Here is a 111137-nt window from a genome sequence, read left to right on the forward strand (position 1 = left end):
GGATTACGCGACGACCACCTATAATGACGAGCAATGGATCCTCGGCCGTCCGCGATCGATAGATGTCTCGGTCCGTGCTCGCTTCTAGCGGCAATGGTCCAGCGCTTGGCCATCGGGTCAAGCGCTGGCTCTACATCAGCCACCGATGGATCGGCATCGCGAGCTGCCTGCTGTTCGCGATCTGGTTCATCTCCGGGCTGGTGATGATCTATGTCCCGTTCCCGTCGCTGACCGCGCAGGAACGGGTCGCCGGGCTCCAGTCGATCGACTGGGGCCGGGTGAAGGTGCAGCCCGCCGCTGCCTTGGCGGCGGCAGGCATCGCGGCGCCCAAGGCGATGTCGCTCGAGATGCGTAATCGACAGCCGGTCTGGCGGATTGATCCCTGGGATGGAACGCAACGGACCGTCGCGGCAACGAGTGGATCGGCGGTGAAGCCCGTCGACTTGGCGATGGCCCGGCGCGTGGCAGCCGACTTCGGCCATGCTCCGGTGTCGGCGCTCGAACTGATCACCCGCGATCAGTGGACGGTTGCAGGCGGCTTCAACAAGCACCGGCCCTTGTGGAAAGCGGAACTCGGCGATGAGGCGGGCACGGTGGTCTATGTCTCATCGGTGTCGGGCGCCGTCGTCCAGAACAGCGATCGTCAGGAGCGCTTCTGGAACTGGCTGGGATCGGTGCCGCACTGGATTTACCCGACGATCCTCCGCCAGGACAGTCCGGCCTGGCGACAGGTTGTCCTGTGGGTGTCGGGGCCATGTATCGCCGCTGCCGTGACGGGCATGTGGATCGGCATCCTTCGAACGAGGATGGGGCGTCGCCGGTTTCGGGGTGGCCGAATGACGCCCTATCATGGCTGGATGCTGTGGCATCACATCGCAGGCTTCGGCGGCGGCCTGGCACTGCTCGCATGGATATTCAGCGGCTGGCTGTCGGTCGATCCGGGGCGCCTGTTCGACAGCCCGGGAATCGGCGATGCCGAGCGTATCGCTTATTCCGGCACCGGTAAGGCGCCGCCCCTTGATATCGCGAGGCTCGCGCGCATCGCTCCGGGAGCAAAGCTGCTGGAGCTCAACTGGGCTGCGGGTCGATCACATGTAATGATCGAACGTCCAGGCCGGCCTACGCTCACACTCGACCCCTCGACCGACACTCCGGTCAAGATGTCCGAGCCAGCCATATTGGCGGCGGCGGCCAAGCTCGTGCCGAACGCACGAATCCGTGAGGTCAAGCGGCTCACTGCGCCCGACGCCTATTGGTATGATGTCGGTGCGCTTCCCCAACTCCCCGTCCTACGCGTCGAATATGACGATGCGGCCGGGACATGGGTGCATCTCGATCCGACGACGGGCGCTTTGCTCGGCGAAATCGACGAACGTGGCCGAGTCTATCGTTGGTTGTTCGATTTCCTGCACAAATGGGATCTGAACGGCCTGACGCTGAACCGCCCGGCTTGGGATGCGCTGCTGTGGGGTCTCTCGATCCTCGGCCTTGTCACGTCGATCAGCGGCATCTGGATCGGCTGGATCAGGCTGATGCAGCCGCGCGCCGCTTCGCGTCGCAGGCGGCGGGTACGATAGGCATGTCGGAGCAGGGGAGAGCGCGGCGGCTGGTATCGCTGGTGCGAACGCCCACCGGCTTCGACGTGCTCATCGATCTGGCCAATGAAGGGGACATGCCGCTGGGGCTGCGCATCCACACCGGAGAACGCGACCGGCAACTGCAGCGCGCGATGGCGCGGTCGCGCAAGCCGATCGGTCAGAAGGTGGTCGGACGCGTCCTTGGGATTACGTCGGCTGAGCGGTCGCGATGGGGAAAGGATGGTCGCCTGCCGACATCGGGCTCGATGCAGATCCGAAGGGGCACGACCATCACTTTGCCGACCTATTCTCCGATCGTCATCGAGCAGCTCGCCAACTGCCCGGCCCTCGTCGCGGAATGGCGGGCACAAGACCGCGCGCGATGAAGGGTTGGCCTCGGGCGTGAAACGGACTATCCGGCCGATGGAGTCCAGCAGAAATGCAGGGCTCGAAAGATCGCGCTGGTGCCCGGAAGGGCTTAAAATGGGAATGCGGTGCGGGAGTTCGCTCCCAAATCCGCGGCTGTCCCTGCAACTGTAAGCGGCGAGCGAGATGTGCATGTGTCTATCCATTGGATGGCACGGTCACTGGGTCGGGTTGACCCGGGAAGGCGCGCATCGAGCTATGACCCGCGAGCCAGGAGACCTGCCAGCGCACCGGTCGCTCTTGCCTTGATCCAGGGGATGGTCACGGCACGGTTCCTCTCCGTCTGAGCGACGAACGAAGCGGCGGGTGCCGCACGGTTGCGTGATCACGGGTGCCTTTGGCGCCCGCCCGTCATTGCGCGCCGGCCGTTCGTGTTCCGAACGGCAAGCCCCGCCACCGATGAAGCTCAGGTGCCGGGAGTTTCCCGATGAAGGCCATCATTGTCTGCTTGCCCGCCGCGCCGGGAAGCGTCGGCGCATGAGCAAGATACCGACGACCGTCATCACCGGCTTCCTCGGCGCCGGCAAGACCACGCTGATCCGGCATCTTCTCCAGAACGCCAGGGGCCGCCGACTGGCGCTGATCGTCAACGAGTTCGGCGATGTCGGGGTCGACGGCGAATTGCTCAAGGGCTGCAATGACGAGGCCTGCCCTGAAGACGATATCGTCGAGCTGGCTAATGGCTGCATCTGCTGCACTGTGGCCGACGACTTCCTGCCGACGATGCAGAAGCTGCTCGACCGTCCTAATCCGCCCGAGCATATCATCATCGAGACGTCGGGCCTCGCGCTGCCCAAGCCGTTGGTGAAGGCCTTCCAGTGGCCCGAGATCCGCACCCGCTCAACCGTCGATGGCGTGATCGCGCTGATCGATGCCGATGCGGTGTCGGCGGGCCGCTTCGCCACCGACGAGGTGGCTTTGGCGCTCGCCCGCGCGGCTGATCCGACGCTCGACCATGACAGCCCGCTCGAGGAACTGTTCGAAGATCAGCTGGCCTGCGCCGATCTCGTCATCCTCAACAAGTCCGATCTGGTCGATGCCGACAAGCTGACCAAGATCGAAGCCGATATTTCGGGCGATACCCGCAGCGGCGTGAAGATTGTCCGTGCCGATCATGGCGCGGTCGACATCGGCATGTTGCTCGGCCTGTTTGCGGGCGCCGAGGACGATCTCGAAACCCGGCCTTCGCATCATGACAGCGATCCCGATCATGACCATGACGACTTCGACAGCTTCGTCGTGAAGGGTGGCGACATCGGCAATGTCGAACCGTTGCTGCGGGCGGTGTCTGAAGTCATCGCGAAGCACGACATATTGCGGATCAAGGGCCTGATCGCGGTCGGCGGCAAGCCCGCTCGGCTGGTGATCCAGGCGGTCGGTCCGCGCGTTCAGCATTATTATGATCGCGCTTGGACGGCCGGGGAGGTGCGCCAGTCGCAGCTCGTTGTAATCGGACAGAAAGATCTCGACCGGCCGGCGATCGAAGCGACGTTGTCGGCGGTATTGGGCGGCTGATGCATCTGCTGGCCGCCACGCCGGGAACGGTTTCGAACGGCGACGAGGCGATCGATCTCGCCCAGTCGCCGGGCGAGATCGTCTTCCTGACCGTGGCGGACAGCGAGCTTGCCTGCTTCGCGCGGGCGGCGGCTGCGCTGGGTGACGGCGCGCCATCGATCCGGCTCGCGAACCTGCTTCAGCTCAAGCATCCCTATTCGGTGGATCTTTATGTCGAGAAGGTGATCGCGCAGGCGAAGTTCGTCGGCGTCGTGCTGCTCGGTGGCAAGAGCTACTGGCCTTATGGCGTCGACGAGATCGCCCGCGTAGCGCGCGAGAAAGGGATCGCTTTCGCCGCCATCGCCGACGGCCGTGAGCCCGATCCGGCGCTCGATGCGGCCTCGACCTTGCCTGACGAGATCCGCGAGCGGCTGCGCGATTGTCTCCGGCAGGGTGGGGTGGCTAATGCAACGAGCTTCCTCCGGCACGCCGCACGCCTGATCGGGCGCGACATTGGTCTGCCCGACGATCCGGTCCCGGTCGCCGACGCCGGGCTGCACCTGCGCGGCCATGAGCGGCCGGTGCTCGACGACGTGCGGGCGCGATGGGTTGAAGGCCGGCCGGTAGCGCTGTTAACCTTCTACCGTGCGCTCACCATCGCCGGCACGCTCGACGCGGTCGATGCGCTGGTCGATGCGCTCGAAGACCGCGATCTCAATGTGGTAGCCGTCTATGTGAGGGCGCTTCGCGAGCCCTTCGCGATCGACTGGCTTCGCGGCGTGATCGCCGAGACCGCGCCTGATGTGATCCTCAACGCCACCTCCTTCGCGGCGTCGTCGCCCGGCGACGATCGGGTGGGCAGCGTGCTCGAACAGGCCGATTGCCCCATCCTCCAGACCGTCTTCGCCGGGGTTGAGGAAAGCGCCTGGCGGGAGAGTCCGCGCGGCCTTGGCGCCCGCGATCTGGCGATGAATGTGGCGCTGCCCGAGGTCGACGGGCGGCTGTTCACGCGCGCCATCGCCTTCAAGGCGTCGGAGCGGTTCGACGAGCGCACCGAGTGCGGCATCGTCGTGCCGAGGGTCGCGCCCGATCGCGTCGCCTTCGTCGCCGATCTCGCTGCCGGCTGGGCGCGATTGCGGCGCACGCCCGCGCCGGATCGCCGGATCGCGCTGGTTCTCGCCAATTACCCCAACCGCGACGGACGGATCGGCAATGGCGTCGGCCTCGATACGCCCGCCAGCGCGGGTGCTATCCTCGGCGCATTGCGTAAGGCGGGCTATAGTGTCGGCGACGCACCCGAGGACGGTGCGGCGCTTATGCCGACCATGCTCCGCGGGGTGACCAACGCGCTCGATTCGATCGACCGGCCTGGCGAGATCGCCTTGCCGCTGGCCGAGTATCTTGCAACCTTCGATACACTCCCGGAGGCTGTTCGGACGGCGATCTCGGATCGCTGGGGCGCTCCCCTTGAAGACCCATTCGTCCGCGATGGCGCATTCCGCCTCGCGGTCCATCGCTTCGGCAATGTCGCGGTCGCGGTCCAGCCGGCGCGCGGCTACAATATCGATCCCAAGACCAGCTATCACGACCCGGCGCTGGTCCCGCCGCACGGCTATCTCGCCTTTCATTTCTGGGTGAACCGCCAGTTCGGCGCGCACGCGGTTGTCCATATCGGCAAGCACGGCAATCTCGAATGGCTGCCGGGCAAGGCGCTGGCGCTTTCCGAGAGCTGCTTCCCCGAGGTTTGTGCCGGTGCGGTGCCGCAGCTCTATCCTTTCATCGTCAATGATCCGGGCGAGGGCACCCAGGCCAAGCGGCGGATCGGCGCCGCGATCGTCGATCATCTGACTCCGCCGCTGACCCGCGCGGAAAGCTATGGTCCGCTCAAGCAACTCGAGGCGCTGGTCGACGAATATTATCTGGCGGCGGGCATGGACCCGCGCCGGATCAACCACCTCAAGGGCGAGATACTCGATCTGGCGCGCTCGCAGGGGCTCGACACAGATGCGGGCGCGGTCGGCGACGGCGATGATGCGCTGGCCGCGTTGGACAATTATCTGTGCGAGCTGAAGGAAATGCAGATCCGCGATGGTCTGCACGTCTTTACCCAATCGCCGGTGGGACGGCTGCGAACCGATCTGCTGACCGCGCTGTCGCGAACCCCGCGTGGTCATGATCTGCGGGGCCAAGCCTCGTTGCTGCGGGCGCTGGCAGACGATCTGCGGCTCGGTTTCGATCCGCTCGATTGCAGGATGGGGGATGCGTGGGATGGCCCTCGACCCTCGGCTTTGGCGGTAATGGCTGACGATCCGTGGCGAACGGCCGGCGATACTATCGAGCGGTTGGAGTTGTTGGCCAGCGCGCTCGTCTCTGCACTTCGTCATCCTGAACTCGGTTCGGGATCCACCCACCCACCCCAGCATGCTCCCGTTGAGGAGTGGATGCTGAAACAAGTTCAGCATGACGGGTTGGGAGAGAGAACGGCGGCCGTCCTCGCTTCGATCCGTGACGATTTGATGCCGCGCGTCGACGCCTGTGGCCGGGCGGAAAAGGCAGCCTTGCTCGCGGGCCTCGACGGCCGCTTCATCCAGCCCGGTCCCTCGGGAGCGCCGACGCGCGGCCGGCCCGATGTGCTGCCGACGGGGCGCAATTTCTATTCGGTCGATACCCGCTCGGTGCCGACCGCAACCGCCTGGGAGCTGGGCCAGCGTTCGGCGCAACTGCTGGTCGAAGATTATCTCCAGCGCGAAGGCGAATATCCGAAAGCGATGGCGCTCAGCGCCTGGGGGACCGCGAACATGCGCACCGGCGGCGACGACATCGCGCAGGCGCTTGCCTTGATGGGAGTTCGCCCGCGCTGGGACTGGACATCGGGCCGGGTGATCGGCTTCGAGGTGATGAAGGTGACCGAGCTTGGACGCCCGAGAATCGACGTGACCTTCCGGGTCTCCGGCTTCTTCCGCGATGCCTTTCCCGAGCAGATCGACCTGATCGATTCCGCCGCGCGCGCGGTGATGGCGCTCGAGGAACCGGTCGATGACAATCCGGCAGCCCACCGTCATCGCGTCGAGACCGCGCGGCTGATCGACGAGGGCGGTGATCCCAAGGCTGCGGCATTGCGGGCGGGCTATCGCGTCTATGGATCGAAGCCGGGAGCCTATGGCGCCGGGCTTCAGGCGATGATCGACGAGAAGCTGTGGCACGACCGCGGCGATCTCGCGAACGTCTATCTCGACTGGGGAAGTTACGCTTATGGCTCGGGTGTCGAGGGGGATGCCGAGCGCGCCTTGTTCACCGAGCGGCTGAGCCAGGCCGATGCCGTCGTCCAGAACCAGGACAATCGCGAGCACGATCTGCTCGACAGCGACGATTATTATCAGTTCGAGGGCGGGATCGCGGCGGCCGTCGAACATCTCAAGGGCAAGCGGCCGCGCTCCTACCATAACGACCATAGCCGACCCGAACGCCCCATCGTCCGCACGCTGGAAGACGAGATAGGCCGCGTCGTCCGCGCGCGCGTCACCAATCCCAAGTGGATCGCCGGCGTGATGCGCCACGGCTACAAGGGCGCGTTCGAGATCGCCGCGTCGGTCGACTATCTCTTCGCCTTCGCGGCAACCACCCACGCGGTGCGCGATCATCATTTCGACGCCGTCCACGCCGCTTTCATCGAGGATGAGAAGGTCCGCGCCTTCATGGCCGAGGCCAACCCGGCAGCGCTGCGCGAGACCGCCGCCCGCCTCGCCGAGGCGCTGGAGCGCGGCATGTGGAAACCGAAATCCAACAGCGCGGGCGTCCTGCTCGCCGAGCTTCAGGGAGCATGACGATGGTGGAACGCACCGACGAACGGCACGCCGAGAAGATGAAGAAGAAGCAGGTCGCGCACGACAAGATCGTGGCGTCGAAGACGATCAAGAAGGGTCTGCTGATCGTCCACACCGGCAAGGGCAAGGGCAAGACCACCGCCGCGCTCGGCATGGTCGTCCGCGCGATCGGGCATGGCAAGAAGGTCGGCGTCGTCCAGTTCGTGAAAGGCGCGATGACCACCGGTGAGAAGGTCGTGTTCGATGCCTTTCCGGCGCAGGTCGAGTTCAAGCCGATGGGCGAGGGCTTCACCTGGAACACCCAGGACCGGACCCGCGACATCGCGATGGCGCGCACCGCGTGGGACGAGGTCAGGCGGATGATCGCAGATCCGAGCTACGACATGGTGCTGGCCGACGAGCTGAACATCGTACTGCGCTATGACTATCTGCCGCTCGATGAGGTGCTCGAGACGCTCGCTGCGAAGCCCGAGATGCAGCACGTCATCGTCACCGGCCGCAACGCGCCCGAGAAGCTGGTCGAGGCTGCCGATCTCGTCACCGAGATGACCTTGGTGAAGCACCCGTTCCGCGAGCAGGGCGTGAAGGCGCAGGCGGGCGTCGAATTCTGATGGTCGCAGGAGCCGCACCTTTGCCTGGTGACCTGACGGCCGCCTCGATCGAGGCGCTGCTGGTCTGGCGGCGAGACGTGCGGCATTTCGAAACTCGTCCGATCGCCGAGGCCGAAATGGAGCGGCTGTTCGGGCTTGCTCAGCTGGCGCCGTCGGTCGGCAATGCCCAGCCGTGGCGGTTCGTGCGGGTCCAGACAGGGGCTTTACGGACGGCGCTGGCTGACCATGTCGACGAGGCCGGTTCCCGGGCGGGCGAGCGATATGACGCCGCCGAGCGTGGCCCACTTTACCAGTCGCTTAAGCTGCATGGCCTGCGCGAAGCGCCCGAGATCCTAGCGGTGTTCTCCGACGAGGTGCCGCTCGCGGGCCATGGTCTCGGCATCGCCACCATGCCCGAAGCGCTACGATATTCGACGGTGCTCGCGATCCACACATTGTGGCTCGCGGCGCAGAGCCGTGGCATCGGCCTGGGATGGGTATCGATACTCGATCCGGCGTTCGTGTCGAGCCTGCTCGACGCGCCGCGGGCGTGGCATTTCATGGCGCTGCTGTGCCTGGGTTATGCCGAAGCACCATCCGCAATTCCCGAACTCGAACGTCGCGGCTGGCAGGCTCGCGACGACTGGAGGGCGCATGTCAGCGTGCGCTGAACCTGCTGCCCTGCGCGGCGATCACCTGCCGGGTCAGGCTGCGCGCCGCCTCGACATAAGCGGGGCCGCCGCACACGGTCCATGCCTGCGGCAGCCGGATGCGCGGGATGTCGCGAAGTGCGGGATGGTGGAGCATCTCGGTGCCCTCATCGCGCACCCTGTCGCTCGCGCTCTCGACAATCAGATAGTCGGGATGGGCGGCGATCAGCTGCTCGATGGTGAGCTGCGACAACGCGGGCTTGCCGAGCTTGGCGGCCAGATTGGTCAGGCCGACCCGTTGCATGAGATCGTCGATCAGGGTGCCGGTGCCTGTCATATAGCCGCGCCGCTGATAATGAGCGGCGAGCCGGCCGCTATGGATACGGGGCAGCGCAGCCAGCTCGGCATCCATCCGGCGGATCATCGCCTCGCCGCGCTCGGGATGGCCGACGGCCTTCGCGACATCGCGGATCTGGCCGACGATCGCGTCATAGCTCCCGGCCGAGGGCAGATCGAGCGTCGGATATTTCTGTTTGGCGATTGCTGCCCGCGTGCCGCTGCGCCGGCCGGGTGTCGCGACGATCAGGTCGGGGTCGAGCGCGAGTACATCCTCGGCCGAGCCGCGTGTCATTGGGATATGCGCCGCGGCTGTGGCGCCCGCCGACATATCCGGATCGCGCGCGAAGCGGGTGAGCGCGGTGATCTGGCCCGGGTCGGCCAGCGCCAGCAGATATTGGTCGGCGCACAGATTGAGCGAAACGATCCGCTTCGGCGGTTCGGCCACTTTTGGGGAAGCGGCGGCGGCTCCGATACCGGCGAAGGCCGCCACTGCGAGAAGGAGCTTCCGATGCATGGCTAGGCTGTGATCGATCGAGGCATGGCGTCTCACCCCATGAACAAGACGGCCCCGGGACACAAGACGTGACGGGGTGACCGATCCAAAACGAGGTCTTCCGTGAGTATCGTTCGAAGAAACAAGTTCCTTCTACCGGGATTATTGGTGATCCTGATTTTGGCCGCGATGTCGTCGTTGCTGATCGGCACCGCGCCAATCGCTCCGGCGCGCCTGCTCGCGGCGCTCGGCGGCCATGGCGACCGGATCGCCAACACCATATTGTTCGATCTGCGTCTGCCGCGGATGCTGCTCGGGCTGATGGTCGGCGCGATGCTCGGTCTCGCGGGGGCGGCGTTGCAGGGCTATCTGCGCAATCCGCTGGCGGAGCCCTCGGTGCTCGGAGCATCGAATGCCGCGGCGCTCGGCGCGGTCGCGGCGCTCTATTTCGGCCTTGCCGATCTTCATCCGGCGGTGCTGCCGATTCTAGCTATCCTGACCGGGCTCGCGGCGCTGATCCTGCTGTTTGCGCTGGCTGGCCGCTCAGAAAGCCCTCTGACGTTGATCTTGGCCGGCATCGCGGTCGCGACCCTGGCTGGAGCGGGGATCAGCCTTGCGCTCAATCTGTCGCCAAACCCGTTCGCGGCGATGGAGATCACCACCTGGCTGCTGGGCTCGCTCGAGAACCGCTCCTTCCAGCATGTCTGGGTGGCACTCCCTTGCATTGCCGTTGGATCGCTTCTGCTGCTGATCGACGGCCGCGCGCTCGATGCGCTGACCCTCGGCGAGGATAATGCCCGCGCGCTCGGTGCAGACCTCCGCAAGACCCGGCTGCGCCTGTTGATCGGGGTTGCGATCGGCGTGGGAGGCGCGGTGGCGGTGTCAGGCGCGATCGGCTTCGTCGGCTTGATCGTGCCGCATCTGGTCCGCCCGCTCACCGATCGCTCGCCATCCGCGATCCTGCTGCCGTCCGCGTGCGCGGGCGCGGCCCTGCTGATGCTGGCCGATATCGGTGTTCGGCTCATTCCGACGGCCAACGAGCTCAAGCTCGGCGTCGTCACGGCGATGATGGGTGTTCCCGTCTTCATCTTCCATCTCCTGCGGGAGAAGCGGATATGGTGAAGATCCAGATCGATGCGGCGACCGTGCCGATCGGCCGGCGCGCCGTGTTGCAGGACGTCAGCACCTCCTTCGAAGGCGGGTCGCTGATCGGGATCATCGGCCCCAACGGCGCGGGCAAGTCCACCCTCGCGCGTGCGATCCTCGGACTGCTTCCGCTGTCCGCAGGCCATATCCTGGTCGACGATCAGGATGTCGCGACGATGGAGAGGCCGGCGCTCGCCCGGACCATCGCCTATCTCTCGCAAGGCCAGACGCTGCATTGGCCGCTGACGGTCGAGCGACTGGTCGCGCTGGGTCGGCTCCCCTATCTGGCGCCGCTGTCGCGCCTGCTGCCGGGCGATGCCGAGGCGGTCGACCGCGCAATGGCGCTGGCCGATGTCGGGGATCTCCGTGACCGCATCGCTACCGAACTTTCGGGCGGCGAACGGGCGCGTGCCTTGCTGGCGCGAGCCTTGGCGGTCGAAGCGCCGGCGCTGGTGGTGGACGAGCCGCTGGCGTCGCTCGATCCCGGTCATCAACTCGAAGTGATGGAGCTGCTCGAACGGCAGGCTCATACGGGGACGCTGGTGGTCGCGATCCTCCACGATCTGACCCTGGCCGCGCGCTATTGCGATCGGCTGCTGCTGCTCGATCGCGGCCGGCTGATCGCCGATGGCCCGCCCGCCGATGTCCTCACCGAGGATCGGCTGGCATCGGTCTACGGCATCGCCGCGTCGATCGACCGGTCGGGCCGCACCCCCATCATCGTTCCATTGAGCCGCATCTGATGCGCCGCTCGCGCACCTCTATCTCAAGGTTTCCCATTTTATGGCTTTTTTCAGCTTTTCGATCGCTCTGCTCCTCTCCTCCGCCTCTGTCGCGGCGCCCCTGGCCGATGCTGGTGAGGGCGACGCCATCATCGTCACCGCAACCCGTTCTCCCGAACCGGTCGACAAGCTGCCCCAGAGCGTGACCGTGCTCGACAAACCCGCGATCGATCGCGCCCAGGATCTCGGCATGTCCGAGTTGCTGCTGCGCACGCCGGGTATCAGCCTGTCGCGCAATGGCGGCTATGGCACGACGACGACCTTGCGCATCCGCGGCGCCGAGTCCGAGCAAACCGTCGTCGTCATTGATGGCGTCAAGCTCAACGATCCAGCGGCGGCCGGCGGCGGCTATAACTTCGCCAACCTGCTCGTCGGCGATACCGAGCGGGTCGAGATTTTGCGCGGGCCGCAATCGATCTTCTGGGGCAGCCAGGCGATCGGCGGCGTCGTCAATGTCGTCACCGCATCCCCGCAAAAGCCGATCGAGGGCAGCTTCGATGTCGAGGCAGGGTCGCGACAGACTGCGAGCGGCCGGGTGGCGCTCGGCGGCAAGACCGGTCCGCTGAGCTGGCGAATCGGCGGGCAGGCCTTCACCACCGACGGTATCTCCGCCATCTCCCCGGCCTTCGGCGGCAAGGAGAAGGACGGCTACACCAATCGCAGCCTGACCGGCCGGGCGGAGCTGGCGATGACCGATAGCGTGTCGGCCGACCTGCGCGGCTACTATTCCCGAGGGCGGTTCGATTTCGACGCCACCGCCGCCGACAGCCCCGAATATGGGTTCACCCGCGAGTTTGTAGGCTATGCCGGGCTGAACGTCGCGATGCTGGACGGGCGACTGCGCAACCGGATCGGCTATGGCTATACCGATACCAACCGCGACCAGTTCGATCCCCGCCGCCAGCGCACGAAGAGTTTCGAGTCCGCCGGCCGCAACATGCGCATCGAATATCAGGGTAACCTCGCCCTGAGCGACCGCTGGGCGCTCCAGTTCGGCGCGGAGAATGAGCGGTCGCGCTTCCGCAGCGTATCGCCGCCTGGGTCGCTGGCGACCGCCGTCCCGGCACCCGCGCGCGGCAAGGCGGAGATCACCAGCCTCTATGGCCAGCTCAGCATCATGCCGCTGACCGGCCTGACACTAACTGGCGGTGTCCGCAGCGACGATCATAGGCGCTATGGCCGCAAGACGCTCACTTCGGTGGGCGGCGTCTGGTCGCTTCCGACGGGCACGATCTTGCGGGCGAGCTATGGCGAGGGCTTCAAGGCGCCGACGCTGTTCCAGCTCTTCTCGGACTTCGGCAACCAGGCGCTCGATCCCGAACAGGCGCATGGCTGGGAGGCCGGCGCCGAACAGCGGCTGTTTGACGGCAAGCTCGGTATCCGCGCGACATATTTCGAGCGGAACAGCCGCGACCTGATCATCTTCAACAGCTGCCCGACGGCGAGCACGCTGCCGCTCTGCTTCCGGCCGGGCACGGCAATCCGGCGGTCGGGCTATTATCTCAACGTCTCGCGCGCCAACGCGCGCGGCGCCGAGGTCGAGGCCAACGGACGTTTCGGCCGGTTGCAAATCGACGGCAATTATAGCTGGACGGTCGCCGAGGATCGCTCACCCGGCGCCGCGACCTTCGGCAAATGGCTGCCGCGGCGACCACGCCAGAGTGCCAACGCATCGGTCAGCTATGACTGGGGGCACGGCCTCACCACTGGCGCCGCCATGCGCTGGGCCGGCCACAGCTTTGACAATGCGGTGAACAGCACCCGGCTCGACGGCTACACGCTGGTCGACCTGCGCACCGAGCTGGCGCTGTCACCTTCGGTTCGCCTGTTCGCACGCGTCGAAAATCTGTTCGACGAGAAGTACATGACCGCCTTTCGCTACGGCACGCTTGGCCGCACCATCTACGCGGGTTTGCGAGGACGCTTTTGATGGAGACGGGACAATGCTGAAGCGGGTCAAGGGCGGGCCGGCCGTCGTCGCCTGCAACACCTGCCGTTTCTCGAAGGAGGAGCGCGAGGACGGTGAGGGCGTGCGCGGTGGCGCACGGCTGGTCGAAGCGCTGCTCGCGGTGAAGAGCAGCGATCATCACTATGCCGACATCGAGGTGCAGGAGATGGCGTGCCTCTTCAATTGCTCCGAACATTGCTCGGTGCATCTCCGCGCGCCGGACAAGGTCAGCTATGTGCTGGGTCGCTTCGAGCCGACGGCCGAGGCGGCGCAGGCGATCCTCGATTATACCGTGCACTATGCGGCGAGCGAGCACGGAAGAGTGCCCTTCAAGCAATGGCCGCAAGGCGTGAAGGGCCATTTCATCACCCGCAGCCCGCCTCCCGGGTTCGTTGCCGAATGAGCGCCTTTTCCACCCGCGCGGCGTTTGAAGCCGCGCTCACTTCGTTGACGACGCCCGACCCCGACGCGATCGCTGCCGCGCAGGCACGGCAGGCCCAGCTCACCAAGCCCGCAGGTTCGCTTGGGCGACTGGAGGAGATCGCCATTTTCCTGGCCGGTTGGCAAGGGCGCGAACGACCGAGGCTCGATCATGGTCGCGCTGCGATCTTCGCGGGCAATCACGGCTTCACCGTGCATGGCGTAAGTGCCTTTCCGGCCGCGGTGACCGCTCAGATGGTCGCGAACTTCGAAGCGGGCGGTGCGGCGATCAACGCGCTGGCGGCGGTGGCGGGCATCGAGCTGAAGGTCGTCGCACTCGACCTCGACTGTCCGACCGCCGACTTCACCGTCGCCCCGGCGATGGACGATGACGAATGCCTGGCCGCGCTGTCGGCGGGCGCGGCGATCGTCGATCCCGCGCTCGATCTGCTTGTCGTCGGCGAGATGGGCATCGGCAATTCGACGGCGGCGGCAGCCCTTTGTCTGCGCAGCTTCGGTGGTGTGGCGGCCGACTGGGTCGGCCCGGGCACCGGCATCGATAACGCGGGGATCGCCCGCAAATCTGCTGTGGTCGATCGCGCTTTGGCTTTTCATGCCGAAGCTCCCAGCACGCCGTTCGAAACGCTTCGACGATTGGGCGGCAGGGAGATCATGGCGATAGCGGGCGCGGTGATCGAGGCGCGCCGTCTGCGGATCCCTGTGGTCCTCGATGGCTTCATCAGTTGCTCGGCGATAGCGCCGCTGGCGGCTGCCGATCCCGATATCGTTGCGCATTGCATTGCCGGGCATTGTTCGGCCGAGCCCGGCCATGGCCGTCTGCTCGATCGATTGGGCCTACAGCCGTTGCTTAGCCTCGACATGCGGCTGGGCGAGGGCAGTGGTGCCGCGGTAGCGGTGGCGGTCATCCGTTCGGCTATTGCCGCGCACGAAGGCATGGCGACCTTCGCCGAGGCCGGGGTATCGGGCGGCGCGTGAGTTTCCTGCTGCATCTCCTTCGCCACGGTGCGCCCGAGCTTCCCGGGCGGATGATGGGCCGAACCGACTGCGCACCGACGCAGGAGGGGATCGCCGCCTGCGTTGACCAGATCGGGGAACTGCAGATCGATGCCGTGATCACTTCGGATCTACGCCGAGCGAGCCAGGCCGGTGCCGCGATCGCAACAATGCTGGCGCTGCCCTTGTCGACCGATCCTCGCTGGCGCGAACTCGACTTCGGCCTGTGGGATGGCATCGCGAGCAGCGAGATCGATCCGGGGGCATTCGGCCGCTTCTGGGATGATCCCGATACCAACCCGCCGCCGCAGGGTGAGCGCTGGTCGAGCCTGACCAGCCGTGTCGCCATGGCGATAGCCGACATGGCTGAGCGCTCGACCTTGGTGGTGACCCATGGCGGTGCGATGCGAGCGGCGCTGGCGGTTCTGTGCGGGTTCGACCAACGCCAGATCTGGGCGTTCGATCTGCCCTATGCCGCGATGCTGTCGCTCAGGGTCTGGTCCGGGGAGAAGCCGTCAGCCCGGATCGTGGGGCTGTGGCCATGAAGGGTTTCATTCTCGCGCTGCAATTCCTGACCCGGCTGCCGACGCCGCGCGTCCGGGCGGACGGAGAAGCCTTTGCGCGATCGATGCGCTGGTTTCCCGCCGTCGGCTTGGTGATCGGGGTGCTGGTCACCGCGGCGGCATGGGCAGGAACGCATGTCGATCCCTGGACCGGTGGGCTGGTCGCTCTCGTCGCATGGGTGGCTGTCACCGGCGCGCTCCATCTCGATGGCCTGTCCGATCTGGCCGATGCGAGCGGTGCCGCACACAAGGACCGCGAACGGCTGCTGGCGGTGCTCGCCGATCCGCATGTCGGCAGCTTCGGCGCCGTCGCAATAGGGCTGCAACTGATCGCCAAGCTCGTCCTGCTGCACGCGCTGATCGAGCGCGAGATGCTCGTTGGGCTGATCCTGATCCCCTTTGCGGCGCGCATTGGCCCACTGGTCTGGACGCAATGGCTGCCGTCGCTGCATGACGGACTGGCCTCCCGCTTTCGGGCCGTGGTCCGGCCATCCGATTTGGCCATCTGGCTGGTCCTGCTGACTGCGAGCGCGTGGTTTGCGCCAGCCATCCTCGTCGCGCCCATTCTGATCGCCGGGTGGGTCTGGTGGCTGCGTCAGCGAATTGGCGGCATCTCTGGCGATGGCCACGGCGCCGGAATCGAGCTCGTCGAGACCGGTCTTCTCCTCGCCCTGCTCGTCGGGGCTGCGATCCGGTGAGCCAATGGACTTTCCATGGCGGCCGGCTGGCCGAGGCACGCGCCCTCTACGGTGGCGAAGACTGGCTTGACCTGTCAACGGGCATCAACCCCACGCCGTGGCCCGGTGCCAAGGATCTAGCGGTCGACTGGCAGCGCCTGCCTGATGAAATGGACCTGCAAGAGCTGGAGAGGGAGGCGGCCAGCTATTTCGGTGTCGATCCCACCTTTGTCTGTGCCGTGCCGGGCAGTGAGATCGGTCTGCGCTTGCTGCGGGATATCGGTGTCATGCCGACCGCCTACGTCATGCCAGCCTATCGCACCCATGCGGATCTGGTCATGCCGCGTATCGCACTGGAGCCGATCGCGTTGCCCTGGTCGTCGGGCAGTCTCATCCTCGCCAATCCGAATAATCCCGACGGACGTATCCTGCATCGGCAGGTCCTGGGTGAGCAACTGGCTGTCACCGAGGCAGCCGTCCATTGGCTGGTGATCGACGAAGCCTTTGCAGATACCGTGCCCGAGGCTAGCTTCGCCAGCGAGATTGGTGACGACCGGCGGCTGATTATCTTCCGATCGTTCGGCAAGTTTTTCGGCTTGGCGGGCGTCCGGCTCGGCTTCGTGCTTGGCCCGCGTTCGGTAATCGCTGCCTATCGGGCGAAGCTCGGAAGTTGGCCCTTATCGTCGGCCGCGCTGGTGATCGGGACCGCGGCATATCGCGATCGAGCGTGGATCGGATCGATGCGGTCGATCCTTCCCGGGCAAGCAGCTTCACTCGACGCCGTGCTGGCACACCATGGCCTCGAGCCTTTCGGCGCATGCCCTCTGTTCCGCTTGATCGAGACTACCGACGCGGCAGCGCTCTTCGACCGGCTGGCGCGTCACTCGATCCTTACCCGGCCATTCGACGAAAACCGCCGCTGGCTACGTGTCGGACTGCCTGGAAGCGCCGAGGATCTCGTTCGCCTCGATCGGGCGTTATCGGATGTCTGAAGCTGTCACCCTGGCTGCGGCGGCGCTCGACGCGTCGGTTGGCTGGCCCTCGGCGCTCTATGCCAGGATCGGCCATCCGGTCGGCTTCTTCGCGCACGTGATCGATGGCTGCGAGCGCCGGTGGAACAGCCCGGCGCGCGGCGAGGCCTTTCGCCGGGCAGCCGGGGTAGGCACCGTGCTGATCCTGTCGCTGATCACGGTCGGACCCGGCCTCGCGCTGGAGCAACTTGCCTATGCGCTGTTCGGATGGTGGGGGTGGGTGGTCGTGGCGATGCTGGCGGCGCCGGCACTCGCACAGCGCAGCCTCTATGATCATGTCGCAGCGGTCGAGCGAGCGCTTCGGTCGGGTGATCTGGTTCAGGCGAGAGCGTCTGTCGGCATGATCGTTGGCCGGGATACCGCGTCGCTCGACGAATCCGGCGTGGCACGGGCCGCGATCGAGAGCCTGGCCGAGAGCTTCTGCGATGGTGTCGCGGCGCCCTTCTTCTGGCTGCTGCTGCTCGGCCTTCCGGGTGTATGGGCCTATAAGGCGATCAACACCGCCGACAGCCTGATCGGACATCGCGAGGAACGTTGGCGTGCGTTTGGCTGGGCGGCGGCACGCACCGACGATCTGCTCAACCTGATCCCGGCAAGGCTCGCTGGCGCGCTCCTCTGCTTGACTAGCTTGGAAGGCTGGCGAGTTATGATGCGGGATGCCGATAAGCATGCGTCGCCAAACGCCGGTTGGCCCGAAGCGGCGATGGCCGGCGGGCTGGGACTGAGGCTTGCGGGTCCGATTGCTTACGATGGAGTGATTCACGACAAGCCGTGGATCGGCGATGGCCGGACCGATGCCGGTGCGGGGGACATCCGCCGGGCGCTTCGCCGCTATGTCATAGCTTGCCTGAGCCTCTGGGCGACAGCAGGAGCCATCGCATGGGCGCGCTGATGTTCCAGGGGACGGGCTCCGACGTCGGTAAGTCGGTGCTGGTTGCTGGCCTGTGCCGGACACTGGCCAATCGTGGCCCGAAGGTCCGCCCCTTAAAGCCTCGGAATATGTCGAACAATGCGGTGGTCACGACCGACGGGGGCGAGATCGGCCGGGCTCAAGCGCTTCAGGCAATGGCGTGCCGGGTTGAGGCGCATAGCGACCTGAACCCAGTCCTGCTGGAGCCGCAGGTTGATCGGGCCTCTCAACTTATCGTCCAGGGGAAGGTCCGCAGCTCGAGGAGTATCTCGATATCGACCGACTGATCAAACTTGCGAACGGAGCATCACGATGAACACGAAGGGCATGGGCCGTCTGCTGGTTCTGGGTGGCGCGCGATCGGGCAAGAGCCGCTACGCCCAGGCGCGAGCCGAAGCGCTCCCTGGCGAGTTGCTCTTCGTGGCAACCGCCCAGTCATTCGATGACGAGATGGGGGATCGGATCGCGCGGCACCGCGCCGATCGCGGAGAGCGTTGGTCCACTGTTGAAGCCCCGTTGGAGCTTGCCGATTGTATCTTCGGCGAGGCGGGAGCCGGACGCGTGCTGCTGGTCGATTGCCTGACTCTGTGGACCTCCAACATCATGCTCGCCGATCGCGATATTCCACATGAGATCGAGCGATTGCAGGGAGCCATCGCGAAAGCCCCCGGGCCTGTCATCTTCGTTGCGAACGAGGTCGGGCTGGGGATCGTGCCCGACAACGCACTTGCCAGGCGGTTTCGGGATGCTTCGGGTACAATCAATCAGGCGGTCGCGCGGTTGTGTGACGACGTTGTGTTCGTCGCAGCAGGGCTTCCCCTCACGCTGAAGTGAATGGAAGCGGAGATGGCTTCGATCTCGGTTTAACGGCGACAGATGCGCGCCGTTGCCGCGCTGCATTATTATGCGAAAGCCTGCCCGACAACTGTCCTTGCCGACCATCAGGAGCACCGTCGCGGTGTGGTCGATCAGATAATCGCCACCCTCGATCGGCACCTTCTTGTAATGGACATGATAGGCCTTCACGATCCGGGCGAGTTCAGCGGGCGAGCCGGTGAGCCCCATGATCGGCGTGCCGAACAAGGTCAGATACTGGCCGATGTCCACGGGCTTATCGGTTAGGGGGCGAGGCTAGATCGCCGCACGCCGCAATGTCCCTCATCTGCGCGTGCAGCGCCTGCAGGCTACGGCGTTCGGTTGGGGCCATCATCTCCAATGCGATAAAATATACACCGTCGGGGTCGGCGTCGCTGACCATACGCTGGCGCGATCCGGTAGCCGAGTTCGAGGTTGCCGACAGCGGTGTAGGCATCGCCGAGACCGACCTTCAGCGCATCTTCGAGCCGTTCGAGCGGGTCGGCAACACCGGCGCGGCGCCGGTCATCGGCCTCGGGCTCACGATTACTCGGTTGCTGACCGAGATCATGGGGGCCGAACTGCTGGTCGAAAGTCAGCCGGGCGCGGGCAGCAGCTTCAAGGTGCGGATGTTGTTCTCGGACGCACCGCCATCGACGACGACAGTGCCGCCGGGCGCGCGGATCACCGGCTATGCTGGGCCGCGCCGCCGGATTCTGGTCGCGCGAGAGCGACGTGCTGTTCTGGATCGCCCAGGGCAAATCGAACCGCGACGCGAGCGAGATCATGAACATCAGCGCGCGCACCGTGAACAAGCATCTCGAGCAGATATTCATCAAGCTCGGCGTCGAGAACCGCGCCGCAGCGGCGGCTATCGCGACGAGGATCATCGCGCTATCGGATTAGCGACGCATTGGCCGGCCCCCGCTCAGCAAGCGATCGCCTCGCGCTCCACCACCATTCGACGCAGGTCCTGCACCGTTCTGTAGGCATCCCGCACCGCTTCGCCAATTCGGGCGACTTTCATCGCATCCCCGATCGCCATCACCGGCACGCCGGCGCCGGCCAAAGCCTCGGACAGGCGAGTATCGGGCACGAGTCCGTGTGCCAGCAACAGGGCAGCCGCCGGCTGCGCCCGTTCCACGCCATCGAAGCCCACGAGCCGGACATGATCGTCCTCAATCCCGCTCAGCGTGATCCGGTCCGCGATCCGGATCGCCGGCTCCGCTTTCAGGCTCGCGAGTAGATGCATGCGATAGAGCGGCTCGGCGTTGCGGGCCAGGAAGCGGGAATCGGATCGGCTCGCCAGCAGGATCTGATGACCCTGGACTGCAAGGTGCTGCGCGGTCTCGGTCCCGGTCTCGCCGCCGCCATAAATGACGATGGGGCATTCGGCGGTCGATGGCGGTAACGCGATGTCGCCCAGCAATGCCGCGGACGCCGGGTGAACCGGCAGCTTTCCCGCACTCTCCAGCATAAGAGGCGCAGGGCGGGATCCCGATGCCAACACGATTGCATCGGGGTCTATTGCTAGGATCGTCGCAGCATCCGCCGTGGTTCCGCACCGGACATCGACACCGCTCGCTGCCATCCGCCGCAACAGGAACCGATGATACCAGAACAGCTTTTCCTTGCCGGGCGGCGTGGCCGAGGTGATCAGGTTGCCGCCGAGCGTTTCGCGCTTCTCGAACAAGGTCACGGCAAAGCCCGCCTGGTCGAGCAACAAGGCCGCAGCCATCCCGCCCGGTCCCCCGCCGACAACCGCCGCCCGACGGCCGGCGCCAAAGGCGTCGATGGGCGGATCTGTTTCATGGCCGCAGCGTGGGTTTTCGGCGCAGCTCACGCCACGGTTGCTTCCGGTCTCCATGATGCACCAGTTACAGGAGGTGCAGGGGCGGATGTCGTCGGGCCGCCCCGCACGAGCCTTGTTAGCCCATAATGGATCGGCCAGCAGGGCGCGGCCGAGCGATATCATGTCGGTGTCCCCGGCCGCGACCGCCATTTCCGCCAATTCCGGCGTGCGGATTACCCCGGCGCACAACACCGGCTTGCCCGTCGCCTCGCGAATCCGCCGGGCCATCGGCAAGCGCCACCCTTCGTCCACGGACATTGGCTCGACAATGACATCGACCCGATCGAGCGAACCGCAGCTGATGTCGATTGCATCGACGCCCGCTTCGCATAGATATGGTGCGATCCGTTCGCTGTCCTCCAAGGTCAGTCCGCCTTCGAGGAAATCGGACACCGACATCCGATAGAGTAGGGGCCTCTCGCCGATCGCCGCGCGGACCGCCTTGATCACCTCCAGCGGAAACCGCATCCGCCGTTCGGAATCGCCGCCCCAGCCATCATCACGCTGGTTGACGAGCGGGGACAGAAATTGCTGCAGCAGATAGCCATGCGCGCCGTGCAGCATCACCGCGTCATAGCCTGCCTGCACGGCCAACGCCGCCGCCGATGCATAGCTGGCGATGATCCGAAGGATCTCCGCTTCCTCCAGCGCGCGAGGTACGGCGTTGAGATAGAAGGACTGAAGTGGCACAGCCGAGGAAGATACCGGCTGCCGCCCGAGCACCGCCTCGCGGGATTGTCGCCCGGCATGGCTCAACTGGACGCACGCACGCGCGCCGCCCGATTTGATCGCCGCAGCTAGATTGCCGTGGCCGGTGCGATAGAATGGAGTGTCGAGCCGCAGTTGCGGCGCCATCGAACTGAAACCGTCGCGTCCGTCGACACAGGTATATTCGACGATGATCAGGCCGGTCCCTCCCAGCGCTCGTTCGCGATAGTAAGCGATCAACTCCCGGGAGACCGACCCGTCGGCATTGCCGAGATGGCTTTCCATGGGCGCCATCACGATCCGGTTTTTCACAGTCATCCCTCGAATGGCAAAGGGCTGAAATAAATGGGGGTAGGCCATGGCCGGCTCCTGCAATCTCGATGGCGGCAGCAACCATGACATTGTTTGTATATGGCGATAAGATACCAATAATCGATAAGACTTTTCGTCAGGAGCAATATATGGACCGAATGCGTGCGCTGGAAGTCTTCGTTGAAATCGTGGAGCGCGGTACGATGTCGCGCGCGGGTGCCGCATTGGGTATGTCGCAGACGATGGTTTCGACCCATCTCTCCGAGCTCGAGGCGCGGCTCGGCAAGCGACTGCTAGCACGCTCGACGCGGCGGATGGACTTGACAGAGGAGGGACGCCGCTTCCTCGACCACACGCGTCACATCCTCGCCAGCGTGCGCGCCGCGGAGGACGCAGTGCGTGGCCACGGAGGTGCGCCGCGTGGGACGGTGCGGATCGATGCTCCTCCCGCAATCGGTCATCGCTTTCTGCTTCCCGCAATTCCGGCCTTGCATGCCGCTTGGCCGGATATTCTGATCGACCTCAGCCTTGGCGACCGCCCGGCCGTGCTGCGTCCTGAAGGCTTCGACATCCTGGTCCGTGTCGGTTCTGTTCGCCCCGAGGATGCCGACATTCGCATGCTCGGCCGCACGCCATTCGTCACCGTCGCGTCCCCGGCCTATCTCGCCCGGCGCGGCGTCCCAAAGTCGCCCGACGACATCGCCAGCCACGCCTGCATCGTCTATGCCACGGTCGAGCGTCCCGGTGGCCAGCGCTGGGACTTCGTTCGGGACGGCATTGTTCGATCGCTGCGCCCGCCGACCGTTGCGCGCTTCAACGACGGCACCGCAATCAGTGGCGCTGCCGTTGCCGGGCTCGGCATCGCCCGTACTTTGGAAGTGTTGGTTGCCGACGAGTTGGCGGATGGCCGACTTGTCCGGCTGCTCGAGGATTGGTCGGTTGAGCCGCAAATGATCAGCGCCTTCGCGCCGCTGGCCCGCAGCCACATCCCCGCCGTCGCCGCGACGCTCGATTATCTCGAGACGTTGCCCTGGACCGGAGCCAGTTCGGCATCGTTTGTAACTTCCGTCTAGCAGGTGGATTATATGCTTGGACCGCGGTAGTGATGTTTTGCTTGGCCGAACCCGGCTGGGACGCGGCACTCGACGGCGAAGCAGGGCCTGCTTTGGAGAGAGGAGAAATCAATGCGTGTAGCCTTTGAGCAAAAGCCAGGGCAGCCGCTGGGCGATCTCAGTTCCCGGTATTTGCCCGAACTGTTGAACGCGGCAGGGGGATTCTCCCATGCCACTTATCAGCACTCCCGCCTGCCGCTGCGGCTATTTGAGGCGGCGCGCATTGCCACGGCGGTGATTAACGGCTGCACCATTTGTATGAGTTGGCGCTCGGCGCGCGATGTCCAGCTACTGGGCGTCGAAGGCAGCATCAACAAAGCGGGAGATGAACCCGACGAGAATTTCTATCAGGCGGTCCTGGCGGGCGATCTGTCCATGCTCGACGCTCGTGAGCGCCTCGCCGTGCGCTTCGCCCAGAAAATGGGCACCGAACCGCGATCACTCTCCGCCGACGAAGCGTTTTGGAGTGAGCTGAAGGCCGTCCTTAGCGACTCTGAGATCGTCGACCTGACATATTGCTGTGCGAGTTGGATCGGTCTTGGCCGCGCTGCGCATGTGCTTGGCATAGATGCGGCCTGTCAAATTCCAGAACTGCAAGCGACGTGATTTCCCGGACGCGCTTGGCCGCCRGGCGCCGTGAACCGCCCCGAGATTGCCGGAGGCCCAAATCCTGAGATGAGGGCGACGCCGATCGCATCTTGTTGGTGTCCGGCCACACGGACATCATCCCAACCATGARGCATGCTCGAAAGTCCGGGCTTGAGGTCGGCCTAATTCAGTTGCCTGCCCCCACGCGGAGGGCTGGACGATACCCTGAAGGCGCATGCCGATTTCGCCCGACATGTCGGCTGGCCTGAACCGCTAATTCAAACTGGGATATAAGCGGTTATTCGCCTCGCTGAGGTCGGGAAGACACCGAAGTACGAAAGGCACCCCGTGTACAAAGAAAAATATGGACCTTGGGCAGTCATCCTTGGGGGTTCCGAAGGAGTGGGCGCTGAATTGGCCCGGGCGCTGGCGCAGGACGGCGTCAATCTCCTGCTGGTCGCCCGCAGGGCTGAGCCGTTGGAGGCGTTGAAACGGAGTATCATTGATCAAGCACCCGTTGAAGTCCGGGAGTTGGCGCTTGATGTCACGGCACCGGAAGCGGCCGATCGGATTGCGGCCGCAGTCGCCGACGTTGAGATCGGGATGCTGATCTGCAACGCTGGATCCGGTGTCGCGTTGGGCGCTTTCATCGCGCAGGATGTTGAAGCACACCTCCGGCTAGTGCAGCTCAACATTACCAGTCAGATCCGGCTGATCCATCACTTCGGCAGGCTCATGGCCGATCGGCGGCGCGGAGCGATAATGCTGGTCGGTTCTGGTTCCGGCGAGGTGGGAACCGGGTACGTCGCGGTTTATTCAGCATCAAAGGCCTTCCAGCGGAATCTTGCGGAAGCGCTATGGTTCGAGCTTGCGCCCCGGGGCGTCGACGTTTCGGTGATGATGCTGGGCGTGACCAAGACGCCCCAGCTTGGACGGAAGGGCTATCCTGTCGATGATCCGGATGCGCCTGGCGCGGACCCTCGCGACGTTGCCTTGGCCTGCCTTGATGCTATCGGCAATGGTCCGGTCGTTCATCTCAACGAGACTGTCGACATCGTGGAGGATCTCAAATCGAAGTCACGCAAGGACGTTATATGTATTCTATCCGAACGGGCAGGCAAAGTGCTTGGCAATGACCTGAAATGATTTAGCGGGGACTTTACATAAGCCGCCACCCTGGCGAGCTACGGCTAAGACCTGCTGTTTCGCGATTGAGACCACCGAACATGATTACGATGCAGCTGCGGCGACGGTAGCGGCATTTGTCGTATCTGACCGGACCGTCGCGTGATCGGCGCCTGGATACGAGGCTGGATGCACTTGTCCTAGAGAACGTCCCTGAACCAATTGGCGTCGTAGCTCTTTGGAAAGAACGGCCGCAGGCGCTCCATCTGCTCCTCTGTCAGTCAAAACAGGTCGCTCATTCCAGTCTCCTTGCGGAGCCCGAACCAGATGACACCTCTCGCATCAATCGGTCCTGACCCTAGGCCGCAGCCAGAAAGACCGACCAAGCCTGACTGAAGTAGGTGTCGACATGGAGCTCATCGCGCATGAGCGGGTCGCCCATCAGTAGCCGGTTCAGCGGATTGGACATGAACGTCCCGATCACTGCCGTCGCGAGTGTAGCAGCGCTGTGGCGCTGGAATGTCCCCGCGTTCTGTGCGGCAAGTATGAGACGGCGGAAGGCGCGCTCGTGTTCGTCAGACGACCACACCATCATGGCTGCCAAGGCCTCGATCCGCTGGGTCTCGTTAATTGCCATCCGATAGAAGGCCGATGTCGAAGGCTTCAGCGCGGTGCTCAGCAAGAACCGGCAGGCGTCTCGAAGCGCGTCCATCGAATCAGGATCCATGTACCGTAGAGTCGCGTGTAATTCCGCCACTGCTTTGTGGATCTGGCGTTCAGCAACGGCAACTAGGAGCGTGTCCTTGTCGGGGAACCGATGAAGCACGCTGCGGCGCGTCGTGCCGCAGTCTGAAGCTATCCCTTCGATCGTGGTTGGGGCAAAGCCGTAATCGCAGAACGAACGCAATGCGCAGGCGAGGATACGGTCGCTCAAATGACTGGATTCTTCACGGCGTGGTCGACCTGCGCGGCGCGTGGAAGGGGGGGCAACAGCCGAGGTAGGCGCACTGGTTGACAGATCAGACACCCGTACAATCCGGGTCGCGGTACGCGGTATGCTTCGCAAGGCCTACCCTTTCGCCCAACGTCTCAGCCCACCGTGGGCGGCGGAGGTGATGGTCTGTCACCTGCTGATAGGCATAGCCAACGCGACAAAGCAGGTCCTCGTTCAATCTGCCAGCCGCGAGTTGCAAACCCAGCGGCAAGCCACTTTCCGAAAATCCCCCGGGGAAGCTGAGGGTCGGCACGCCAGCCAGATTGAACGGGGATGTGAACCGGTACAGCGTGCGCCGCACTGCGTCGACGTCAGAGACAAGAGCCCGAAGCTCGCTCAACGAAGGTACGGGCATACCAAGGCCAGGAGTAACCAGGACGTCTACCTCTTGAAACAGCCTGCCCATCTCCCCTGTAAAGGCGGCCCTGCGTTGGCTGGCCCGGATATAGGCGGCGGCGGCAATACCCTGCCCAAGTTCTATCGATGCTCTGGCCTGCGGGCCATATTGCGAGGCGTGATCTGGAAATAACCCAGCATGGGTTTGGGCAAGTTCAGCCAGCACGATCGTCAATCCGGCCTCTGCGATCTCATCGTCCCACGGCATTCTGACGGATCTGATTTGCGCTCCCAAATCTTCCATAACCTCGCAGAATTCATGAACCGTCCGGCTGATCTCTGGAGATAAGCCATATGTAGCAAACGACTGGTCGATGCCGATCACGACGCCGTCAACCAGCTTTGCGATTTGGCCGAGATAGTCCTCGCGCGGTGCCAGAAGCGCCGTGGGGTCACGCCTGTCAGCCCCGGCTATGACCTGGAGCATCGCTGCGACGTCCTGAACGCTGCGTGCCATCGGACCGATGTGATCGAGGCTCTGAGCTAGTGGGAAGAGACCATGTCGACTGACCCGGCCCCATGTGGGCTTCAGTCCGCTCACCCCGTTGGCTGCGGCTGGCGTTCTGATCGAACCGCCGGTATCGGTGCCAATGGCGCCGTAGCAGAGGCCTGCGGCCGTCGCCACGCCAGGCCCGCTCGAGGACGCTCCGGGCCAGTGCTCTGCGCTCCATGGATTGCGCGGTTGTGCCAGCGACGGATGATGCTCGAGCAGTGCGGCCTCAGTAGTGTGGAGTTTGCCGAGGATAACGGCGCCAGCCTGGCGGAGCTTGCGCACCACGGTGGAGTCCGAGGCGGCAACATTATTCCGCAATATCACCGATCCAGCGGCCGTCGGCTGTCCCGCCATGTCGAGCAAATCCTTGACCGCGACCGGTACGCCATGGAGCGGGCCCCGCCACAGGCCCATGGCAATTTCACGATCTACTGATCGGGCCTGTTGAAGCGCATCGTCAACAAGCAGTGCGACAAAACTGTTGAGCGCGCTGTCTAACCGATGACAGCGCGCCAGCGCTTCTGTCGTGACCTGTTCCGACGTCAACACGCCCTTGCGAATGTGATCACCGACTTCCACCAGCCCAAGGTAGGCCAAACTGTCGGACTGGCAGGGATCTGCGGTCATCCTAGGGCTCCGTAAGCAGCCGCCATTAATGGCATGATTGTCTGCTATTAATGGCGCGATACTAAGCGTGCAATCCTGAACGGCCTCCATTCGCTTATATGACTACCGAGATTTTGCAAGTTAGGTAATTTTCTTTCAATGCGGCGCGTTTAACGAGTGCCCAGTGTATCATTATGGCGGGGCCGTACGTCCGGCACATCCGGCGACGTGTCTTGTGACCAGCGCACCCAGAAAGGGCGTCAGCCAGCGCTCGAGATCCCCAGTCCAGTCCGCATCCAGGGCCGGCCCTCCTGAAATGCCAGCCACCTATGAACCACCCAAATCCGCCGACGGAATCCCCTTTCTCAGCAATTGCCAAGATAGTGGTAGTGGGTGTTTCACCGGTAATGAGACCGGGCTCTTTCTTGACCAGCCGTCGCCCCTGCCCCAAAGGGCACGCAACATCGATACCGCCCCAGAAGGACCTGCCTTGGCGACCAAGCCGCTCTCGTTCCAGCGCCTGATCCTGACCCTCCATGATTATTGGAGCGATCAGGGCTGCGTCATCCTCCAGCCCTATGACATGGAGATGGGTGCCGGCACCTTCCATCCTGCCACCACGCTGCGTGCGCTCGGTCCCCAGCCGTGGAAGGCGGCCTATGTCCAGCCTTCGYGGCGGCCGACCGACGGGCGCTATGGCGAGAACCCGAACCGGCTGGGCCATTATTATCAATATCAGGTGATCCTGAAGCCATCGCCCGCCAATCTGCAGGAGCTATATCTCGGCAGCCTCGAGCGGATCGGTATCGACCCGCTGGCGCATGATATCCGCTTCGTCGAGGATGACTGGGAGAGCCCGACGCTGGGCGCGTGGGGCCTCGGCTGGGAAGTGTGGTGCGACGGCATGGAGGTGACCCAGTTCACCTATTTCCAGCAGGTCGGCGGCTTCGACTGCAAGCCGGTCGCGGGCGAGCTGACCTACGGACTTGAACGGCTCGCGATGTATATTCAGGGCGTCGACCGGGTCTATGACCTTGCCTTCAACGATGAGGGCGTCACCTATGGCGACGTCTTCCTCGAAAATGAGCGCCAGTTCAGCGCCTATAATTTCGAGGCGGCGAACACCGAGCTGTTGTTCAAGCAGTTCACCCAGGCGGCCGACGAATGCCGCGCGCTGCTCGATCGCCAAGTCGACGGTGAGAGCCGGCCGTTGCCGCTGCCCGCCTATGACCAGGCGATCAAGGCGAGCCATATCTTCAATACATTGCAGGCGCGGGGCGTGATCTCGGTCGCCGAACGCCAGGCCTATATCGGCCGGGTCCGCGAGCTGGCGAAGGGTGCCTGCGCCGCGTGGATGCAGCATAATGGGTGGGAGGCGTGACGATGGCCCAAGACCTCGTCATCCCAGCGAAAGCTGGGATCTCCCTTTCCTCCGTCACCGCCACAGGCAGTGAGATCCCAGCTTCCACTGGGATGACGGATCGGGAGGGAATCCGATGAGCGATTTCCTGCTCGAACTTCTCTCCGAGGAAATCCCCGCTCGGATGCAGGAGAAGGCCTCTGCCGATCTCGCGCGTCTGTTTGGTGAGGAACTTGCCAAGGCCGGACTCAAGCCGGAGAAGCTGACCAGCTATGTCACGCCGCGCCGCCTCGCGCTGATTGCGCGGGGCTTGCCGGTGGAGACCGCCGCGGTCTCGGAGGAGATCAAGGGGCCGAAGGCCTCGGCGCCGCCGCAGGCGCTCGAAGGCTTCCTGCGCAAGACCGGCCTCGCCCGCGAGCAGCTCGTCGAGCGCGATGGCATATTGTTCGCGATCATCGAGAAGCCCGGCCGCGCCACCGCCGATGTGCTGGCCGAAGCAGTCCCGGCGATCATCCGGGGCTTTCCCTGGCCGAAGTCGATGCGTTGGGGCACCGCCTCCCAGTCGACCGCTGCGCTGCGTTGGGTGCGTCCGCTGCAGGGGATCGTCGCGCTGCTCGGCGACGATGTCGTGCCGATCGAGGTGGACGGGATCGTCAGCGCCGCCGCCACGGTCGGCCATCGCTTTCACCATCCCGGTGCGATCACGATCGGCAATGCCGACGATTATGCCGCCAAGCTGCGCGCCTGCCATGTCATCGTCGATCCGGCCGAGCGCCGCGACATCATCCGCGCGCGCGCCGCCGAACTGGCCGCCGAGGCCGGGCTGACGGTGGTCCCCGACGAAGGGCTGGTCGCCGAAAATGCCGGGCTCACCGAATGGCCGGTGCCGCTGCTCGGCCATTTCGATCCGACCTTCCTGGAGGTGCCGCGCGAGGTGATCCAGCTGACGCTGCGCACCAACCAGAAATATTTCGTGCTCAACGATGCGACGGGCAAGCTCGCCCCGGCGTTCATCTGCACCGCCAATATCACCGCCCGGGACGGCGGCGTCGGTATTATCGCCGGCAATGGCAAGGTGCTGGCGGCGCGGCTGTCCGACGCGAAATTCTTCTGGGAGCAGGATCTCAAGATTCCTCTCGCCGAGCAGGCGAACAAGCTCGACCAGATCGTATTTCATGAGAAGCTCGGGACGGTGGCCGACAAGGTCGATCGCGTGGCGAGGCTGGCGCGGTGGCTGATCGAATCCGATATCGTCACCCCGGCGAAGGCCGGGGTCTCGGGCGGCGAGGACGGTGCTTCATCTCCCGAGATGCCGGCCTCCGCCGGCATGACGCGCGAGGCGCTGGCTGACATGGCCGAACAGGCCGCGCGGTTGGCCAAGGCGGATCTCGTTACCGGCATGGTCGGCGAGTTCCCCGAGCTGCAGGGCGTGATCGGCGGCTATTATGCGCGGGCTGAGGGGCTGCCAGACGCTGTCGCCGATGCTATCCGCGACCATTACAAGCCGGTCGGGCAGGGGGATGAGGTGCCCACCGCGCCGGTGACCGTGGCGGTAAGTCTGGCGGATAAACTGGATAGTCTAGGTTGCTTCTTCGCTATAAATGAGCGGCCGACCGGCTCCAAAGACCCATTTGCGCTCCGCCGTGCAATATTGGGATTGCTGCAGCTCATTGAGCTCAATGAGCTGCGCGGTTCTCAGATCAAGATGTTCCAGGTAGCCGCGTCGATGGCATCCAACATATCGACCGTACATAGTTACATGGAGGGCATGGCGGCCACAGCTATAGCTCAGAACAATTTGGACATTGGCGGTTTGTCACCACGTGAATGGCAAATCTGCCGAGTGGCCGAAGAGCTTTTCGCCTTTGAGATCGACCGCCTCAAGGTCCAGCAGCGCGAGGCCGGGGTCCGCCACGACCTGATCGACGCGGTGTTCGCGCTCGGCGGTGAGGACGATCTCGTCCGCCTGCTCGCGCGGGTGAAGGCGTTGCAGGCGTTCGTCGAGACCGAGGATGGGGCGAACCTGCTCGCCGGCTACAAGCGCGCCGCCAATATCCTGAAGAAGGAAGCGCCCACCTCTTCCGTCACCCCGGCGGAGGCCGGGGTCTCGGGACGCGAGGGCGCTGCGCCTTCTCCCGAGATGCCGGCCTCTGCCGGCATGACGCCGTGGGGCTATGATCCCGAACCTGCCGAAGCCGCGCTCAAAGCGGCGCTCGACACCGCCGAAAGCAGTGCGACCTCCGCCATCGCGGCAGAAGATTTCGCCGGCGCCATGTCCGCGCTCGCCTCTCTGCGCGGGCCGATCGATGCCTTTTTCGACAAGGTCACGGTCAACGATGCCGACCCGGTGAAACGAACGACCCGCCTCGCGCTGCTTGAAAAAATCCGTGCTGCGGTGCACAACGTCGCTGACTTCTCGAAAATAGAAGGCTGATTCGATTGCCGCGCCCCCGATAAGGGGCGGGTCGTGATAGGGAAGAGTGACGGCTTATGAAGACGCAGTTTGTGTATCGTTTCGGGGGTGGCGTCTCCGATGGGGGCAAAGGCGACAAGAATCTTCTGGGCGGCAAGGGCGCCAATCTGGCGGAAATGGCCGCGATCGGCCTGCCGGTTCCGCCCGGCTTCACCATCTCGACCGAGATGTGCCAGACCTATTATGACGAAGGGCAGATCTTCCCCGAAAGCCTGAAGGCCGAGGTGGCGATGGGGATCGCGCATATCGAGGCGATCACCAACAAGAAGTTCGGCGTCGCCGCCGATCCGCTGCTCGTCTCGGTCCGCTCGGGCGCGCGCGCCTCGATGCCCGGCATGATGGACACGGTCCTCAACCTTGGCCTCAACGACGAGACCGTCGTCGGCCTTGCCGCGAATTCGGGCGATGCCCGCTTCGCATGGGACAGCTATCGTCGCTTCATCCAGATGTATTCGGATGTCGTCCTGGAGTTGGATCACAGCGCCTTCGAGGAAGCGCTCGAGATCGCCAAGGAGGACAAGGGCTATCATCTCGATACCGAGATGCGGGCCGAGGACTGGCAGGCGCTGGTCAAGCGCTACCAGGAACTCGTCGTCGAGCTGTGGGACAAACCGTTCCCGCAGGACGTCCACGAGCAACTGTGGGGCGCGATCGGCGCGGTGTTCGGTTCGTGGCAGTCGGAGCGGGCCAAGGTCTATCGCCGGCTCAACGATATCCCCGCCGAATGGGGCACAGCGGTCAACGTCCAGGCGATGGTGTTCGGCAATATGGGCGATACCTCGGCCACCGGCGTCGCCTTCACCCGCGATCCGGCCAAGGGCGACCGCGCTTATTATGGCGAGTTCCTGATCAACGCGCAGGGCGAGGATGTCGTCGCCGGCATCCGCACGCCGCAATATCTGACGAAGGAAGCGCGCGAGCAGGCGGGCGCCAAGCCCGCCTCGATGGAAGAAGCGCTGCCCGAGGTCTATGGCCAGCTCGCCAAGGTGTTCGACCTGCTCGAGACGCATTATCGCGACATGCAGGACATCGAGTTCACGGTACAGCAGGGCAAGCTGTGGATGCTGCAGACCCGCGCCGGCAAGCGCACCGCCAAGGCGGCGCTGAAGATCGCCGTTGACATGGCCAATGAGGGGCTGATCACCCAGGAGGAGGCGGTGGCCCGCGTCGATCCTGCGGCGCTCGACCAGCTGCTCCATCCGACGCTCGATCCCAAGGCGCATCGCGACGTGATCGCCAAGGGCCTCCCCGCCTCGCCGGGTGCTGCATCCGGCATGGTGGTGTTCGACGCGGAAACCGCGGCAGAGCGTGCCGAGCTGGGCGACCACGTCATCCTGGTTCGTACCGAAACCTCGCCGGAAGACATTCACGGCATGCACGCGGCGCGCGGCATTCTGACGGCCCGCGGCGGGATGACCAGCCACGCGGCGGTGGTCGCGCGCGGCATGGGCCGTCCCTGCGTCTCGGGCGTCGGCAACCTCGCCATCGACGCCAAGGCGAAGATATTCCGCGTCGCAGGCCGCGAAGTCCGTGAGGGCGACATCATCACCATCGACGGCGCGACCGGAGAAGTGATGATTGGCGCGGTTCCCACCGTGCAGCCCGAGCTGGCCGGCGATTTCGGCACCCTGATGGAATGGGCCGACAAGGTCCGCCGCCTGAAGGTTCGCGCCAATGCCGAGACTCCGCTGGATTGCAAGACGGCGCGTATCTTCGGTGCCGAGGGGGTCGGGCTGTGCCGTACCGAGCACATGTTCTTCGATGCGGGGCGCATCACCGCCGTCCGCCAGATGATCCTTGCCGAGGACGAGAAGGGCCGGCGCGTCGCGCTGGACAAGCTGCTGCCCGAACAGCGTGCCGACTTCACCGAGATCTTCGAGATCATGGCCGGCCTGCCGGTGACGATCCGCCTGCTCGATCCGCCGTTGCATGAGTTCCTGCCCCATGAGGAGGAGGAGTTCGCCGAAGTCGCGTTGGCGACCGGCATTGGCGTCGAGGCGCTCCGCCGCCGCGCGGCCGAGCTGCACGAGTTCAACCCGATGCTGGGCCATCGCGGCTGCCGGCTCGGCGTCACCTATCCCGAAATCTACGAGATGCAGGCGCGCGCGATCTTCGAGGCCGCCTGCGATGTTGCCGAGAAGAGCGGCAAGGCGCCGATCCCCGAGGTGATGGTCCCGCTGGTCGGCACCCGCCGCGAGCTCGAGCTGATGAAGGTGGTGATCGACAAGGCTGCCAAGGCGGTGTTCGCCGAGAAGGGCCGCACCCTCGAATATCTGGTCGGTACGATGATCGAACTGCCGCGCGCTGCGCTCAAGGCGGGCGAGATCGCCGAGGTCGGCGAGTTCTTCTCCTTCGGCACCAACGACCTGACCCAGACTACGCTGGGCGTCAGCCGCGACGATGCCGGCCGCTTCCTGACCACCTATGTCGACAAGGGCATCTACGCGAAGGACCCGTTCGTCAGCCTCGACATCGAAGGCGTCGGCGAGCTGATCGAGATGGCAGCCGAGCGTGGCCGCAAGACGCGACCCGGGATCAAGCTCGGCATCTGCGGCGAGCATGGCGGCGATCCGGCCTCGATCGCCTTCTGCGAGACGACCGGCCTCGATTATGTCTCGGCCTCGCCCTACCGCGTGCCAATCGCTCGGCTGGCGGCGGCGCAGGCGGCGCTGAAGGCGAGGGGCTGAGGCTGGATCGCTGACATATTCCGTCATTCGGGCGGGCGCCGGGGTCTCATGAGGCTGAGGCGCATCCTTGCCTCCCGAGATCTTGGCCTCCGCCGGGATGACGAAGAAGTCAGCGGGTCCCGCGCGCCATGACTGCCGCGCATCCGGTCGATCCGGCCGCGCGCATCGCCTCGATCGACGCGCTGCGCGGTATCGCCTTGTGCGGGATATTGCTGGTCAACATCTTCGACATGGGCGGCCCGATCGCGATGGACCGGCCGCTCACCGTGCCGACCCTCGGCGATCCCGACTGGCAGGTGTGGGCGATCGCCCAGCTGTTCATCACCGGCACGATGCGCGGGCTGTTCTCCATGCTGTTCGGCGTCGGGCTGCTGATCTTCGTCGGCGATGATCCGAGCGCCGATCGCTCGCGCCTCTATCTGCGCCGGCTCGTGCTGCTGCTGCTGTTCGGGATCGTCGACAGCACGCTTTTGCTTTGGCCGGGCGACATCCTGGTCGTCTATGCGCTCGCCGGTACCGTCGTGTTGATCCTGCACCGGCTCAAGCCCGCGCAGCTGTTCGCGGCTGCCGGGGTCATCCTGATGTTGATTTCAGCATGGGCGGCCCATGAGGCGCGTGGGATATCGCCGCTTGCAACGATCTACTCTCCAGCAATGCTGGATCGCGAAGCTGCGGCGCGGCTTGGCGGTTATTGGCAGGCATTCGACTATATGAGCTATGTCAGCTGGAACTGGACGATGAACGCGCTGACCTATCGCTGGGTGGGCGACGCAGCCGCCTTCATGCTGATCGGCATGGGTCTGTACCGCGAGCGGCTGTTCGAGCCCGGAACTGATCGCCGCCTGCCGATCCGGATGGTCGCGTTCGGCTATGGCATGGGCCTGGCCTTGCGGCTGACCCACATCGTCCTGATCTGGAGCCATGACGGTGGACCGACCCTGCTCAGCGCGCTGATCGACCAGCCGGGCCGGCTGGCCATGACGCTCGGTCATGTCGGCCTGTTCCTGCTGCTCTGGCGCAGGGGTATCGCGCCCCGCATCATGACCTGTTTCGCCGATATGGGGCGGATGGCACTCACCCTCTATCTCGGCCAGAGCCTGATCGCCGCGTTCGTCTTCTCGGGCTTCGGCCTCGGGCTGTGGAACAGCCTGTCCTGGCCGCAGCTGTGGCTCGTCGCGCTAGCCATTCTGCTGGTTGAAGCATCCTTCGCGACGCTCTGGTTCAAGCTGCTGCGCTACGGGCCAGTCGAGTGGATCTGGCGCTGGGGCACCTATCGGCAGAGGCCCGCGCTGCTCAGGTGACGCGCATCGGCAGTGGCCGGCCGACGGAGAGGCCGTTCGGCGTCCCGGCTAGGCGAACATCCTGGCATGCTCGTCGAACTTGCCTTTGCGGAGCATCTCGGCCTGATCCCGCCAGCGCTCTTCGGCGATGGTGCCCGGCGCGAGGCCCATTTTCGCTTCGAGCGCGGCCTCGTCGGACAGCGACAGCGTGACGATATCGGCATAGCGGTGGATGCCGAATTCGTTGAGCTTGGCCTCTCCGCTGCGCCCGACGCCGAAGATCCGCGAAAGATCGTCGCGCGGGCCGGCGGCGGCGCTGCCGTCGCCGGCCATGCCCTCATTAACCGGCTGGCGACGTTTCTCGAGTTCGACGATGCGCTGGTTGCTGGCGGTCGCGCGCGCGATATGGTCGTCGCGCTCCCGCTCGAGCGCTGCCCGCCGGTCGCGTTCGCCTTCCAGCGCCGTCAGCCGCGCGCGGAGCCTATCGACCTCCGCATCCGCAGCGATGCGTTCCACACGCTCCTGCTCGAACGCTCTCCGCCATTTGCGTCGGCCTGCCGTCGTCAGCAGCCCCAGGAACCAGCCGAGGATCAGGACGAGGCCAAGGATGACCCATTGGTTAGTGGTAAAAGCCGGCATGAAAGCCTCCCAATCTGATGCGAGGCTAAACCGTTCCGGAGGAAGGACGTTCCGGCCATTGCTTTGCAATGGCCGCCGCTCAATGCATCACATTGTCCTTGATCGAGCAGGCTGCGGGGCCGAGGATCACGATGAACAGCACCGGAAGGATGAACAGGATCAGCGGCACCGTCATGATCGCCGGCAGCCGCGCGGCCTTTTCCTCGGCGCGCATCATGCGTTGGTGGCGAAATTCGGCGGAAAGCACGCGGAGCGCCGCAGCCAGTGGCGTTCCGTATTTCTCGGTCTGGATCAACGTCGTGACGACGCCGCGGATGGAGTCGAGATTGACCCGCTGGGCGAGATTCTCGAAGGCTTGGCGGCGGTCGGTCAGGAAGCCGAGTTCGATGGCGGTCAACGCGAACTCGTCGCCGAGTTCCGGATAGGCCTTGGCCAGCTCGCGTGCGACCCGGTTGAAGGCGAGATCGACCGACAGGCCGGCCTCGGCGCAGATCACCAGCAGATCTAGCGCGTCGGGCAGGGCCTTGCGGATCGCGTGCTGGCGCTTGGTGACCAGATTCTTCACATAGATGTCGGGCGCCTTGTAGCTGGCGAGCAGCGTGCCAGCGACGATCATGTATTTCTTGAACGCGCTGGCGTCGGGGAACCAGTGGAGCAGGTAGACGCCGATCGCGGCGGTGCCGCCGACCAGGATCGGCGCAACCAGGCGGAAGAAGATCACCGTGATCGCGGCGTCCTTGGTGCGGATGCCGGCGCGGGACAGATTGAGCGACGCCGTCTTGAGCTGCGAATCCTGCAGCATCTTCATGCTGCCGAGGATCGACTTCATCCGATTGATGGAGAGGCTGGTCTTCTTCTCCATGTTGGCGCGGCGGCGCGTCTTGGAGGCGGCAACGCCGGCCTTGAGCTGCTCGCGCCGATCGTTGAGTGCGCGCACCCGGCGCGACATGGGATCGCGTGCGACCGACTTCACCAGCCCGTGGCCGACGATCAGAATGATGATCGCGGTGGTCAGCGCGATTCCAATCGAGATCAGCGTGCTGAAGAAATGCGGGGTGACTGCGTGGTCCATCGCCGCCTCAGATCTCGAAATTGATCATCTGGCGCATGATGTACGCACCGATCGACATCCACACCATGCCGCCCATTCCGGCGATGATCAGCCGCTGGTCATGGAAGAAGGCGCCCATATAGTTGGGACTGATGACGCTGATCAGGCCAAAGACCATGAACGGCAGTACCCCGATGATGTAGGCGGATGCCTTGGATTCCGACGACATAGCGGCGATCTTGAGCTTCATCTGCATACGCTTGCGCAGCACTTCGGACAGGTTCGACAGCGTTTCCGCGAGATTGCCGCCGGTCTCGCGCTGGATGGCAAGGGTGATCACGAAGAACTGGAACTCCGACGTACCCATCCGGTCGGCGGTCTCCTGCAGCGCCGCCTCGAGCGTGCGGCCGATCTTTATGCGATCACAGACCGCCTGGAATTCGCTGCCCACCGGTCCGTCGATCTCGGTCGCGACGGCACCCATCGTCTCCGCGATCGGCAGGCCGGCGCGCAGGCCGCGCACGAGCAGTTCGATCGCGTCGGGGAAGCGGGCGACGAACTGGGCGAGGCGGCGCTTGCCGAGCATGTTAAGCCAGAATTTGGGCAAAGCCAGCCCTGCGCCGGTCCCTGCGATCAACGCCATCCACACCGGCAGGCCGGCGATGCCGAGCCCGAGGAACGGGATCAGGCCGGTTACCGCGCTGCCGATGAAATATTGCTTCACCGTCCACTTCTTGCCGGCAGCCTGGATCTTGCGTTGGATGTCGAGCGGATCGGGCAGGAAGCGGTCGAGAAGGGTATTTTCCTTGCGCGCCATCGCTGCGCGGCTGGCCAGCAATTTGCGGACCTGCTCGTTGACCACAGGCTCACCGCTGACGTTATAGCGACCCCGCACGCCCGATAGCCGCCGAACCAGCGCACGCTGCGCCGGCGGCCGGGCGACCACGAAGAAGAACATGGTCATGACCACCGCCATGACCATCATGAACAGCGCCGTGATCATGGGATCGCGATCACCCGCCCGATCATTTCTTGGCGATCTTGGACTTGGGCTTGAAGATGGCGGCCAGCTCGTCGAGCAATGACGGTTTCGCCTTCTTACCGTCGGCGGTGAAATCGTCGTTCAACAGCTCCAGCAGCTTTTGCGAGATCTTTGCCAGCCCCTGGCCGATCTTGGCGGTCTTGGCCGCTTCGGCGAGCGGCTTGCCCAGCTTGGCGGCGTTCACCGCCTGTTTGTGGTCGAACGGCAGCACGAAATCGATCTCGCGCTCGATCGAATTCTCGAAGTCCTTGCGGCTGATCTCGGTCAGGCTCGGGTGGACGCGATTGGCGACCACCAGAACGCCGGCCTGCGGAGCGTTGTTCTTCAGCCATGCGAGGATGCGGATCGTGTCGCGTGTCGCGGCGAGGGTGAGGTCCACCACCAGCACCACCGACTGCACATCGTGGAACAGGTGGGGGTGCTGCACCATCATGCCGCGCGGAACGTCGACGACGGTGCATTCGAATGCGCCCTTCATCTCCTCCTGCAGCTGGAAATAGGCTCCGCCGTCGGTGTTGATGGGATTGTTGATCGGGGCCTCGGACGACAGCACCGAAAGCTTGTCATTCGCTTTCACCAAGGCGCGCTCGAGGAACAGCCCGTCGATGCGGGTCGGGTTGTCGATCGCGTCGGTAAGGCCGCGGCCCGGTTCCAGGTCGAGCGATAGCGCGCCGGTCCCGAAATGCACGTCGAGGTCGAGAAGCGCGGTGCCGTGACCGCCATCTTCGCCCATCAGCCAGGCGATCGAGGTCGCGACGGTGGAGGCGCCGACGCCGCCACGAACGCCGATGACCGCGGTCATCAGGTGGATCTTGTCTTCGGCCGCCATGCCGTGACGCGGGCCCATCAGCATCATCTGGGCCTGGGCCAGCGAATCGCGGATCTGATCGGCGGTAAAGGGCTTGAGCAGGTAATCCTGGATGCCGCTGTTGAGCAGCTCGCGGTACAGCCTGACGTCGTTGGTGGAGCCGGCCGCGATCACGATCGTGCCTGGCTCGCAGACCTCCGCAAGCGCGTTGACGTCGCTCAGCGGATCGACCGAGTCGGCGAGATCGACGAACAATATGGTGGGACTCGCCGATACCGACAGCGACTGGATCGCCGCACGCAGGCCGCCCTTGCCGACGGATTCGGGCGCCCAGCCGAGTTCGAAGACGAGCGGCTTGAGCAGTTCCGCGCTGATATCGTCGCAGACATAGGCCGCGAAGGGGTTGCGGGTCTGCTGCTTGGGATGGGCGTTGAAAGGCGCGTTCATCAGTTGTCGCCCTTCACCGATTCGATCTTCAGCCCCTTGGTCGCCGTCGGTTCGGCGTTGCGCCATATCCGGATCGCCTTGGCGGCGGTCTCGGCGGTCGATCCCCGCGCTTCCTGGCCGCGCACCAGATCCTCCGGGTTGGCGACCATCGCCGCCAGCGTGGAGTTCATTGCGCAGCCATAGTTTGACGAGGCGGCGGCGGTGAAGTTGGGCTGCGACGGCTGGCTGTAATCGGGGCAGTTCGGAACGCTGGCCGTCGATCGGCTGACGATGATGCGGACATTGCCGGGCACGATCGCGCCCTCCGTCGCCGGCGCGCCGTCGCTGACGAACAGGCCGTAGCGACCGGCGATGGCGGCGATGTCGCTGTTCGACGCCGCTGTGCCGACGCTCGTGTCGATGCTGATGCGATCCCCATAGCCAACCCTGATCGCGTCGAACCATTGCGCGATGCGCGAAGCTTCAGCCGGGTCGAGGCCGTTGCCGGGAACATCCATGACATAGTCGCTGCGCTGGACCACCGGCTGGTGGACCGAGTCGACGCCACGATTGAAGCGGTCCGCATGGACCGCCCCGCCGGGCAGGGCTGCGGCGATGATTGCGAGTGGGAGAGAAGCGATCCGGAGTCTCATGATCAACCTCTCATCAATTCAGCGAGAAGCCGGCGTCGGGTATCGACGCGGGTTTCGATTGGGACGAGCGATCGGTCTTGGAGGCCCGATCTCCGGGCAGAACCGTCCGGGGCGGCGCAGGGATCGGGATCGGACTCTTCTCGCCTGATTTGCCCATGAAGCTCTGCCCCGCGATGATCCGCTCGCCATCGGTCGCCGCACGGAAGCCGGCAGTCGGCAGCGCGACCTGGTTCTGTGATACCGGGCGAACCAGATAGGGTGTCACGACGATCATGAGTTCGGTCTCGTTGCGCTTGAACCCATTCGAGCGGAATAGCGCGCCGAGCACCGGGAGGTCGCCCAGGAACGGCGCCTTGTCGAGCGAACTATTCTGTCCGTTCGACATCAGGCCGCCGATCATGAAGGATTGGCCCGATCCGAGTTCCACTGTCGTTTCCGCGCGGCGGGTGGAGATGCCGGGGATGGTGTAGCCGTTCAGGCGGACCGAACCCGCGTCCGTCAATTGGGAAACCTCTGGCCGCACCCGCATCGAAATCCTGCCGTCGGCCAGCACGGTCGGTGTGAACGACAGGCTCACGCCATATTGCTTGAACTCCACGGACACGGCGCCGAGGCCCTGCGCGATGGGAATGGGTATTTCGCCGCCCGCCAGGAAGCTTGCGGTCTCGCCCGAGATCGCGGTCAGGTTGGGCTCTGCCAAAGTCGTAACGAGGCCGTCATTCTCGGCCAGGTCAAGCGTTGCGAGCAGGTCCAGACCCAGGAGATGTCCAGCAAGGCCCAGGGTGGTGCCCGTTGTGGCGTTGTTGAACGTATATTGGGATGACCCTAGGAATGTGGTTCCGGTGTTGGGGTCGACAAAGGGCTTTACCGTGCCGGGATTTCCCTGGCCTATGCCGAACAGGAAGCCACCGGTGGTGTCGCGGCTCAGCAGGTTTACGCCTATATTCTTGGCGAACTGCCGGCTGACCTCCGCGATCTTGACGTGGAGGCTGACCTGCAGCGGCACCGCCGACTTCAGCCGGTTGACCACCTGGATATCCTTGCCGACGAACTGCTCGACCAGCTTCTGCGCTTCTTCGACATCGCTCGGAGCGGCGACCGCACCGGTCAGCAGGACGATGCCGTTCATAGTCGTTGCGGTGATCGCTGCCTCGGGCATGGCCAGCTTGAGCATCGTATCGACGCTGGTGATGTTGCTGCCGACCCGGACGATCGACGACCAGATCACCTTGCCGGCCTTGTCGGTGGCGTAGACAGCAGTCTCGCCCGGTCCCTTGCCGAAGATGTAGAGTTGGGTCGACGAGCGCACCTGGACGTCGGCGATCTTGTCGTCCGCCACGAACAGGTCGCTCATCGCGCTGGGCAGGGCAACCATCTGCCCCGAACCGATCGACAGCGTCGTCGTCTCCGCCGGCTTGCCGATCGTCGCGGTTCGGACGCCGCTGCCGCCGCTCGATATGGCGGCTGTTGCCGTCGCGATCGGTGCCAGCGCGACCGCTCCCATCAGGGCGGTGCCGAATGTGTGGTGGATAAGCCTGCGCATCTTCACTTGGCTCCCACGGTGCTGGCGGTGACATTGTTGCCGCGCGCCACGCGAACGACGGGACCGGTCGGTGCGGCCGTGTTGGAAACGGGTGAGCTCGAGGCGCTGCCGCCGGGCTTGGCGGGCACGCTGGAGCGCTGGTACCGCGATACGTCGGCGCCGACCGTGTAGGTGGTGTCGGTGTCGATCGGGCGCGAGGCTATTTCGAGCAGCATCTGGCGCTCCACCTTGGGATCGGCATCGGCGGGCAACGTGACCTCGCCGCGGGCGATCCGCTCCTCGAGCTCGGCCTTGTCGTCGGCGATCGAGCGGAGCGACAGCGAAAGCTGGCCGATGGTCTGCGCCACCGCGATCTTCTCTGCGATCTTGGGCGTCGCCTCGAGCGTGACGCTGGAGGTGTTGGCGACGACGGTCTTGCCCTGTTCGTCGACGGTCTTGTCGGTGCGCTGGTCGGCGGCGAGCACGCGGATGTTGCGGATGATGGTTTCGGCGGCCTTGAGCGGAGGACCGTCGCCGCCGCCCGGCACTTCTTGGGTGAGCATCAGGTCGACGCGGTCCCCTGGGAAGACGAAACCGGCCACGCCCGACTGTGCCGAAACCGAGATCGTGACGGCGCGCATGCCGGGGCCGAGGGCGGCCGCCAGGAAGCCTCGATCGCCCGGCTTGACCAGCGCGCCCTGGGTGACCGGCGCACCGGCCGTGACCGCATAGCGGACCACCGAGCCGTTCAGCGCGGCAAGGTCGCTCTCGCCCTTGATATAATAGGTCTTGTTGACGAGTTCGGCGGGCCAGCGCTGGTAGCGGAAGCTTTCCGGGCCGATGATCGTGCCGACGGGGAGCGGGCGGACCGCGACCGCGACCTCCGGGCCGGTCGGCTGCGGGGCGGCCATCATCGGCGCAGCTTCTGCCTCGCTCTTGCCTCCGAACATACCGCGCACGACCACGGCGGAAATCCCCGCCATTACCAGCGCCATGATCAACAGAAGCAACTTCCTGGCATCCATCGGTTCAGACCCAATCTTCGCCCAACAGGGGCGTTAAAATATGAGGTCCGATCCGGACCTGTCGTACCGCTATGCCCCGGATATGGTTAACAAGCCGTTCGCGATCACCCACAGCCCGCCGATCGCGATGGCCACGCCATAGGGGATCTCGGGGTGGGGGAGGTTCGGCCGCCAGCGTTGGCGGATGAGCAGGGCCAGGGTGATGACCCCGCCCGCAAGCGCCATGACCGCAAGCATCGCGATCAGCGCATCGAAGGAGAGCCACAGGGCCAGCGCGCCGATCATCTTCACATCGCCACCGCCCATCATCCTCAGCATGAACAGCAGCGCGCACAGCGCGAACAGGCCGAGAGCGACACCGATCCGGATCGCGACATCGGGCCACAGCGCCTCGCCTGCCACCCACCAGAAGGCGATCGCCATCAAGGCGATCGTCGCATTCAGCTCGTTGGAGATTGTGCGCGTCTTGATATCGCTCCACGCCGCCATCAGCAGCAGGACGGCCAGCAGGATACCGAAGATATCGGGAAGTTGAACAGTCATGGTTAAGGAGGCTAGACGCGACGCCTTACCAAAACCTAAACGCCTTGCATGAATACAGCGAACATCCCGGCTGATATCGCGATCATCGGCGCCGGCATGGCAGGCGCGAGCCTGGCCGCCGAGATCGGCGATGCGGCGCGTGTGATCCTGATCGAAGCCGAGCCGCAGCCAGGCTATCACAGCACGGGACGCTCGGCGGCATTCTGGTCCGAAAGCTATGGCGGCCCGGATATTCAGCCGCTGACCACCGCGTCTCATGCCTATCTCGACGACAATGGCTTTCTCCATGATCGCGGCGCCGTCCATCTCGTCGGCCGCACCGGCGAGGCGGCGCTGACCGCGCTGTTGCATGACCATGGCGAGGTTGTCCGGTTCGAGCGGCTCGACGCCAAGGGCGTGGCGGCGCTGATACCTGGCTTGCGCTCCGGCGAAGGGGGCGGGGTGGCCGAACCGAGCTGCCGCGATATCGATGTGGCCGGCCTCCATGCCCATTATCTCGGCCGTGCCAAGCGGGCCGGAGCGGTCCTGCTCGTCGATGCGCGGGTGAGGGCAGTCATCCGCGATGGCGAAGCCTGGCGGATCGAGACCGACGCCGGCGCCGTGGTGGCGCCGCTGGTGGTCAATGCAGCCGGCGCCTGGGCGGGTGAGGTCGCGACACTCGCGGGTGCGGCGCCGATCCCGATAACCCCGCATCGCCGCACCGTGGTTCAGCTGCAGGTCGATCCCCCGGCATCTCCGGCGATGCCGCTGGTGATGGACGTCCAAGGAAAATTCTACTTCAAGCCCGAGGCGGGCGGCCGCATCTGGCTGTCGCCGCATGACGAGACACCGACCGCCGCCTGCGACGCCGCGCCGGAGGAGCTGGACATCGCGATCGCGATCGATCGGCTCGAGCAGGTCGTCGACTGGCGCATCGTGCGGAGAGAGCGCGCCTGGGCGGGATTGCGCAGTTTCGCGCCCGACCGGCTGCCGATCTATGGCTATGACGCGCACGCACCGGGTTTCTTCTGGTTTGCGGGGCAGGGCGGATTCGGCATCCAGACCGCCCCCGCGGCGGCGATGATAGGAGCGGCGCTGCTGCTGAGGCGGCCGCTGCCGCAGCCGGTGCAGCATATCGATCCGGGCCGTTATGCGCCGGGTCGTTTCGCCTAGCCTGGCCTTGTCCGACGCTAGAAGGTGATCAGCCGGTCCTCGCCCAGCGCTGCAAGCATGCCGACAGCGCCCTGCGCCTCGACGCGCGGATCGAGCTGAGCAAGGCTCAACCCCGCGAGCGCCAGGCCGCTCTGGCAGACCGTGATCGCCACCTCCTGGTCGAGCGCTTCGTCCAGTATCTGTCCAAGCGTCGGCAGCCCGGCGGCGGTGCGGGCCGGATCGGCCGCTGCAGTCAGCGGCGGGCGCAGTAGCGCGACGGCGCCTTCGTGCAGATGGACCCGCACCGCATGGCCGCAGGCCGCGCCCGCGGCGGCATAGGTCAACGCGGCATGGAGCCGTTCCGCCTCGGCGGTGGCCACCAGGATCGTCAGGCCGCGCATCGGCATTTCGGGTCCTTGGGGACCATGATGGTGCGGAAGCGGAAGGCGAGCGCATCGACCAGCAACAGCCGCCCGGCCGGATCGTCGCCAAAGCCGGTGAGCGCGCGGATTGCCTCCATCGCGCCCAGGCTACCCATCACGCCGGTCAGCGCCCCGAGCACGCCCTGGTCGGCACAGCTGACATCGGGCCGTCCCGGCTGGTCGCCGACGAGGCATCGATAGCAGGGCTTGCCGGCCTCCCAGCCGCGCCATACCCCCAGCTGTCCGTCGAACTGGCCGACCGCCGAGGATATCAGCGTGATGCGCAGCCGCGTTGCCGCATCGGATATGGCGAGTCGGGTATCGAAATTATCGCACCCGTCCAGGATCAGGTCGGCCCCGGCGAGCAGCGAATCGGCGGTGCCGGCGTCGATCCGCACCGTCACCGGCTCCACGGCAACATCGGGGTTCATCGCTGCGACGCGCTCGGCGGCGACAGACGCCTTGGGCCGGCCGATATCGGCGGTACCGAACAACGTCTGGCGCTGGAGGTTGGAGAGGTCGACGACATCGTCGTCGATCACACGCAGCTGTCCGACCCCCGCTGCGGCGAGATACTGGATCGCCGGCGATCCGATCCCGCCGGCGCCGATCACCACGACCGTCGCCGCAAGCAGTGCCTGCTGCCCCGTTCCGCCGATCTCCTTCAGGATGATGTGGCGCGCGTAGCGGTCGAGTTGGGGGTCGGTCAGGGACATGACGGCACCTTAGCGCATGAGCGATGAAGGGTCAGCGGCCGGTCGACCCGAAGCCGCCGATACCGCGTACCGTCTCGTCGAGCTCATCGACTTCGGCAAAGGCCGCTCGCTGGACGGCCGCCGGCACGAGCTGAGCGATCCGCTCCCCGCGCTTCACTTCGAACGGCTCGCCGCCGAGATTGGCGAGAATGACCTTCACCTCGCCGCGATAGTCGGCATCGATCGTACCGGGCGTGTTGAGGCAAGTGATGCCGTGCTTGAGCGCGAGGCCGGAGCGTGGGCGGACCTGGACCTCATAGCCTTCGGGAATGGCGATCGCGAACCCGGTCGCCACGGCGTGCCGCGCACCGGGGGCGAGCGTCACATCCTCGGCCGCCACCACGTCCAGGCCGGCGGCATGGGCGGTGGCATAGGCCGGCAGCGGCAGGCCCGCGCCATGGTCGAGGCGCTTCAGTCGAATTCCAATTTCAGGCGAACTCATCGGCGATCCTTGCGGCGAGGCGGCGCGCGACATCGGCCTTGGGAAGTGTCTCCCAGCTTTCGACTCCGTCGCGCGTGACGATATGGATGCTGTTGCTGTCGCCGCCCATGACGTCGCCGGACACATCGTTGGCAACGATCCAGTCGGCATCCTTGCGCCGGCGCTTGGCAATGGCGTGATCCACGACCTGCTCGGTTTCCGCGGCAAAGCCGATCAGAAGGCGAGGGCGGCGCTCGCTTGCGGCGAGCCCCGCGAGGATATCGGGATTTTCGGTCAGGGTGAGCGCCGGTGCCGGCCCGGACGCGCCCTTCTTGATCTTCTGACCCGATGCGCTTTCGGCGCGCCAGTCGGCCACCGCCGCGACCATGACGGCGGCGTCGGCGGGCAATGCCGCCTCGACGGCGGCGGCCATCTCCCGTGCCGTTTCGACATCGACGCGATGGACGGCGTGCGGCGTCGGCAGGCTCACGGGGCCGGAAACCAAGGTCACCCGGGCGCCCAGCTCGGCGAGGGCGGCGGCGATCGCATAGCCCTGCTTTCCGGACGAACGGTTGGCGATGTAGCGAACCGGATCGATCGGCTCATGGGTCGGGCCGGCTGTCACCAGCACATGCCGGCCAGCGAGCGCGCCGCCCTTGATCCCGGGCGCGGGCCGGGCGCGGCGGTCATCGAGCAGCTTGCGAATGGCGTCCCAGACGAATGGCGGCTCGGGCAAGCGGCCCGGCCCGAACTCGCCGCAGGCCATGGCTCCGTCGTCGGGATCGAGCACCGTCACGCCGTCGCCCCGTAACCGCGCGACGTTGCGCTGGGTCGCGGCATGCAGCCACATCCGCACGTTCATGGCAGGCACGGCCAGCACCGGTTTGTCGGTCGCGAGCAGCAGCGTGGTGGCGAGATCGTCGGCTATGCCCGCCGTCATCTTTGCCATGAGATCGGCGGTGGCGGGGCAGACCACCACCAGATCGGCCTCCCGGCTAAGCTGGATATGGCCCATCTCGGTCTCGTTCTTGAGATCCCACAGGCTGGTATGGACCTCCTGCTCGCTGAGCGCGGCCAATGTCATGGGCGTCACGAAATGCTGCGCGCCCTCGGTGAGCACGCAGCGCACGCTGCCGCCACCCTTGCGGATCAGTCGCACCAGCTCGCACGCCTTATAGGCTGCGATACCGCCGCCGATGATCAGCAGGATACGGGGAGCGATCATGGGTCTCAGTGTAGGAGCAGCGCTGCGCCGACGCCAGCCGCCGCCGCGAGCACCGCCACCACCGCATAACGCCAGCCGGTCGCGATGCGGATCACCTGCACTTCGCGCAGCGGCGGTGGCGGCGGTGCGGCGCCGGGCGCGGGATATTGCGCCTCGATGCGGCGGATCAGTTCGGGCAGGCTGGCAAAGGTCCGCAGGTCACCGGCGATCCGGTCCGCGAGCCAGGCTTCGGGGCCGAGCTCGGAGCGGAGCCATTCCTTCACGAACGGGCCAGCGGTCTCCCACATGTTGAGATCGGGATCGAGCGTCGTCGCGACGCCCTCGACCATCACCATGGTCTTTTGCAGCAGCAGCAGATGCGGCTGGGTCTGCATGTCGAAGTCGCGGGTGATGCCGAACAGGCCGTCGAGCATCTGGCCGATCGATATATCCTTGACGGCAAGCCCGCGGATCGGCTCGCCGACAGCCCGCAACGCAGTGGTGAACTCGCCGACATTATGGTGGGGCGGAACATAGCCGGCTTCGAAGTGGATCTCGGCCACGCGCCGGTAATTGCCGGTGATCAGCCCGTGCAGGATCTCGGCCAGCCAGACCCGCGCGCGCCTGTCGATCCGCCCCATGATGCCGAAGTCGATGGCGGCGATGCGACCATCGGGCAGCGCGAACAAATTGCCCTGGTGAAGATCGGCGTGGAAAAAACCGTCTGCGATAGCCTGGCGCAGAAACGCCTGGACCAGCAGCTTCGCCAGCGCCTTGCCATCATGCCCAGCCTCCAACAGCGCGGCGCGATCGGCGAATTTGACGCCGTCGATCCACTCCATCGTCATCACCCGGCGGGCAGTGCGATTCCAGTCGATCGCCGGGGCGATGAAGCCCGGCACGGCCGCCATATTCTCGGCAAGCTCGGAAGCGGACGCCGCTTCGCGCCGCAGGTCCAACTCGCGGGCGGTCCATTGCCGGAAGGTCGCGATCACGAGGCGCGGGCGTAGCCGGGCGATCTCGCCGCCCATCAGTTCGGCATGCGCGGCCGCCCATTCATATGTCTCGAGCGCGCGGGCAAACTCTTCCTCGATCCCCGGTCGCAGGACCTTGACCGCGACGGTACGGCCCTCGGTGGTCACCGCCTGATGGACCTGCGCGATCGAAGCCGCGCCGACCGCGACCTCGTCGAACGAGGAGAACATCGCCTCGATCGGCTTGCCGAGGCTCTGCTCGATCGCAGCGCGGATGGCGGGGAAGGGCGCCGGCGGAAGCGCATCCTGCAGCCGGAACAGCTCGGAGGCTGCCTGTTCGCCGACCAGGTCGGGCCGTGTCGCCAGCGCCTGGCCGAGCTTGATCGCCGCCGGGCCCAGCGCCTCGAAGGCTTCGGCATAAGCGGGCTGCTTCGGAATGCGGGCGCCGAACCGTGCCAGCCGTACCAGACGGCGCACCGGCGCGGGGGTCAGCGGATCGCGCTCGATCCCGCGCAGCGCTCCGTGGCGCGCGAGCGTGCGGCCCCAGCGGAGCAACCGCCAGACATGGGTTACGCTTGTCGTCAAATCTTCCAACCGCTGTGAATGGCGACGAGGCCGCCGAGCATCGGCTCGACCCTGGTCTGCACGAAGCCGGCCGCATCGATCTCCGCGCGGAACGCGTCCATCGTCGGGAAGCGGCGGATCGATTCGACGAGGTAGCGATAGCTCTCCTCGTCGCCGGCGAGCAGCTTGCCCAGCTTCGGAACCAGCCGATGCGAATAGGCGTCATAGGCTTCCTTGAAGCCCGGCCACAGCGTCGTCGAGAATTCGAGGCAGAAGAAGCGCCCGCCGCGCTTCAGCACGCGATGCGCCTCGATCAGCGCCTGTACGCGGTGGGTGACGTTGCGGATGCCGAACGCGATCGTATAGGCGTCGAAGCTGCCGTTGGCGAAGCTGAGCGTCTCGGCATTCTGCTCGGACCAGGCGAGCCCTGCGATGCCGCGCTTCTTGGCGCGTTCCTGGCCCACCGCCAGCATCGCGCCGTTGATGTCCGAGACCGTGACCTGCGCGCCGGAGCGGGCCAGACGGAACGCGATGTCGCCAGTGCCGCCTGCCATGTCGAGGATGGCCTCGCCTGCGCGCGGCTTCACCCGACGAACGAAGCGGTCCTTCCACAACCGATGCATCCCGCCCGACATGGCGTCGTTCATCAGGTCGTAACGCTCTGCCACGCTGCGAAAGACTTCGCCGACTTTCGCGGTTTTCTCGTCGGGGGAGACGTCGGTGTAGCCGAAGGAAACGGTGTCGCTCATGGTGGACGCTCTAGCTTCAGCTTGCCCCGGCCGCAAACCATGTCTCGGTATTTTGTCATTCCGCGAAACACTGATCGCGATGTTCAGCCCGTGGCACCGCAAGATCGACGCTTTCACGGCGACGCGCTGTCGTCTAGGTCCGGCTCATGCCCGAGCTTCCAGAGGTTGAAACCACCGTCCGCGGCCTGCGGCCTCCGTTGGAAGGCCACCGCCTCACCCGCGTCGAAACGCGGCGTGCCGATCTCCGGCGGCCATTCCCGGCCGACCTGCGCCAGCGCATGACCGGTGCGACCATCATCGGCTTCGGGCGGCGCGCCAAATATGGATTGCTGGAGACCGATCGCGAAGATGTGATGATCTTCCATCTCGGCATGTCGGGTCGGTGGCGGATCGATCCGTTGGAGATCGGCCGACATGATCATCTGGTTCTCGAAACCGATGAGCGGCGCGTACTGGCGCTCTGCGATCCGCGGCGATTCGGATCGGTCGATCTGGTGCGCAAGCAGGACCTCGCCGACTTCCCGGCATTCAAGGCGCTGGGCCCGGAGCCGCTCGGACCGGAACTGACCGGCGCCTATCTGGCCAGGGCGCTCGATGGCCGCGTCGCACCCATCAAGGGGATGCTGCTGGATCAGCGGATCGTGGCGGGTCTCGGCAATATATATGTGTGCGAGGCGCTCCACATGACCGGGATCGCGCCAACGACGCAGGCGGGAAGGATTGCGGCCAAGCGGCTCGACCGCCTCGTCGAGTCGATCCGCGCAGTACTGGCTGCGGCGATCGATGCCGGCGGCTCTACCCTGCGCGACTATGCCCGGCCCGATGGCGAGCTCGGCTATTTCGCGAAGCAATGGCGCGTCTATGGCCGCGAAGGCGAGGGCTGTTCCTGCGGAGCGACGATCGCGCGGCGGGTAGATGGGGGGCGTTCGACCTTCTACTGCCCGAAATGCCAGAGATAGCCACGGCGCATCAGTCGGTGGTTGACCATGTTGGCGCCGCTGTGTATTGGCGCGGCCTCCCGGCGGGAGTGGATTCTCCCGCTGTTTTGTCATTTTAGCTAGGGTTACATCGAGCATGGCGAACACGCCGCAGGCAAAAAAGCGCATCCGTCGCAACGACCGTCGCGCCGAAATCAACGGTGCCCGGGTCAGCCGGATCCGCACCTTCGTCAAGAAGGTCGAGTCCGCGCTCGCTGCCGGCGACAAGACGGCCGCCGCCGCCGCACTCGCCGCCGCCCAGCCCGAACTGTTCCGTGGCGTCTCGAAGGGCGTCGTCCACAAGAACACGGCTGCCCGTAAATTCTCGCGCCTGACGAAGCGGGTGTCCGCGCTCGCCTGAGCGCCGCGCAAGCGTAGATTTCGAAGACAGCAAGCCCGCCGGCAGCAACGCCGGCGGGCTTTCGTCATATTTGCGTCATCGAAACGTAACCCTCGGAATAAGCTTGATTCGTTGCGGGGCGTATCCCTAACTATCTGTAAGTATATAATAAAAAATAATTTCCCCAGCAAGTGCCCGGCTTATCGCGTGTCAAGCCATATTGCGGGTTGGTGACAAAATTGATGCTCTTGATCGGTGTCCCGCCTTCTCCATAGAGTGCCCCCGTGGCTGGAGCGCGATTCTGTCGCAACCGGTTTCTAGATGATTTCAATACGGGTGTTCCGGGGGATATGCCTCCGGACTGGGGGAGGGCGTTGCCCTCAAAATCGAAGTATTTCGGGGGAGCAGACCTTGTTTGCTCGGGAGGGAATTGGCGTGCCTCAAGACATTGGCGGGTGGGACATGGACGACGGTTCGCCGACCGGCGGCGGCGTCGATGTCGCGCTGGCGCAGGCTTGGGAGACGATCCGGGCCAACCTCCGGCGCGGCATCGGCGCGCGCACCTTCGATGGCTGGCTGAAGCCGCTGACGCTCGGCGAATGCGATCTTGCGGGCGGCACGCTGAAGCTCGTCGCGCCCAGCGAGTTCATGGCCAATTGGGCTACGACCCATTTCGTCGAGCACCTGCTTCATGGATGGCGCGCGCTTCTGCCACAGATTCGCCAGGTCTCGATTGTCCCGGCATCGGGCGCCGATCGGCCTGCGATGTTTTCGGCGGAGCCCGCGGAAGCGACTCCGGCCGACGCCGTCGTCGTCGATGAGCCGATCGGCGCGGATGCCGGCGTGCGCTGCGGTACCCCGCTGGAAAGCCGCTATACGTTCGAAAGTTTCGTTGTCGGCAAAGCGAACGAGGTCGCCTATAATGCGGCGCGTACCCTGGCCGAGGGAGGCAAGCTCGTCTTCAACCCGCTATTTCTTCATGGCGGAACCGGGCTCGGCAAGACCCACCTGATGCATGCGATCGGCCATGAATATCTGGCTCGTCATCCGGGCGCCAAGGTTGTCTACATGTCGGCCGAGAAGTTCATGTTCGAGTTCGTCTCGGCGATGCGGGCGAAGGACACGTTCAGCTTCAAGCAGCGGCTGCGTGCGGCCGATCTGCTGATGATCGACGATGTGCAGTTCATCGCGGGGAAGGAATCGACCCAGGAGGAATTCTTCCACACGATGAACGAGCTGATCTCGGCGGGCCGCCGCCTCGTGATCAGCGCCGATCGTTCGCCACAGGATCTCGACGGGATCGAAAGCCGTATCCTGTCGCGCCTGTCCTGGGGGCTGGTCGCCGACGTCAACCCGGCCGACTTCGAGCTACGCCTCAACATCCTCACCCGCAAGCTTCAGGGCATGCCACAGGCCAATGTGCCGCAGGACGTAGTGATGTTTCTCGCGCGCCGGATCAGCGCCAATGTCCGTGAGCTGGAGGGCGCGCTCAACCGGGTGGTCGCCTATGCCGCGCTGTCCGGCAAACCCGTCGATGTCGATTTCACCCAGGCGACACTGGCCGACATATTGCGTGCGAACCAGCGCCGCGTGACGATCGACGAGATCCAGCGCAAGGTTTCGGATCATTATCGGATTCGGCAGGCGGAGATGTCGAGCGCGCGCCGCGCCCGCGAAGTCGCCCGGCCGCGCCAGGTGGCGATGTATCTCGCCAAGCAGCTTACGCCACGCTCGCTACCCGAAATCGGCCGTCGCTTCGGCGGGCGCGATCACACCACCGTGATTCACGCGGTCAAGCAGATCGAGAAGCTGCGCCAGACCGACGCCGAACTCGATGCCGACGTCAGGCTGCTGATCCGTCAGCTCGAGGGCTGAGCTCCGGCCTCTGCGAGGCTGATCTGGTGGTGGTGATCGGGGGAAAACCACCCTACATGGAACGTATGTCGGCTGCGCTCTACAATTCGAACATCCTCCGCCTTGCCACCAGCATCCCCCATCAGGCGCGCCTTGCCGATCCGCAGGCAACGGTGTCGAAACGGTCGCCGATCTGCGGCAGCCGGGTGACGGTGGACGTTGTCGTCGACCGCGAAGGCCGGGTCGCCGAGCTGGGCCAGGAGGTCCGCGCCTGTGCGCTTGGCCAGGCCTCGGCGGCGCTGATGGGCGAACATGCGATCGGACGAACGCCGGCGGAACTCGCCTCGGCGCGAGATGCGCTTACCGCCTTTCTGGCGGGGGAGCGCAATGATCCCGGCGAATGGCCGGGTCTTGAACTGTTCGCGCCAGCGCGACCGCACGCCGCACGCCACGCGTCGATCCGGCTGGCGTTCGAAGCGGTGGCCGAAGCCGCCGCCCAGGCCGCGAGCGGCACCGCAGAATGACCGAAGCCGCCGACACGGCCCTGCTGCTGCGCGATGGCGTGCTGCTGCTTGGCGCCGCGATTGTCTTCGTGCTGCTGTTCCGACGGCTCGGGCTCGGCGCGACGCTTGGCTATATCGTCGCGGGCGCCCTGATCGGACCGCAGGGTCTCGGGCTCATCGGCGATGCCGAGTCGAAGCTGGGGATCGCCGAACTCGGCATCGTCCTGCTGCTGTTCCTGGTCGGCCTCGAACTTCATCCCAACCGGCTCTGGCGCCTGCGCCGCGACATCTTCGGCCTTGGTCTTGCGCAGGTGGTGATCTGCGGGCTGGTGCTCAGCGCGCTGATCTATGTAGCAACCGCGTTCAGCGGTGCGGCCGCCATTGCGCTGGGCCTGCCGCTGGCATTGTCCTCGACCGCGCAGGTACTGCCGATGCTGCGCTCCGCCGGCCGGATGAACACGCCCGGCGGCGAGCGTGCCTTCTCCGTCCTGTTGTTCCAGGACCTGTCGCTGATCCCGCTGATCACGATCATAGCCACGCTGTCGCGCACTCCGCCCGTTGCCGGCACACCGCCGGGGTGGCTGCTCGGCCTGTATAGCGTAGCGGCGGTGGCGGGCCTGGTGCTGGCAGGGCGTTACCTCATCAACCCGCTGTTCCGGCTGGTCGGCAATCTGGGCGAGCGCGAGCTGTTCGTGGCGGCCGGGCTGTTCACCGTCCTTGCCAGTGCAGCGGTGATGGAGGCACTGCACCTGTCGACCGCGCTCGGCGCCTTCGTCGCCGGCGTGATGTTGGCGGACTCGCCGTACCGCCATGAGCTTGAGGCGGATGTCGAGCCGTTCCGCACGATCCTGCTGGGCTTGTTCTTCATCGCAGTCGGTATGATGCTTGACCTCCATGTCATTGCTGAACGGCCATTTTTCGTAATCGCAATGGCGTTCGCAGTGGTGGCCGCGAAGGCCAGCGTCATGTTCGGCATCGCCAGGATGTTCGGCGTATCGAACCGCGGGGCGCTGAGCTTCGGCCTGCTGCTGAGCCAAGGCGGCGAATTCGCCTTCGTGCTGTTCAGCCAGGCGCGCGACGCGCTGCTGATCCAGCCGGAAGCGGCGAGTCTGTTCGGGGCGGTGGTGACGCTGTCGATGGCGACGACGCCGTTCCTGATGATCGTGTCGCGCCGCTTCCTTGCCGCTCCACCTCGGCAGGAGGAGCGCGAAGGCCCCGACGGGAGCGATGTGCCGATGGCGATCGTCGTCGGCTATGGCCGCTTCGGTCAGACCGTGGCGCAGATGCTGTTGGCGGCGGGTATCCGAGTCAGCATCATCGACAGCAAGGTCGACCAGATCGATATCGCCCAGGCCTTCGACGTCAAAGTCCACTATGGCGACGGCACCCGGGTCGGCCTGTTGCGCCAGGCCGGAGCCGAGCAGGCGCGGGCGATCATCTTCTGCGTCGACGGCGACCAGCTCGGCAAGAAGGAGCTTCAGCCGGTGCTCAGCACCTTCCCCAACGCGGCGGTGCTGGTCCGGGCGTTCGACCGGCGGCATATGATGGTGCTGGCGCGGCTCGATATTGCCGGTGCCGTGCGCGAACTGTTCGAGTCGGCGGTGATGCTCGGATCCGAGGCGCTTGCAGCTGTCGGGGTCAGCGCGGAAAACATAGAGAAGGTCGAGGGCGAATATCGCCGCCGCGACGGATCGCGGCTCGAGGCCCAGATGGCGACCGGCGACATTGCCATCCAGCGCGAGACGATGTTCAACCATGAACGAAGCCTCGATCTCGAGCCGGAGGAGGGTAAGGCTCCATGAGAACGGGAAGAGGGAAGGCGGCAGGCGATCCGCTGGCCGCGCTGCTGGCGCTGTCGGGCGCAATCGCGGTGATCGCCGGGGCCTATGGAGCCCATGGCGTCCAGGGCAAGCCGGCCGAATGGCTGAACACCGGGGCGCATTACCAGATGATCCACGCCGTGGCGGGGCTGGTGGCGCTTGGCAAGGCGAGAGGGCCTGCCGCGCTCTTTCTGCTGGGCGCCGCTCTGTTCGCGGGCACGCTCTATGCGATGGCGTTCGGCGGGCCGCGCTGGCTGGGCGCCGTCACGCCGCTGGGAGGATTGGCGATGATCCTCGGCTGGATGTGGCTTGCGGCGCTGTGCCTGCGGCGGCGCTAGCGTCGTCTGAAAGGATGTGGGCGCGGAGCTAGCCCGGATTTCTCACCCTGTCTTTTGATGGCGGCGGCGCAGGCGCGGAGGGCTTCGTTTTGGCATGATGGGATTGGTGGGGAACGGGGCGTGTGCGCTGTCTGGTTCGTCATGATCGACCAGATCCTCATAGCCCAGCGCTATCCCGGAACACCCGTTGGCTCACCAGCGTGCCCACGCCGTGCTCGATCAAATCCGCCCGCTGCCGATCCGAAAAACACTCAACGAGCCGATCCAGCAGCCCGATCGCCGGATCCGTCGCTCCCAGAAGCAGGTTCCCGGCATCGTTCGTGATCGCGCCACCGTCAAACAGCGCCACCACGTCACGCGATTCTGCGCGTTCAAACCCGAAGGATTTTGCACTACACTCTGTCGGCATCGGGGAAACTCCTCCGCTGTCAGGTAAGCCTTTGGTGCAGAAGAATTATTTCAGATTCAGAGTCCCGGTGCACCCGATTGTTTGAGAAATCCGGGCTAATCGTCAGTGGGGAACGCCATGTACGAGATTGACTTTGACGAGAAGAATCGAGTCTTAACCACACGATTCTTTGGCTTTTGGGGCGTCGCTGACGTGAAGCGCTACGGCGAGGAATTTGCCACGACCTTGCGCCGATTAAAGGCCAGATACCCCGACCTTTCGTTACTTGCGGACGTGCGGGAAATGTCGGTGACGACACCGGAGGTTTCTGCCGCTTTCGCTACGCTGTCAGACGATGAGAACTTTCGGTCGATCCAACGATCCGCCGTCGTGGTGGCCAAAATGCTGTCCAAGCTTCAGGTCGAGCGAACTTCCCACCAGCCGCTCGGAGTGTTTTTCGATGAGGCCGAAGCGCGCGCCTGGCTATCCGCTCCGCTCGCGGACTGATCGCCGCTGCTTTCAGCCTGCCCCTTGGCCCGGGTCGCGTGAGCGTCGGCCGAGGTGCGCGTTCAACAGCTGGCCGGCAGAGAAAAATATTCGCTTAGACCTTGATCGGATCCGGCTGAATCAGCCCGATCCGTGAATTCAGAACCCCGATGCACCTGATTGTTTGAGAAATCCGGGCTAGCCGCGCTCGCTGTCCAGGAACGCTTTGACCGCTGCCAAGTCTACCTTCTTTTCCAGGAAGGTCTTCCCAATTCCCCGCGCCAGCAGGAAAGGCAGCTGGCCGCCCTCCATCTTCTTGTCGTGCATCATGTGCGCGACCAGCACCTGGCCGCTGGCGTCGACGCGCGCGGCCTGCAGGGTTGCCGGCAGGCCGGCGGCTTCGAGATGGGCGGTGACGCGGCGGGCGTCCTCGATTGGGCAAAGGCCGAGCGACGCCGAAAAGCGGAAGGCCAGCGCCATGCCGGCCGCAACCGCCTCGCCGTGGAGCAGCTTGTCGGAGAATCCGACCTCGGCTTCGAGCGCATGGCCGAAGGTGTGGCCGAGGTTCAGCAGCGCACGCCGGCCGCTGGTCTCGCGTTCGTCCTCACCGACGATTCTCGCTTTGGCGCTGACGCTGGTGGTGATGGCATGGGTGCGCGCGTTGCCGTCGCCGCTCAGCAGCTTGCCGCCATTATCCTCACACCAGCTGAAGAAGGCCGGATCGTCGATCAGGCCATATTTGACGACCTCTGCATAGCCGGCGCGCAGCTGGCGCTGCGGCAGGCTGTCGAGCGTCGTAGGATCGATCAGGACATGCGCGGGTTGATAGAAGCCGCCGATCAGGTTCTTGCCCGCCTTGCTGTTGATCGCGGTTTTGCCGCCGACCGATGAATCGACCTGGGCGAGCAGGGTCGTCGGAATCTGCACGAAGCGGCAGCCACGCTTGAGGATCGAAGCCGCGAAGCCGACCAGATCACCGATCACGCCGCCACCGAGCGCGATGATCGTGTCGTTGCGTTCCACGCCGTAGGCGAGCAGCGCGTCGCTCAACTTCTCGAGCATCTTCCAGCTCTTGGTCGATTCGCCCGGCGGCAACACCTCGGCGGCACTGGCGATACCTGCTGCCGTGAGTGAACTTTCCAGTCTGTACAGCTGATTAGAAACGATATTTTTATCGGTCACGACAATGAAGCGGCCACGGGTGGCGTAGGGGGCGAGCAGTTCGCCGGCCCGGTCCAAGGCGCCGGCCTCGATGCGGATATCGTAGCTGCGCTCGCCCAGCGCGACACGGACGGTCATTCTGCAAGAACCTTCAATATGTTGTCGACGGTGGCGTCGTGTGGCAGTGGCTGGCTGCGGACGCGAAAAGGCGCCAGCGCATAGACCGGGTTGCGGATCGCGGCGAGCTCGGCGAGCGCTGCGCGAGGATCTCGGTCCTTGAGCAGCGGCCGACTGCCTTCGCGGCGCTGAACCCGCTCGGCGAGAACGTCGATATCGGCGTCGAGCCAGATAGCCAGTGCGCGCGCCAGAATCAGTTCGCGGGTTTCGTCCTGCATGAAGGCGCCGCCGCCGGTGGCGATGACCTTCGGCTTGCCGTCGATCAGCCGGCCAATCACCCGCCGTTCGCCATCGCGAAACTCCTTCTCGCCGAATCGCTCGAAAATCTCCGGGATAGTGAGGCCGGCGGCGCGCTCGATCTCATGATCGGCATCGACGAAAGGAAGGTGAAGGCGTGCCGCCAGGCGCTTGCCGATGGTCGACTTTCCGGCGCCCATCAGGCCGATGAGGACGAGCGGGCGATCAAAACGCGGAAGATTTGGCGGCAGGCTTTGCGGCATGTCGTCGAGGGCTATACACATGGCCGCCCCCTCGGGCAAAAGCGTCTCCATTGCAACCATCCGGATACCCACATGTCGCGGTTCAGCTTCATCCTACTGAGTGTCGTCGTCATCATCATCGGGGCGCTGCTGGCGCTGAGCTTCGTCAATCCGGAGAAGCCGCCCGTGACGGTCGAGAAGGCGATGCTGAATGAAGCTCAGGCCAAGTAAGAAGGCGGTTTTCGCGCTGACGGCCGGGGCGGTCGCATTGGCCGCCGCCGCCGCTCTGGCCCAGGAATCGCTGCTTCCTCCCGGCTTCGGCACACAGCCCGGTCCTTCCAACCGTCCGCAGCAGGTCGGCACGCCGGCGCCGGGGCAGCCTACCGCGCCGCCGGCACCCGCCGCGCCGCCTGTATTCGAGCTGGATCCTGCGATCTTCGCCTCGGCGGCAGACGAGGAGCCGGCCGTCGAGCCGCCTTCGGAGCTGCCTGATTCGGCGCGTCGCTCGATCGACGTCGCGGGGCCATTCGAAGGGTTTGGCCGCGCTGCATGGGGCGAAAGCGATGGGCGCTTCCTGTCGACGCTCATGCGGCGGCTCGACGTGCCGATCGCATCGCGCTGGGCGTCGATCACGCTGCGGCGCGCGCTGCTGACCCGCGTCGGCACGCCCGATCATGTCGCCGCGCCCGACTGGGTGGCGGAACGGGCCTGGCTCCTCCTCAGGATGGGAGAAGCCGATGGGGCGCGGATGCTCGTCCAGGGCGTCGATGTCGATAAGTTTAACGCCAAGCTCTATGCCGTCGCCGGCCAGAGCGCTCTTGCCACCGCCGACGCAGCGGGGCTCTGTCCGCTGGCCGATGGTGGGCAGATCCGCAGCAGGGAACCGCTCTGGCCGATGGCGCGGGCGATCTGCGCGGCATTGTCGGGCGATAGCGCCATTGCCGACGTGCTGATGGATCAGGCGCGCCGCCGCACCAAGGATCCGCAGGGGATCGATATCCAGCTGGCGGAGCGGATGATGGGCGTGAACGGCGCGGGACGCCGCAGCGTCAACGTCGAATGGGCGGGGGTGAACCAGCTGACCAGCTGGCGCTTCGGCATCGCGAGCGCGCTGGGCCTCACCATTCCGTCGGACCTCGTACAGACGGTGGGGCCGCAGGTGCTTGCCTGGTCGGCGCGCGCGCCGATGATCCCGGCCGCCGAGCGGCTGGACGCGGCGATGACTGCGGCGCGGCTGGGCGTGTTCTCCAGTTCGGCGTTGGTCGATCTCTACGCGCAGGCGGGGGAAGATAGCGGCGAGATCACCAGCGATACCCCCGCCGGGCGGCTGCGTGCCTGCTATGTCGCGGATGGCGATGGGGGCCGCCTGTCGTCCATGCGCGGCTTCTGGACCGGCGAGGGGCTGGGCGAAGGCAAGAGCGTCGACCGCTACGCCAGTCTGATCCTGACGGCACGTGCCGCGGCGCGGATCGCCCCCGACGCCAGCCGTTCGGGCGATGTCGCCGAACTGGTCGGATCGATGATGTCGGCGGGGTTCGATCGCAAGGCCGCGCGCTGGGCGCCGGTGATCGCCGGCATGTCGCCTGAGAAGGGCGATGCGGCCTGGGCGATTCTGGCGGTGGGAACGCCGCGCGTTTCTGTCGATCTTTCGGCGGACCGGCTGGCCGGCGTTGCCGATCGCTGGGCGGAAGCGAATCCGCAGAAGCTCAGGCTGCTGCTGGGCGCGCTGGCCGGGCTGGACCGGATGAACACACCGGAGCAGCTTAAGCTGCTGGTCGATTACAAGGTCGGTTTCGACAATCGCAGCAGCTGGGCCCGGATGCTGCTCCAGGCCGCCGAACGCAGGGAACCGGCGACGGTCGCGCTGCTGGTTGCGGTGGGCCTGCAGAAGGTCAGCTGGGGCGGCGTATCGCCTGCGATGTTCGCGACGATGATCCGCGCGCTCCACGATGTCGGGCTCGAAGGCGAAGCGCGAATGATCGCCGCCGAGGCGATGACGCGCTTGCAATAGCCGGTGCACGTCGCGTCTTCGCTCGGCCGCAGTGGGACAAGAGGCGGGTGAAAGACGCCGAGGCCATCCTGCAGTTTCTCGAGATGCTCGCAGCCGAGGGCGGCGCGGCGAAGAATACGTTGCTGGCCTATGGGTCCGACCTGCGCGGAGCCTCGGCGCTGCTTGGCGGTGCGCTGGTCGCCGCTGACACGCCGGCTCTCCAGCGGCTCGGATCCGAGTGGATGGCGCTCAGCAGGACCAGCGTGGCGCGCAAGTCGTCGGTGCTGCGGCGCTTTTACGGTTTTCTGGAGGAGGAGGGCATTCGTGCCGACGACCCCTCCGACGCGCTGCCGCGGCCAACCACCCAGCGCGCCCTTCCGCGCATCCTCACCCATGGCGATATCGCCCGGCTGTTCGAGGCGCTCGAGGAACGTCGCCGCGACCGACATGGCGACCCGTTGACCTTGCGGCTGATTGCGCTGGTCGAGTTGCTCTACGGCTCGGGGCTGCGCGCCACCGAACTGGTGTCGCTGCCGCGCCACGCGCTGCGCGGCGACCGGCCGTTCCTGATCCTGCGCGGCAAGGGCGGGCGCGAGCGGCTGGTGCCGATTTCGGATCGGGCGCGGCAGGCGGTGGCGGAATGGAGCGTGCATGCTCCGGCAGACCAGCCCTTCCTGTTCCCCTCGGGGCACGGCCATCTGAGCCGGGTGCGGCTGTTCCAGCTGCTGCGCGAGCTCGCCGCCGAAGCGGGCATTCCGCCGCAGCGGATCAGCCCGCATGTGCTGCGACATGCCTTCGCCACCCACCTGCTCGAAGGTGGCGCGGATCTGCGCGCCCTCCAGACGATGCTCGGCCATGCGGATATTGCCACGACCCAGATCTATACGCATGTAAACAGCGCGCATCTGGTGGAGTTGGTGAACAGCCGGCACCCCCTCATGGATGCGGCTCGGAGCCGGAACAGCGGTTCTCCGCCCAAGGGGCGGGCGCAGTAGTGTCCCTTGTCTCCGCGCACGCTCTGCCATAGGCGTTTGCGCGATAGCAAATAGGACCGAGGATTGCGGCATGGCGGCGGGTGGAGTGGAATTCGATGCGAAGCGCGACCGGCTGGTCGTCATCGCGTCGACGCTCGGGACGGTCTTCGAATGGTATGACTTTTTCGTCTACGGAACGCTCGCCAGCATTATCTCCGGCCATTTCTTTCCGTCCGACAATCCGGCGGTCAGCTTCCTGATCTTCCTCGCCAGTTTCGGCGTGGGCTTCGGCATGCGCCCGCTGGGCGCGGTGCTGTTTGGCGTGCTTGGCGACAGGCTCGGGCGCAAATACACGTTCCTCGTGACCATCGCGATGATGGGCGTCGCTACCGCCGCGGTCGGCATATTGCCTACCTATGAGACGATCGGCGTCGCGGCCCCCGTGCTGCTGGTGCTGTGCCGCGTGCTCCAGGGGCTCGCACTCGGGGGCGAATATGGCGGCGCCGCGGTCTATGTCGCCGAACATGCTCCCGCGCATCGCCGCGGATTCTACACCAGCTTCATCCAGTCGGGGGTGATCGGCGGTTTCCTTCTCAGCCTGACCGTAGTGCTCGCGTCGAACATGTTCGTCGACAAGGATGCTTTCGCTGCCTGGGGATGGCGCATCCCCTTCCTGTTCTCGCTGCTTCTCCTCGCCGTGTCGCTCTGGATCCGGCTCAAGCTCAAGGAAAGCCCCGTCTTCAAGGAGATGAAGGCAAATGGTGAGATCGCGTCTAACCCGCTGCGCGAGAGCTTCAATAGCTGGGCGAGGGTGAAGATGATCCTCGTCGCGCTGTTCGGCATATCTGCGGGCCTGACCGTCATCTGGTATACCGCTCAGTTCCAGGCGTTGTACTTCCTGCAGAACAGCCTGCGCATCGAGGATAACACTGCCCGGCTGATCGTCGGCGCCTCGGCCGTCGGCAGCCTGTTCTGGTTCATCCTGTTCGGCTGGCTGTCGGACAGGATTGGCCGGCGCAAGCCGATCCTGATCGGCTATGCCCTGACGCTCGTGCTGTTGTTCCCGCTGTTCCACTGGATTGCCGACGCCGCCAACCCGCAGCTGGCCCACGCCATGGAGCGCGCACCGGTCGTCGTCACCGGCAGCGACTGCAACTATGATCCCTTCGCAAAGGAACAGGCAACCGCCTGCGGCAAGGTGCTCGACATCCTGTCCAAGAAGGGCATCGCCTACACCAAGGTCGAAGGCGCCTCGGCGGCGGCACCCAGCGTGACGATCGGCGGCTGGCCGGTCGATGCGAGCGATGCCGGCAGCCTGGAGGCCGGACTGGGCAAGGCGGGATACAAGCTCGACAAGATCACGCCACCGCTGGACGGCGCGGTGCACATCGTGCTGCTTCTGCTCATGATCGGCCTGCTGTCAGGCATGACCTATGGACCCGTCGCGGCGCTGCTGGTCGAACTGTTTCCGGCGCGCGTGCGCTACACGTCGCTGTCGGTGCCCTATCATATCGGCACCGGCTATTTCGGCGGCTTCCTGCCGTTCATCAGTCAATATATCGTGGCGCGAACCGGCGACCCCTTTGCCGGCCTATGGTATACGGTCGGCGTCGTGGCGATGGCCTTCGTCGTCACGCTGATCTGGTTGCCGGAAACCGCAGGCAAAGAACTGGAATAGCCGGGGCAGGGCGGCTATCGGCGGAATCGTGAACCCCGATCTCTATCCCCTGCGCCTGATCCTCGATAGCAACGCGCTTGTCGCCAACTGGCGCTGGCTGGCCGCCCGCGCCGGTGCGCCGGCGGGGGCCGCGGTGAAGGCCGACGGCTACGGCCTCGGTGCGTGTGAGGTGGTGCGGCGCCTTGCCAGGGCGGGATGCCGCGACTTCTTCGTGGCGACCTGGGCCGAGGCCGATGCGCTCGGCGCCTTGCCCGAAGGCGCAGCGCTGTCGGTCCTCCATGGCGTGCGCGAGGAGGACATGGCCTCGGCACTGGCGTCGCGCGGACGGCCGGTGCTCAATACACCCGCGATGGTCGCGCGCTGGAAGGCGGCCGCGCCCGGGCGACCTTGCGACGTGATGATCGATACCGGCATGAACCGGCTCGGGCTGAGCATGGCGGAGGCGTGCTCGGGCCTGCTCGACGGGCTCGAGGTTGACCTGCTGATGAGCCATCTCGCCTGTGGCGACGAGCCCGACAGCGCGATGAACGAGCGCCAGCGGGCAAAGTTCGCCGATATCGCCACGCGTGTTCCAGCCAGGCGGCATAGCCTCGCGAACTCGGCAGGAGCGTGCCTTGGCCCCGCCTTCGGCTTCGACCTGATCCGTCCCGGGCTGGCGCTATATGGCGGAATCCCGCGTGCCGAGGCGGCGGGCCGTATCGCGCAGGTCCTTCGGATCGAGGCGCAGGTCCTCCAGATGCGCGACGTGCCGGCGGGCGATAGTATCGGCTATGGCGCAACCTTCACCGCGGCGGCGCCGATGCGGGTGGCGATCCTCAATCTCGGCTATGCCGATGGCTATCTGCGCGCTTTCGCGGGCCGTGGCAGCGCACGGTTCGGCGATGCCGCCTGTCCACTGGTCGGGCGGGTCTCGATGGACCTGGTCGCGGTGGATGCGGGTCCGGCGAAACTCGGCGAAGGCGACTGGCTCGAGGTCGACTATCATCTGGAGGCCGCGGCCGGCGAAACCGGCCTGTCGCAATATGAGTTGCTGACCGGGCTCGGCTCCCGCTATCAGCGGCTCTGGAACGACTAGGATAGTTTCAATTTGCAGCCAATTATCGCCTTTTTGGCCGCAATCGGCCGATTGTTGATCAATGCATTGGGTTCGGTAGGCCGAGTGGCGATGTTCGCCGCGACGACCGCGGCGCGCGCGGTGCGGCCGCCATATTATCCGGCACGCCTGTTCGAGCAGCTGATGCAGATCGGCTGGTTCTCGCTGCCGGTCGTCGGCATGACCGCCATCTTCTCCGGCGCTGCGCTGGCGCAACAGACCTTTACGGCCGGATCGCGCTTCAATGCGACGTCGACGGTGCCGGCGATCGTCGTGCTTGGCATCGTGCGGGAGCTCGGGCCGGTGCTGGTCGGCCTGATGGTCGCCGGGCGTGTCGCGTCGGCGATGGCGGCGGAGCTCGGCACGATGCGGGTAACCGAGCAGCTCGATGCCCTGTCCACCCTGCGCACCGATCCCTATCGTTATCTGATCGCGCCGCGGGTGATCGCCGCGTTGATAGCCATCCCGCTGATGGTGCTCGCCGCCAATGCGATCGGCATATTCGGGGGCTATTTCGTCGCGGTCTACAAGCTCGATTTCAACGCCGTGGGCTATCTGAACACGACCCGGCAGTTCCTGACCGCGACCGATCTTCAGATGGCGCTGGTGAAATCCGCTTTCTTCGGCTTCTTCATCGCGCTCATGGGCTGCTATCATGGCTTCAAGGCCCAGGGCGGCGCCGCCGGCGTCGGCCGCGCCACCACCGATGCGGTGGTCTCGGCCTTCGTCCTGATCCTGCTGTCGAACCTCATCATCACGCTGATGGCCTTCGGCTGATGGCGGACGACTATAAGATCGTGCTCGAGGACGTCGCCAAGGCATTTGGCGGCAATACAGTGCTCGACGGCGTCAATCTGGAGATCGAGCGCGGCGAATCGATGGCGATCATCGGTCAGTCGGGCAGCGGCAAGTCGGTGATGCTCAAGATCATCCTCGGCCTGCTCAAGGCCGATCATGGCGCGATCCGGATCGATGGCGAGGATTTGCTGACGATGTCGTCGCGCGAACTGGAGCGCACTCGCGCCAAGTTCGGGATGTTGTTTCAGGGTTCGGCGCTGTTCGATTCACTGCCGATCTGGCGCAACGTCACCTTCGCCCTGACGCAGGGGCGGATGAAGGATGCAGCCAATATGCGCAGGCTCGCGACCGAGAATCTCGAGCGGGTGGGCCTCGGATCCCAGGTGCTGGATCTTCGTCCGAGCGAATTGTCCGGCGGTATGCAGAAGCGCGTCGCCCTTGCCCGTGCCATCGCGCCGAGGCCGGAGATCATCTTTTTCGATGAGCCGACCACCGGCCTCGACCCGATCCGCGCCGACGTGATCAACGACCTAATCGTCGAACTCGTCGAGGATCTCGGCGTCACCGCCCTGACCATTACCCACGACATGGCGTCGGCGCGCAAGATCGCGCATCGCGTGGCGATGCTCTATCAGGGCAAGATCATCTGGCGTGGGCCCCGAGATCGTCTGTACGACAGCGGCAACCCATATGTGGATCAGTTCGTTCAAGGACGAGCCGACGGCCCGATCCGCTAGAGCTGTTCGATATATCCGATCACTGAGAACGTCTTTTATCGTTGGATCGATCAGTCGCCCTTGGCCATTAAGCGTCATCCAATCTCGAAAGGACGATAAATGCTCGGACGTACCGTACCCGATGTGACGCTCAAGACCCGTGTTCGCGACGAGAGCGTCGAGGGCCCCAACCCCTTCCGCTGGCAGGATGTGCAGACCGGCGACCTGTTCAAGGGGCGGCGCGTCGCTATTTTCGCCTTGCCCGGCGCGTTCACCCCGACCTGCTCGACCGAGCAATGCCCGGCCTATGAGCGCAGCTACGACGACCTGAAGGCCGCTGGCGCCGATGAGGTCTATTGCCTGTCGGTCAACGATGCCTTCGTCATGTTCCAGTGGGGAAAGAATCTCGGGCTGCAGAAGACCAAGCTGCTTCCCGACGGCTCGGGCGACTTCACCCGCCGGATGGGCATGTTGGTCAACAAGCAGCATCTCGGCTTCGGCTACAGGTCGTGGCGCTATGCCATGGTCGTCGAGGACGGCAGGATCGTCGCCTGGTTCGAGGAACCCGGCATCAACGACGAAGGCGCCGACGAGGACCCCTATGGGGTGAGTTCGCCAGACAATGTCCTGGATTGGCTGAACGCGAATCCGGCAACATGATGATAGCGCGGGGCAGGCCAGGGCCTACCCGGTGCGACAATCCTCGGCTCGTCGTTCCTCTCAGTCGTTGATCCTGGCAGCGTCCTCCACCCGCCCGATCCACTGCTGGATCGCGGGATAGCGGGCCAGGTCGAATCCGCCCTCGCCCGCCACCCTCGTATAGGCGACGAGGGCAAGGTCGGCGAGGCTGAGGGTGTCGGCTACCAGGAAAGCCCGGTCAGATACGGCCTCATCGAGCAGTTTCAACGCCGCGTTGCCGCGCTCGACGATCGTCGGCTCGAGTTCGGAGACCGGCTTGCCGAGATAATGGACCTGGAACCGCGCCACCGCCACATAAGGCTCGTGGCTGTATTGCTCCCAGAACAGCCATTCGAGCATCTTTGCCCGTGCAAAGAACTCGGCCGGGATCAGCGACGATCCTTCGCAAAGCGCCAGCATGATCGCATTGGACTGGGCGAGGACCGTGCCATTCGCGAACCGGACCAGCGGCACCTGGCCCGCCCGATTCATCGCCAGGAAGGCTGGGGTCCGCGTTTCGCCGCCGAGCACACTGGTCTCTATCCAGCGATAATCGAGGCCGAGCAGGTCGGCCGTCCACTTCACCTTGAGGCAGTTTCCCGAAATCGAATCGCCATAAATCTGCATGATGTCCCCCTCAGCGCGCGCCCAACGGATATCCGGTCCCACCGGCGAAGGAAAACGAAGTTGCAGGCGGTTCTCACAAGGGCGGCTTATGAGGCTGGTATTGCTCGATCTTTCCTGTGCTTCGAAGCGAAGTGCCGCGAAGGCGTCACGAAGCTGCAAGAATGCGGCGAGGTGGTTGTAACAATTGGGAATCATAGCGTCGGCTCGTCATCCAGCAGGAGACGAGCAATGAATGCCATCACCCGAATAGCGGCGTATCAGGGCCAGGCGCCCGCCATAGCGGAAGGGCGCGGCAAGCGCCGCCGCTTCCGTACCATCTGGGTGTCGGACATCCACCTCGGCACGCGCGGCTGCAATGCGCAGATGCTGATCGACTTTCTCGACTCCACCGACAGCGAGACGATGTACCTGGTCGGCGACATCATCGACGGCTGGCGGCTGCGGCGCAGCTGGTACTGGCCGGCCGCCCATAACGACATCGTCTGGCGGGTGATGAAACGGGCCAAGCGGGGCACGCGCGTTGTCTTCATTCCCGGCAATCACGACGAGATGTTCCGGCAGTTTTCCGGCATGACCTTCGGTGGCATCGAGATACGCCGCAATGCGATCCATGAGACCGCGGATGGACGCCGGCTGATGGTGACGCATGGCGACGAATTCGACACGGTGGTGATGTGCCACCGCTGGCTCGCCTTCGCCGGCGACTTTGCCTACGAAACGCTGATGCGGCTCAACGTCGTGATCAACGCGGTGCGGCAGCGGTTCAATCTGCCCTACTGGTCGCTGTCGAAGCATGCCAAGCACAAGGTGAAGAACGCGGTCGAGTTCATCTCGCGCTTCGAGGAAGCGGTTGCGCACGAGGCCGGCGAACGCGGCGTCGATGGCGTCGTCTGCGGCCATATTCACACTGCGGAGATCCGCAGCTTCGGCGATATCGTCTATTATAACGACGGCGATTGGGTGGAGGGCTGCACAGCGCTGGTCGAGCATTTCGACGGCCGCCTGGAGGTTCTGCACTGGGCCGATGAAATCGCCGCACGCACTGCCGCCGCCACCGCGCTGGCGGCCTGAGCGGCATGCGCATCGCCATCGCCACCGATGCATGGGCTCCGCAGGTCAACGGCGTCGTCCGCACCCTGCAGGCGGTCAGCGCCGAACTGCTCGTCATGGGACATGACGTGTGCGTCATCGCGCCGGATCAGTTTCGATCGGTGCCTTGTCCCAGCTATCCCGAGATAAGGCTCGCCCTGACGACGCACGCCGGCGTCGGCCGGCGGATCGCCGACTTCGGCGCGGACGCCATTCATATCGCGACGGAGGGGCCGATCGGCCTCGCTGCGCGGCGCCATTGCCTGAGCCGCCGCTTCGCCTTCACCACCGCCTATCATACCCAGTTCCCGGACTATCTCGCCGAGCGTACCGGCATGCCCGCGCAATGGTTCTGGCACTATATCCGCTGGTTCCATGGCCCCTCGGCTGCGGTGCTGGCCTCGACTCCGTCGGTCGAGGCGATCCTCGACCGACATCGCATAGGCCCGGTCCGGCGCTGGGGCAGGGGCGTCGATCTGGCGCTGTTCCATCCCGGCCAGCCTCCGCATCCCGCGTTCGCGGCACTGCCGCGTCCGATCCAGCTCTATGTCGGCCGGGTCGCGGTCGAGAAGAATATCGAGGCGTTCCTGGCGTGCGGCGGCCCAGGGACCAAGATAGTGGTCGGCGACGGCCCCGCCAGCGCGGCACTGAAGCGCGCCTATCCGCAGGCGTTTTTCCTCGGGGCGCTGCATGGCCAGGCGCTGGCGGCGGCCTATGCAGGCGCCGACCTGTTCGTCTTCCCAAGCCGCACCGACACCTTCGGGCTGGTCATGATCGAGGCGTTGGCCTGTGGTACGCCGGTCGCCGCCTATCCGGTCACCGGCCCGGTCGACATCCTCGATCCCGCGTCGTCGGCGATGGACGAGGATCTCGGCAAGGCGATCGGGCAGGCGTTGACGCGCGATCGGGGCGCGGCGGCTGCCTATGGAGCGACCTTCGGCTGGCGCCGCAGTGCGGAGCAGTTTCTCGCGGCACTCGCTCCGCAGGGAGAGGGCAGGGCGCGGCTGGCGGCTTGATCGTCGGCGCTCTCCGGCAAGAGTAGCTTGTGCTGAACGCGCGGTTTCAGTACATCGGTATCCATGCTTCGGCCGCTCCGTGACGGGGCGGCCTCTTTTATTTTTGGAGACCGCCATGGCCCAGCCACTCATGCCCCATGCCACCGCTTCGTGGCTGGTCGACAATACCGCGCTCAGTTTTCCCCAGATCGCCGATTTCTGCGGCTTGCATATCCTCGAGGTCCAGGCGATCGCCGACGATATGGCAGCGACCAAGCTGACCGGGCGCGATCCGGTCCGCGCCGGCGAACTCGGCATGGCCGAGATCGAAAAGGGTCAGAAGGATCCGAATTACCGGCTGGTGATGCTCAAGGGCCCGGACCAGCAGCGCCGCACCAAAGGCCCGCGCTACACGCCGGTTTCCAAGCGCCAGGACAAACCCGACGGCATCGCCTGGATCATCCGCAACCATCCGGAGGTGTCGGATGGCCAGATCTCCAAGCTGATCGGAACGACGCGCACGACGATCGCGGCGATCCGGGACCGCACCCATTGGAACATCGCCAACATCATCCCCAAGGATCCGGTAACGCTCGGCCTCTGCTCGCAGCGCGAGCTCGACGCGGTGGTGGCGAAGGCGGCCAAGGCAGCCGGCATCGAAGCGCCGACCGACACCCGGCTCGAGGGCGACCGCGAGGCCCTGATCGAGCAGCTTCGCGCCGAGCGCGACGCTGCCGGCAAGGTGGCCGAGATGACGCTGGCCGAGCAGGAGGCGGCGCTGTTCAGCGGCCCCGCCTTCCAGGATCCGTTCAAGAAATAAGGATCATCGCCGCCCCGGCCTTGGCCGGGGCCGACAGGCTCTGCTCGCGCCGCGGCGCGAGCGCTGTCCTACCAGCTTTGGCTGGGCGGCGGATTCCCCGGAGGGCAGCTTGACCCTCGTCCACACCAAGCCCAAAAGCCGATCCTATGGATGATATTGCCGCCTTCGCCGACCTCTCCTTCGAGGACGCCCTCAAGCAGCTCGAGACGATCGTGCGGCAGCTGGAATCGGGCGACGTACCACTCGATCAATCTATTGCGCTCTACGCGAAGGGCGATGCGCTGAAGCGCCAGTGCGAGGCGCGACTGAAGGCTGCGCAGGCACGGATCGAGAAGATCAGCATCGGCGCGGACGGCGCGGCGAAGGGGACCGAGCCCTTCACGGCAAGCTGACCATGGCGGAGCTGCTCTCCTCCGAACTGGAGCGCATCGCGCACGAAATCGACATGCGCTTCGATGCCTTGCTGGCTCTGCCCGAGGACAGCCGCCGCCGCCTCTATCAAGCGATGCGCCACGCTGCCATCGGTGGCGGTAAGCGGCTGCGGCCGTTACTGGTCTGTGGCGCGGCGCGGCTGTTCGCGGTCGATCCGGAATGCGCCCTGCGCGTTGGCGTCGCCGTCGAGGCGATCCACGTCTACAGCCTCGTCCATGACGATCTTCCGGCGATGGACGATGACGACGTCCGCCGCGGCCGACCGACCGTGCACAAGGTCTATGACGAGGCGACGGCCATCCTCGCCGGCGATGCCTTCCAGGCGCTCGCTTTCGAAATATTGGCGGCCGAAGGGACCCATGCGGATCCGTTCGTCCGTGCCGAACTGGTGGCCGCGCTCGCCGTCGCGGCGGGACCGGGCGGGATGGTCGGCGGACAAGCGATGGACATGGCCGCCGCCGAGACGATGCACGATCTTGGAAACGTCACCCGGCTCCAGCAGCTCAAGACCGGGGCGTTGATCGGGTTCGCGATCGAGGCCGGGGCGATCCTCGGCCGGCTGCCGCCCGAAGGCCGTAGCCGGCTTCGCGGCTATGCACACGACCTTGGCCTCGCCTTCCAGATCGCCGACGACCTGCTCGATGCCGAGGGCGATCCCACGGCGATGGGCAAGGCCGCGGGGAAGGACTCCGCCGCCGGCAAGGCGACCTTCGTGGCCCTGCTCGGCGCCGATCGTGCCCGCGCCCAGGCCCGGTCGCTTTCGCAGCAGGCGATCAGCCATCTTGGCAATTTCGGGCGGGAAGCCGATCTGCTACGCGAAATCGCAGCTTATGCAGTCGACCGCGACCGATAAGCGATCAGGGGGAGGGCACAAGACATGCGCATCGGCGTCTATCCGGGGACATTCGATCCCGTTACGCTCGGCCATATGGATATCATCCGGCGTGGCGCGAAACTCGTCGACAAGCTCGTCGTCGGGGTAACCACCAATCCGTCCAAATCGCCGATGTTCGATCTCGACGAGCGGCTGGCCATGGCCCGCCGCGAAACCGAGGATCTCGGTGACAAGCTCGAAATCGTCGCATTCGATTCATTGCTGATGGATTTCGCCGAGAAGATGGGCGCTTCGATCATCGTCCGCGGCCTGCGTGCGGTTGCCGATTTCGAATATGAATATCAGATGGCGGGCATGAACCAGCAGCTGAACAACCGTATCGAGACGGTGTTCCTGATGGCCGATGTCGCCCTCCAGCCGATTGCGTCGCGGCTCGTCAAGGAGATCGCGCTCTACGGTGGCGCCATCCACCGCTTCGTGCCCGAGCGGGTGGTGCAGGAAGTCGTCGCGCGCGTGGAAAAGATCGGTAAGAAGGGCAGCTGATTTCCGGCGACCGGTTCAGCGCGTGGCAAGCCTGCGAGATTTAACGAGGGCCGCGCGCCAAGCGCGGTGTGGAGAATGTGTCTGATGCGATCGAAGTTCGTTGTTGCGGCCCTTTCAGGCCTGTTCATGGCCGGCATGGCGTTCGCACAGACCGCGCCGGAAGCCGCGGCCCCGCCGGCCGATCCGCAGAACATCCTCAATCTGGACCTGTCGACCGGAGGGCGCGTCAAGATATTGCTCCGCCCGGACAAGGCACCTTACTCGGTCGATCGCGTGAAGACGCTGGTGCGGCGCCATTTCTATGACGGGCTGATCTTCCACCGGGTGATCGAAGGCTTCATGGCGCAGGGCGGCGATCCCAAGGGAACGGGCGAAGGCGGGTCGGACCTGCCCGACCTGAAGGCGGAGTTCAATGATTTCCCCCATGTTCGTGGCACCATGGCCATGGCCCGGGCTGAAGGGCTCGACAGTGCCAACAGCCAGTTCTTCATCATGCTGCAGCCCAACCTCAGCCTCGACGGAAATTATACCGCGATCGGCCGGGTGACGAGCGGCATGGAATATGTCGACGCGATCGAGAAGGGCGAGCCGCCGGCAAACCCCTCCAAGATCGTCCATGCATCGATAGAGTCGGACGAGCAGGGAATTGCGCCGGCAGCTTTCGTGCCGCCGGCGCCTGCGGCGGCAACGGCCCCTGTTGCCGAGACCGGCAAGAAGGCGAAGAAGCAGAAGGCCAAGGCTCCAAAGGCGGAAAAGCCTGCGGAAGCCCCGAAGCCTGCGCCTGCGGAACCCGCGCCCGCCGAGACTCCTGCTCCGCCGGCCGTGCCTCCATCGGCCGGCGATCCGGCTGCGCCAGCGGTCTCACCGCCCAGCACCGACGCGGCGGTCAACGCCGTCACCAGCGACGAGGCGGCAGCTCCGCCGCGCTGATCTCGGTCTGCTGAGCCAGACTCGCCCATGCGTGTCGACCTTTTCGATTTCCACCTTCCGCCCGAAAGCATCGCGCTGAGGCCAGCCAGCCCGCGCGATAGCGCGCGGCTCCTGCTCGTGCCGCACGAGGGCGTCTTCTCCGACCATATCGTAACCGAGCTTCCGGCATTGCTGCGGGCCGGCGATTGCCTAGTCTTCAACGATACGCGCGTCATCCCGGCCCAACTCGAAGGCCGGCGCGGCGAGGCGCGGATCGGCGCCACCCTGCACAAGCGTGAGGGACTGCGCCGCTGGCGCGCCTTTGTCCGCAATGCGAAGCGGCTGCGAATCGGGGACTCGATCGATTTCGGTGCGGGTGTCTCCGCTGTCGCTGCCGAGCGTGGCGACGACGGATCAATCCTGCTCGACTTCGCAGGGGAGGAGCCGGTCGAACTGCTGCTCGAACGGGCGGGGCGAATGCCGTTGCCGCCCTATATTGCGGGAAAACGCCCAGCCGACGCCCGCGACCTCGACGATTACCAGACGATGTTCGCCCGCGAAAAGGGCGCCGTCGCTGCCCCCACCGCCGCGCTCCACTTCACGCCGGAGCTGATCGCATCGCTCCATGAGGCCGGGATCGGCACCGAGACGCTGACCCTGCATGTCGGCGCAGGCACCTTCCTGCCGGTCAAGGCCGATGACACCGACGACCACAGGATGCACGCCGAATGGGGCCGGATCGACGCCGCCACGGCCGACCGTCTCAACGCGGTGCGGGCTGGCGGCGGGCGCGTGATTGCGGTCGGCACCACCAGCCTGCGCCTGATCGAGAGCGCCGTCGACGAGGCAGGCGTGATCCGCCCGTTCGAAGGCGACACCGCAATCTTCATCACGCCCGGCTATCGCTTTGGCGGCATCGACGGGCTGATGACGAACTTCCATTTGCCGAAATCGACGCTGTTCATGCTGGTTTCGGCATTGATGGGCCGCGAGCGAATGCAGGCCGCCTATGCCCACGCCATCGCGACGGGCTATCGCTTCTACAGCTATGGCGATGCGAGCCTGTTGCTGCCTTAGGGTTGCATCGCCCCTTCTACATCCTATCCGTCGACTGTCCTACTCCCGCTGCGCCGCCGTCTCGTCGCGCTTGGCCTTGAACTCGGAGTTGGCGCTCCATTCCGGCCAGATACGGCTGTCGGCCAGCGCTCGGCCGGTATTGTAGAGCAGGGTCAGGTCGGGTTGCACGCTCGACAGGTCCCAGTCGGCGCTCCACTCGTCCGCTGGCTGGTGATATTGGTCCTTGATGTAGGCGTCGCTGAGCGCCTTGCCGCGCTCGACACCGCCCTTGACGAGATCCATGCCGGGCTTGAACGAGATGGCGGGAACGCCCTGTTTCGCGATCGTGAAGTGGTCGGATCGATAGAACCCGCCGGTCTCCGTGCGCGGGTCGGGAACATAGACGCGACTCAATTTTTGGCCTTCCGCGATCATCATGTCGAGTAGGCCCAGCCTGGCGACGCCCGAGATGGTGAAGTCCCGGGCGGCACCTTGGCCGAATATGTTGTCCATGTTGATCACGCCTGCGGTTGTCGCCAGCGGATAGACGGGGTGAGCGCCGTAATATTCCGAGCCGAGCAGGCCCTTTTCCTCGGCGGTGACCGCAAGGAAGACGATCGAGCGATCGGTACGCGGCGCCTTGGCGAAGGCACGGCCCAGCTCGAGCAGGCTGGCGATGCCCGAGGCGTTGTCCCTGGCGCCATTATATATGCGGTCGCCTTTAGCATCGGGCTGGCCGATGCCGAGATGATCCCAATGCGCGGAGTAGATAACCGTTTCGGCCGGATGTCTGGCGCCGGGCAGGCGGCCGATGACATTGTGCGACACGATCGTCTCGGCCTTTACGGCATAGGATGCATCGAGCGTCGCATTGAGCGGGACGGGCTTGAAATCCTTGCGCTGCGCGGCCTTCTTCATTGCCTCCAGGTCGAGGCCGGCGGCCTTGAACAGATCAGCGGCAAGATCGCGCTGTATCCATCCTTCCAGCGGCACATGCTCGGCGGCGGGGTTGGCGCGGACAATGTCGAACATCGTGTTGGTGTTCGAGTTCTTGACCGTCGCCCAGCCATAGGAGGCCGGGGCATATTCGTGGATCACCAGCACGCCGGCCGCGCCCTGCCGCGCGCCTTCCTCATATTTATAGGTCCAGCGGCCATAATAGGTCATCGTCTTGCCGCTGAACTCTCCTTCTCCGCCTTCGAAGTCGGGGTCGTTGACCAGCACGACCATGATCTTCCCCTTGAGATCGGCGCCCTTGAAATCGTCCCAGCCGCGCTCCGGCGCCTTGACGCCATAGCCGACGAACAGCAGCGGCGCGGCGCGCAGGTCGATGCGATCCTGCCCGTTGAGCGCCGAGCGAACCGCGATCTCGCCGCCCTGGGTCAGCGTGCGCCGGGAGCCGTCGCCAGCCGTCAGCGACAGCGTCGGAGCGCCGACGATATCCGATTTGAGCAACGGCACGTCCTGCGTCCATGCGCCGCCGGAGCCGCCCGGCTGGAGCCCGGCCGCCTTCATCTGCCGGGTGATATAGGCGATCGTCCTGGTCTCGCCGTCCGTGGCCGGTGCGCGCCCTTCGAAGCTGTCGTCCGCCAGCATCCTGACGTCCTGGCTGATGCGGGCCGTTTCGAAGACCGGTACAGGAGCAGCCGATAGCGCGGGCGCGAGAAAAGCGGTGGCGGAGAGCAAAGCGACGATCTTGCGCATATCCGGATCCAGTGCAGCAACGGGCGACAACCTGTTGCAGATAAATGCTTTTACTCGGAGAGGAAAGCCTGGGCTGACAAAGCCGTCAGCAACGGTCCTCCAGCAGCATGGCTGCGCCTTTCTCGGCGATCATCAGGGTGGGCGCGTTGGTGTTGCCCGAAATTATCCTGGGCATTGCCGACGCGTCGATGACGCGCAGCCGCTCGATCCCGCGTATGCGCAGCCGTTCGTCGAGCACCGCGTGCGGGTCGGTGGCGGGCCCCATCGCTGCAGTGCCGACCGGATGGAAGATGGTGGTGCCAAGCTCGGCCGCTGCCGCGAGCAGCTCGGCGTCTCCTTGCGCCTGCGCCCCGGGGCGGAACTCTTCCGGCGCATAGCGCGTGAGCGGCGCCTGCCCGATGATCCTGCGCGCCAGGCGCAGCGAGTCGATCGCCACCCGTTGATCCTCCTCCGTCGACAGATAGCCGGGCGCTATGCGCGGGGGGGTGGCAGGGTCCGGGCCGGCGATGTCGATGCGGCCGCGGCTCGACGGGCGCAGGTTGCACACGCTCGCGGTGAAGGCGCCGAACGGGTGGAGTCCATCGCCCCATCTGTCGAGCGAGAGCGGCTGGAAGTGGAATTGGAGATTGGGCGTCGCATAATCGTCCGAAGACCGCGCGAACATGCCGAGCTGCGATGGCGCCATCGTCAGCGGCCCCGTACGGAGGAACGCATATTGGACGCCCATCGCGGCGCGGCGGAACAGGTTGGCATAGTCGCTGTTGAGCGTCCGAACGCCACTGACCTTGAAGATCGGCCTGATCTGGAGATGGTCCTGCAGATTGCCGCCGACGCCGGGCAGATGGTGGATCACCGGGATATCCAGGCGGCCGAGCATTTCCCCATCGCCGATGCCGGATAATTGAAGCAGCTTGGGAGATCCGACCGCGCCCGTGGCGAGGATCACTTCGCCGGCGGCTCTCGCTTCGAACCGCTCGGTGCCGCGGCGGAATATGAGCCCCGTGGCTTGCCTGCCATCGAAACGGACGCGCTCGACCTCCACACCGGTTTCCAGCCGGAGGTTGGGTCGCTTGAGCGCAGGCTTGAGGAAGGCGCCAGCCGAGCTGACCCGGCGGCCGGCACGCTGGTTGACCTGGAAGTAGGACGATCCTTCATTGTCGCCGCCGTTGAAATCGTCGACCGGCGCGATCCCCGCGGCGGTGCCCGCATCGCGGATCGCGTCCAATATGTCCCAGCGCACGCGCGGATGCTCCACCCGCCATTCGCCGCCGGCGCGGTGATGTGGTCCGTGCGGTGCGATATGGTCCTCATGCCGCAGGAAATGGGGAAGAACGTCGTCCCAGCCCCATCCGGCGAGGCCGAGCTGCCGCCAGCCGTCATAGTCCGCCGCCTGGCCGCGCATGTAAACCATGGCGTTGATCGAGGAACTGCCGCCGATCACCTTGCCGCGTGGATAAGCAAGCTTGCGACCGCCCAGCCCAGGCTCCTCGACGGTCTCGAACATCCAGTCGGCCCGGGGATTCCCGATCGCGAACAGATAACCCACCGGCACGTGGAACCAGATCCAGTCGTCCCTGCCGCCGGCTTCGAGCAGCAGCACGCGATTGTCCGGGTTCGCCGAGAGCCGGTTGGCCAGCAGGCAGCCGGCCGAGCCTGCGCCGGCGATGACATAATCGTAGGTCCCTAAGTCGGTCGGTTCGTTCGTCATGCGGGTCCCAGCATCGCCTCCGGTCGCTATAGACGCTGCGCGCGCCGATCGCGACGGCTATTGCGTCCCGCTGCCTTGCCATCACGCACCGTACACAGTAAAGGCGCGCCCATCTTCCAACGACCCTCAAGATATGGAGCCGCTCGGCCATGGCGACCGAACGTACCTTTTCGATTATCAAGCCCGACGCGACCCGCCGGAACCTGACGGGCGCCGTCACGGCGAAGCTCGAGGAGGCCGGCCTGCGCGTCGTCGCCTCGAAGCGCATCCAGATGAGCCGTGAGCAGGCCGAAGGCTTCTACGGCGTTCACCGCGAGCGCCCCTTCTTCGGGGAGCTGGTCAGCTTCATGATCTCCGGCCCGGTCGTGGTGCAGGTTCTCGAGGGCGAGAACGCCGTGGCGAAAAATCGCGAAGTGATGGGCGCCACCAACCCGGCCAACGCCGACGAAGGCACGATCCGCAAGACCTTCGCGGAGTCGATCGAGGCCAATTCCGTCCATGGTTCGGACAGCCTCGAAAATGCCGGGATCGAGATCGACTTCTTCTTCAAGCCGGAAGAGATCGTCGGCTGATACCCTTCGTCAGACAGATGACGGGATGAGCCTGCCGCGCTGGCGATGATCAGCGCGGCGACGTCCTGCATTCCTATGTCAGAGCGATTCCGAGTGCAGTTCACTGGCGCTCAAACATCCATCATCGCCTTGAGTTTCGGTGGCGCGGCCAGCCGCCAGCTTTCGCGAAGGCGGTGTTCAACCAGTTCCCAGTCGGTTCGCTCATGATCGAGCCGCACGCCAACCCAGCCCGACGGGCCGAGATAGGGCGGCTTGAAATAGATGCCGGGATCCATCTCGATCAGCATCTCCTGCTCCTCCACGCCGCTGGTCTTGACGAGGACGGCAGTGCGGTCGTCGCTGTGATGATCATGCCAGAAATAGGCGAACATGCGCTTGTCGGCGACGCGCCAGCAGGGCGAACCGTGCGAAACTTTCTCCTCGACCTGCGGCAGCGCCGCCGCCAGCTTGCCGACGCGGGCGTGAACAGCTGCGGGGTCGGACACGCTCACGAGCGCGTCGCCCTCTTATGGCGTGCGTTCCACAGGGCATCGAGGCGAGCAGGCACGGCTTTGGCGGTGCTGCGTCCGATCAACGACAGGCCGCGCAGCCTGATCGAGGTTCCGCCTAGCAGGCTGTTTTCGGTGATATAGCCGACATCGTACAGCGTCACGTCCTCGGCAAGCGCGCCATTGGCCGTGAAGCGGGTGGTGATTGCCACGGGCACGCGCGCATCGCCGCGGACCTTGTCGTCCTCCCCGGCGGCGCGGCGCGCCTTCTTGAGGCCTTCGGCAAACCAGCGTGCTTCGATGCGCGGATCGGTGCTGTCGATCGGATCGACGCCGAGCGCCTTGGGGAAAGCAATGGTCTGGCCTTGGATCACCTGGTCGCCGGCGGGCGTCAGGGTCAGCCGCTCGCCGTCTTTGTCCCGCTCGGCCTTGAGGATCAACGTGCGGGCCTTGGCGCTCGCCTGCTTTTCCTCGATCGTCCGGGCGACTTCGCTGTGCCGCCGCTCGCTATAGCTGTTCCAGAAAGTGAGACCGGATATCACCAGCGCCGCCACGCCGAGGATCTCGCCGAGCGTCAGCCAGCGCAACCATCGCCGCCGCATCGCGGCATCGGAAATTTGGTCAGCCATGCGCCTGGATATAGGTCGCAAGCGCGTCTGGATAAAGCCGGTGCTCTTCGAACAGGATGCGATCGGCGAGCGTGGCTGGCGTATCGCCCGGCAGGATGGTCACCCTCGCCTGGGCGATCACTTCGCCATCGTCGAGTTCCGGCGTCACCAGATGGACCGAGCAGCCCGCTTCTGCGTCGCCCGCCGCAATCGCGCGGGCGTGGGTGTCCAGCCCCTTGTACTTCGGTAGCAATGACGGGTGGATGTTGACGATCCGCCCGGCCCATCCGGCGATGAAGCCGTGCGACAGAATTCGCATATAGCCGGCCAGTGCGACATAGCGGGCGCCAGCCTGGCGCAGCGCGCCGTCGATGATCGAATCGAACTCTTCGCGGGTCAGGCCCTTGTGACTGTGCGCAAAGGTCGCGATCCCGGCGTCTCGCGCCGTGGCAATCCCCGCGGCGTCAGGCTTGTTCGAGGCCACGAGGACGACCTCATAAGGGCAATCCCCGGCGCGCGACGCCTCGATCAACGCGGCCATATTGCTGCCCCGGCCGGAGATCAGGATGGCGAGGGGCGCTTTGCCGATGCGCTTCACCGTCAACCCAGATGCGTGGCCGACCACGCCGCCTGCGCGCTCCATGTCTCGATCGATCCCGTCACCGTGCAGCCCTTGTCGCCGGCTGCGATACTGCCGACGCGCAGCACCGTCTCGCCGGCCGCTTCGAGTGCGCCGGTGACGCCGGCGACGTCTTCCTGCGCGACGATCAGCGCCATGCCGATGCCGCAGTTGAAGGTGCGTGCCATTTCCTCCGGCTCGATATGGCCCTGCGCCTGGAGGAACGCCATCAGCCGGGGCTGGTCCCAGCCATCGGCATCGACATGGGCGTGGAGCCCGTCGGGCAGGACGCGCGGGATATTCTCGAGCAGGCCGCCACCGGTGATATGGGCCATGGCGCGGACCTTGCCGGAGCGCACGAGCGGCAGTAGCGACTTCACGTAGATACGGGTAGGCGCCATCAACGCCTCGATCAGCAACCTGTCCTGATCGAACAGGGCGGGGCGATCGAGCTTCCAGCCCTTGTCGGCCGCGAGACGGCGAACCAGCGAGAAGCCATTGGAATGAACACCCGAGGATGCGAGGCCGAGAATCGCATCGCCAGCGGAGACGCGATTGCCGGTCAGCGCCTCGTCCCGCTCGACCGCGCCGACGCAGAAGCCGGCAAGATCATAGTCTCCGTCGGCATACATGCCGGGCATTTCGGCGGTCTCGCCACCGATCAGCGCACAGCCGGCCAGCTTGCAGCCCTCGGCGATCCCGGCGATCACCCGCTCAGCGACACCGTTGTCAAGCTTGCCCGTCGCGAAATAATCCAGGAAGAACAAAGGTTCGGCGCCCTGCACGATCAGGTCGTTGGCACACATCGCGACAAGATCGATACCGACTCCGTCGTGCCGCCCGCTATCAATCGCGAGCTTGAGCTTGGTGCCGACGCCGTCATTGGCGGCCACCAGCAAAGGATCTCTGTAACCCGCTGCCTTGAGGTCGAAGAAGCCGCCGAAGCCGCCGAGATCGGCGTCGGCACCGGGACGTCGAGTCGATTTGGCAAGCGGCCCGATAGCCTTGACGAGCGCATTGCCCGCGGCGATCGAGACGCCGGCCTTGGCGTAGGTGTAGCTGGTCGGCTTGTCTGTGCTGTCGGTCATCTCGCCCGCCTAGCCACATCGCACTTGGATTTCCACGACCAAGTCGCCAAAAGGCGCTTTGTGACCATCGCCGAACGTCTTTTCCGTCCTGTCCCGATGTCGATCCTGGGCGCCGCACTGTTCGCCGCGGCGCTGGCGCTCGCCCAGCTCGAGCGGCCGGACCAGCGCGGCGTGCCGCCGATCGGCGGCGCCGGGAGCTACGAGGTCGACGGCGTCAAGGTCGATGTCGCCGCCCGCACCGCCGATCAGGCGCGCGACGGCGGCTGGCGCGAAGCGCAGCGCAAGGGCTGGAAGATGCTGTGGGCGCGGGTAAACGGCAAGCCGGTCGAGAACGCGCCTGGCCTGCCCGATTCGACGCTCGACTCGATCAGCGGCGGGATCGTCGTCGAACATGAACAGATCGGTCCCAATCGGTATATCGCCAGCCTCGGGGTGCTGTTCGATCGGGCCCGCGCCGGCGAATTGCTCGGTGCCAAGGGCGCGGTACGCCGCTCCGCACCGATGCTGGTGATTCCGGTGCAGTGGAGCGGCGGTACGCCGGTCTCCTTTGAATCGCGCACCGAATGGCAAAAGGCGTGGGCGCGGTTCCGCACCAACAACAGCCCCGTCGACTATGTGCGCGTCTCCGGAACCGGCGCCGATCCCGTGCTGCTCAATGCGGCCCAGACCCGGCGACCGGGGCGTAGCTGGTGGCGGATGCTGCTCGATCAATATGGTGCTGCGGATATCGTCGTTCCCGAAGTGACCCTGTTCCGCCAGTGGCCGGGCGGACCGGCGATCGGCAGGTTCGTCGCGCGGCACGGGCCGGACGGCGCGGTGATCGACCAGTTCACGCTCACCGCCGAGGATGGCGACGCACTGCCGGCGATGCTCGACCGTGCGGTCGAGCGGATCGATGCGGCTTATGTCCGTGCCCTCCAGGAAGGGGCGCTGCGGCCGGATCCGTCGCTGGTGATCGAGACACCGGTCGAGGAAGTGCCGATCGACGACGTGCTGTCGCAGATCGCTTCGGCGGTAACTGCCGCGATCATGGTTCAAGCCGACACGCCGGATGCAGCGACGCTGCGGGCCGATGAAACTGCCTTGCGGGCAATGCCCGGCGTGACGCTCGTACAGACATCGAGCCTGGCGCTAGGCGGCACTTCGATCTTTCGCGTGAGCTTCTCGGGGCCGCCGACGGCATTCCGCGAGGCACTGGTGGCGCGCGGCTGGCAGGTCGAGGACGTCGCCGGCGGAGTCCGCATCCGGCGCGGCGGCAGCCAGCCCGCGCGATGACCGACCAGATCGCGCTGCCGTTCCAATGGCCGGCCGACGCGGATGAGCGCGATTTCATCATCAGCGACGCCAACCGCATCGCGGTGAAGCATCTGGAACATTGGGCCTTGTGGCCGGTGATGGCGACGGTGCTGACGGGACCGCGCAAATCGGGCCGTAGCTTGCTCGGGCGGATCTTCGCAGCCAAGAGCGGCGGCCGTTTCGTGGACAATGCCGATGCCCAGGATGAGGAGAGGCTGTTCCACGCATGGAACACGGCACAGGCCGATCGCAAGCCGCTGCTGCTGGCGGCGGACCTTGCGCCCGCCAAATGGAAGATCCGCTTGCCGGACCTGCGCTCTCGGCTGCTCGCGAGCCCGCACGTCGCGATCGAGGAGCCCGACATGCCGTTGATCGGCGGCATCATCGAGAAGCTGCTCCACGCGCGAGGCCTGGCGGCACGGCCCGAGGTGATCCGCTATGTCGTGCCGCGGATCGAGCGCAGCTATATCGGCATCGGCAGGATCGTCGATGCGCTCGACGAAGCGGCGCTTGCCCGGCGCAAGGCGATCACCCTGCCGATAGCCCGCGAGGCCCTTGCGGCGATCGGAGTCACGGAGGATACATATAAGCTGCTATAGTGGACGGTCATGGAATCGATAGAACAACCTGTTCGGAACGAAGATCTTGTCGGCGGCATGGCGCCGGCCGATCCGATCGCGCTGCGCGATCGCTATTTCAACCGCGAGCTCAGCTGGCTGGCCTTCAACCAGCGTGTGCTGGACGAGGCATGCAATCCCGCCCACCCTCTGCTCGAGCGGCTCCGTTTCCTATCGATCTCGGGAAATAATCTCGACGAGTTCTTCATGGTCAGGCTCGCGGGCCTCAAGGGCCAGCTGCTGGAAGGGGTCGATGCATTATCGCCCGACGGCCTGACCGTGGCCCAGCAGATCGAGGGCGCCACCAAGCGCGCCGACCAGTTGATGGCGGATCAGCAGCTCGTCTGGGATCGCCTGCATGGCGAGCTCGCCGCCGCCGGCATCATCGTGCTCGAAGAAAGCGATATCGACGGCGCCGACGCCGCGTGGCTCGAAACCTATTTCCGCAACCACATCTTCGCGGTGCTCACGCCCCAGGCGCTCGACCCGGCCCATCCATTCCCCTTCATTCCGAACAAGGGCTTCAGCCTGTTGTTCGATCTGACCCGGCAATCCGACGGCCAGCAGATCTTCGAACTGCTGATGGTGCCGAATACGCTGTCGCGCTTCATCCGCCTGCCCGGCGAGGGGGCGCGCTACGTGGCGATCGAGACGCTGGTGCGCCGCTTCACCTCGGTTCTGTTTCCCGGCTATGTGGTGCGCGGCCAGGGGGCCCTCCGGATCATCCGTGACAGCGATATCGAGATCGAGGAAGAGGCCGAGGATCTCGTCCTCTACTACCGGACGGCGATCAAGCGGCGGCGGCGCGGGCGCGTGATCCGTCTCGAGCTCGAAGGCGGAATGTCTTCCTCCTTCGAGCCGCTCTGGAAGGACCAGATCGGTGGGGCCGACGCCTTCATCACCGAATCGGGCAACTTCCTGGGGATCGCGGACCTTGAGCAACTGGTCGACGAGGACCGGGCCGATCTCAAATTTCCAGCGTTCGCGCCGCGCTTTCCGGAGCGGATCCGCGAACATGGCGGCGATTGCTTCGCGGCGATCCGCTCCAAGGACATCGTCGTCCATCATCCCTATGAGACGTTCGACGTCGTGCTCGCCTTCCTGCGGCAGGCGGCGGCGGATCCCGACGTCATTGCCATCAAGCAGACGCTCTATCGCGCCGGCAAGCAATCCGCTGTCATCCGCGCGCTCGTCGATGCGGCGGAGGCGGGGAAGTCGGTCACAGCGGTGGTCGAACTCAAGGCGCGCTTCGACGAGGAGCAGAACCTGATGTGGGCCTCGCAGCTCGAGCGGGCGGGGGTCCAGGTCGTCTATGGCTTCATCGACTGGAAGACCCACGCCAAGGTGTCGGTAGTGGTGCGGCGCGAGGCGGAAGGACACCGTACCTATTGCCACTTCGGAACCGGCAATTACCACCCGATCACGGCGCGCATCTATACCGATCTGAGCTTCTTCACCGCCGATCCGCGGCTGGGGCGCGACGCGGCGCAGCTGTTCAACTATATCACCGGCTATGTCGAACCGACCGATCTCGACCTGCTGACCATCTCGCCGCACGGCATGCGCGACCAGCTGTGCGCGCTGATCGACGCGGAGATCGACCATGCCCGCGCCGGCCGCGATGCCGCGATCTGGGCAAAGATGAATTCGCTGGTCGATCCTGCCATCATCGAGAAGCTCTATCGCGCGAGCTCGGCCGGCGTGCAGGTCGACCTGATCATCCGGGGGATATGCTGCCTGCGGCCCGGCGTTCCGGGCCTCTCGGAGAATATCCGCGTCAAGTCGGTGGTTGGCCGCTTTCTGGAACACAGCCGGATCGTCTGCTTCGGCAATGGCGGCGATCTGCCCAACCGCCAGGCGAAGGTTCTGATCAGCTCCGCCGACTGGATGCCCCGCAATTTCGATCGCCGGGTCGAATATCTCCTGCCCATCGAGAACCCGACGGTCCACGCCCAGATCCTCGATCAGGTGATGGTTGCGAACCTGATCGACGACGAGCAGAGCTGGCAGCTGCTTCCCAATGGCGAATATGAGCGAGTGGCCCCGGGGCGGCGGGCGTTCAACCTTCACCGCTATTTCATGACTAATCCCTCACTCTCGGGCCGCGGCGCTGCGCTGCGCCAGAGCGGGCAGGTGCCGAAATTGTCTTTGCGGCGGGGGAGCTAGGCGGCGTTGCTGGATGGATGCAGCCAGCGCTGCGCCGTCCCGACCCACAACATCCCCAATCCCAGGCCTGCGAGCACGTCGCTGGGCCAATGGACGCCCAGCGCGATACGGCTCCATCCAACGACGCAGGCGATGGCCAGCGCCAGGAGCAGCATGGGGCGTCCTCGCACCGGAAAGACCAGCGCCAGCGCGAGCATGGTCAGCATGGTGCCCGCGCTGTGCGAGCTGGGGAAGCTGTAGGAGGTCACCGAGGCGAGTTGCCCGGACAGCGGTGGACGTTCGCGTCCAAACAGCAGCTTCACGGCCTCCACCATCAGCCGGCCGCTGGCGATGGTCAGCAATAGCCATAAAGCTTCGCGGCCCCGCTTCCGCCAGGCGAGCAGGCCCGCTGCCGCCAACGCCAGCGGCCCCAGCACCGCGAAGCCGCCAAGGCGGGTGAGGCCCACGATGAGGGGCGCCCAGCCGCTGCGCCTGCCCAGCCTCAGCGCCTCGAACATGGGTAGGTCGACCGAGGCATGCCGCAGCCACAGCAAAGCCCCCGCCAGCATCAGCACCATGCCCAACGGCAGCAGCATCTTCGACCAATAGTTCAACGCCATGGATCGCCGTTGCACATAACCCATGCGTTTGACAAACCGGACGCAGCCAATAGCAGTCTGCGCCTCATCTGGCTTCATGGCGGAGACTTCCCTTGGCTCGACCGGTATTGTTCACCCCCATCGATCATGGCCGGGTCAAGCTCGCCAACCGCATCGTGATCGCGCCGATGTGCCAATATTCGGCGCAGGACGGATGCATGACCGACTGGCATCTGATCCACCTCGGCCATCTTGCCCTTTCTGGCGCGGCGTTGCTGACGATCGAGGCGACCGCCGTGCTTCCCGAAGGCCGGATCAGCTGGGCCGATGTCGGGCTGTGGGACGATGCGACCGAAGCGGCTATCGCGCGGACGCTGGAGTCGGTCCGTCGTTGGTCATCGATGCCTATCGCCATCCAGCTTGCCCATGCCGGTCGCAAGGCATCCACCGAGGTGCCGTGGGCAGGCGGGGCGCAATTGCCGCCCGGCGATCTCCATGGCTGGCAGACCGTGGCGCCTTCGCCTGTCGCCTTCCACGACTATGAAAACTCCCCCGTTGCGCTGGATCGGGAGGGGCTGGCGCGGATCAGGCAGGGCTTCGCTGACGCCGCCGTGCGTGCGGCGCGGCTGGGTATCGATGTGATCCAGCTACATGGCGCGCACGGCTATCTGCTCCACCAGTTCCTGTCGCCGCTATCGAACCGTCGCGACGACGAATATGGCGGATCGCTGGAGAATCGGATGCGCTTCCCGCTGGAAGTGTTCGACGCCGTTCGCGCCGTCTTTCCGGCGGATATGGCGGTGTCGATGCGCGTGTCCGGTACCGACTGGGTGAAGGGCGGGTGGGATATCGACCAGACCATCGCCTTTGCCCAAGCACTGGAGGGGCGGGGCTGCGATGCGATCCATGTGTCGAGCGGCGGCCTGGACCCGAGCCAGCAGATACCGGTGGGGCCGGGTTACCAGGTGCCGTTGGCGCGGGCGGTGAAGCAGGCGGTGGGAATCCCCGTCATCGCGGTCGGCATGATCACCGACTTCCAGCAGGCCGAGGCGATCGTGGGAGCCGGCGACGCCGATATGATCGCGCTGGCGCGGGCAATCCTCTATGATCCCCGCTGGCCCTGGCATGCTGCGGCGGAACTGGGCGGGCAGGTCGCTGCGCCGAACCAGTATCTGCGGTCACAACCGCATCGCTTGAAGGACCTGTTCGGCAGATAGCCGAAAGGCGCCGCCGCAGGGGCAACGCCTTTCGATCGCATCAGGCAGAAGCAAGCTTCGGCAGGCTTCCGGTGCGGCGGCGTGCGCGGACCTGTCCACCCACAAAGCCGAACCCGACGATCATCATCGCCCAGGTCGACGCCTCGGGAACCGCCGCAACGCCGATCGACACCTGGCGGATGCTGTCGAAGTTCTGGGCGACTCCTCCGTCCGCAGCAGTCGCGAGGCCGCTGAACGTGATCGACGAGAACAGGGTGTTGCTGTCGGAGAAGATGGCGAACTTGTTTTCGCCGCCGGTGTTGAACGCGACGTTCTCGAACTTGATCAGCGGATCGTCATTGGCCGGGTCGAGGATGATATCGCCATACCAGGTATTATTGCCGGTACCGAGAGCAGCGATATTGAAGTTGATCGCGTTGAAGCCGAGAGCCGTCGATTGGGGGCTGATCGTCAGGCTGGAGAAGCCAGACTCGTTGGCACCATTTCCAAGGCCGCTGACGAATGCAAAACCATTTCCCTGTCCGGAAGCTTCGAGGGTCGTCGGTGCGGTGTAATTGATGGGAATGTTGCTCGGCTGCGTTGCCAGCGTCAACGTCGTGCCATTGGGCGCGCTATTGTTCTTGACCATTTCGGCGAGCGGAGGCTCCGCGCCGAAATCGAGCGTGACGCCGTTGATCGTCGTGTCGCTCGAAATGATCCCCGCCAAGGATGGCGTTGCCATCAGTCCCAATCCGATGATCGGCAACATGATTGAAAATCGACCCATTTTAACCTCCCATACAACGCGCGACTAAACACGAGGACGACGCAGATCCGAAATGATCTTACTGCTTTCGAACGCTCAATGTTCAAAAGTCGTGCAAGTACATCCTGATCACGACAGTGATATTCAGCACGACGATCAACGACGTGCTGCAGGTGGATCTTACATCTATCTGGAGTGAGAGAACACTGATCTATCCTAACGGTTCCTATCATCGACATAACGCCAAAGCAGGAGAAGCATGTTCGGCCGGTCGGTGTGGCTCGTAAAATGCCGTAGTATTCTACGGAAATTAACGCCTATATACGTCATTGGGATTGTGAGATCTCGGCGACCCGCCGCCTCCCCCGAAACGATTTGCCGTTATTTGCGCGGGATGAAGCGCTCAAATCTGTAAACGAGAGCACAGAGAGGTGGTCCGCTCTGTTGCAGCCGATCGCAGCTTGTTAGACCGCGCAACTCCACCTTCGACGGCGCGAAGGCCCTAATCTACGGTGGGATTGCAGCGACTGCTGCAGTTATCTTGCCGGGAAATCGCTGCGTTCGGCCAGCGCGCCGATTTCATGGATGTTCATGGACCTCGGCCGCAGCGTCCCAGTTGATATCCGTCATCGATCTAGCTCTTGAAAATGGGTCGCGGTCTTATGGAGTCGCTCAAACCCATTCCGCGAGCCAGTTAGCCAGGGCCTGCGCCGTCATCGAACGAGCGTCGGCGAGCGCAAAGATCCGGCCCCTGTTGATAAGCTTGCCGCTCTGCGGGTCGACGATGAGCAGCGCCGGAACGCCTTCCAGCTGGGAAATGCCGTAGCGGGCGGGGATCTGCTGATTCTTGTCCATCCGGCCGATATCGATGCTGACCAGCTCGTAATGTTGCACGATGAAGGCGTGCAGCGCGGGAATGTCCATCACCCCTGCGAGCACCCTGCAATCGAGGCACCAGTTGCCGCCAAGATCGATCAGCACGAGCTTGTGCCCTGTCTTGGCCTTGGCCACGGCCGCCTCCAGCTGCGCCTCCGCGTCGGCGTCCGCGTCATAAGGAAGTGGCAGGGGCCGGATGATCTGGCTGTCTGCGACCTGCGGGGCTTTGGCGGGTCCGCCCGCGACCAACTCCACCGCCGGCGCAAGGATCAAGCCGGGGATGAGCAGGAGGCGAAAGAGGCGAAGGATGCGCATGGCTGGCTTTCTGCTCTGATCGATATCGATGAGGTAGAGCGATGCCGCCAGGACCTCAATAGCGGTGCACCATGTTTGATCCGACCGACAAATCCGCTACACGGGCAACATATGTCAGCGATCTCGATGTTTCGCCGCGCCAGGAATCCGGCGCCCGGCCACACCCGCATGGGGATCATCGATATCGGTTCGAATTCGATCCGCCTGGTAATCTACGATGGGCCGGCGCGCATTCCCGCCGCGCTGTTCAACGAGAAGGTCATGGTGGGACTCGGCAAGGGAGTTTCGCGGGATGGTTCGCTTGACCCCGAGGCTATGGAGCGTGCGCTCAGCAGCCTGGCACGATTCCAGCGCCTGGCCGAGCAGATGGGCGTGCCGCGTCCGCGCACCGTAGCCACGGCGGCGGTGCGCGAGGCCGCCAATGGCAGGATGTTCATCGATCGCGTTCTCGATCTGGGCTTGCCGGTCGAGGTGCTGTCAGGCGACGACGAGGCGCGGATGGCGGGTCTGGGCGTCATCGCGTCCATTCCCCAAGCCAACGGCATCGTCGGGGATCTCGGCGGCGGCAGCCTCGAACTTGCCCGGGTTGTCGGCGGTGAGGTGCGGGAGACCAGTTCCTTTCCGCTTGGCGTGCTGCGGATCGGCGCAGTTCGGGAACGCGGGCCGCGCGCCCTTGCCGCGCTTGTGGCGAAAACCATCGAAAAGAGCGGCTGGACCGGCAAGGGCGCCGGGCTGCCCTTCTACATGGTCGGCGGGTCCTGGCGCTCGCTCGCGCGGCTCGACATGCACCTGGCGGAATATCCACTGCCGATCGTGCATCACTACTGGATGCCCCCCGAAAACGCACAGCATCTGGTTCGCGTCCTTGCCCATCTCGATCGCAAGCGCCTTCGTGACGTGGTGGGCTTGTCCGGCGCCCGCATCCCGACCCTCGCCCATGCCGCTTCGCTGCTCAGCCATGTCGTCCGCCGCCTTGGTTCCAGCGAGCTGATCGTTTCTGCCTACGGCCTGCGCGAGGGGCTGCTGTACGACGAACTCACCGAATATCAGCGCGCCCAGGATCCGCTGATCACCTCGACCCGCGAGGAGGGCGCCCGCCAGGGGCGCTTCCCCGAACATGGCGATCTGCTCGATCGCTGGATCGCGCCCCTGTTCGAGAAGGAGAGCCCCGGCGACGCCCGGATTCGCCACGCCACCTGCCTGCTGGCGGATGTGGGCTGGCGCGCCCACCCCGAGTTCCGCGCCGAGCGTGGCGTCGAGACGGCGCTGCATGGCAATTGGGTAGGGATCGACTCGCGCGGTCGGGGGATGATGGCGCATGCGCTGTGGACCAGCTTCGGCGGGCAGGGCTGCGCGCCGGTGATCAGCAGCATCTGCTCGCTGTCGGAGATCGTCATCGCCGAGCGCTGGGGCTTTGCGCTGCGCCTTGGCCAGCGCTTCTCGGGCGGTGTCGCCGATGCGCTGGTCGGCAGCAGGCTAATGCTGAAAGACAAGTATCTCGAGCTCCATGTCGAGCGCGAGAACATGATCCTCTACGGCGAGCCGGTCGAACGTCGTCACAAGACGCTCGCCGCATCGTTCGGCCTGGCCCCAAAGCTGGTTGTCGATTAGCGGCTTCAGCCTTCCCCGTTGTCGAGCGCGGACATCACCATCTTGCCGTTGCGCACGCTGAACGCGAGCCGGCCTTCGACCAGCGCCAGCGCATCCTTGCCGAAGATATCGTTGCGCCAGCCCTTCAGCATGGGCAGGTCGCGAACGCCGGCGGCGAGCAGTTCGAGATCGTCGGCGCGCGCGATCAGGCGCGGAGCGACATCGGCGTCGCGCGAACGGACCTTGAGCAGCAGCTTGAGCAGGTCGGCGATCAGCGCGCCCTCCTTGCCGAGGCCGGGCTTGCGGTCCTCGCGCGGCGGCATCTCGCCCTCGCTCATCGGCTGAGCGTCGGCAATCGCGTGCATCAACCGCGCGCCGATATCATTCTGTGCCCAGTTCGGCGAGAGCCCGCGGACCTTCGCGAGATCGGCCTGCTCGCGCGGCGGGTGCGATGCGATGTCCGCGATCGTCTCGTCCTTGGCGATGCGTCCGCGCGGCAGATTCTTCGAGCGAGCCTCGCGCTCGCGCCAGGCGGCAATCGCCTTTAGCCGGCCGAGCACCTCGGGCTTGCGGCTGGGAAGGCGGATGCGGGTCCATGCCAGTTCAGGAAGGTTCGCATAGCTGGCGGGATCGCCCAGCCTTTCCATCTCATTGTCGAGCCAGCCGCCGCGGCCGGTCTTGCGCAGCTTTTCGAGCATGCGCGGGAAGAGTTCGGCCAGGTGGGTGACGTCGCCGATCGCATAATCGATCTGGCGCTTGTCGAGCGGCCGGCGGCCCCAGTCGGTGAAACGCGCACCCTTGTCCAGCTTGATGCCGAGCATCGTCTCGACCAGGTTCGAGTAGCCGATCTGCTCGCCCAACCCCATCGCCATCGCCGCGACCTGGGTATCGAACAGGGGATAAGGGGTCTTGCCGGTGAGATTGTGGACGATCTCGAGATCCTGGCCGCCGGCATGGAAGACTTTCAGCACCTCGTCATTCTCGACCATCAGGTCGAGCAACGGCTTGAGGTCGATGTCCTTGGCCTTGGGATCGATCGCGGCGGCCTCCTCGGTATTCGCGATCTGGATCAGGCACAGATCCGGCCAGTAGGTGCTTTCGCGCATGAACTCGGTGTCGACGGTGACGAAGGCCGAGCCGGACAGGCGGGTACAGAGATTGGCGAGTGTCGCGCTGTCTGTAATCAGGGGGTGAATATGCATCGGACGTGCATAGCTGGGTTACAACGCTTGACAAGCACTGCGCGCCCGCGCGAAGCGCACCGCTCGCAAATTCACCTGAAAGTCGATTATCCATGCATGCCTATCGCACCCATCATTGCGGCCAGCTCCGCGCGCAGGACGTCGGATCGCAGGTCCGCCTGTCGGGCTGGGTGCATCGCAAGCGCGACCATGGCAACCTGCTGTTCGTCGACCTGCGCGATCACCACGGACTGACCCAGATCGTCACCGACATCGAGTCCGACGCCTTCAAACAGCTCGAGCGGCTGCGGGTTGAGTCGGTGGTGACGATCACCGGCGACGTGGTGGCGCGTTCGGCCGATGCGGCTAACCCCAATCTGTCGACCGGCGATATCGAGGTGCGCGCACGCGACGTGTCGGTCCAGTCCGCCGCGCAGGAACTGCCGATGCCGGTGGCGGGCGAGGCCGATTATCCCGAAGATATCCGGCTGCGCTATCGCTTCCTGGATCTCCGCCGCGACCGCATTCACGCCAATATCGTGCTGCGCTCGAACGTCATCGCGTCGATCCGCCAGCGGATGATCGGGCAGGGCTTCACCGAATATCAGACGCCGATCCTGACCGCGTCGAGCCCCGAAGGCGCGCGCGACTATCTGGTGCCGAGCCGTGTGCATCCGGGTAAATTCTACGCGCTTCCGCAGGCGCCGCAGATGTTCAAGCAGCTGCTGATGGTCGCTGGCTTCGACCGCTATTTTCAGATCGCACCCTGCTTTCGCGATGAGGATGCCCGCGCCGACCGTTCACCCGGCGAATTCTACCAGCTCGACTTCGAGATGAGCTTCGTCACGCAGGAAGACGTGTTCGCGGCGATCGAGCCGGTGCTGCACGGCGTGTTCGAGGAATTTTCCCGTGGCCGCGCGGTTACCCCCGCGCCGTTCCCGCGGATCGCCTATCGCGATGCGATGCTGCGGTATGGCTCCGACAAGCCGGACCTGCGCAATCCGCTGGAAATCACCGACGTCACCGAGCATTTCGTGGGCTCCGGCTTCGGGCTGTTCGCCCGCATCGTCGAGGGCGGCGGCGTGGTTCGCGCGATCCCCGCCCCTGGGGCCGGCGCGAAGAGCCGCAAATTCTTCGACGACATGAATGATTGGGCGCGGTCGCAGGGCCATGCCGGCCTGGGCTACATCAACATCAAGTCCGGCGAGCCGGGCGGCCCGATCGCCAAGAACCATGGCGAGGAGGCGACCGCCAAGTTGATCGCGGCGCTCGGCCTGGGGCCGGACGACGGCGTGTTCTTCGCTGCCGGCAAGGAGTTGGCGACCGCCAAGCTCGCCGGCGCGGCGCGCACCCGGGTGGGCGAGGAGCTCGGCCTGATCGAGCAGGGGGTGTTCAAATTCTGCTGGGTCGTCGATTTCCCGATGTACGAATATGATGAAGAGGCCAAGAAGGTCGACTTCAGCCACAATCCCTTCTCCATGCCGCAGGGGGAGATGGAAGCGCTGGAGACGATGGATCCGCTCGACATCCTCGCTTATCAATATGACATCGTCTGCAACGGCGTCGAACTGTCTTCGGGCGCGATCCGGAACCACAAGCTCGACGTGATGTACAAGGCGTTCGAGATCGCCGGCTACACCCAGCAGCAGGTCGACGAGAATTTCTCGGGCATGATCAATGCGTTCAAATATGGTGCCCCGCCGCACGGCGGTTCGGCGCCGGGCATCGATCGCATCGTGATGCTGCTCGCCGATGAACCGAATATTCGCGAAGTCGTGCTATTTCCGATGAACCAGAAGGCCGAGGACCTGATGATGGGGGCGCCGTCGCCGGTCAGCCTGAAGCAACTCCGCGAACTGAACATCCGGATCGTGGAGCAGCAGAAGGGCTGACAGATCTCCACATTCCGGCAGGAGGAGCCCCCTGCGAAATGTCCCATAGTAGGACGCCCGCGAAACTATTAAGCATCTCCCGCGCTTAATGTGCCGTTGCCGTGCGATTATGCAGCAATGGTTCGAGGCAGGGAGTATCACCGCGTTGGCCATCGATCTGGCGGACTATGAGCGGGGCGAGGCGTTCGCAGGCGACTACGACACTGCGCTGGCCCAGGTGCAGAAGCGGTTGTCGCGCCTTCAGGTGGCGCACATGGTCTGCAACATCCGCAGCATGATCGTGTTCGAAGGATGGGACGCGGCCGGCAAGGGCGGCGCGATCCAGCGCCTGACGATGGGCTGGGATCCGCGCCACTTCCATGTCTGGCCGATCAGCGCGCCGACCGAGGAGGAGCGCAGCCGCCATTTCCTGTGGCGGTTCTGGCAGAAGATACCAGGCAAGGGCCACATCGCGATCTTCGACCGCAGCTGGTATGGCCGTGTGCTGGTCGAGCGGGTCGAGCATTATGCGGCCGAGCGCCAATGGCGGCGCGCCTATGACGAGATCAATGAATTCGAGGCGCAACAGCAGACCGACGGCGTCACCATCATCAAGCTGTTCCTCCACGTCACCCAGGAAGAGCAGGACAAGCGGCTCGCCGACAGGCTCGAACATCCGTGGAAGCGCTGGAAGGTCACGCCCGACGATTTCCGCAACCGCGCGCGCAGAGCCGACTATCTCGACGCCATCCACGACATGTTCCGAGAAACAGACACGCGCTGGGCCCCCTGGGCTATCATCGATGCCAACAACAAGAAGGCGGCGCGGATCGCTGCGCTGAGCCACATCGCCGACATGCTGGAGCAGGTCGTGCCGGTTGACCCTCCCGAACTCGATCCACACTTCGAGCGCTATGCCAAAGCGCAGCTCGATCGCCCCAAAAAAGCATGAATTTGGCGCCAAAAGCGCTCGTCTCGGCTCTTGCGGATATTGCATCATTGTTGCAGCATCGTCGCCGCGGCCGCAACGCCGGCCGCGGCGACTGGCAACGCCGGTCGTGCCGCGGGTAGCCAAATAAGTGATTAGGGGATGAAGCATGAATAAACAGGAGCTTATCGGCACTGTGGCCGAAACGACCGGCATGACCAAGAATGACGCGGCGAAGGCGGTGGAGGCGGTGTTCGATTCCATTACGTCTCAGCTCAAAAGTGGTGATGAAGTGCGTCTGGTCGGCTTCGGCACCTTCTCGGTGAGCAAACGCAAGGCGTCGACGGGCCGTAATCCGCGCACCGGCGAACCGATGAAGATCGACGCGTCGAGCCAGCCTAAGTTCAAGCCCGGCAAGGGCCTGAAGGACGCCGTCAACTGATCGATCAGAAGACGCCCCGCTGCACGGCGAGGCGATTGGGAGGCCGCTGCACCGCGAGGCGCGCGGCCTTCTTTTTGGCTGGACAGCAGGAAAATCCCGCCCTATCCGCTCAGCCCGCACGCGAGTTCGCTCCCGTCGCCGTCAGAGTGGGCGCATAGCTCAGTGGTAGAGCACTGTGTTCACACCGCAGGGGTCGCAGGTTCAAACCCTGCTGCGCCCACCACTCTGAAATCCTTGCGATTGACGGCCGAAGCAGCCGTCATCCTGCGCTTCGGCCGATCGAGGGCCCTCATGCGTAACGGGGCGGCATCTCTCGCCGACAGCCTTACGCGGTCTGTCCGATGCCTGTGCTTTCGGCCTGCAGTCGAGAGGCGGTCATGACCTGGTCACGGCCTTGAGCCTTCGCAACCAGGAGGGCGGCATCGGCGGAGGCAATGAGATTCGCGAAGGATATGCTGCCTGTTCCGGTTGCAGCAATGCCGATCGACACCGTTACATGGCCGAGCAGACTTCCTCGGAATGCCAGCGCCGTTGCGCGTATCTGCTTCCGCAGCGTTTCTGCCCAGGTGGCACTTGCCTCCTCGTCCGCGTCCGGAAGCAAGATGGTGAACTCCTCGCCGCCGAATCTAAAAGCTTCTCCCGCATTGCCGACGGCTGCCATCATCATGCCTGCCACATGCTGCATGACCATATCGCCAGCGTCATGGCCGAACTCATCATTGAATCGTTTAAAATGATCGATGTCGATCATCAGGCAGCTGCACGGACCTGCATCTGCCGCACGTGCGCGCCGGTTAAGTGCTCATCGAGGCAGCGGCGATTGAGCAGCCCTGTCAGCGGATCGCGGGCGGCCAGGTTGGTGAGGCGTTCGCGAAGTCGCAGATTAGCCAGGGCCAAACCGATATTCTCGGCCATCAGCTCGAGATAGAGGCGCGCGCTGTCGACGGTTGCGTCAGTGTCGGCAGGTGCTTCGAAATAGAGAAGACCGATGGCATCGCCTTGAGCAGCCAGCGGTACGCATAGCGACGATCGTTCGAAAGGCCCGACGTGCGGGCACGCAATATCGTCGCGTCCACTGACATGCGGCCGGCCCCGGCGGAGCCCCCAACAGGCACTGGTCGAAAGCGAGGCGGTTTGGTTGACTGGATCGAGCCAGCTTCCGGCGAGCACCAGCGTCTGTCGGTTCTGGTCCAGAACATAAAGATGACCAGCCAAGGCCGGGAAGGTTTGCGGTGCAAAGCGGGAGACCACTTCGGCCAGTTCGTCCTGGCTGTTCGTCGCCTGCAGCCGGTGCATCATCTGCAGGATCGCGTCTTTGACCCTCTGCTCGGCTGCCCGTTCCGCTTCGAGCCGCTCGCGCTCCAGCCCATTGTCACGGAAAATCTCTATCGCCTGTGACATTTCGCTGATCTCGTCCCGGCGACGATCCGGAGGAACTTCGACGCTATAATCCTGCTTGGCGAGGCGCATGACGATGCTGGTAAGGTGCGATAGCGGCACGGACACCCTGCGGCGCAACACGAAATAGAGAACAGCCAGGAAAAGCGCCGCCGTCAGCCCCAGCATCGTCCGGGCGACATCAGCATAGCGATCACTTCTGATCTTCGCTGCCTGAACCTCGGCGCCTGTCCGAACATTCACCAGCGATCGGAAGCGAACGATCGGTTCCAGCACCTGGTTCTGAGCACGTTCATGATCTGGGCCGAACAGCATCTGTCGCGCTGGGGAACTCTCGCCTCGTTCAGCTCGCGACAGCGCTGCGCGCTCGATCGAATCTAGCTCGCCGATATTTTGTTCTGCCTGGTCGAGCGCAAGTAGCTCCGGCGGGGTGAGTTCGCGCTGCCGTAGCCTGGCCAAGGTCTGTTCGCGGGCTTTGATCTGCTGCTCTTCGTGTCGGAAGGCGCGAAGATGGCGTACATTGCCGCGCATAGCGTAGAGCCGGGCTTCATCAGACCGCTTTTCCGCCGCGATTGCGAGGTCGTCGCCTAGGTCGTCAAGCTCAGCCCGCTGCTGTACAGCGAGGCGTTCTTCCAGGATCGCGTTCGCCGAGCTGATGAAGGCAATTGCCGACACGCTGGTCAACAGCAATGTCGCGCCATAGGCAAAATTGGTGATCGTACTGATGCGCATGTCGTCGGTTTATCCCAATGCGGGGCAATGCTCCGCTAAGGATAATCCCAGGAATGATGCTAGCGGAGTTGCAAAAGCCGGATGAGCGTAGGACAGCCAGAGATCGTTAAGGAGTCATCGCAATGACCGGACCAGCAGGACTGATTCTGTCGCTTCTGATGCTGGCAGGCATATTGCTCGCTGCTGGTGGGATCTGGCTGCTCGCCAAGCGCGGCGACCGGCGGCGGGCGCTGCTGATGCTCGCAGCCGCGACGGTGATGTTTGGCAATGTCGCGATCTGGACGCTGCCGCTTGGGTAGGCCGAGTCCTCCTCATCGCGCGATGAGGAGGACTATGGAATGAAGCGGGTCTCAGCGGTCGCCTGACAGCCGCATGTCGAGATAATCGTCAACCGACTTCATCAGCTGGGGCATCTCGTCGGCGAAGAAATGGTTCGCGCCGGGGATCGTGTCATGATGGATCGTGATGTGGCGCTGCGTCCGAAGTTTGTCGACCAGCTTCTGCACCGCACCCGGGGTAACGACTTCGTCGGCATCGCCCTGGATGATGATGCCCGATGAGGGGCATGGCGCAAGGAACGTGAAGTCGTACATATTCGCCGGCGGCGCGATCGAGATGAACCCCTTGATCTCCGGCCGCCGCATCAGCAGCTGCATGCCAATCCAGGCGCCGAAGCTGAAGCCGGCGATCCAGGTGGTCTGCGCCTCGGGGTGGATCGATTGCACCCAATCGAGCGCCGACGCCGCATCGGAAAGCTCGCCTATGCCATTGTCGAACACGCCTTGGCTCTTGCCGACACCGCGGAAATTGAACCGCAGGGTTGCGAAGCCCCGGCGGACGAACGTCTGGTAGAGCGCCTGGACGATCCGGTTGTTCATCGTGCCGCCGCCCTGCGGATGCGGATGAAGGATCATCGCCACAGGCGCGCGCGGGCGCGGTCCGGGATTGAAACGGCCTTCGAGGCGGCCTTCGGGACCGGGGAAAATAACTTCGGGCATCGATATCCTTCAGGACAGGCTTGGGCGGACCGCGCGGATGGTGCGCGTTCGATCGAACGCCTATATAAGGAGGGGCGCACCGCGCGCAATCAAATGGAGCACAGTGCCTTGGCAACGCCCCGCCTCTACCTCGATCATGCTGCGACCACGCCGCTCCTGCCGGCCGCGCGGTTGGCGATGGCGGATGGGCTGGAGCGCTGGGCGAACCCTTCGTCGCCGCATGCCGAGGGCCGGGCGGCGCGGGCGGCGCTGGAGGATGCCCGGGCGCGGATCGGTCGTGCGCTCGATTTCGAGGGTGCCATAATCTTTACCAGCGGCGCGACCGAGGCGATCGAGATCGTCCTGCGCCGAGCCAAGGCCGGTGCGCGAATAATCTCTGCGGTCGAGCATGATGCCGTGCGGAGGGGCGCCGGCGAGACCCCGCGGATGCCGGCCTCCGGGACCGGGATCATCGATCCCGCCACGCCGCTTCCCGACAGGTCGCTGGTCGCAGTCCAGGCGGTCAACAATGAGACAGGGGTCATCCAGCCGCTTCGCGAGCATGTCGCGGCGGCTCGGGCGGCCGGCGGTTTGTTGCTGGCGGATTGTGCGCAGAGCGCTGGCAAGATGCCGTTGCCCGACGCCGATTTCATCGCGGTGTCGGCGCACAAGCTCGGTGGTCCGCCAGGCATCGGTGCGCTGCTGGTGCGTGACCTTGCGATGCTGGCAGCCTGCGGTGGCCAGGAGCAGGGCTATCGCGGCGGGACGGAAAATCTCCCGGCCATATTGGGTTTCGCGGCCGCGCTGGAGGCGCGTACCGACTGGCTCGATCGTGCGCGCATCCTGCGCGCCCGGCTCGATGCGGCGATCCGCGAGGCGGGTGGCATCGTCGTAGCCGACGGCGCCGAGCGGCTGCCGACTATCGCCAGCTACCGCATGCCGGGTGTCGCCGCGACGGCCCAGCTGATTCGCTTCGATCTTGCCGGCATCGCGGTATCGGCAGGCAGCGCCTGTTCGTCCGGAAGCCTCAAGCCGAGCCACGTCCTAGCCGCCATGGGTTGGGACGAAGCGGCGGCACGCGAAGTGGTGCGGATCAGCTTCGGATCGGATACCATCGAGTCCGATATCGACCGGGTGATCGCCGAATGGAAGGCGATCGAAACTTCGGCACATAGGAGAGCGGCATGATCTATCTCGATTATCAAGCGACGACTCCGCTGGCACCGGAGGTGCGACAGTCGATGCTGCCGTTTCTCGATGACAAGTTCGGCAACCCGCATTCCCCGCACCGCATGGGGCGCGAAGCTGCGGCATCCGTTGAGGTGGCGCGCGAGCAGATCGAGGCGCTTTGCCCGGCTGGCGGGACCATCGGCTTCACCGGCAGCGCGACCGAGGCCCTCAACTGGGCGATCAAGGGCAGCAGCGGGCCGATCGTGACGATCGCCACCGAACATGCCGCGGTGCTGGACAGCGTCCGCGCCGAGGCGCGGCGGGGGCGCGAGATTCGCATCCTGCCGGTCGGGCCGGACGGTGTCGTCGACCTGGACGATGTGCGCGCGGCGATACATCCGGGTACTGGTCTGGTCGCGGCGATGCTCGTCAACAACGAGATCGGCGTGATCCAGCCTGTTGCGGAAATCGCCGATCTGGCGCGGGAAGCGGGGGCGCTGTTCCTGTGCGACGCCGTGCAGGGCTATGGCCGCGTCGACATCCCCGACAATTGCGACATGGTCGCCATCGCCGCTCACAAGATCCACGGACCCAAGGGGATCGGCGCGTTGTGGGTCCGCGACGGCGTTCGCATCGAGCCGCTGCTGCATGGCGGCGGCCAGGAGGCGGTCGGCCGTTCGGGGACGCTGGCGCCGATGCTCTGCGCAGGGTTCGGCGCAGCCGCGGCGCTGATGCAGGATCGCCAGGAGGAGGATGCCGCGCACCTCGACCGGCTGTGGCGGATCGCGACCAGCCGGCTCGGACCCGAGTGGACGATAAACGGCTCCTTCGCGCATCGATATCACGGGAATCTCAACCTGCGCAGCGACGGCGTCGATGCGGCGCGGCTGATCTCCAACGTCCGCGAGCTCGCTTTTTCGGCGGGCTCCGCCTGCGCAAGCGGGTCCGGCCGTCCCAGCCATGTCCTCAAGGCAATCGGCCTTTCCGATGCGGAGGCGCGATCGAGCATCCGGCTCGGCTTCGGCCGTTATACGACCGAGCAGGAGATCGAGCGGGCGACCACATTATTGGTCGACGCCACCGAAAGGCAGCTTATGTGGGCGGTATGACCAGGGTCACGTTCATATCCGCCGACGGCGAGGGCCGCAGCGAAGTCGACGGCGCGCCCGGCACGCGGCTGCTCGAGGTCGCGCAGGCGGACGGCCAGCCGCTCGAAGGCACATGTGAAGGCCAGATGGCCTGCTCGACCTGCCATGTCATCATCGATGCCGCTGATTTTGCCAAGCTGCCGCGCGCGTCGGACATGGAGGAGGATCTGCTCGATCTGGCCAGCCACGTCACCCGAACGTCGCGGCTCGCCTGCCAGATCCACCTGGAAGAGGGGCTCGACCGGCTGACGGTCCGCATGCCTGGCGCGGCGCGGAACATGCAGGGGCGCTGAGGCAGGCGAGCGGCTTGCATCGGCGGCGCGCTTCCCCCATATGCGCCGCGGGAGTCGGGCGGACGATGCCGTCGCCAACCCGGTCAGGTCCGGAAGGAAGCAGCCGCAACGATTTCGTATCGGGTCGTTCCGGCTCCCACCCAGAACCAATGTAAAATTGAAACGACAACCTCAGGGTGACTGGGTAAGCTCTCGCCATGTCCGAATCTCCGCAACCCTATCGCGTTCTCGCGCGCAAATATCGGCCGCAGAATTTCGGTGAGCTGATCGGCCAGGATGCCATGGTGACGACGCTCGGGAACGCGATCCGCCGCGAGCGGCTGGCGCATGCGTTCCTGCTCACCGGCGTGCGCGGTGTCGGCAAGACCTCGACGGCCCGGCTCATCGCCAAGGCGCTAAACTGCATTGGCGCGGATGGGCAGGGTGGGCCGACCATCGACCCCTGCGGCGTCTGCGAGCCATGCATCGCGATCGCCGAGGGACGGCATATCGACGTCGTTGAGATGGATGCGGCCAGCCACACCGGCATCGACGACGTGCGCGAGATCATCGAGGCGGTGCGCTATGCCTCGGTTTCGGCGCGCTACAAGATCTACATCATCGACGAAGTCCATATGCTGTCGAAGCCGGCCTTCAACGGGTTGCTCAAGACGCTCGAGGAACCGCCCGCCCATGTGAAGTTCCTGTTCGCCACGACCGAGGTGAACAAGGTGCCGATCACGGTATTGTCGCGCTGCCAGCGCTTCGACCTTCGGCGAATCTCCGCGGACAAGCTCGCTGCGCACTTCGCGACGGTTGTCGAGGCGGAAGGCGTCGAGGCCGAAGCCGAGGCGCTCGCGCTCATCGCCCGCGCCGCCGAAGGCTCGGCGCGCGACGGCCTGTCGATCCTCGACCAGGCGATTGCGCATGGCTCCGGCAAGGTGGAGGCGGCGCAGGTGCGCGACATGCTTGGCCTGTCCGACAGGGGCGCGATCCGGCGGCTGTTCGGCGAGATGCTCAAGGGCGATGCAGCGGCGGTGCTCGCAGGGATTCGCAGCCAGCACGAACTGGGGGTCGAGCCGGCGGCAATGCTGCACGGCCTGCTCGAGACCTGCCACGGCGTCACTCGCGCCAAGGTCGCCGGCACCGATGATCCGGCCCTTTCGGTCGAGGAGCGCGAAGCCTATGCGGAATGGGCCGGCAAGCTCGGCTTTGCGACCTTGCACCGGCTCTGGCAGTTGCTGCTCAAGGGCCATGGCGAGGTGCAGACGGCAACCATGCCGATCGAGGCGGCGGAAATGGCGCTGCTACGCGTCGTCCACGCCAGCCAGCTTCCCGATCCGGGTGAACTCGCGCGAAAGCTCGCCGCCGGCGAGCTGACCATGGGCACCGCCCCTGCGCCACCGGTCGTGCCCGCGCCACAGGCCGCACCCGTTCAGGCGGCGCTGCCGCCGATCATGTTGCCGGCTACGCCCGAGGAATTGCACGCGCTGCTCGAACCCAAGGCTGCGCTGCTCGCGCTTCAGTTCCACGATCATGCCCGGGTGGCCAAGCTTGCCGGCACGGAATTGCTGATCGCTGAAACCGAAAAGCTGAAGCCGGAGTTCTTCACCAATCTGGTCGCCGCGCTGAAGGATCTGACTGGCGAGCGCTGGACGGTCGGCACGGTTCGTGCGGGCGGTGCGCCTTCGATGCGCGACCGGGAACTTGCAGAGGAGGATGCCGCGAGGGCAGCCATTCTTGATTCCGCGCTCGTGAGGGCTGCTCGCGAGGCCTTCCCCGATGCCGAACTGATCGGCTACAGCGCGCGCCAACCACGGAGTCTCGCATCATGAAAAGTCTCGAGGAAATGATCGCCGCCGCTCAGAACGCGGCCCAGACGATCCAGGCGCAGATGGAGGAGGCCCAGGCCGGCCTCGACAAGCTCGAAGTGGAGGGCGCGGCCGGCGGCGGGCTGGTCAAGATCCGCGCGACTGCCAAGGGCCGGATCCTCGGCGTATCGATTGATGATTCGCTGATGGTCGCGTCCGAAAAGCAGATGCTCGAAGACCTGATCGCCGCCGCCCTCAACGACTGCCGCGGCAAAGCCGACGCGGCATCCAATGCAGAGATGCAGAAGATGACCCAAGGCCTGCCGCTGCCGGCCGGATTCAAGCTGCCGTTCAGCTGAGGCCGGCGGCGTCTACGAGGCGGGCTCGGATCAGGGGCGGAAGCTCACCTCAGGCAGCTGTCGAGTCCGTAGCGCCGCACCTGGCCTAGTCTGCGTTGGATCATATTGCCGTAGCGGCGGGTGAAACCGCTCGGCGCAACCGCCTCGCGCTTCTTTGGAAGCGGCAGCACCGCCGCAATGCGCGCGGCTTCCGCACGGCTGAGCCGCGATGCATCATGATGGAAATAGCGCATCGCTCCCGCATTGGCGCCATAGGTGCCGAGGCCGGTTTCCGCGACGTTGAGATAGACTTCCATGATCCGCTGCTTCGGCCATAGCGTCTCGATCAACAGGGTGAACCAGGCCTCGAGGGCTTTGCGCAGATAGCCGCCATTCTGCCACAGAAAGGCATTTTTTGCGGTCTGCTGGCTGATCGTGGAGCCGCCCCTGATCCGCCGCTCGCCTTGCAGATTGCTTTTGAGAGCGTTCTGCATCGCCTTGAAATCGAAACCGTGATGGCTGCAAAAATTGCCGTCCTCGGCGGCGATTGCGGCGCGCGCCATGTCGGGCGCTATCTCATCCAGCGGCATCCAGTCCTTGGCGATGCCGCGTCCGTCGATCGCATTCGACAGCATCGTGACGGTGACTGGCGGCGGCACGAAGCGATAGAGTCCGACCCAGATGATCGAACCGATGACGAAGATGAGAAGGGCGCGGAGCAGCCAGCGTGTGGCGCGGCGGGCGAAGGTCTGTCGTGTCATGGCGCCAGCAGATATCAGCGGTCGGCGCGGACGATAAGTCCCGTGCTGGTGCGGATCACGCTCAATCGCATGGCTTCGAGGCCGTTGAGCCCGGCCGACTGCAGCGCGAGGCCGGGCTTGACGGTCTTGTGCGGCACCTGCTCGATCCACAGCAGCGTTGGGCATGCATTCGGTACAGCCGTTGACGGCGTGCCGGGGGATAGCAGGATTGGCGTAAAGCCATGCGCGCTGCCGAGGCGCTTATAGCCCAGCGCGAACACCGGCTCCTCGCGCTGGGCGGCGCGCGAATGACTGCCATCGTCGAGGCGCCAGCCCGATGCGGCATAGACCTTCGCCGCTGGGCAGCTGTCGACGATCCGGGCGATTTTCTTCGCTCCGGCCTGCCAGCCGCCATCGATGCCTATGAGCGCCAGGCCGACGAGGCTCGACAGTACCGCCACCGCTGCCAATACCGTCATCCACAAGCGCCGATCGGCGATCCTCGCTCCCGCCGATGCCATCAGGGCAGCTGTGAGAACGGCGATGTCGGCGGTGTTGCTGGCGGTGATGAGCCGACGCTGGGCGTCGATCTGGCTGATCGCGACAAGGGCCGCGGCCAGCGCCGCGCCGGTCAGGATGGCGAAGGCGGAGTCTTCCTTGGTCCAGCCCAGCCGTCCCAGCCAGGCGCCGGCGATCGCGATGGGATTATGGAGGATCGTCCCCGCGATCAGTGCAGCCAGGATCGCGCTTGAGGATCCTTCGCCCATCTCGATCCAGTTCTGGTAGAGATCGAAGCTCTCCTTCCAGGCGGGCGCCTGCCAGGAAATCATATAGACGACGGCAGCGATCGACAGGATGAGGGCGAGCAGCAGCATACGCGCCCAGCGCCGCAGGCCGCGCGCGATCGCGGCAAGCATGGTCGCCATCGCCAGCACGCCGCCGAACAGGGCGCCGCCATAATCGAGGGTGATTGCGGCGATCGTGGCGACGATGCCGAGCACTGCAAGCGGGCCATCGCGCCGGCTGGTATAATCCTGCTGGACGAAAAGGATATGCCGGGTCAGCACGATCTGCACCGCAAAGGCGGCAAGTTGCCAGAAATCGCCGCGGTAGATGCCGAAGGCCCTGATCGTGGCGGGTGCCGAGAGCATCAACAGCAGGAAGAGCGCGTAGAACGGCGCCTGACCGGGCAGGCGTTTCGCGAAGAGGCGGGCGGCGTAGCCGAGCAACAGCAGCACCGGCAGATTCGAGGCGAGCCGGGCAATGGGGACCGAGCTGAAACCGACGGTCGACAACAGGGTGGCCCAGCCATCGAACAGCGGCGGCCTTATGTCCTGAATCCAGCGTTGCTCGATAAGACGGGTCGGGCCGATGGTGGGATCGGACAGGTAGAGCGTCCAATAGTCGTCGAGAGACGGGCCGGTCAGCAATGCCGAGGAAACGAGCGCAAGCATGACGATCGCGAGCGCGATCGTCGCAATATTCCTGATCGCCCGCGTCCCCCGGCGCGCTTGCCCATCCCCCATCATGTCGCGCATCGTAACAGCGCGATCCACCGCTGTCAGTGGTGCTCGTCACAGGATAGGGAATTGCCATGTTCGCACGCATCTTTGCCGGGTCGATCCTGCTTTGGCTGTCGGTCCCGGCCGCGGCCGAGCTGCGCGACTATTGTCCCGACCGGCCTGGGCTCGGTACGCCCGCCTGTACGGTCGACCGCGGGCATGCCTCGATCGAGGTCGGCTTGGCGGACTGGACGCTCCAGCGCGATGATGCGCAGAGAAGCGATCGGCTGATATTCGGCGATGTGCTGCTCCGCTACGGCGTGGACGACAGGACGGAGGTCCAGCTGGGCTGGACCAGTTTCGGGCACGAAGTGGACCGGGATCGGCTGACCGGCCTGCGTGCCCGGCGCAGCGGCATTGGCGATGCAAGCATCGCCCTGCGCCGGAACCTGCACAATCCGGACGGCTCCGGCTTTTCGGCGGCGTTGATGCCTTTTGCGTCCCTTCCGACCGGGCGCCAGCCGATTGGTGCGGGGGACTGGGCAGCGGGCCTGCGGGTTCCGATCTCCTATGAATTGGACGACAGGTTCAGCCTGTCCCTGACTCCCGAGGTCGATGCGGCTGCCGACGAAGACGGCGATGGCCGCCATCTCGCTTATGGGGCGGTGGCCGGCATCGCGGCGAAGCTCTCTGAGAACATCGCGGCAACCGTCGAATATGAAGCCACGCGAGATCGTGATCCCGGCGGTCATGCGACCGAGCAGCTTGCCGGTGTATCGCTAGGATGGCTTCCGCGCGGGGATATGCAGCTCGACATCGGTGCCAATGCCGGGCTGCGGCATGCCGCGGACGTCGAGCTATATTTCGGCGTGTCGCGGCGATTCTGAGCCTGGCTCGGAGGCGGGTTGTTCTTCCCCTGCGCTGCCGATCGACTCGTCGATCAGCCCGGCGCGCATCATCAGCCAGAAGAGGGCAATGCCGGGCAGCGCCGCGACCGTGGTGATCAGGTAGAAGTTCACATAGCCTATCGACTCCAGCATCACGCCGGCGGTGGTGCCGGTAAGGATCCGCCCGACGACACTCGCCGCGGCGGAGATCAGCGCATATTGCGCCGCGGTGAAGCGCAGGTCGCACAGCGCCGAGAAATAGGCGACGATGCAGACTCCGCCGATCCCGCTCGCGATATTCTCGAAGCCGATTGCGCCCGCCATCGCCCAGTTGCTGTGCCCTACAGCCGCCAGCGCCGCGAAGCTGAGGTTCGAGACTGCCATCAGCCACAGGCTGACCAGCACCGACCGCTTCATGCCGAGGCGAGAATAGAAGATGCCACCAATGAAGATGCCGATCAGATAAGCCCAGAAACCGAAGCCCACATCGTAGATGGCGATCTCGTCATTGGTATAGCCGAGGCTGTCGAACAGCAGCCGGAAGGTGAGGTTCGCGAGCGTGTCACCGATCTTGTGGAGCAGGATGAACAGCAGCACGAGGGCGGCACCGCGCCGCCGGAAAAATTCGAGCAGCGGCCCGACGATCGAGGCCAGGACCTCGCTGCGCGTCCGCCGCATGGCCGGCTCGCGATGGCGTTCGGGCTCGCCCATGACCAGCGCCGCAATCATCGCCGGCAGCGCGAAGGCGGCGCAGGCCATATAGGCAATGTTCCAGCCGGCGCGGCCGGCCAGCACCAGGGCCAGCGCGCCCGCCGCGGTCGAACCGATCCGCCAGCCATATTGCGACATGCCCGCGCCCACGCCGAGCTGGCGCGCTTCGAGCAGTTCGATCCGATAGGCGTCGATGATGATGTCGAACGTCGCACCCGCTGCGCCTACCAGGATCGCGGCGATCACAGTCTGCGACAGGCTGGCCCTGGGGTCGACCAGCCCGAGATTCCACACCGCGGCGATCACCAGCGCGCCGATCACCAGCATCCACGAGACGCGCTGCCCCAGCCGGCCGACGACAGGAAGCCGCACGCCATCGACGATCCAGGCCCAGAGGAATTTGAGGTTGTAGACGAGGAAGGCGAGGGTGAAGGCGGTCACCACCTTCTTGTCGATCCCATCCTGCGCGAGCCGCGTCGTCAGCGTCGCGCCGATCATCGCATAGGGGAAGCCCGAGCTGATGCCGAGGAACAGCGCCGCGAGCGGTGCCGGCTCGGTATAGGGCCTAATGGCCGCGATGATGCTCTTTTCCCCAACGGCACCGCCGTCATTCGCTGCTGCACTGTTCATGGGTCGAGCATAGCGTGGCGTTCCCAGGAGAAAAGAGGTGGCGTCTTATCGCCGGATGCACGCGCCACGTAAGCGGTGCAGAGCTCGGTCCGGATGTCCGGCTGCAAAAAAGGGCCAGTGCCCGCGCAGACCTGTTGCTGGCTCTTCAAGACGAAGCTCGGCGTCATCCGCTTTACGATCTTGCTGATCGGAATTTCGCAATCGCAGTCATCCGGACTGCAGAAGTCTTTCGGGTCGAGAATGACGGGATCAAGGTGATCCCGGGTTGCTACAAAGATGGCATCATGGGTCTTCCAACAGTTCCTGCTTCCAAAATAAAGGCCTGGGGTGATTTTCTCTAATTGGACCGGCGTAGGGAAATCTCGCCCGTGTAGGTCCATCAGGACGCTTTCATTGGTGTCATTCGGTGCGATCACCGGCATATCATCGCAGCCAGTCAGCAAGAACGGCAGTAGCAGGAGCGCGCGCAGCTTTCTCACTTATGGCTGGCCTTTTCGCGACGTTTCCATTCGCTGAAATCATCGGCCTCCTGTTCATAGGGATTTCGCTCACCTGTCAGACGCTGTCGAACGAGATAGCGAATATAATCTGCAACGAAGGTCGGGTGATAATATTGATAACTATGGCCATTTTCATGCTCGGCCGTGGTCGCGGAAGTATCCTTCTCGTCGTAGCGTTTGTTGAGATCGCCCGCCTGACTTCCCGGCCCATGGAGCACAGCATTGCCAAGCGAAATGCGCGGTTCTTCTCGCCGAGATAGCCGCTTTCAAATTGAATGCAGTTGTCCTGTACCGAAACGCCAGCGCGCTTGTCGCCCATTGCGTTCGCCAGCAAGACATTGCCGCCTCCAACCAGACTGCCGGCTACCGTAAAGGGAGAGGCGTAAACCTTCCCCATAGCATCGGTGAAGCGAGAGCGCAGGCTTCATCGAGGTGACGCGGTTGGCACGATCCGTCCAGTCGGAACGGGGGTCTCTCGGTTCCGTCTTCAGAAGGGAAGGCCCTGCTGCCGGTCTGCGGGATTGACCAAAAAGCGCGTGCAGCATGCGATCGACCGCTGGATCGGGATGTGATCGGGGTGGACTGTCAAATCGCGGGAAGGAATATTTTCCGAGCACCTGTCGATTTCGTGGTGGTGCGGATTTTTGATCGGCCATGCTCAACTTTTCCCTTCTCCGAACATCGTGGGGAATTGTTGGTCCGCTAACCGGAAACATGATCCATGGCAAGAACAAAAGCGGAACATTACAGCAATCGCTTCGCCGACCTCTTCACCCGTACAGCGTCAGAACCTTCGGCACCCGCTTGGGCTTGTCGCCGTCGAGATGGGCCGCCACCGCCTCGATCGCGAGCTTGAGGTCTTTCTGAGTGTAAGGCTTGGCGATGCAGCCGACCGCGATCTCCCGCGCGTCGATCGGGCAGGTTGCGGTGACGAACAACAGCGGGATGCCGGCTGCCCGCGCCGTCAGCGCGACATCGCGCCCGTCGCTGCCGTTGAGCTTCACGTCGCATAATATGAGGTCGATGCCGCCTTCGGCGATCAGCGCCTGCGCCGCCGTCGCATTGTCGATCGTCGCGATCACCGTATAGCCATGGGTCGTCAGGAAATGTTCGTTGTCGAAAGCGACCAGCGGCTCGTCCTCGACGATCAGCAGCTTTTCGATCCTGCGCTCTCCTCGCCCGAACAGCATCGCCTCTCCCCATCCGCGCGGCCGGCACTTGACCGCGCCCCGCTTTGGCCCGACCACGATCGATATCTTGTTCGGAGACGCCCGTGGCCAAGCGCCTCACCCTCTACATATTGTTCGCGATGATCGCCGGTATCGCGGTGGGCATTACGCTCAACGCGATGATCGCCGATCCCGCTACCCTGACAAACGTCACGGGTTATATTTCGATCCTTACCGATGTGTTCCTGCGACTGATCAAGATGATCATTGCGCCGCTCGTATTCGCCACGCTGGTTTCGGGCATAGCGCATATGGGCGACACGGCCGCTCTCGGCCGCGTTGGCGCGCGCTCGATCGGCTGGTTCCTGGGCGCGAGCCTGTTGTCGCTGACGCTCGGGCTGATCATGGTCAACCTGCTGCAACCGGGCCTCGGCGCCGATCTGGTGCTGCCGCCGGCAAACGCCAGCGCCGGGCTCGCCCAGACCGATTTTTCGCTCAAGGATTTCGTCACCCATCTGGTGCCCAAAAGCTTCTTCGAGGCGATGGCGAACAATGAAATCCTGCAGATCGTGGTCTTCTCAGTCTTTACGGGCGTCGCCATCACCGCGATCGGCGAACGCGGTGCGCCGCTGCTGCGCGGGATCGAGGCGCTGGCGCAGGTGATGCTCCAGATCACCGACTATGTGATGCGCTTCGCCCCCTTCGCGGTGTTCGCGGCGGTCACCACCGCGCTCGCCGAACAGGGCCCGATGATCCTGATCAGCTTCGGTAAGTTCATGGGCAGCTTCTACCTGGCCATGATCACGCTGTGGATCATCCTGCTGGGCCTGTGCTTCCTGTTCGTCGGCGGGCGATCGAAGCTGCTGATCCGCTATATCCGCGAACCGATCCTGCTCGCTTTCAGCACGGCCTCGTCGGAGGCTGCGTTCCCGCGCACGCTGGAGGCGCTCGACCGCTTCGGCGTGCCGCGGCGGATTGCCAGCTTCGTGCTGCCGCTCGGCTATTCGTTCAATCTCGACGGGTCGATGATCTACTGCACCTTCGCGACGATGTTCATCGCCCAGGCTTATGGCATCGAACTCACGATCGGGCACCAGATCACCATGCTGCTGATCCTGATGGTGACGTCGAAAGGCATGGCCGGCGTACCGCGCGCCAGCCTTGTGGTGATCGCCTCGACGCTCGCCTTCTTCAACATTCCCGAAGGCGGGTTGCTGCTGATCCTGGCGGTCGATCACTTCCTCGACATGGGCCGCTCGGCCACCAACGTCGTGGGTAATGCGGTCGCCAGCGTTATCGTGGCGAAATGGGAAGGCGGACTCGACATGGTGGAGCCCGCCGAGATCGAACCGCCCCACGCACCCTGAACGGCGTGCTTTCAGATATCCTGCGTCAACCGGCCATATAGTTCGGGCCGCCTGTCGCGGAAGAAGCCGAAGGCTGCGCGATGCCGCTTGGCGAGATCGATGTCGAGCGTCGCCACCAACGCGCCGGTCTCCTCGCGGCCATATTCGGCAAGCAGGTCTCCGCGCTCGTCGCAGATGAAGCTGTGGCCGTAAAAGGTCTGTCCGTTCTCGGTGCCGATCCGGTTCGCGGCGACGATGGGCACGACGTTGGACACGGCATGGCCGATCATCGCGCGGCGCCACAGCCGGCTGGTATCGAGATCGGGATCATGCGGTTCGTTGCCGATCGCGGTCGGGTAGAACAGGACCTCGGCGCCCATCAGCATCATCGCGCGTGCGGTTTCCGGATACCATTGGTCCCAGCAGATGCCGATACCCAGCGTCGTGCCCTGCGCCGGCCACACCTTGAAGCCGCTATTGCCGGGGCGGAAATAGAATTTCTCCTCATAGCCCGGGCCATCGGGGATATGGCTCTTGCGATAGACACCCATGATCCGGCCATCAGGATCGATCATCGCCAGGCTGTTATAATGGTGCGGCCCATCGGCTTCGAAAAAGCTCGTCGGGATATGGATCTTCAGCTCCGCCGCCAGCGCCTGCATCGCGATGACGGATTTGTGCCCGGTGGTGGGCCGGGCGCGGGCGAACAGCCCTTCGTCCTCGACCTGGCAGAAATAATGGCCTTCGAACAGTTCGGGCGGCAGCACGACCTTCGCGCCGCGTTTCGCGGCATCGCGGACGAGCTTCGATACCTCGGCGATGTTCGCATCGATGTCGTCGCTCAAGGCGAGCTGCAGCGCGGCGACGGTGATCTCGGTCATCTCATTTCCTTACAAGCGGACGCCGAAGCGCGCCGCGATGACGACGGTCAGCAGATAGAGAAGCATCGTCAGGACGCAACCAGCGGCCAGCGAAAGCCAGAACGAACTGCCATGGCGGAGCATCCATGGCATCAGGAGGAACATCGGCATCGACGGCACTATGTACCAGAAAGTCGCCTTGGCCTGCTCGGCCAAGCGGGACGCGTCATGCGTGTCATGCCAAAGCCATATCATCGCGAACACCGAGATCAGGGGCAGCGAGGCTATCAGCGCGCCCGCTGCGGGATTCCGGCGGGCGACAAGCGCGACCGACGCTATGATCAGCCCCGACAGCGCTGCGCGGATCAGGAGGGTGGTCATGCCGCGGGGATTTGCTGGCTGATGCAATGGAAGCTGCCGCCGCCGGTCAGGATATGATCGGCGCGGAAGCCCACGACGCTGCGCGTCGGAAACAGCCCGGCGATGGCTTCGACCGCGGCATCGTCATTGGCGGCGCCATAGAGCGGCACGACGACCGTCGCATTGCCGATGTAGAAGTTCATGTAGGACGCCGGGATGATCTCGCCGTCGCGCTCGACCGCGCCAGGCGAGGGGATCGCGATCACCCGCAGTCCGAACGCCTCGGCGCGGGTCTTTGCATCGACATAGACGGCGGCATTGGGATCGTCGGCGCCGGCCGGCACGGGAATCGCGACGACGCCCTCGGCGACGAAGCGCGCAAGATTGTCGATATGGCCATCGGTATGGTCATTGGCGAGCCCGTCTCCCAGCCATAGCAGCCGGTCGACGCCGAGCCCTTCTGCAAGCCGCGTCTCGATCGCGGCCTTGTCGAGGCCGGGGTTGCGGTTCGGGTTGAGCAGGCACTGCTCGGTCGTCACGCCCAGGCCGCTGCCGTCGATATCGATCGCGCCACCTTCGAAGATCCAGTCGCCGCGGCGAAGTGCGTGGCCCGATCGCGCTGCGAGCCGGGCGCCGATGCTCTCGTCGCCGGCCAGCTGATATTTGCCCCCCCACCAGTTGAAGCCGAAATCGGTCGCGGCGCGTCCGCGCGGCCCGGTAACGATGATCGGCGCGGTATCGCGCAACCAGATATCGCCGAAAGGCTCGATGATCACATCGGCCGCTTCCCCGACCAGTTCTCGGGCGCGATCGGCCGACGCCGCGTCCGCGGCCACCAGGATGACCCGCTCGCCCCGCCCGCCGGCATGGACGGCGCGGGCAAACTCGATAACCTCGCCCCGCGCAGGCTCGAGATCGTCCTCCCAAAGTTCGGGATGGCTGGGGAAGCCGATCCAGACGGCTTCGTGCGGGGTCCATTCGGCGGGTTGGCGATAGTCGGTCATGCGCGCCAGATAGCTACCGCGCATGACGGATCAAAGGACGATTTGTCGCGAAGCCGCGATATCGCTGGCTGCCGGGGCGAAAACCGGCCTTTGCCGGGCGCCTCAAGGGTCGATGACCAATTCCCGTACTCCGAAAGTTCGGCTACGCCGTGGTCATGACGATGGATCTCCAGCAGGCGCTTGCGTCGCGTTCCGCGCAGTGGCTCGTGACCGGGGCGGCTGGTTTCATTGGGTCTCACCTCGTAGAAACCTTGCTCGGGGCCGGGCAGAAGGTGCGTGCGCTCGATAATTTCGCGACAGGGCATCGCAGCAACCTCCGAGATGTCCAAGACCGGGTCGGCGCAGCGGCATGGACCGATTTCGACTTCATCGAAGGCGACATTCGCGATCGCGCAACTTGCGCGCGCGCTGTCGACGGCGTCGATCATGTCCTCCACCAGGCGGCTCTCGGCTCGGTTCCGCGTTCGCTGGCGGATCCGCTGACCACGCACGACGTCAACGCCACCGGCTTCGTCAACATGCTCGATGCCGCGCGGCTCGGCGGGGTGAAGCGCTTCGTCTAT

Annotated in this window: 108 protein-coding genes, 1 tRNA gene, 1 other RNA gene, 6 pseudogenes and 1 riboswitch (1 of these 117 running past the window's edge); of the genes and pseudogenes, 70 read left to right on the plus strand and 46 right to left on the minus strand. The window is 64.9% G+C overall.

What is annotated here, in order from left to right; genetic code table 11:
* The first annotated feature begins 62 nt into the window (after positions 1-62).
* The 6 genes from AC1DPF_RS13030 to bluB all read left to right on the plus strand — a co-directional run bounded on the left by AC1DPF_RS13030 (position 63) and on the right by bluB (position 8582).
* On the plus strand, positions 63-1577 hold the full coding sequence (locus AC1DPF_RS13030) for a PepSY domain-containing protein (protein WP_477870543.1): 1515 nt from the start codon (positions 63-65) through the stop codon (positions 1575-1577).
* Between the two features lie 41 nt (positions 1578-1618).
* Positions 1619-1963 carry a hypothetical protein gene (locus tag AC1DPF_RS13035; RefSeq protein ID WP_477961778.1) on the plus strand — a complete coding sequence of 115 codons (345 nt, stop codon included), beginning with the start codon at positions 1619-1621 and terminating at the stop codon, positions 1961-1963.
* 59 nt (positions 1964-2022) lie between these two features.
* Positions 2023-2244: riboswitch (cobalamin riboswitch) on the plus strand.
* A 236-nt stretch (positions 2245-2480) separates the two neighbouring features.
* Positions 2481-3518: a cobalamin biosynthesis protein CobW gene (gene cobW, locus AC1DPF_RS13040; protein ID WP_477961779.1), complete on the plus strand. Its 1038-nt coding sequence runs from the start codon at positions 2481-2483 to the stop codon at positions 3516-3518.
* Entirely contained in the window at positions 3518-7321 is a 3804-nt protein-coding gene (gene cobN / locus AC1DPF_RS13045) for a cobaltochelatase subunit CobN (RefSeq protein WP_477961781.1), read from the plus strand. The genes cobW and cobN overlap by 1 nt, the downstream gene beginning before the upstream one ends.
* Before the next feature lie 2 nt (positions 7322-7323).
* The gene (gene cobO / locus AC1DPF_RS13050; RefSeq protein WP_477961783.1) at positions 7324-7932 is read left to right on the plus strand and encodes a cob(I)yrinic acid a,c-diamide adenosyltransferase; all 609 of its coding nucleotides are present in this window, start codon (positions 7324-7326) and stop codon (positions 7930-7932) included.
* Positions 7932-8582 (plus strand): 5,6-dimethylbenzimidazole synthase, encoded by a 651-nt coding sequence (gene bluB, locus AC1DPF_RS13055; protein ID WP_477870553.1) that lies wholly within the window; start codon positions 7932-7934, stop codon positions 8580-8582. Before cobO ends, bluB begins: the two co-directional genes overlap by 1 nt.
* Here bluB and AC1DPF_RS13060 read toward each other — a convergent pair.
* Positions 8569-9414 carry an ABC transporter substrate-binding protein gene (locus AC1DPF_RS13060; protein ID WP_477870555.1) on the minus strand — a complete coding sequence of 282 codons (846 nt, stop codon included), beginning with the start codon at positions 9412-9414 and terminating at the stop codon, positions 8569-8571. The two genes, bluB and AC1DPF_RS13060, sit on opposite strands and share 14 nt — an antisense overlap.
* A gap of 150 nt (positions 9415-9564) precedes the next feature.
* Between AC1DPF_RS13060 and AC1DPF_RS13065 the strand changes: the two genes are divergently transcribed.
* The 11 genes and pseudogenes from AC1DPF_RS13065 to cobU all read left to right on the plus strand — a co-directional run bounded on the left by AC1DPF_RS13065 (position 9565) and on the right by cobU (position 18718).
* On the plus strand, positions 9565-10515 hold the full coding sequence (locus AC1DPF_RS13065; RefSeq protein WP_477961882.1) for a FecCD family ABC transporter permease: 951 nt from the start codon (positions 9565-9567) through the stop codon (positions 10513-10515).
* Positions 10509-11282, plus strand: a complete 774-nt coding sequence (locus AC1DPF_RS13070) for an ABC transporter ATP-binding protein (RefSeq protein WP_477870557.1) — start codon at positions 10509-10511, stop codon at positions 11280-11282. Before AC1DPF_RS13065 ends, AC1DPF_RS13070 begins: the two co-directional genes overlap by 7 nt.
* Before the next feature lie 40 nt (positions 11283-11322).
* Positions 11323-13251, plus strand: a complete 1929-nt coding sequence (locus tag AC1DPF_RS13075) for a TonB-dependent receptor plug domain-containing protein (protein ID WP_477870559.1) — start codon at positions 11323-11325, stop codon at positions 13249-13251.
* A 13-nt stretch (positions 13252-13264) separates the two neighbouring features.
* Positions 13265-13672, plus strand: a complete 408-nt coding sequence (locus tag AC1DPF_RS13080; protein WP_477870561.1) for a DUF1636 domain-containing protein — start codon at positions 13265-13267, stop codon at positions 13670-13672.
* A complete protein-coding gene (gene cobT / locus AC1DPF_RS13085; protein ID WP_477870563.1) occupies positions 13669-14685 on the plus strand; it encodes a nicotinate-nucleotide--dimethylbenzimidazole phosphoribosyltransferase in 1017 nt (338 codons plus the stop codon). The genes AC1DPF_RS13080 and cobT overlap by 4 nt, the downstream gene beginning before the upstream one ends.
* Entirely contained in the window at positions 14682-15248 is a 567-nt protein-coding gene (locus tag AC1DPF_RS13090; protein WP_477870565.1) for a histidine phosphatase family protein, read from the plus strand. The genes cobT and AC1DPF_RS13090 overlap by 4 nt, the downstream gene beginning before the upstream one ends.
* A complete protein-coding gene (locus AC1DPF_RS13095; RefSeq protein ID WP_477870567.1) occupies positions 15245-15964 on the plus strand; it encodes an adenosylcobinamide-GDP ribazoletransferase in 720 nt (239 codons plus the stop codon). Before AC1DPF_RS13090 ends, AC1DPF_RS13095 begins: the two co-directional genes overlap by 4 nt.
* Positions 15961-16935, plus strand: a complete 975-nt coding sequence (locus AC1DPF_RS13100) for a threonine-phosphate decarboxylase (protein ID WP_477870569.1) — start codon at positions 15961-15963, stop codon at positions 16933-16935. Before AC1DPF_RS13095 ends, AC1DPF_RS13100 begins: the two co-directional genes overlap by 4 nt.
* Positions 16928-17866 (plus strand): adenosylcobinamide-phosphate synthase CbiB, encoded by a 939-nt coding sequence (gene cbiB / locus AC1DPF_RS13105; protein WP_477870571.1) that lies wholly within the window; start codon positions 16928-16930, stop codon positions 17864-17866. The genes AC1DPF_RS13100 and cbiB overlap by 8 nt, the downstream gene beginning before the upstream one ends.
* Positions 17854-18144 (plus strand): annotated as a pseudogene (locus AC1DPF_RS13110) (nucleotide-binding protein); the annotation flags it as partial. The gene cbiB and the pseudogene AC1DPF_RS13110, both read left to right, overlap by 13 nt.
* Before the next feature lie 67 nt (positions 18145-18211).
* Complete coding sequence (gene cobU / locus AC1DPF_RS13115) at positions 18212-18718, plus strand: bifunctional adenosylcobinamide kinase/adenosylcobinamide-phosphate guanylyltransferase (protein WP_477870858.1); 507 nt, start codon at positions 18212-18214, stop codon at positions 18716-18718.
* 156 nt (positions 18719-18874) lie between these two features.
* Here cobU and AC1DPF_RS13120 read toward each other — a convergent pair.
* Positions 18875-18949, minus strand: a pseudogene (locus AC1DPF_RS13120) (SCO family protein); the annotation flags it as partial.
* Between the two features lie 86 nt (positions 18950-19035).
* On the opposite strand from AC1DPF_RS13120, the pseudogene AC1DPF_RS13125 reads away from it, so the two are divergent.
* Positions 19036-19311 (plus strand): annotated as a pseudogene (locus AC1DPF_RS13125) (sensor histidine kinase); the annotation flags it as partial.
* A gap of 151 nt (positions 19312-19462) precedes the next feature.
* Positions 19463-19645, plus strand: a pseudogene (locus AC1DPF_RS13130) (helix-turn-helix domain-containing protein); the annotation flags it as partial.
* Between the two features lie 22 nt (positions 19646-19667).
* On the opposite strand, the gene AC1DPF_RS13135 reads toward AC1DPF_RS13130, so the two are convergent.
* Complete coding sequence (locus tag AC1DPF_RS13135) at positions 19668-21701, minus strand: oxidoreductase (RefSeq protein ID WP_477870573.1); 2034 nt, start codon at positions 21699-21701, stop codon at positions 19668-19670.
* Positions 21702-21760: 59 nt separating this feature from the next.
* Between AC1DPF_RS13135 and AC1DPF_RS13140 the strand changes: the two genes are divergently transcribed.
* The 3 genes from AC1DPF_RS13140 to AC1DPF_RS13150 all read left to right on the plus strand — a co-directional run bounded on the left by AC1DPF_RS13140 (position 21761) and on the right by AC1DPF_RS13150 (position 24457).
* Positions 21761-22684 (plus strand): LysR family transcriptional regulator, encoded by a 924-nt coding sequence (locus AC1DPF_RS13140; RefSeq protein ID WP_477870575.1) that lies wholly within the window; start codon positions 21761-21763, stop codon positions 22682-22684.
* A gap of 111 nt (positions 22685-22795) precedes the next feature.
* On the plus strand, positions 22796-23329 hold the full coding sequence (locus AC1DPF_RS13145) for a carboxymuconolactone decarboxylase family protein (protein WP_477961786.1): 534 nt from the start codon (positions 22796-22798) through the stop codon (positions 23327-23329).
* 330 nt (positions 23330-23659) lie between these two features.
* Entirely contained in the window at positions 23660-24457 is a 798-nt protein-coding gene (locus tag AC1DPF_RS13150; RefSeq protein ID WP_477961788.1) for an SDR family NAD(P)-dependent oxidoreductase, read from the plus strand.
* A gap of 67 nt (positions 24458-24524) precedes the next feature.
* On the opposite strand, the pseudogene AC1DPF_RS13155 reads toward AC1DPF_RS13150, so the two are convergent.
* The 3 genes and pseudogenes from AC1DPF_RS13155 to AC1DPF_RS13165 form a co-directional block, all read right to left on the minus strand.
* Positions 24525-24675 (minus strand): annotated as a pseudogene (locus AC1DPF_RS13155) (IS5/IS1182 family transposase); the annotation flags it as partial.
* A 119-nt stretch (positions 24676-24794) separates the two neighbouring features.
* A complete protein-coding gene (locus AC1DPF_RS13160; RefSeq protein WP_477870581.1) occupies positions 24795-25370 on the minus strand; it encodes a TetR/AcrR family transcriptional regulator in 576 nt (191 codons plus the stop codon).
* Positions 25371-25455: 85 nt separating this feature from the next.
* Positions 25456-26946, minus strand: coding sequence for an amidase (locus AC1DPF_RS13165; protein ID WP_477961790.1), 1491 nt, complete (start codon positions 26944-26946; stop codon positions 25456-25458).
* 469 nt (positions 26947-27415) lie between these two features.
* Between AC1DPF_RS13165 and AC1DPF_RS13170 the strand changes: the two genes are divergently transcribed.
* From AC1DPF_RS13170 to AC1DPF_RS13185, 4 genes are all read left to right on the plus strand, one after another.
* On the plus strand, positions 27416-28306 hold the full coding sequence (locus AC1DPF_RS13170) for a glycine--tRNA ligase subunit alpha (RefSeq protein WP_477961792.1): 891 nt from the start codon (positions 27416-27418) through the stop codon (positions 28304-28306).
* Between the two features lie 115 nt (positions 28307-28421).
* Positions 28422-30719: a glycine--tRNA ligase subunit beta gene (gene glyS / locus AC1DPF_RS13175; RefSeq protein ID WP_477961794.1), complete on the plus strand. Its 2298-nt coding sequence runs from the start codon at positions 28422-28424 to the stop codon at positions 30717-30719.
* A gap of 56 nt (positions 30720-30775) precedes the next feature.
* A complete protein-coding gene (gene ppdK / locus AC1DPF_RS13180) occupies positions 30776-33445 on the plus strand; it encodes a pyruvate, phosphate dikinase (protein WP_477961796.1) in 2670 nt (889 codons plus the stop codon).
* Positions 33446-33573: 128 nt separating this feature from the next.
* A complete protein-coding gene (locus AC1DPF_RS13185) occupies positions 33574-34746 on the plus strand; it encodes a DUF418 domain-containing protein (RefSeq protein ID WP_477961798.1) in 1173 nt (390 codons plus the stop codon).
* 48 nt (positions 34747-34794) lie between these two features.
* On the opposite strand, the gene AC1DPF_RS13190 is transcribed toward AC1DPF_RS13185, so the two are convergent.
* From AC1DPF_RS13190 to AC1DPF_RS13225, 8 genes are all read right to left on the minus strand, one after another.
* Positions 34795-35364, minus strand: a complete 570-nt coding sequence (locus tag AC1DPF_RS13190) for a hypothetical protein (RefSeq protein WP_477961799.1) — start codon at positions 35362-35364, stop codon at positions 34795-34797.
* Positions 35365-35443: 79 nt separating this feature from the next.
* Positions 35444-36436 (minus strand): type II secretion system F family protein, encoded by a 993-nt coding sequence (locus AC1DPF_RS13195; protein ID WP_477870595.1) that lies wholly within the window; start codon positions 36434-36436, stop codon positions 35444-35446.
* Positions 36437-36443: 7 nt separating this feature from the next.
* Entirely contained in the window at positions 36444-37418 is a 975-nt protein-coding gene (locus AC1DPF_RS13200; RefSeq protein WP_477870597.1) for a type II secretion system F family protein, read from the minus strand.
* 22 nt (positions 37419-37440) lie between these two features.
* On the minus strand, positions 37441-38712 hold the full coding sequence (locus AC1DPF_RS13205; RefSeq protein WP_477870599.1) for a CpaE/TadZ family protein: 1272 nt from the start codon (positions 38710-38712) through the stop codon (positions 37441-37443).
* On the minus strand, positions 38712-39344 hold the full coding sequence (locus AC1DPF_RS13210) for a CpaD family pilus assembly protein (RefSeq protein WP_477870601.1): 633 nt from the start codon (positions 39342-39344) through the stop codon (positions 38712-38714). Before AC1DPF_RS13210 ends, AC1DPF_RS13205 begins: the two co-directional genes overlap by 1 nt.
* A gap of 13 nt (positions 39345-39357) precedes the next feature.
* Positions 39358-40887 (minus strand): type II and III secretion system protein family protein, encoded by a 1530-nt coding sequence (locus AC1DPF_RS13215; RefSeq protein WP_477961801.1) that lies wholly within the window; start codon positions 40885-40887, stop codon positions 39358-39360.
* A gap of 2 nt (positions 40888-40889) precedes the next feature.
* A complete protein-coding gene (gene cpaB, locus AC1DPF_RS13220; protein WP_477961803.1) occupies positions 40890-41891 on the minus strand; it encodes a Flp pilus assembly protein CpaB in 1002 nt (333 codons plus the stop codon).
* A gap of 69 nt (positions 41892-41960) precedes the next feature.
* Positions 41961-42434: an A24 family peptidase gene (locus AC1DPF_RS13225; RefSeq protein WP_477961805.1), complete on the minus strand. Its 474-nt coding sequence runs from the start codon at positions 42432-42434 to the stop codon at positions 41961-41963.
* Between the two features lie 48 nt (positions 42435-42482).
* On the opposite strand from AC1DPF_RS13225, the gene AC1DPF_RS13230 reads away from it, so the two are divergent.
* Positions 42483-43586, plus strand: coding sequence for an NAD(P)/FAD-dependent oxidoreductase (locus tag AC1DPF_RS13230; protein ID WP_477961807.1), 1104 nt, complete (start codon positions 42483-42485; stop codon positions 43584-43586).
* A 17-nt stretch (positions 43587-43603) separates the two neighbouring features.
* Here AC1DPF_RS13230 and AC1DPF_RS13235 read toward each other — a convergent pair whose 3' ends face one another.
* The 6 genes from AC1DPF_RS13235 to AC1DPF_RS13260 are packed head-to-tail and all read right to left on the minus strand — an operon-like array spanning position 43604 to position 48654.
* A complete protein-coding gene (locus AC1DPF_RS13235) occupies positions 43604-43972 on the minus strand; it encodes a DsrE family protein (protein WP_477870611.1) in 369 nt (122 codons plus the stop codon).
* Complete coding sequence (locus tag AC1DPF_RS13240; RefSeq protein WP_477870613.1) at positions 43954-44703, minus strand: HesA/MoeB/ThiF family protein; 750 nt, start codon at positions 44701-44703, stop codon at positions 43954-43956. The genes AC1DPF_RS13235 and AC1DPF_RS13240 overlap by 19 nt, the downstream gene beginning before the upstream one ends.
* A gap of 31 nt (positions 44704-44734) precedes the next feature.
* Entirely contained in the window at positions 44735-45184 is a 450-nt protein-coding gene (gene dut / locus AC1DPF_RS13245) for a dUTP diphosphatase (protein ID WP_477961809.1), read from the minus strand.
* Complete coding sequence (gene coaBC, locus AC1DPF_RS13250; protein ID WP_477870617.1) at positions 45171-46388, minus strand: bifunctional phosphopantothenoylcysteine decarboxylase/phosphopantothenate--cysteine ligase CoaBC; 1218 nt, start codon at positions 46386-46388, stop codon at positions 45171-45173. Before coaBC ends, dut begins: the two co-directional genes overlap by 14 nt.
* 5 nt (positions 46389-46393) lie before the next feature.
* The gene (gene ubiB, locus AC1DPF_RS13255; protein WP_477961811.1) at positions 46394-47926 is read right to left on the minus strand and encodes a 2-polyprenylphenol 6-hydroxylase; all 1533 of its coding nucleotides are present in this window, start codon (positions 47924-47926) and stop codon (positions 46394-46396) included.
* Positions 47923-48654 (minus strand): class I SAM-dependent methyltransferase, encoded by a 732-nt coding sequence (locus tag AC1DPF_RS13260; RefSeq protein ID WP_477870621.1) that lies wholly within the window; start codon positions 48652-48654, stop codon positions 47923-47925. The genes ubiB and AC1DPF_RS13260 overlap by 4 nt, the downstream gene beginning before the upstream one ends.
* 146 nt (positions 48655-48800) lie before the next feature.
* On the opposite strand from AC1DPF_RS13260, the gene mutM reads away from it, so the two are divergent.
* The 6 genes from mutM to AC1DPF_RS13290 all read left to right on the plus strand — a co-directional run bounded on the left by mutM (position 48801) and on the right by AC1DPF_RS13290 (position 54486).
* Positions 48801-49613: a bifunctional DNA-formamidopyrimidine glycosylase/DNA-(apurinic or apyrimidinic site) lyase gene (gene mutM, locus AC1DPF_RS13265; RefSeq protein ID WP_477961813.1), complete on the plus strand. Its 813-nt coding sequence runs from the start codon at positions 48801-48803 to the stop codon at positions 49611-49613.
* Between the two features lie 115 nt (positions 49614-49728).
* Positions 49729-49992: a 30S ribosomal protein S20 gene (gene rpsT, locus AC1DPF_RS13270; RefSeq protein WP_477870625.1), complete on the plus strand. Its 264-nt coding sequence runs from the start codon at positions 49729-49731 to the stop codon at positions 49990-49992.
* Positions 49993-50433: 441 nt separating this feature from the next.
* Positions 50434-51846: a chromosomal replication initiator protein DnaA gene (gene dnaA, locus AC1DPF_RS13275; protein ID WP_477870860.1), complete on the plus strand. Its 1413-nt coding sequence runs from the start codon at positions 50434-50436 to the stop codon at positions 51844-51846.
* Positions 51847-51911: 65 nt separating this feature from the next.
* Positions 51912-52349 (plus strand): iron-sulfur cluster assembly scaffold protein, encoded by a 438-nt coding sequence (locus tag AC1DPF_RS13280; RefSeq protein WP_477870862.1) that lies wholly within the window; start codon positions 51912-51914, stop codon positions 52347-52349.
* Positions 52346-54130, plus strand: a complete 1785-nt coding sequence (locus AC1DPF_RS13285) for a cation:proton antiporter domain-containing protein (protein ID WP_477961815.1) — start codon at positions 52346-52348, stop codon at positions 54128-54130. Before AC1DPF_RS13280 ends, AC1DPF_RS13285 begins: the two co-directional genes overlap by 4 nt.
* Entirely contained in the window at positions 54127-54486 is a 360-nt protein-coding gene (locus AC1DPF_RS13290; protein WP_477870629.1) for a DUF423 domain-containing protein, read from the plus strand. Before AC1DPF_RS13285 ends, AC1DPF_RS13290 begins: the two co-directional genes overlap by 4 nt.
* Before the next feature lie 157 nt (positions 54487-54643).
* On the opposite strand, the gene AC1DPF_RS13295 is transcribed toward AC1DPF_RS13290, so the two are convergent.
* Positions 54644-54895, minus strand: a complete 252-nt coding sequence (locus AC1DPF_RS13295) for a transposase (protein WP_477961816.1) — start codon at positions 54893-54895, stop codon at positions 54644-54646.
* 117 nt (positions 54896-55012) lie between these two features.
* On the opposite strand from AC1DPF_RS13295, the gene AC1DPF_RS13300 reads away from it, so the two are divergent.
* Positions 55013-55381 (plus strand): STAS/SEC14 domain-containing protein, encoded by a 369-nt coding sequence (locus AC1DPF_RS13300; protein ID WP_477870633.1) that lies wholly within the window; start codon positions 55013-55015, stop codon positions 55379-55381.
* 177 nt (positions 55382-55558) lie between these two features.
* Here the strand turns inward: AC1DPF_RS13300 and aroB are convergent, their stop codons facing one another.
* Positions 55559-56659, minus strand: coding sequence for a 3-dehydroquinate synthase (gene aroB / locus AC1DPF_RS13305; protein WP_477961818.1), 1101 nt, complete (start codon positions 56657-56659; stop codon positions 55559-55561).
* Positions 56656-57198: a shikimate kinase gene (locus tag AC1DPF_RS13310; RefSeq protein WP_477961884.1), complete on the minus strand. Its 543-nt coding sequence runs from the start codon at positions 57196-57198 to the stop codon at positions 56656-56658. The genes aroB and AC1DPF_RS13310 overlap by 4 nt, the downstream gene beginning before the upstream one ends.
* Positions 57199-57270: 72 nt before the next feature.
* Here AC1DPF_RS13310 and AC1DPF_RS13315 point away from each other — a divergent pair, with 72 nt between their 5' ends.
* The 8 genes from AC1DPF_RS13315 to AC1DPF_RS13350 all read left to right on the plus strand — a co-directional run bounded on the left by AC1DPF_RS13315 (position 57271) and on the right by AC1DPF_RS13350 (position 65086).
* Entirely contained in the window at positions 57271-57408 is a 138-nt protein-coding gene (locus tag AC1DPF_RS13315) for a hypothetical protein (RefSeq protein ID WP_477870637.1), read from the plus strand.
* Complete coding sequence (locus tag AC1DPF_RS13320; RefSeq protein WP_477961820.1) at positions 57389-59188, plus strand: hypothetical protein; 1800 nt, start codon at positions 57389-57391, stop codon at positions 59186-59188. Before AC1DPF_RS13315 ends, AC1DPF_RS13320 begins: the two co-directional genes overlap by 20 nt.
* A 47-nt stretch (positions 59189-59235) precedes the next feature.
* A complete protein-coding gene (locus AC1DPF_RS13325) occupies positions 59236-60162 on the plus strand; it encodes a tyrosine-type recombinase/integrase (protein WP_477961823.1) in 927 nt (308 codons plus the stop codon).
* Between the two features lie 70 nt (positions 60163-60232).
* Positions 60233-61819 (plus strand): MFS transporter, encoded by a 1587-nt coding sequence (locus AC1DPF_RS13330; protein WP_477961824.1) that lies wholly within the window; start codon positions 60233-60235, stop codon positions 61817-61819.
* Positions 61820-61844: 25 nt separating this feature from the next.
* Complete coding sequence (alr, locus tag AC1DPF_RS13335) at positions 61845-62894, plus strand: alanine racemase (protein ID WP_477961886.1); 1050 nt, start codon at positions 61845-61847, stop codon at positions 62892-62894.
* Positions 62895-62948: 54 nt separating this feature from the next.
* Positions 62949-63689 carry an MlaE family ABC transporter permease gene (locus tag AC1DPF_RS13340; protein WP_477870645.1) on the plus strand — a complete coding sequence of 247 codons (741 nt, stop codon included), beginning with the start codon at positions 62949-62951 and terminating at the stop codon, positions 63687-63689.
* The gene (locus AC1DPF_RS13345; RefSeq protein ID WP_477870647.1) at positions 63689-64447 is read left to right on the plus strand and encodes an ABC transporter ATP-binding protein; all 759 of its coding nucleotides are present in this window, start codon (positions 63689-63691) and stop codon (positions 64445-64447) included. The genes AC1DPF_RS13340 and AC1DPF_RS13345 overlap by 1 nt, the downstream gene beginning before the upstream one ends.
* A 99-nt stretch (positions 64448-64546) precedes the next feature.
* Positions 64547-65086: a redoxin family protein gene (locus tag AC1DPF_RS13350; protein ID WP_477961826.1), complete on the plus strand. Its 540-nt coding sequence runs from the start codon at positions 64547-64549 to the stop codon at positions 65084-65086.
* A 60-nt stretch (positions 65087-65146) separates the two neighbouring features.
* Here the strand turns inward: AC1DPF_RS13350 and AC1DPF_RS13355 are convergent, their stop codons facing one another.
* A complete protein-coding gene (locus tag AC1DPF_RS13355; RefSeq protein ID WP_477961828.1) occupies positions 65147-65731 on the minus strand; it encodes a glutathione S-transferase family protein in 585 nt (194 codons plus the stop codon).
* 228 nt (positions 65732-65959) lie between these two features.
* On the opposite strand from AC1DPF_RS13355, the gene AC1DPF_RS13360 reads away from it, so the two are divergent.
* From AC1DPF_RS13360 to queA, 8 genes are all read left to right on the plus strand, one after another.
* The gene (locus AC1DPF_RS13360) at positions 65960-66802 is read left to right on the plus strand and encodes a UDP-2,3-diacylglucosamine diphosphatase (RefSeq protein ID WP_477961830.1); all 843 of its coding nucleotides are present in this window, start codon (positions 65960-65962) and stop codon (positions 66800-66802) included.
* Positions 66803-66807: 5 nt separating this feature from the next.
* Positions 66808-67836, plus strand: coding sequence for a glycosyltransferase family 4 protein (locus AC1DPF_RS13365; RefSeq protein WP_477961831.1), 1029 nt, complete (start codon positions 66808-66810; stop codon positions 67834-67836).
* A 115-nt stretch (positions 67837-67951) separates the two neighbouring features.
* Complete coding sequence (locus AC1DPF_RS13370) at positions 67952-68635, plus strand: DUF1013 domain-containing protein (protein WP_477870657.1); 684 nt, start codon at positions 67952-67954, stop codon at positions 68633-68635.
* Between the two features lie 146 nt (positions 68636-68781).
* Positions 68782-69027 (plus strand): exodeoxyribonuclease VII small subunit, encoded by a 246-nt coding sequence (locus tag AC1DPF_RS13375; RefSeq protein ID WP_477870659.1) that lies wholly within the window; start codon positions 68782-68784, stop codon positions 69025-69027.
* A 2-nt stretch (positions 69028-69029) separates the two neighbouring features.
* On the plus strand, positions 69030-69920 hold the full coding sequence (locus AC1DPF_RS13380; protein WP_477961833.1) for a polyprenyl synthetase family protein: 891 nt from the start codon (positions 69030-69032) through the stop codon (positions 69918-69920).
* A 24-nt stretch (positions 69921-69944) separates the two neighbouring features.
* The gene (gene coaD / locus AC1DPF_RS13385; RefSeq protein WP_477870662.1) at positions 69945-70445 is read left to right on the plus strand and encodes a pantetheine-phosphate adenylyltransferase; all 501 of its coding nucleotides are present in this window, start codon (positions 69945-69947) and stop codon (positions 70443-70445) included.
* A gap of 126 nt (positions 70446-70571) precedes the next feature.
* On the plus strand, positions 70572-71375 hold the full coding sequence (locus tag AC1DPF_RS13390; RefSeq protein WP_477961889.1) for a peptidylprolyl isomerase: 804 nt from the start codon (positions 70572-70574) through the stop codon (positions 71373-71375).
* Between the two features lie 27 nt (positions 71376-71402).
* The gene (gene queA / locus AC1DPF_RS13395) at positions 71403-72431 is read left to right on the plus strand and encodes a tRNA preQ1(34) S-adenosylmethionine ribosyltransferase-isomerase QueA (protein ID WP_477961835.1); all 1029 of its coding nucleotides are present in this window, start codon (positions 71403-71405) and stop codon (positions 72429-72431) included.
* A 39-nt stretch (positions 72432-72470) separates the two neighbouring features.
* Here queA and AC1DPF_RS13400 read toward each other — a convergent pair whose 3' ends face one another.
* Together AC1DPF_RS13400 and AC1DPF_RS13405 are read right to left on the minus strand one after the other, a co-directional pair.
* On the minus strand, positions 72471-74114 hold the full coding sequence (locus AC1DPF_RS13400) for a M28 family metallopeptidase (protein ID WP_477961837.1): 1644 nt from the start codon (positions 74112-74114) through the stop codon (positions 72471-72473).
* 85 nt (positions 74115-74199) lie between these two features.
* Positions 74200-75822 carry a GMC family oxidoreductase gene (locus AC1DPF_RS13405; protein WP_477961839.1) on the minus strand — a complete coding sequence of 541 codons (1623 nt, stop codon included), beginning with the start codon at positions 75820-75822 and terminating at the stop codon, positions 74200-74202.
* A 149-nt stretch (positions 75823-75971) separates the two neighbouring features.
* Here AC1DPF_RS13405 and ndk point away from each other — a divergent pair, with 149 nt between their 5' ends.
* Positions 75972-76394 carry a nucleoside-diphosphate kinase gene (gene ndk / locus AC1DPF_RS13410; protein ID WP_477870668.1) on the plus strand — a complete coding sequence of 141 codons (423 nt, stop codon included), beginning with the start codon at positions 75972-75974 and terminating at the stop codon, positions 76392-76394.
* 110 nt (positions 76395-76504) lie between these two features.
* Here ndk and AC1DPF_RS13415 read toward each other — a convergent pair whose 3' ends face one another.
* From AC1DPF_RS13415 to purM, 4 genes and pseudogenes are all read right to left on the minus strand, one after another.
* Positions 76505-76885: an MmcQ/YjbR family DNA-binding protein gene (locus AC1DPF_RS13415; RefSeq protein ID WP_477961841.1), complete on the minus strand. Its 381-nt coding sequence runs from the start codon at positions 76883-76885 to the stop codon at positions 76505-76507.
* Positions 76882-77511, minus strand: a complete 630-nt coding sequence (locus tag AC1DPF_RS13420; RefSeq protein ID WP_477870672.1) for a hypothetical protein — start codon at positions 77509-77511, stop codon at positions 76882-76884. Before AC1DPF_RS13420 ends, AC1DPF_RS13415 begins: the two co-directional genes overlap by 4 nt.
* Before the next feature lie 7 nt (positions 77512-77518).
* A pseudogene (purN, locus tag AC1DPF_RS13425) lies at positions 77519-78079 on the minus strand (phosphoribosylglycinamide formyltransferase); the annotation flags it as partial.
* A gap of 11 nt (positions 78080-78090) precedes the next feature.
* Positions 78091-79197: a phosphoribosylformylglycinamidine cyclo-ligase gene (gene purM, locus AC1DPF_RS13430; protein ID WP_477961843.1), complete on the minus strand. Its 1107-nt coding sequence runs from the start codon at positions 79195-79197 to the stop codon at positions 78091-78093.
* Between the two features lie 96 nt (positions 79198-79293).
* Between purM and AC1DPF_RS13435 the strand changes: the two genes are divergently transcribed.
* From AC1DPF_RS13435 to AC1DPF_RS13445, 3 genes are read left to right on the plus strand one after another with little or no spacing between them, the layout of a single operon-like run.
* Complete coding sequence (locus AC1DPF_RS13435; RefSeq protein WP_477870676.1) at positions 79294-80472, plus strand: heavy-metal-associated domain-containing protein; 1179 nt, start codon at positions 79294-79296, stop codon at positions 80470-80472.
* Complete coding sequence (locus tag AC1DPF_RS13440; RefSeq protein ID WP_477870678.1) at positions 80469-81092, plus strand: HdaA/DnaA family protein; 624 nt, start codon at positions 80469-80471, stop codon at positions 81090-81092. The genes AC1DPF_RS13435 and AC1DPF_RS13440 overlap by 4 nt, the downstream gene beginning before the upstream one ends.
* A 57-nt stretch (positions 81093-81149) precedes the next feature.
* Complete coding sequence (locus AC1DPF_RS13445; RefSeq protein ID WP_477961845.1) at positions 81150-83276, plus strand: RNA degradosome polyphosphate kinase; 2127 nt, start codon at positions 81150-81152, stop codon at positions 83274-83276.
* Here the strand turns inward: AC1DPF_RS13445 and AC1DPF_RS13450 are convergent.
* Positions 83273-83875 carry a phosphatase PAP2 family protein gene (locus AC1DPF_RS13450; protein WP_477961847.1) on the minus strand — a complete coding sequence of 201 codons (603 nt, stop codon included), beginning with the start codon at positions 83873-83875 and terminating at the stop codon, positions 83273-83275. The genes AC1DPF_RS13445 and AC1DPF_RS13450 overlap by 4 nt on opposite strands.
* A gap of 92 nt (positions 83876-83967) precedes the next feature.
* On the opposite strand from AC1DPF_RS13450, the gene AC1DPF_RS13455 reads away from it, so the two are divergent.
* Positions 83968-85071, plus strand: a complete 1104-nt coding sequence (locus tag AC1DPF_RS13455; protein ID WP_477870684.1) for an NADH:flavin oxidoreductase/NADH oxidase — start codon at positions 83968-83970, stop codon at positions 85069-85071.
* 40 nt (positions 85072-85111) lie between these two features.
* Here AC1DPF_RS13455 and AC1DPF_RS13460 read toward each other — a convergent pair whose 3' ends face one another.
* Together AC1DPF_RS13460 and AC1DPF_RS13465 are read right to left on the minus strand one after the other, a co-directional pair.
* On the minus strand, positions 85112-85837 hold the full coding sequence (locus AC1DPF_RS13460) for a PEPxxWA-CTERM sorting domain-containing protein (RefSeq protein ID WP_477961849.1): 726 nt from the start codon (positions 85835-85837) through the stop codon (positions 85112-85114).
* Between the two features lie 651 nt (positions 85838-86488).
* A complete protein-coding gene (locus AC1DPF_RS13465) occupies positions 86489-87007 on the minus strand; it encodes a thioredoxin family protein (protein ID WP_477961851.1) in 519 nt (172 codons plus the stop codon).
* A gap of 111 nt (positions 87008-87118) precedes the next feature.
* On the opposite strand from AC1DPF_RS13465, the gene AC1DPF_RS13470 reads away from it, so the two are divergent.
* A complete protein-coding gene (locus AC1DPF_RS13470) occupies positions 87119-88618 on the plus strand; it encodes a Ppx/GppA phosphatase family protein (RefSeq protein WP_477961853.1) in 1500 nt (499 codons plus the stop codon).
* Between the two features lie 5 nt (positions 88619-88623).
* Here AC1DPF_RS13470 and rnd read toward each other — a convergent pair whose 3' ends face one another.
* Positions 88624-89799, minus strand: a complete 1176-nt coding sequence (gene rnd, locus AC1DPF_RS13475; protein ID WP_477870691.1) for a ribonuclease D — start codon at positions 89797-89799, stop codon at positions 88624-88626.
* Between the two features lie 92 nt (positions 89800-89891).
* On the opposite strand from rnd, the gene aspS reads away from it, so the two are divergent.
* The 4 genes from aspS to AC1DPF_RS13495 all read left to right on the plus strand — a co-directional run bounded on the left by aspS (position 89892) and on the right by AC1DPF_RS13495 (position 93242).
* A complete protein-coding gene (gene aspS / locus AC1DPF_RS13480; RefSeq protein WP_477870693.1) occupies positions 89892-91670 on the plus strand; it encodes an aspartate--tRNA ligase in 1779 nt (592 codons plus the stop codon).
* A gap of 145 nt (positions 91671-91815) precedes the next feature.
* A complete protein-coding gene (locus AC1DPF_RS13485; protein ID WP_477870695.1) occupies positions 91816-92601 on the plus strand; it encodes a polyphosphate kinase 2 family protein in 786 nt (261 codons plus the stop codon).
* 145 nt (positions 92602-92746) lie between these two features.
* Positions 92747-93019, plus strand: a complete 273-nt coding sequence (locus AC1DPF_RS13490) for an HU family DNA-binding protein (RefSeq protein WP_477961855.1) — start codon at positions 92747-92749, stop codon at positions 93017-93019.
* A 148-nt stretch (positions 93020-93167) separates the two neighbouring features.
* Positions 93168-93242: transfer RNA gene (locus tag AC1DPF_RS13495), tRNA-Val, on the plus strand.
* 102 nt (positions 93243-93344) lie between these two features.
* Here AC1DPF_RS13495 and AC1DPF_RS13500 read toward each other — a convergent pair.
* Together AC1DPF_RS13500 and AC1DPF_RS13505 are read right to left on the minus strand one after the other, a co-directional pair.
* Entirely contained in the window at positions 93345-93770 is a 426-nt protein-coding gene (locus AC1DPF_RS13500) for a GGDEF domain-containing protein (protein ID WP_477961857.1), read from the minus strand.
* Complete coding sequence (locus AC1DPF_RS13505) at positions 93770-95092, minus strand: HAMP domain-containing protein (RefSeq protein WP_477961892.1); 1323 nt, start codon at positions 95090-95092, stop codon at positions 93770-93772. Before AC1DPF_RS13505 ends, AC1DPF_RS13500 begins: the two co-directional genes overlap by 1 nt.
* Positions 95093-95271: 179 nt before the next feature.
* On the opposite strand from AC1DPF_RS13505, the gene AC1DPF_RS13510 reads away from it, so the two are divergent.
* The gene (locus AC1DPF_RS13510; protein WP_477961859.1) at positions 95272-95448 is read left to right on the plus strand and encodes a hypothetical protein; all 177 of its coding nucleotides are present in this window, start codon (positions 95272-95274) and stop codon (positions 95446-95448) included.
* A 51-nt stretch (positions 95449-95499) separates the two neighbouring features.
* On the opposite strand, the gene AC1DPF_RS13515 is transcribed toward AC1DPF_RS13510, so the two are convergent.
* The gene (locus AC1DPF_RS13515) at positions 95500-96147 is read right to left on the minus strand and encodes an alpha/beta hydrolase (protein ID WP_477870701.1); all 648 of its coding nucleotides are present in this window, start codon (positions 96145-96147) and stop codon (positions 95500-95502) included.
* A 108-nt stretch (positions 96148-96255) separates the two neighbouring features.
* Here AC1DPF_RS13515 and AC1DPF_RS13520 point away from each other — a divergent pair, with 108 nt between their 5' ends.
* The 6 genes from AC1DPF_RS13520 to AC1DPF_RS13545 all read left to right on the plus strand — a co-directional run bounded on the left by AC1DPF_RS13520 (position 96256) and on the right by AC1DPF_RS13545 (position 100886).
* Positions 96256-97314, plus strand: a complete 1059-nt coding sequence (locus AC1DPF_RS13520; protein ID WP_477961861.1) for a cysteine desulfurase family protein — start codon at positions 96256-96258, stop codon at positions 97312-97314.
* On the plus strand, positions 97311-98405 hold the full coding sequence (locus AC1DPF_RS13525; protein ID WP_477961863.1) for a cysteine desulfurase family protein: 1095 nt from the start codon (positions 97311-97313) through the stop codon (positions 98403-98405). Before AC1DPF_RS13520 ends, AC1DPF_RS13525 begins: the two co-directional genes overlap by 4 nt.
* Positions 98402-98737 (plus strand): 2Fe-2S iron-sulfur cluster-binding protein, encoded by a 336-nt coding sequence (locus AC1DPF_RS13530; protein WP_477870707.1) that lies wholly within the window; start codon positions 98402-98404, stop codon positions 98735-98737. Before AC1DPF_RS13525 ends, AC1DPF_RS13530 begins: the two co-directional genes overlap by 4 nt.
* 46 nt (positions 98738-98783) lie before the next feature.
* Positions 98784-98881: signal recognition particle sRNA small type (gene ffs / locus AC1DPF_RS13535), an RNA gene on the plus strand.
* A gap of 53 nt (positions 98882-98934) precedes the next feature.
* Positions 98935-100551 (plus strand): DNA polymerase III subunit gamma/tau, encoded by a 1617-nt coding sequence (locus tag AC1DPF_RS13540; RefSeq protein WP_477961865.1) that lies wholly within the window; start codon positions 98935-98937, stop codon positions 100549-100551.
* A complete protein-coding gene (locus AC1DPF_RS13545) occupies positions 100548-100886 on the plus strand; it encodes a YbaB/EbfC family nucleoid-associated protein (RefSeq protein WP_477870711.1) in 339 nt (112 codons plus the stop codon). Before AC1DPF_RS13540 ends, AC1DPF_RS13545 begins: the two co-directional genes overlap by 4 nt.
* A 44-nt stretch (positions 100887-100930) precedes the next feature.
* On the opposite strand, the gene mtgA is transcribed toward AC1DPF_RS13545, so the two are convergent.
* Positions 100931-101626, minus strand: a complete 696-nt coding sequence (gene mtgA / locus AC1DPF_RS13550) for a monofunctional biosynthetic peptidoglycan transglycosylase (RefSeq protein ID WP_477961867.1) — start codon at positions 101624-101626, stop codon at positions 100931-100933.
* Positions 101627-101640: 14 nt separating this feature from the next.
* Positions 101641-103161, minus strand: a complete 1521-nt coding sequence (locus AC1DPF_RS13555) for a hypothetical protein (protein ID WP_477961869.1) — start codon at positions 103159-103161, stop codon at positions 101641-101643.
* A 38-nt stretch (positions 103162-103199) separates the two neighbouring features.
* Here AC1DPF_RS13555 and AC1DPF_RS13560 point away from each other — a divergent pair, with 38 nt between their 5' ends.
* On the plus strand, positions 103200-103994 hold the full coding sequence (locus AC1DPF_RS13560; RefSeq protein ID WP_477961871.1) for a transporter: 795 nt from the start codon (positions 103200-103202) through the stop codon (positions 103992-103994).
* Here AC1DPF_RS13560 and AC1DPF_RS13565 read toward each other — a convergent pair.
* The 4 genes from AC1DPF_RS13565 to AC1DPF_RS13580 all read right to left on the minus strand — a co-directional run bounded on the left by AC1DPF_RS13565 (position 103965) and on the right by AC1DPF_RS13580 (position 107082).
* Positions 103965-105335, minus strand: coding sequence for an AmpG family muropeptide MFS transporter (locus AC1DPF_RS13565; RefSeq protein ID WP_477961873.1), 1371 nt, complete (start codon positions 105333-105335; stop codon positions 103965-103967). The genes AC1DPF_RS13560 and AC1DPF_RS13565 overlap by 30 nt on opposite strands.
* On the minus strand, positions 105332-105814 hold the full coding sequence (locus AC1DPF_RS13570) for a hypothetical protein (protein WP_477961875.1): 483 nt from the start codon (positions 105812-105814) through the stop codon (positions 105332-105334). Before AC1DPF_RS13570 ends, AC1DPF_RS13565 begins: the two co-directional genes overlap by 4 nt.
* The gene (locus tag AC1DPF_RS13575; RefSeq protein ID WP_477961877.1) at positions 105811-106053 is read right to left on the minus strand and encodes a hypothetical protein; all 243 of its coding nucleotides are present in this window, start codon (positions 106051-106053) and stop codon (positions 105811-105813) included. Before AC1DPF_RS13575 ends, AC1DPF_RS13570 begins: the two co-directional genes overlap by 4 nt.
* 552 nt (positions 106054-106605) lie before the next feature.
* Positions 106606-107082: a response regulator gene (locus tag AC1DPF_RS13580; RefSeq protein WP_477961879.1), complete on the minus strand. Its 477-nt coding sequence runs from the start codon at positions 107080-107082 to the stop codon at positions 106606-106608.
* A 26-nt stretch (positions 107083-107108) separates the two neighbouring features.
* Between AC1DPF_RS13580 and AC1DPF_RS13585 the strand changes: the two genes are divergently transcribed.
* Positions 107109-108371 carry a dicarboxylate/amino acid:cation symporter gene (locus AC1DPF_RS13585; protein WP_477870727.1) on the plus strand — a complete coding sequence of 421 codons (1263 nt, stop codon included), beginning with the start codon at positions 107109-107111 and terminating at the stop codon, positions 108369-108371.
* Positions 108372-108382: 11 nt separating this feature from the next.
* Here the strand turns inward: AC1DPF_RS13585 and aguB are convergent, their stop codons facing one another.
* The 3 genes from aguB to AC1DPF_RS13600 are packed head-to-tail and all read right to left on the minus strand — an operon-like array spanning position 108383 to position 110574.
* Positions 108383-109231: an N-carbamoylputrescine amidase gene (aguB, locus tag AC1DPF_RS13590; protein ID WP_477870729.1), complete on the minus strand. Its 849-nt coding sequence runs from the start codon at positions 109229-109231 to the stop codon at positions 108383-108385.
* A 9-nt stretch (positions 109232-109240) separates the two neighbouring features.
* Complete coding sequence (locus AC1DPF_RS13595; RefSeq protein ID WP_477870731.1) at positions 109241-109591, minus strand: DUF3147 family protein; 351 nt, start codon at positions 109589-109591, stop codon at positions 109241-109243.
* Positions 109588-110574 (minus strand): agmatine deiminase family protein, encoded by a 987-nt coding sequence (locus tag AC1DPF_RS13600; RefSeq protein ID WP_477870872.1) that lies wholly within the window; start codon positions 110572-110574, stop codon positions 109588-109590. Before AC1DPF_RS13600 ends, AC1DPF_RS13595 begins: the two co-directional genes overlap by 4 nt.
* Before the next feature lie 155 nt (positions 110575-110729).
* Here AC1DPF_RS13600 and AC1DPF_RS13605 point away from each other — a divergent pair, with 155 nt between their 5' ends.
* Positions 110730-111137: the start of an SDR family oxidoreductase gene (locus AC1DPF_RS13605; RefSeq protein WP_477870733.1), read on the plus strand. 621 nt of this gene lie beyond the right edge of the window; the window shows 408 of its 1029 coding nt (coding positions 1-408); its start codon is at positions 110730-110732; its stop codon lies off the right edge, out of view.

This window comes from Rhizorhabdus sp. P4_G6 (genome assembly GCF_056401045.1).

Bases quoted from the DNA above. Each gene is read 5' to 3' on its own strand.
- AC1DPF_RS13030 (WP_477870543.1), top strand. From the start codon at position 63: ATGTCTCGGTCCGTGCTCGCTTCTAGCGGCAATGGTCCAGCGCTTGGC.
- cobW (WP_477961779.1), top strand. From the start codon at position 2,481: ATGAGCAAGATACCGACGACCGTCATCACCGGCTTCCTCGGCGCCGGC.
- cobN (WP_477961781.1), top strand. From the start codon at position 3,518: ATGCATCTGCTGGCCGCCACGCCGGGAACGGTTTCGAACGGCGACGAG.
- cobO (WP_477961783.1), top strand. From the start codon at position 7,324: ATGGTGGAACGCACCGACGAACGGCACGCCGAGAAGATGAAGAAGAAG.
- bluB (WP_477870553.1), top strand. From the start codon at position 7,932: ATGGTCGCAGGAGCCGCACCTTTGCCTGGTGACCTGACGGCCGCCTCG.
- AC1DPF_RS13060 (WP_477870555.1), bottom strand. From the start codon at position 9,414: ATGCATCGGAAGCTCCTTCTCGCAGTGGCGGCCTTCGCCGGTATCGGA.
- AC1DPF_RS13070 (WP_477870557.1), top strand. From the start codon at position 10,509: ATGGTGAAGATCCAGATCGATGCGGCGACCGTGCCGATCGGCCGGCGC.
- AC1DPF_RS13075 (WP_477870559.1), top strand. From the start codon at position 11,323: ATGGCTTTTTTCAGCTTTTCGATCGCTCTGCTCCTCTCCTCCGCCTCT.
- AC1DPF_RS13080 (WP_477870561.1), top strand. From the start codon at position 13,265: ATGCTGAAGCGGGTCAAGGGCGGGCCGGCCGTCGTCGCCTGCAACACC.
- cobT (WP_477870563.1), top strand. From the start codon at position 13,669: ATGAGCGCCTTTTCCACCCGCGCGGCGTTTGAAGCCGCGCTCACTTCG.
- AC1DPF_RS13095 (WP_477870567.1), top strand. From the start codon at position 15,245: ATGAAGGGTTTCATTCTCGCGCTGCAATTCCTGACCCGGCTGCCGACG.
- cbiB (WP_477870571.1), top strand. From the start codon at position 16,928: ATGTCTGAAGCTGTCACCCTGGCTGCGGCGGCGCTCGACGCGTCGGTT.
- cobU (WP_477870858.1), top strand. From the start codon at position 18,212: ATGGGCCGTCTGCTGGTTCTGGGTGGCGCGCGATCGGGCAAGAGCCGC.
- AC1DPF_RS13135 (WP_477870573.1), bottom strand. From the start codon at position 21,701: ATGTCATGGTTGCTGCCGCCATCGAGATTGCAGGAGCCGGCCATGGCC.
- AC1DPF_RS13140 (WP_477870575.1), top strand. From the start codon at position 21,761: ATGGACCGAATGCGTGCGCTGGAAGTCTTCGTTGAAATCGTGGAGCGC.
- AC1DPF_RS13145 (WP_477961786.1), top strand. From the start codon at position 22,796: ATGCGTGTAGCCTTTGAGCAAAAGCCAGGGCAGCCGCTGGGCGATCTC.
- AC1DPF_RS13165 (WP_477961790.1), bottom strand. From the start codon at position 26,946: ATGACCGCAGATCCCTGCCAGTCCGACAGTTTGGCCTACCTTGGGCTG.
- glyS (WP_477961794.1), top strand. From the start codon at position 28,422: ATGAGCGATTTCCTGCTCGAACTTCTCTCCGAGGAAATCCCCGCTCGG.
- ppdK (WP_477961796.1), top strand. From the start codon at position 30,776: ATGAAGACGCAGTTTGTGTATCGTTTCGGGGGTGGCGTCTCCGATGGG.
- AC1DPF_RS13185 (WP_477961798.1), top strand. From the start codon at position 33,574: ATGACTGCCGCGCATCCGGTCGATCCGGCCGCGCGCATCGCCTCGATC.
- AC1DPF_RS13190 (WP_477961799.1), bottom strand. From the start codon at position 35,364: ATGCCGGCTTTTACCACTAACCAATGGGTCATCCTTGGCCTCGTCCTG.
- AC1DPF_RS13195 (WP_477870595.1), bottom strand. From the start codon at position 36,436: ATGGACCACGCAGTCACCCCGCATTTCTTCAGCACGCTGATCTCGATT.
- AC1DPF_RS13200 (WP_477870597.1), bottom strand. From the start codon at position 37,418: ATGATCACGGCGCTGTTCATGATGGTCATGGCGGTGGTCATGACCATG.
- AC1DPF_RS13205 (WP_477870599.1), bottom strand. From the start codon at position 38,712: ATGAACGCGCCTTTCAACGCCCATCCCAAGCAGCAGACCCGCAACCCC.
- AC1DPF_RS13210 (WP_477870601.1), bottom strand. From the start codon at position 39,344: ATGAGACTCCGGATCGCTTCTCTCCCACTCGCAATCATCGCCGCAGCC.
- AC1DPF_RS13215 (WP_477961801.1), bottom strand. From the start codon at position 40,887: ATGCGCAGGCTTATCCACCACACATTCGGCACCGCCCTGATGGGAGCG.
- cpaB (WP_477961803.1), bottom strand. From the start codon at position 41,891: ATGGATGCCAGGAAGTTGCTTCTGTTGATCATGGCGCTGGTAATGGCG.
- AC1DPF_RS13225 (WP_477961805.1), bottom strand. From the start codon at position 42,434: ATGACTGTTCAACTTCCCGATATCTTCGGTATCCTGCTGGCCGTCCTG.
- AC1DPF_RS13230 (WP_477961807.1), top strand. From the start codon at position 42,483: ATGAATACAGCGAACATCCCGGCTGATATCGCGATCATCGGCGCCGGC.
- AC1DPF_RS13235 (WP_477870611.1), bottom strand. From the start codon at position 43,972: ATGCCGATGCGCGGCCTGACGATCCTGGTGGCCACCGCCGAGGCGGAA.
- AC1DPF_RS13240 (WP_477870613.1), bottom strand. From the start codon at position 44,703: ATGTCCCTGACCGACCCCCAACTCGACCGCTACGCGCGCCACATCATC.
- dut (WP_477961809.1), bottom strand. From the start codon at position 45,184: ATGAGTTCGCCTGAAATTGGAATTCGACTGAAGCGCCTCGACCATGGC.
- coaBC (WP_477870617.1), bottom strand. From the start codon at position 46,388: ATGATCGCTCCCCGTATCCTGCTGATCATCGGCGGCGGTATCGCAGCC.
- AC1DPF_RS13260 (WP_477870621.1), bottom strand. From the start codon at position 48,654: ATGAGCGACACCGTTTCCTTCGGCTACACCGACGTCTCCCCCGACGAG.
- mutM (WP_477961813.1), top strand. From the start codon at position 48,801: ATGCCCGAGCTTCCAGAGGTTGAAACCACCGTCCGCGGCCTGCGGCCT.
- rpsT (WP_477870625.1), top strand. From the start codon at position 49,729: ATGGCGAACACGCCGCAGGCAAAAAAGCGCATCCGTCGCAACGACCGT.
- dnaA (WP_477870860.1), top strand. From the start codon at position 50,434: ATGGACGACGGTTCGCCGACCGGCGGCGGCGTCGATGTCGCGCTGGCG.
- AC1DPF_RS13280 (WP_477870862.1), top strand. From the start codon at position 51,912: ATGTCGGCTGCGCTCTACAATTCGAACATCCTCCGCCTTGCCACCAGC.
- AC1DPF_RS13285 (WP_477961815.1), top strand. From the start codon at position 52,346: ATGACCGAAGCCGCCGACACGGCCCTGCTGCTGCGCGATGGCGTGCTG.
- AC1DPF_RS13290 (WP_477870629.1), top strand. From the start codon at position 54,127: ATGAGAACGGGAAGAGGGAAGGCGGCAGGCGATCCGCTGGCCGCGCTG.
- AC1DPF_RS13295 (WP_477961816.1), bottom strand. From the start codon at position 54,895: ATGCCGACAGAGTGTAGTGCAAAATCCTTCGGGTTTGAACGCGCAGAA.
- AC1DPF_RS13300 (WP_477870633.1), top strand. From the start codon at position 55,013: ATGTACGAGATTGACTTTGACGAGAAGAATCGAGTCTTAACCACACGA.
- aroB (WP_477961818.1), bottom strand. From the start codon at position 56,659: ATGACCGTCCGTGTCGCGCTGGGCGAGCGCAGCTACGATATCCGCATC.
- AC1DPF_RS13310 (WP_477961884.1), bottom strand. From the start codon at position 57,198: ATGCCGCAAAGCCTGCCGCCAAATCTTCCGCGTTTTGATCGCCCGCTC.
- AC1DPF_RS13315 (WP_477870637.1), top strand. From the start codon at position 57,271: ATGTCGCGGTTCAGCTTCATCCTACTGAGTGTCGTCGTCATCATCATC.
- AC1DPF_RS13320 (WP_477961820.1), top strand. From the start codon at position 57,389: ATGAAGCTCAGGCCAAGTAAGAAGGCGGTTTTCGCGCTGACGGCCGGG.
- AC1DPF_RS13330 (WP_477961824.1), top strand. From the start codon at position 60,233: ATGGCGGCGGGTGGAGTGGAATTCGATGCGAAGCGCGACCGGCTGGTC.
- AC1DPF_RS13345 (WP_477870647.1), top strand. From the start codon at position 63,689: ATGGCGGACGACTATAAGATCGTGCTCGAGGACGTCGCCAAGGCATTT.
- AC1DPF_RS13350 (WP_477961826.1), top strand. From the start codon at position 64,547: ATGCTCGGACGTACCGTACCCGATGTGACGCTCAAGACCCGTGTTCGC.
- AC1DPF_RS13355 (WP_477961828.1), bottom strand. From the start codon at position 65,731: ATGCAGATTTATGGCGATTCGATTTCGGGAAACTGCCTCAAGGTGAAG.
- AC1DPF_RS13360 (WP_477961830.1), top strand. From the start codon at position 65,960: ATGAATGCCATCACCCGAATAGCGGCGTATCAGGGCCAGGCGCCCGCC.
- AC1DPF_RS13365 (WP_477961831.1), top strand. From the start codon at position 66,808: ATGCGCATCGCCATCGCCACCGATGCATGGGCTCCGCAGGTCAACGGC.
- AC1DPF_RS13370 (WP_477870657.1), top strand. From the start codon at position 67,952: ATGGCCCAGCCACTCATGCCCCATGCCACCGCTTCGTGGCTGGTCGAC.
- AC1DPF_RS13375 (WP_477870659.1), top strand. From the start codon at position 68,782: ATGGATGATATTGCCGCCTTCGCCGACCTCTCCTTCGAGGACGCCCTC.
- AC1DPF_RS13380 (WP_477961833.1), top strand. From the start codon at position 69,030: ATGGCGGAGCTGCTCTCCTCCGAACTGGAGCGCATCGCGCACGAAATC.
- coaD (WP_477870662.1), top strand. From the start codon at position 69,945: ATGCGCATCGGCGTCTATCCGGGGACATTCGATCCCGTTACGCTCGGC.
- AC1DPF_RS13390 (WP_477961889.1), top strand. From the start codon at position 70,572: ATGGCCGGCATGGCGTTCGCACAGACCGCGCCGGAAGCCGCGGCCCCG.
- queA (WP_477961835.1), top strand. From the start codon at position 71,403: ATGCGTGTCGACCTTTTCGATTTCCACCTTCCGCCCGAAAGCATCGCG.
- AC1DPF_RS13400 (WP_477961837.1), bottom strand. From the start codon at position 74,114: ATGCGCAAGATCGTCGCTTTGCTCTCCGCCACCGCTTTTCTCGCGCCC.
- AC1DPF_RS13405 (WP_477961839.1), bottom strand. From the start codon at position 75,822: ATGACGAACGAACCGACCGACTTAGGGACCTACGATTATGTCATCGCC.
- ndk (WP_477870668.1), top strand. From the start codon at position 75,972: ATGGCGACCGAACGTACCTTTTCGATTATCAAGCCCGACGCGACCCGC.
- AC1DPF_RS13420 (WP_477870672.1), bottom strand. From the start codon at position 77,511: ATGGCTGACCAAATTTCCGATGCCGCGATGCGGCGGCGATGGTTGCGC.
- purM (WP_477961843.1), bottom strand. From the start codon at position 79,197: ATGACCGACAGCACAGACAAGCCGACCAGCTACACCTACGCCAAGGCC.
- AC1DPF_RS13435 (WP_477870676.1), top strand. From the start codon at position 79,294: ATGTCGATCCTGGGCGCCGCACTGTTCGCCGCGGCGCTGGCGCTCGCC.
- AC1DPF_RS13440 (WP_477870678.1), top strand. From the start codon at position 80,469: ATGACCGACCAGATCGCGCTGCCGTTCCAATGGCCGGCCGACGCGGAT.
- AC1DPF_RS13445 (WP_477961845.1), top strand. From the start codon at position 81,150: ATGGCGCCGGCCGATCCGATCGCGCTGCGCGATCGCTATTTCAACCGC.
- AC1DPF_RS13450 (WP_477961847.1), bottom strand. From the start codon at position 83,875: ATGGCGTTGAACTATTGGTCGAAGATGCTGCTGCCGTTGGGCATGGTG.
- AC1DPF_RS13460 (WP_477961849.1), bottom strand. From the start codon at position 85,837: ATGGGTCGATTTTCAATCATGTTGCCGATCATCGGATTGGGACTGATG.
- AC1DPF_RS13465 (WP_477961851.1), bottom strand. From the start codon at position 87,007: ATGCGCATCCTTCGCCTCTTTCGCCTCCTGCTCATCCCCGGCTTGATC.
- AC1DPF_RS13470 (WP_477961853.1), top strand. From the start codon at position 87,119: ATGTCAGCGATCTCGATGTTTCGCCGCGCCAGGAATCCGGCGCCCGGC.
- rnd (WP_477870691.1), bottom strand. From the start codon at position 89,799: ATGCATATTCACCCCCTGATTACAGACAGCGCGACACTCGCCAATCTC.
- aspS (WP_477870693.1), top strand. From the start codon at position 89,892: ATGCATGCCTATCGCACCCATCATTGCGGCCAGCTCCGCGCGCAGGAC.
- AC1DPF_RS13490 (WP_477961855.1), top strand. From the start codon at position 92,747: ATGAATAAACAGGAGCTTATCGGCACTGTGGCCGAAACGACCGGCATG.
- AC1DPF_RS13500 (WP_477961857.1), bottom strand. From the start codon at position 93,770: ATGATCGACATCGATCATTTTAAACGATTCAATGATGAGTTCGGCCAT.
- AC1DPF_RS13510 (WP_477961859.1), top strand. From the start codon at position 95,272: ATGACCGGACCAGCAGGACTGATTCTGTCGCTTCTGATGCTGGCAGGC.
- AC1DPF_RS13515 (WP_477870701.1), bottom strand. From the start codon at position 96,147: ATGCCCGAAGTTATTTTCCCCGGTCCCGAAGGCCGCCTCGAAGGCCGT.
- AC1DPF_RS13525 (WP_477961863.1), top strand. From the start codon at position 97,311: ATGATCTATCTCGATTATCAAGCGACGACTCCGCTGGCACCGGAGGTG.
- AC1DPF_RS13530 (WP_477870707.1), top strand. From the start codon at position 98,402: ATGACCAGGGTCACGTTCATATCCGCCGACGGCGAGGGCCGCAGCGAA.
- AC1DPF_RS13540 (WP_477961865.1), top strand. From the start codon at position 98,935: ATGTCCGAATCTCCGCAACCCTATCGCGTTCTCGCGCGCAAATATCGG.
- AC1DPF_RS13545 (WP_477870711.1), top strand. From the start codon at position 100,548: ATGAAAAGTCTCGAGGAAATGATCGCCGCCGCTCAGAACGCGGCCCAG.
- mtgA (WP_477961867.1), bottom strand. From the start codon at position 101,626: ATGACACGACAGACCTTCGCCCGCCGCGCCACACGCTGGCTGCTCCGC.
- AC1DPF_RS13560 (WP_477961871.1), top strand. From the start codon at position 103,200: ATGTTCGCACGCATCTTTGCCGGGTCGATCCTGCTTTGGCTGTCGGTC.
- AC1DPF_RS13565 (WP_477961873.1), bottom strand. From the start codon at position 105,335: ATGAACAGTGCAGCAGCGAATGACGGCGGTGCCGTTGGGGAAAAGAGC.
- aguB (WP_477870729.1), bottom strand. From the start codon at position 109,231: ATGACCGAGATCACCGTCGCCGCGCTGCAGCTCGCCTTGAGCGACGAC.
- AC1DPF_RS13595 (WP_477870731.1), bottom strand. From the start codon at position 109,591: ATGACCACCCTCCTGATCCGCGCAGCGCTGTCGGGGCTGATCATAGCG.
- AC1DPF_RS13600 (WP_477870872.1), bottom strand. From the start codon at position 110,574: ATGACCGACTATCGCCAACCCGCCGAATGGACCCCGCACGAAGCCGTC.